Raw genomic sequence first — 104,640 nt, forward strand, 5'->3', positions numbered from 1 at the left:
TCATCTTGCTTGGTACCGCGGATGACGGTAATTGTGCTGCTGTTGGATGAGCTGCCTGATGACTGTTGTACAGCAGTTGATGCGGATGCCTGCTGCGGTATTGGCGGTGAATAAGCAGGTAAAGGCAAATTAGCCGGCGCACCGGCAATTGGCATATTATTGGCGGCAGGTTCGCTGTATTGGAAAACGGTATAGTCGATGTCAGGAACGAAATAATCACGTGGGTTGAGGGGCCGTAATTCTAAGAAAACGGTACCTTCAGATTGGGCGACGGCAAGCTTTAAGGCATCGGCCGGCTGTACAGCTAAGGTAGCGGTAGCAGGTGATTCCTTGGCTTTAGTATCGGCTGCTTTGGCGGGTGTTTTGTCATCATTTCCATTAGTAGAATCGGCTTGTTCAAATGATTTATTGATACCCAGAAGTAAAATATTCTGCAGCAGTATCCTGCCGGTTAATTCATTTTTATTATTTTTTCCGGAAACCAAGATCACATCAACATAATCACCTGGCTTAGCAAATCCGGATATGCCGGTTACATCGGATATTTTTAACGAAATTGCCCGACAATCAGCCGGGATAGTTCCGGTGAATCCCGATGATCTTATATCTGAAAATAATTTGGGTACGGTGATCATGTCTCCAGCCATTATGGGTACTTGTGAAACTTTACCGATGACATCATGTGTATCATTTATGAACTGCACGGGCAGAACATCTTTGGGGACCGTGATGACTTTCACCATGTCATCAGCTATTGTCGTACGGGCGGGGATGTCTTTGACGGCAACGACAACGGAAGTCATATTGTCTGATTTTTGCTTGGCGGTATTACGGGAAGCTGTGGACAGGTAAACATACAATATTACGGTAAACAATATGCTAATGGCCAAAGCTGCAATGATAAGCTGACGTTGTGACAGTTTTTCCATCTTTGATGTAAGACCATCAAATAATTTAAAAAATCGCAATAAAATCATTCCTTAATTGTTTTATGATAGACACTCCAGATTTCTATGTAAATGTAAATACATAATAATTATTTTTGCGTACTAAAAAAGGGCGCAGGGATGCAATAAAAATATATTAAAAAAATACATTATTGCATCCCTACCACCCACCATAATTTATTAAGTTTTAAAATATCGGATAATCGACCATTTAATATAATGACCTGTTTAATTAAATAAAAATAATATCTTATTTATATTTAAAACATTATTTATTTTAAATATAACATATCTTTTAATGATAGGCAATATTTTTACAGAAAAAAAACAATTTTATAAAAAAGCAATTTTTGTTTGATTTTGTGTATTTTATGAATGCCTAACTTTGGTCCTCTTGATAACACTGGTCGGCATTTATTGACCAAATATTGGTCTTGTCAGAAATATTATGGGTAATATTTTTAACGGCAGCCATGGCGGTTAACATTGAATGGTCCATATTGTTATAGCGATGCATACCGTTTCTGCCTATTAAATACAGGTTATTGAATTTGTCGATAAATTCACGGATTATCGGTAATTTATCATAAGTTCCAAAATATGCCGGATAAGCTTTGGGAACTTTGACCACGATGCTGTCTAATATGTCATCGCTATTTACTATGGCAATTTTTTCTAAATCCTTGATGGCAAAAGTGGTGAAATCCGGTTTTGTTTTTGACCATAGTTCATCACCTTCAGTGCAGAAGTATTCCAACCCCAGCCAAACATTGTTATCATCATTCACCAGATAGGGACTCCAATTGTTAAATATTTGCAACCGACCGAGTTTTACTGATTTTTCCTGGATATAAATCCAATTGTCAGGAATAAGACCGTGTCGGGTTTTAAGTTTGGTTTTATTTTTTAGTTTTATTTTTTTGCACAGTAAACCTACTGTTATAAAGTCGCGGTATATAAGACCGGCAGCAACAGCGGTGACTATCGGGGGAACAGCCGGCGGCATTGCTTTGATAAGATCACGGATGGGCATGGATGACAAGAAAAAATCAGCTGAATAAAAAGTAGTTTTATGTTCAATAGTATTTTTTATCCAGACGCCATTAATTTTATTAGAATTCAAGGATAATTTTTTTACTGGGCAGCGCAGTTTTATTATACCGCCGTGCTGGGTAATTTTTGCAGCGACTTCTTCCCACAGCTGGCCGGGACCGTATTTAGGATACATGAATTGTTCGATGAGAGAGGTTTCAATATTTTTTTGTGTCAGGGAATAGTTGTTGACGAAAAGATTCTGCAGGGCATGTTTAATGAGTTTCCAAATGGATAGTCCCTTTACACGCTGTGCCCCCCAGTCCGGGCGTATTTTACAGCAGGGTAGACCCCAGACTTTTTCTGTGTAGTCTTTGAAAAAAGTATTGTATAATTCCCGACCAAAGTGATTGATAAAAAAATCTTCCAGGGTTTTTACCGATTTAATGGGGAACAGCGAAATATATAAATAACTTAAAATGATTTTTATGGTACGTGATAGTCCCAGATTGGCAAAGGTACGCCATTTAATACTCAACGGATAATCAAAGAATTTTTTTAAAAAGAAGATGCGGGATAGGCGAGAGCGCACAAGCATGACATTATCGGTTTGTTCTGGGTCAACAGGAAAGTTTTGATTATCAGGCAATTCGGCAGATTGTCCGGTAAAATTATAACCACGGTTTTTTTTTGTCTGCAGCGGTAGTATGTCTGTCCACCATTTATTAATTATTTCGGATTTGGAAAAAAAGCGGTGTCCGCCGATATCCATGCGGTTGCCTTTGTAATTTATTGTTCGGGAAAGTCCACCGACACTGTCGGAAGATTCGAATATTATGGGAGTGATGTCGGTATTTTTCAATAATTCATAAGCTGCAGTTAATCCGGCCGGACCGGCACCAATAATGATAGCAGTTTTTTTCATCCTAATTGTCTCCATTTTTTTTTCGGAATAATAATAGTTTTCTGCTGCCAAAGTTCCAAAAAAATACTATTATGGCTGTGTAAATTTTAGAAATAAGATAATAATTATTACAGACAGCAGTGAAAAACCAAATGAAAAGTTCATTAAATCCCAGTCCGACTATTCCAATTAAAGTAAAAATAGAAAATTCGGCAGGGCGGTTGTTTAAAATATGATCGGTGAAAATAAAGTGCACACTAAGCATATAGTTTAAAATCAAACCGGCTATAAAAGCAAAAACGGCAGAAATCCAATAGTAAAAATTGAAAAAGGCAGTAAGAATATAAAGCAGGGAAAAATCCAGTAAAAAGGAAATACCACCGGCTAAGATGTAATAAATTAATTCATGGATGACAGAAGATTTTTTTGCCAAACCGGCAGTCGATACCGCCATAAGTTTCACCACCAAATAAAATGTAATGAGTATCAAGGTGTGACTGATTTATAGAGACGGTAGTTTTTGTCAGAATAAATCAGTTTACAGGCAGGGTCATTGTATAGGTCAGTGTACAATGCGTCATCGTGATAAGTTAGAAAATGCGTGAAGTGATAGTGATTGATAAAATCTTTATAATATATATGGGAAGTTTCGAGTTGGAAATATTCGTGCAGGATATCCGTTTGCCAGTTGTTGCGCGGCAGGAAAACATCGGCACGGGTATCCAGATAGCAGCGTATACCTTTGTACTCAGCATAATTGCCAGTGTTATAGTTGGTCCAAAGTCTGATATCATCAGTAGATGCATCCTGCAGCAAACAGTTTACAGCAGGTTCGGTTTCAGAGACAAAATCCGGATTTTGGTAATGATCATTTTCATGGATGATAAATATCGTGAAAACAAGTAATAAGATAAAATAAGCGATTTGTCTGGTAATCAGTTCAAAGGAAAGCTGTCGATGAGACTTTTTTAGGAAACGGAAAAATTCAATGGAAAAAAGTAAGCCGGCAGTAAGCAGTATAATATCGGCTGCCATGGGTAAAGCAAACAGCTTTGACAGCAATATAGTCCATTGTTTATAGAAAATAAAAGACATGGTGAACAGCAGTAAGGTAATCAGTCCGCAGCGCAGTCGATAAGATGCTTTATAAGCAGGAGTAATATAAGGTGTATCAAAAGTTAACAGTTTGTAATTTTTGAAAACATACGCAAGTGGAAAAACACCCAGTAAAAATAACAGAAATACACTGCGATTTGCCGATAAGGCCATGCAGGCGGTTCCGCCTGTCAGCAGAATATAGCGCAGTGGTGGTATTTTTCGTGCATAAACTATTGTGATATATAACAACATTAGGAAGAGAAGTTTACCCAATAAACTGGTGATAACAACGGGATGCATTTCGCTTACCAATAAGTTGATTTCAGAGTAACCGTAGGAACGTGACAGGTAACTCATACTTTCCCAGCCATATGGATTGCAAAAACCGACTGCAAAAGAAACACATAGGCAGATCAGCAGCGGACTGAGCGGGAAGTGCCCGGCAGAATGGGGGAAATGCTGTTTTAATCTGCGTAATTTTCCTAATAAAGCATCGGCAATAAATGGCAGCATCAATACAAAAAGCATTGGCCATAAGGCTGCATGCAGATTAATTAACAGTACAGAGAGAAAAGGCAATATCAATAGGTACTTTTTTTGCTGGGTGAGGCTATATTTTTCTAAGAAAAATATTTCAATTAACAATAGTAAACCAGAAAAAATCTGCGGCCGGGTACGGATGAATAAAGGAATAAATATGACTCCTATAACAGTGGTGATAATAGTGGCAATCTGCCAGTTCCTGCTGCTTACAAGCATACACAGGCGAAACAATATGTAAGTTATGAATATATCGACTATATGTAACAGAATTATTAAACCGTAAGGACCAAATGAAGCATAAACTTTCCAGAAAATAACGGCACTAAGCCATTGCTGCATAACAAAATGAAAATCCTGGTGGATAGTAAACGGCTCCATGTGTGGAATACCGTGTATTAATATATAACGGCCGCTGTTGAGAAGAAACCAGATATCATTATCCAGAGTGTAAGGAATAAATAACAGTCCGATAAATATGGAAGAGCAAAAAAGTAATTTTTTAAATTCTTTTTTTTCAGTCAGACACTTTTTCAGCAAAGAGTTCATTCCTTATATAAAGAATAACGATAAATATTATCATTTGATAGATAAAAAAGCATAAAAGGTAATTAATTGAAGCCTTTTCGGTTAATATTTATGCCTAAATAAAATATAATTTAATAAAATAAATGACATTACTTATTTAAAATATAACATATTTTTTATTTAAGGGCAATATTTTGCCCTTGATAAAATAAAAAAGGCTACCGCATGCAAACATTTTTATTCATAATATGCAATATTCTTATCCACTTATCGTATAGCAGCAGTGGTGTAGATTGCACATTATGAGGTCAATGTTGTTTATGCGGCAGCCTCGTTAATATTGTAATTAAATTTTTATCAATTCATATTGGCGTGTTCCCATGCCAAGTTTGGCACAATGGTCAAGGCAGGACTGCCATTCCGTGTCGGGATGGTTATTATGGAAATGGTCATGTTTTTGTGCCTCATTAGGATCTTTTGTGACATTTTCACCTAATATGGAATTAGTGATGACCGGAGCTTGATTAACAAGATCGGCACAGGCCTGATCGATAGCGACCGGGTCGAAAGAAGCCAGCATGCCAATATTGGGCACGATAGCGGCATCATTTTCGGCATGGCAGTCACAGTTTGGTGATACATCAACAATGAGACTGACATGGAATTGCGGGCGGTCATGTAAAATAGCGCAGGCATATTCAGCCATTTTCAGATTAACCATTTTGCCGGCATTCCAATTGGTGGGAATGATGGCATTGGTCGGACATACACCGATACAACGGCCGCAGCCAACACATTTGTCTTCATCAATATGACATTTTTTATTTTCGATCAACGGAGCAGCATAAGCACATGTTTTTCTGCACATACCACAGCCAATACATTTATCTTCTTCTACCTTAGGTTTGCCATCGCAGTGCATTTCCATTTTACCGGCACGCGAGCCGCCACCCATGCCAATGTTTTTTATGGCACCACCGAAACCAGTCATTTCATGGCCTTTGAAATGGGTAAGTGTGATTATGACATCGGCATCCATCAAGGCATGGCCGATTTTGGCTTCTTTTACATATTCACCGTCAGGTACAGGTACGTGGGTTTCATCAGTACCTTTAAGACCATCGGCAATAATATTCTGGCAGCCGGTTGACAGGGGACTGAACCCATTGATATTTGCGGTATCAAGGTGTTCAAGAGCATCTTTCCTTGTACCAACATAAAGTGTATTGCAGTCGGTAAGAAATGGTTTGCCACCACATTTTTTTACAGCATCGGCAACTACTTTAGCGTAATTGGGGCGAAGAAATGATAAATTACCAAGCTCACCAAAATGAATTTTTATAGCGGCAAATTTATTTTGGAAATCAATGTTCTGGATACCTGCTTTAGTCAGCAGTTTATCCAGTTTTTGTAATAAATTGGGTTTACCCGGATAAACACGCATGTCGGTGAAATAAACTTTTGATTTTTCCATAAAATACTCCTTTTAAACGCCAATAATCATGTTAGTAATATATATTTATTACTTTTTCTCTATGTTTTATATTATAACAATAAAATAATTATGTTTACAAGTGAGATTTCAGATATTGACAATATTAATATTGTCCTTCGCGGCCGTGGTATAGGCACCATGGTTCTTCGGCCATATAATCGCCATCGTGGTAGTAAGCGGCTCTTGCCCGACAACCACCGCAGGATTTTTTATATTCACATTTGCCGCAGCCGCCTTTGAAATTAAATGTTCGGAGTTTATTCAAGACGGGACTGTTTTTCCATATTTCATCAAAAGGGGTTTTTCGTACATCGCCTAATTCCATATTCAAATAAGCACAAGGTTGGACTTTACCACGCGGACTTATTATACAGTAAGAGTTTCCTGCCAGACAGCCACGGCGGAAGCGTGTTTTTACGCCCATTTGGGCAGCAATACGGACAAATTGCGGAGCACAGGTCGGCTTAAGTTCAATGTCCACTTCCTGCTGCTTTTTCATGATACGTGTCAGTACATCTTCATAAGAACGGGCCCTTAATGATTCGACTTCAATTGTTTTGGCGCGTCCCGTCGGTACGAGAAAGAAGAAGTGGTGTGCCACAGCTCCTTCCGCCACAGCAAAATCGGTTATAGCTTCGATTTCATGTTGGTTCCAATCCATGACGGTAGTATGGATTTGAAAGGGCAGACCAACTTTGCGGCAGTTGCGCATGCCGCGGACGGCACCGTCCCAGCCGCCGGGGAATCTGCGGAATTTATCATGTTTTTCTTTATTCATAGAATCGAGTGAGATACCCATTCCCATGGCGCCGGCATTTTTTAATTTTTGAGCTAGTTGTTCAGTTAGAAGTGTTCCGTTAGTACCAAAGACTGAGCGTAAGCCGACATGGGTGGCATGAGCTACAAGCTCGACAATATCGGGGCGCAATAACGGCTCTCCCCCGGAGAATATCATTATTTTAAAACCGGCTTTGGCTATTTGATCGAGCAGTGTTTTGGCTTCGCTGGTGTTTAGTTCTTCATCGGCCTTGCAGCCGGCATCGCGATAACAATGTTCGCAGTACATATTGCAGGCATTGGTGGTATTCCAAGAAATTATCATTTATGTTCTCCTTACAGATACTATGTGATATTAAAGACGGTTTTCCGGCACAGAACAATAATTGTCAATCGGCAGTAATTTCTTTATCTGTAAGATAACAGGATGGGTCATCACCCCAGAAATCATTATTGCGGGCTTCTGCTCTGGTGCGGAAATTACCGTTGCAGACATTGAGAAATTGACAATGACGGCAGCGTCCTTTAAGTAAAGGTTTGCGATTTTTGAGACCGGCCATTATCGGATGGGAAGTGTCCTGCCAGATATCACCAAATTTTCTTTCCCGTACATTACCAAAAGTGTAATATTGGGTAAATTGATCGGGATGTACATAGCCCATTGGGTCAACTTCACCAAAGGCAATGCCGGAGCGGTTGCCGCCATTGTAGAAAGCGTATTTCTTTATCTGGGCAGCAAGCTGTTCGTTGCCCTCCCGCAGTGCTGTCAAGTACATATAAACACTGTCACAGTGGTTGTCTACAGTAAGGATCTCTTTTTTTAGCCCACGGCGTTCAAAGTCACGAGTACGTTTGATTATGATATCCATTGCCTGACGTGATTGCTCCGGCAGCACATCTTCGTCCATCATCTGGGTACCGCGACCGGAGTACACAAGATGATAAAAACAAACCCGGTTGATATTTTCCCGTTCAATGAAGTCAAAAATATTTTCCAGTTCTTGCAGATTATGCTGATTTATGGTAAATCGCAATCCAACACGCTGGCCGACGGCAACACAATTTTCTATTCCCTGCATAGCAGCAGCAAAAGCGCCATCCTTGCCGCGAAATTTATCATTCACATCTTTTAGCCCGTCAAGTGAAATGCCGACATAACCAACGCCGATATCTTTGATACGCCGGGCATATTCACGGGTTATAAGTGTGCCATTGGTAGAAAGTGTCGGTCGGATATCTTTTTTTGCAGCGTAGTCCGCCAGCTGCAAAAAATCAGGACGAATCAGTGGTTCTCCACCAGAAAAAAGTAAGACGGGTACTTTGAAATCAGCTAAGTCATCAATGAATTTTAATGCTTCAGTGGTATTTAATTCATTTTTGTATTTTTCTGCATTGGAATCCATATAACAATGACGGCATTTTAAGTTGCAGGTGCGGGTGCAGTTCCAGACTACTACCGGTCCGGCTCCTTCGTGAACACCATTTTTGGCATCACGGGCATTTTTGGTGTAACGCAGGCTGTCGCCAAAGTAATCAGTGGCAAATAATAATTTTGTAACGCTAATCATAAAGTATAATCTCCTATATATTATCATCATAAATATGAATTGTATTCATATTTATGATAGCAGTAAGAGCCGTAAAAATCAATCCTGAAAAATAAATCATGGTATATAAATACTACTAAGTATTTATATCGGTTAGTTCAAGATATGGAACGGCATTGAGTCTCATATCGGCGTATTTACCATGTAATGATTGATAATAACCACGACAGGCAATCATAGCTGCATTGTCGGTGCAAAGAATTTTGTCGGGGAAATAAAATTTGCAGTCGTGTTCACGGCAGCCTGCTGTGAGTTTTTGTTCCAACAGGCTGTTAGCAGCTACTCCACCGGCTAACACGATGGATTTCATATGTGCGGCGTGCGCTGCTGCAATTGTTTTATATACTAGTACGTCAATGACTGTCTGTTGGAAAGAAGCAGCAACATCGGCTTTATTTATTGATTGCTTTTTTTGTTCGGCATTATGAATATAGTTGATGACTGCTGATTTTAGTCCGCTGAAACTGAATTCATAGTTTTGTTTGTCCATTAATGCATGAGGAAAGTTAATAGCAGAGGGATTACCGGTCTTGGCAAGTTTGTCGATTTGCGGACCGCCCGGATAGGGAAGCCCCAATAGCCGGGCAACTTTGTCAAATGCTTCACCGGCAGCGTCATCACGTGTTTGTCCAATTAAAGAAAAAGAATTAAAATCTTTCATGTTTACGAGTGCTGTGTGTCCACCGGATACTACAAGAGCTATGAAGGGCGGCTGCAGTTCAGGGTGTGACAAAAAATTAGCAAATATATGACCTTCCAGATGATTTACGGCAAGCAGAGGAATGCCAAGAGAAAAGGCCAATGCTTTAGCCGCCGATACACCGACAAGGAGAGCTCCGACCAGCCCCGGGCCATAGGCAACGGCTATTTGATCAATGTCGGATAATTGCACTTGGGCTTTTTTTAAAGCTTCATCGAGTACCGGCATGATATTTATGATATGTTTGCGTGATGCTATTTCTGGTACGACACCGCCAAACTTTTGATGTATTGGAATCTGAGTGGAAATGATATTGGATAAAATTTTGCGGCCATCTTCAAGTATGGCTATAGATGTTTCATCACAGCTTGATTCTATTCCTAAAGTGAGCATAATTCCTCCTAAAACAAATGAAGGATCGCCGCACGTAATCATTTCCATTCATAAATATGCAATATTCGGCTCTTGGAAGGGTGGCTGATTGCAGCTTTATGAGGTCAATGCCGTTCGTGTGACAGACCCAACAAAAAGTATTTCATTAATTATAATATATCTGTGCAATTTTGTATAATTTTTTCAAAACAGATATGATAAACATTACGCATGGCATCCTGAGTACCGGCGCCAATATGCGGTGTGGCAATGACGTTGGGCAGTTCAAGAAGTTGGTTGGCGGCATCAAAAGGTTCTTTTGACCAGACATCAATTCCGGCACCCAGAAAACGACCGTTTTTCATTTCGGTATACAGAGCGGTTTCGTTGATGACCCCACCTCTGCCAACATTCACCAGGACAGCAGTATCTTTCATTAATTTTAATTGGTCGGTGTCTATGAAATTTGTTGTCTGTTTAGTCAGCGGCAGATGGATGCTGACAATGTCAGAAGTTTGCAGCAACTTGTTTAATGGTGCGTATGTGACAGCGTATGTATTTTCAATGTCATCGGTCTGACGGGTACGATTGTAGTAAATGACATTGGCACCAAAGGCATTGGCAAGTTGTGCGGTACGTTTGCCAATGTTGCCAAAACCGATAATGCCATAGGTTTTACCCTTGATATCAAATGAAGTATCACGGTACTGCCACATACCCCATTGTCTTGTTTGGCTCATAGTTTCCAGTGGTATAATATGACGATAAATATCCAGGATAAAAGCAATAGTCAGCTCAGCAACACTTTCAGCATTGCCACCGGGAACATTATCTACTATTATTCCCAGTTTTTTAGCGGCAGCTTTATCAATATTATCGGTACCAACACCTGTTTTTTGCACTGTCTTCAACTTGATCGCTTGTTTCATTAAAGCAGCGTCGACAATATAAGTAGCAGTCAACAGGGCATCTGCACGTTTTATATACTCTTCCTGCTGTATGGTAGATAATTTGCTCCAAAAAAATATTTGTATATTTTTAGGTACTGCGGCACGAATAAGATTTTCTGTATTGGAATCGATTTTATCTAAAAAAATACAGGTAAACACACAAATCCCCCCATTTAATTTTACATTATTATATAATTCTTTATTTATTAGGTAAACACTTTTTTATTTATAAATTGTCATAATTTACCGTAAAAGGATAATTATTAATTATCCTATAATAACCGACATAATATTTACATTATTATTGATAATTTAGAATTTTTGTGATAAATTAATAGTATCTTATCAAGGGAGGGTGTTTTAATGAATGGTGTCTATCTTGTTATTATTACAGCTTGTTTTCTTATGCTGGCATATCGTTTTTATGGAGCATTTATTGCAGCAAAGGTCTTAACTCTTAATGAGTTTAGGACACCGCCGTCAATTCGTCTTGAAGATGGTCATGATTATGTTCCTACTAATAAATGGGTGGTGTTTGGTCATCATTTTGCGGCCATCGCCGGTGCAGGACCATTAGTTGGTCCGGTTATAGCTGCTCAATTTGGTTATCTGCCGGGAGCATTGTGGATTTTGCTCGGGTCAGTTTTTGCCGGAGCTGTTCATGATATGGTAATATTACTGGCTTCAGTGCGGCATAATGGAAAATCTATAGCTGAAATAGCTAAGGCGGAAATCAGTAAATTGGCTGGAACCAGCGCTTTGTGGGCTACGCTGTTTTTGTTGATCATTACCGAGGCTGGAATGGCTGTTGTTGTTGCTAACTCTTTATTTAATAGTCCATGGGGAACATTTACTGTCGGATCTACTATTCCCATTGCTATTTTTATTGGAATTTATATTAAATATTTACGTCCTGGTAAAATAAAAGAAGCGACGATTCTGGGGGTAACTTTGATACTGCTGGCTGTTGGATTAGGCCCATATATACGGGATTCGGCAACATTGGCACCATTTTTTACCTTTAGTGTCGTACAGATAGAAATTGGGATTGCAATTTATGGTTTTTTTGCGTCAGTACTGCCGGTGTGGTTGTTATTGGCACCGCGTGATTATCTTAGCACTTATATGAAAATAGGTACAATAGCTGCACTGGCTATTGGTATCCTTATAGTGGCACCGGCTATTCGGATGCCGGCTACATCACCGTTTCTTTGGGGCGGTGGTCCTGTGATAAAAGGATCGGTTATTCCCTTTGTCTTTATTACGATTGCCTGTGGTGCATTATCGGGTTTCCACAGTATCATAGCCACTGGTACGACGCCAAAAATGCTGACTAATGAACGGCAGATACTGCCGATTGGCTATGGGGCAATGCTTACTGAAGCTTTCATTTCAATGATGGCTTTGATTGCAGCCACCAGTCTGCATCCATCAGATTATTTTGCGATAAATTCCACGCAGCAGGCATTTAATGCCTTGGGGATACATGTACAGGATCTGCCGATGCTGTCGAATATGGTCGGTGAAAATCTCATGCACAGACCAGGCGGGGCAGTATCATTGGCTGTAGGGATGGCTGATGTTTTTTCTAAGATTCCCTTTATGGATCAGTTTATGGGTTTTTGGTATCATTTTTGTATTATGTTTGAAGCTTTATTCATATTAACCTTGATTGATGCCGGCTCGCGTGTCGGCCGTTATCTGCTGCAGGAACTTTTAGGCAGAGTGTATAAACCGTTTGGTAATACCGAATGGTGGCCGGGTATTATTATCTGCAGTGCAACGATAAGTTTATGCTGGGGTTATTTGGTATTGCAGGGTAATATCGGGGAAATATGGCCGTTGTTTGGTGTATCAAATCAGCTTTTAGGTACAATTACTCTGGCTATTGGTACGTCATATATATATCGTACCGGACGGGGCCGTTACGTATGGGTGACGATGATACCATGTTTATTTATGGCAGTGATTACTTATTATGCCGACTATCTTAATATTTTTGATAGTTATATTCCCAGTGGTAAATGGCTGCTTGTAGCAATAAGTGCTATTATGTTTGTGCTTGTGACGTTGGTTATGATTGAATCGGTCCGCAGCTGGCTGCGTTATGCCAAGACTGTACCACAGGACTATAGGACAAGAGAAGAGATAGAGGCTGAAACAAAAGCTGAATTAGAAAAAGAAGGCCGGCCTTTGCCGATAGAATAAAAGCTTATATTAAAAAATGGGTTTTTGGTTAAACTGGCTAATATTTAACTGAAACAAAAAACCGGCTGATCAGCCGGTTTTTTGTTTCAAAAATAAGTAAGATTGCAGATTATGCCTTTCCCTGTGAGGCAACGCTGTTGATTTTTGCCTGAATGGCAGCGGCATCACCAAGATAATATTTATTGGTGACACTCCAATTGTCATCAAATTCGTATACTAAGGGAACACCGGTTGGTATATTTACATTGACGATTTCCTCGGAAGAAAGTCCGTCGAGCATTTTCACCAGGGCACGCAATGAATTGCCGTGGGCAGCAATAATGACGCGTTTACCGGCTTTCATATCTTGCAGTATATGTTCTTGATAATAAGGTACGACGCGGGCAATGGTATCTTTTAAACTTTCACTGAGGGGAAGCTCATTTTTTATAACATTTTTGTAGGCAGGCAGTAAGGCAGGATTGCGTTTGTCGGTTTGGGATAAAAGCGGTGGGCAGACATCAAAGGAACGGCGCCATATTTTTACTTGTTCTTCACCATATTTTACAGCAGTTTCTGATTTGTTGAGACCCTGTAAAGCTCCATAGTGGCGCTCATTGAGTTTCCAGGTTTTTATCACGGGCAGCCATACTCTGTCAAGTTCACTTAAAATGATGTCAAGTGTGTGGATAGCACGCTTAAGATAGGAGGTATAGCATATGTCAAAATCAAAGCCTTTTTCTTTAAGAGCATTTCCGGCCGTGTGCGCTTCATTTCTACCTTTTTCTGTCAGATCGACATCTGTCCAACCGGTAAATAGATTTTTTTGATTCCATTCACTTTCACCATGTCTTATTAATACTAATTTCATTTGATACACCTCTTTTAAAAATATCGTAAGTCGCGAATAACAGGCAGTAAAATATGAAAAAAGCCGACTGTGACCGAGCCGACTTTCTTTATAGCAATCATTGATGAGGAAAGCCAAGCGAGCGGGCATCAACTATCCTTTTTCTAAAATTCATTATAGCATAAGAATAATAATCTGCAATAGGGTGTTATAAATGGATAAAAAATTAAAGGTGAGTGTTTCCAAAAAATCTATTTAGTAGTAATATATATAATATAATATTAATAAAATTTGCAATTCAGAAATTTATCTATAAATCAGTTTTGGCGTTTTATGCTAAAAATATGTAATAACATTATATTGTCAGGAGATGAACGGATTGGTAAAATGTATTGATCTTCCTTATCATAAGGGAGTCGTAACGGCAAAAATACCGCAGGATAATCTGGCAGGTATTCTTGTCTCCAAAGCAGCTGCATTTCATACGGATTTTACAGAAAAACAGATAGTTGAAAATTCACTTAACTGTCCTATTGCATCATCGAAATTGGAGGAACTGGTCAAGGGTAAAAGAAATATTGTTCTAATAAGTTCTGATCATACAAGACCTGTTCCTTCTAAAATAATAACACCTATTATATTGAAACACATACGGGATGCCGAACCGGAAGCCAATATTACTATATTAGTGGCCACCGGATTTCACCGCCCTTCCACCAGGCAGGAATTGATTGATAAATATGGTGAAGAGATTGTTCGTAATGAAAAAATAGTGATACATGCAGCCAGTGATGATTCGGCTATGATTAAAATCGGTACATTGCCTTCCGGCGGACCATGTATTATTAATAAAATTGCTATGGAAGCCGATTTGCTGCTGGCGGAAGGGTTTATTGAATCACATTTTTTTGCAGGTTTTTCTGGCGGACGTAAAGCTGTTTTACCGGGGATTGCTTCTTACAAAACAATAATGGCCAATCATTGTGGTGAATTTATTGATTCTGACAGGGCTCGTACCGGTAACATGCAGCATAATCCGATTCATGAGGATATGATTTATGCTGCTAAAGCTGCTGGTTTAAAATTTATTTTGAATGTGGTTCTTGATGAAGATAAAAAAATTATTGCCTCTTTTGCCGGTGATTCTGAAAAGGCACATTTAAAGGGCTGTGAGTTTGTAAAACAGCTGGCTGAAGTAAAAAAAATTCCTTGTGATATAGCAATTACGAGTAATGGCGGTTATCCGCTTGATCAAAATATTTATCAGGCAGTAAAGGGAATGACCGCAGCGGAAGCAACAAATAAAGAGGGTGGTGTAATAATAATTGCTGCGGGTTGTTGCGACGGCCATGGTGGGGTTGGTTTTTATAATAATATCGCTGATGTTCGAACACCTGAAGAATTTTTGGAAAGGGCGATTAAGACACCACGGCAGGAAACTGTTCCAGAACAATGGACGTCACAGATCCTTGCCAGAATATTGGTGCACCATCATGTGATATTGGTATCGAATTTAGTTGATAAAAAATTTGTCCATGGTCTGCATATGGAGGCTGCTGACAGTATCGAGCAGGCTCTGGAAAGAGCATTTCAGTTAAAGGGAGAAAAGGCAACGGTTACGGTTATTCCTGATGGATTATCGGTCATCGTAAAATAAAAAATAATAATGCACCTTACTAAAAAGTTTATCTTTTTAGTAAGGTGCATTTGTGTAAATAGGTAAATTATAAAATTTACAGTCGGCAGTCAATCATAAGCACGTTCGTATTGCTTAGGTATATAGCCGACAACGCCGTATTTTTGGGCGGCCTGTATTGCAAAATAAGGATGGCGCAGTAATTCCCGTCCAAATGCAGTAAGGTCTGCCCGTTCGGTCTGTAAAAGGGCTTCAGCAATTTCCGGGTTAGTTAAAAGTCCTACAGCAATGACAGGAATATGACATTTACGGCGGATGGCATCAGCTAATGGCGCCTGATATCCGGGATAAGAGTTTACTGGTGTAGGTAACAAACCGCCTGAACTTACGTGTACCATATCTATCAATGACCGTACATCGTTAATTATCTCTACCATCATGGCAGCATCAATTCCGACGGAATCATAGTCAGAGGCTGATACACGTATCCAAACCGGTTTATCGGCAGGCCATACAGTATGTACTTGCTGCAGGACCTGTTCTAAAAAGCGGGTGCGGTTTTTTAGGCTGCCACCATATTCGTCGGTTCGTTTATTAGTTAATGGTGATAAAAATTCATGTAATAGATAACCGTGGGCAGCGTGAATTTCCAAGGCATCGAAACCGGCTGCATCTGCCCGACTGGCCGCCTGTTTAAAGGCATCAATTATTTCATTGATTTCAGGTCTGGTCAGTTCGGCAGGCGTGCGATATTTATCACTAAATGTAAGAGCACTGGGGGCGACAGGATGACCTGAAGCTGATTGACTTTTACGACCGGCATGGTTTATTTGCAGTGCTGTTTTCGAACCATAACGATGGCAGGCATCGACTATTTTTTTTAATCCAGGTATTTGTTCGTCTTCCCACAGACCTAAATCATTGTCCGATATTCTGCCTATCGGTTTAATACCGGTCGCTTCAACTATTATAAGTCCAACACCGCCGACAGCCCTGGAAGCATAATGGGTTAAGTGAAAATCATTGGCTTGGCCGTCATCGGCTGCTGAATACATACACATAGGCGGCATTACTATGCGGTTTCGTAAAGTCATATTTTTTATAGTGAACTTTTCAAATAGTTTCATTAATAATCACCACTTTCATATTGTTAAGATTAAATATATTTCATAACAATCTTTGATTTTGAAAAGCAATATCAACATCATTTATTATATAAGTACTATGAAAAAAATTCAATGTTTGCCAATATTATTTAGAATAATAGGAAACAGACAAATTTTATCTACGCTGCTTTTGGCAGATAATGTCAGTCATCGAGATTTTTCCTGGTGAGAAGTTCTAATTTTTTTTCAATTTCTTCATTTTTAATAAAATTGGTCATTATTCTTTTTTCTGGTAACGGTGAAAAGTTTTTGGTCATGTTTTTAAGTAACCAGACCATGTTATGTCCTAAAAGACGCATTGTTTGGAGTCCTTCAAGATCTTTTCTTACATCATCAGGGGTAAAACCATGTACAGAGTTCCAGTATTGGGAGGTTACCAATGGCATTTGATTGATGGTGAAATATTTGTTTAATCGGTCGAAAGAAGCACTAGCACCGCCACGCCGGCAGCTAAGCACTGCGGCGGATGGTTTGCCGATAAGAAAATCACTGCCGGAACAAAAAATGCGATCCAGAAGAGCACATAATGCACCATTGGGACCGGCATAATATACTGGTGAACCGACAATTATACCATCAGCCGTTTTCATTTTTTCCAAGATGACATTAGCGGTATCATCATCAAATACGCATTTTTTCAGTGAGCTGCAACGCCCACAGGCAATACAGCCATGAACCGCGCGGTTACCAATATGAAATATTTCTGTTTCTACATCTTCTTTATTTAGTTGTGCAGCAACTTCAGTCAAGGCTGTATAGACACAGCCTTCTTTGTGCGGACTCCCATTGAGCATGAAAACTTTCATAATAAAACTCTCCTTTTAATATGGTATTGTATGTTTAAACAGTGTATATTAATATAATATATAGTAATTTTCTTTTTATCAAGAATACACTTTTTTGTAACATACTATCTAAAAAGGAAGTAATAATATTGAGAACAGCAAAAAGTTTTAGTTGTCCGGTTGAAGCTGTAGTAAATTTAATCGGCGGTAAATATAAGACGGTAATCCTTTGGCATCTGATAAATAACACTTTGCGGTTCAATCAGTTGCAAAAACAAATACCGCAGGCTACTCCTAAAATGCTGACACAGCAATTGCGCGAACTTGAGCACGACGGAATAGTGAATCGTAAAGTTTATCCGGTAGTACCGCCCAAGACTGAATACAGTCTTTCCCAGTTTGGCCTTAGTCTTATTCCCGTGTTAGATTCTATGCGTAAATGGGGTGTCGAATATATAAAAAGTGCAGGGAAACAGATATTAAGTGAAAAATAGTCATTATGAAATAAAAAATTGTTTAGTAAAACCCCTGCGGATCAGATGGTAAATCTAACCCCCAGGGGTAAGTTTATAAAATCAGATAGTTAATATTAATCAATAGGAATAAATTCACGGTTTCTGTTGGTAAATTTGACGCGTTGGGTATATCCGAAGGATTTGGCATAGGTGACAGCTTCATCAATATAAGCACCGCAGTCTTCTGGTTTGTGGGCATCAGAGGAAGTAATGACAGGAAGTTTGTATTTAGCAGCGATTTTCATGAATGCGGGGAAAGGAGATATTTCTTTTATCGGATAGCGATAGCGTGTTCCGGTGTTAATATCAACAACCATGTTGGTTTTTTTCATAGCTTCGGCCACACGGATAAGATAGGGTGTTACATCAAAATCAGGTAAAAATTTAAACAGACGGATATTAAAAGGATGTCCTAATATATCATAGATTTTTGCAGTGCATAATTTTTCGACCTCTTGAGTATACCATTCATAAATTTCTTTTAAATCATGGTTTTTCCATTCAGCACGTATTTGTGATGAGTCATAGGCCCAGCCATGGAGAAAATGAACTGACCCGATTATATAATCAAATGGCTGTCGGTCTAAAATTTGTTTTACTGTGGTCTGATCTTGAAAATTACATACTTCAATACCGGTTTTTACCGGGTAACCCTTAGCTTTGAGCATATCCATGAATTTTATATAGTCAGACAAGGGACATTTAAATTTGTTGGTTTGCAGCCATTTTTTCTGAAACTTTCCGATGAAGGAATCATCATGGATAACATCTTTATAATACAGTGTTTTGAAATCAGTGAAACCATGTGTATGTTCAGAAATGCCTATTTCACCGATATGGCGCTTGGCAGCACTGTCAAAAAAGCCCTGTACCCATGAAAGATCATAAGAACCGTATTCAAAATGCATATGATAGTCTATTTTCATAGGAAATGTCTCCTTACTAGTTTTTTTGCAAATATTCGCGGATAACTTTTATTACACCGCCTTGGGAATTGGTCGGGGCGATATGTTTGGCCACTGCCTTAAGTTCGGGAATAGCATTTTCCATAGCGTAGCTTTCACCGACTGATTCAAGCATTTCCAGGTCGTTGTAAAAATCACCGAAAGCCATACATTCTTCTGGTTTTATATGGAGTTTTTTTTGCATTTTTTGGATAGCTATTCCCTTGTTCATACCTTTTGGCATAATGTCAAGCCAGATGTGAGTGGCCATTACTAACTGGACTTTGTCCTGATAAGCAGCCAGCTGGGCATGGGCTGTATCGAGCATATTACGGTTATCACAATCACAGATGGAAATTTTTATGATAGGATCTTTTATAGAATAAAAATCGTTAATTATTTTATAATTGGTATAATATTTACCCATTTCAGCAAAAAAGGCAGCATTTTCGCTGATGACATAACTGCCGCTGCAAGTGCAGACAACAACATAGACGCCCTTGAGTGAAGTAGCTGTTGCAATAAGTTTGGCAGTCAAATTATCAGGAAGGCTGGTATAGGATAAAAGTTCATTACCATGGACAACCATGGTTCCGTTTTCAGCAATAAATAACCAATCATCTTTGTAGCGGGAAAACTGTCTGGTAAGTGCATAATACTGTCGGCCGCTGGCAGGTGAAAATATTATGCCGCGCTTTTTTAATTCAATAATGGTATCATCAAAATTGACCGGTAGTTGTCCGTTGTCATCAAGCAGTGTGCCATCCATATCGGAAATAATCCATTTTATCATATGTTTTGCCCCTTTATTGATATTGATTTTATTATAACATATGAAAAGCAATTTATCAGTACGAAAGGAAGCGTATATATATTTGACAAATGATGTTTACATGATTATATTTATTTTGGTATACTATATGTTAGGATATTTATATTATAGTGTATTTATGTTCTGATCATAGCTATAATAGTCCTGCCATAGAAAGAAGGAATATATATGCCTCAAAACGACTTACACCATGTATGTAGTTTTTGCAAGCGTGACATAAAAATAACCAGTCAATATGATCTGCCGATATTCGATCCACAGACGGGATTTGCTATTTGTAAAAACTGCATAAAAGAGATATATCAATTAATAGCTGAAAATGAAGAGGAAACAGCAAAGATTGTGCGGCGTAAATTTATTAATAATTTAGATTCTGTGCTGGATAAAAACAGACCGCATATTATAAAAAAATATTTGGACGAATACATCATCAATCAGGACCGGGCTAAAAAGATTCTGTCAGTGGCTGTTTATAATCATTATAAACGTATGAAATGTATGGAGGGCCATGATGATGTGGAAATTGAAAAATCGAATGTGATAATGATGGGGCCATCCGGCTGCGGTAAGACGGCAATGTTGTCACATCTTGCCAAATTACTTGATATACCATTTGCAGTGACTGATGCATCAAGTCTTACTGAGGCAGGTTTTGTCGGCGCCGATGTTGAAGTTGCTGTGCGTAATCTTTATTATGCCGCTGACAAAAATGTGGAAAAAACAGAACATGGCATAATTTATCTGGATGAATTTGATAAAATTGCCAGAAAGTCTGGTGAAAATAATTCTATAACAGCTGACCCAGGCCACGAAGGGGTGCAGCAGGCTCTTTTAAAAATGCTGGAAGGCAGTGTAGTGGAATTCACTGCACGGGGACAAAGAAAACATCCGGAAGCACCGACTACCAAGATAGATACGACGAATATATTGTTTATTGTCGGTGGAGCTTTTGTCGGCATAGAGAAAATAGTGGAAAGACGATTGAAAAAAAATACGGCCGCTATTGGATTTGGTGTTGATGTAAAGGATAATAATAAAGATACAAAATATGATGAATTGATACGTCAGGTCAGACCAGAGGACCTTATGAAGTTTGGTATTATTCCCGAAATTATTGGTCGGCTGCCAATAATCTGTACTTTGGAAACATTAGATGAGAATGCGTTACTGCGTATATTGACTGAGCCGAAAAATGCTCCGGTGAAGCAGTATAAAAAATTGATGGCAGTGGATAACATAGAACTGGAATTCACTGATGAGGCGCTTCGGGCAGTGTCCCGGAAAGCAATAGAAAGAAAAACCGGCGCACGCAGTCTGAAAGGAATATTGGAAGATGCCATGCTTGACACGATGTATGAACTGCCAAAATCGAAAAAACCGCGTAAAGTCATTATTACACAGGAATGTATCGAAAAAGATGCTGAGCCTGAGATACAGATATTAGATAATACTGAAACAGATGAGTTAAAAGAGGCGGCAAGTAATTTTGCCGGATGAATAAATGATAAAAAAGCTTTTATTATTGGGAAATACTGACTTATATGAAGCGAGCCAACCAGTGATGGCAAGTGAAGATATTACCGGGATAGTAACTGATTTACATGATACATTATTTGACTGGAGGGAAAAACATCATGCCGGCAGGGCAATAGCAGCACCGCAAATTGGTGTGCGAAAACGTATTATTTATATGTATATTGATGAACCGGTGGTATTTATTAATCCCCGGCTGGAGTTTCCTACCCCTGAAATGATAGAGCTGTGGGACGATTGTATGTCACTGCCCGGGCTTTATGTAAAAGTGAGACGTTATGCGCAGTGTCGTGTATATTTTACCGATATGCAAGGAGAGGCAAAGGTTTTTTATCTGCAGGGAAGTATGTCTGAATTGCTGCAGCATGAATATGATCATTTGGAGGGCGTCCTTGCCACTATGCGGGCAATAGATAACAAGTCTTTTAGTTTGTGCAAAGATAATGTTTAGTGTATATGAAACGGCTGGATGCATGATTTTTCTCCGGAGATGCTGATGCAGTGGTTTAAAGGGCAGATTAATGCGTTTATTAATGGAGCCTTATAAAAAGTCTGCTAGCTAAAAGTATATTTTGGACAAAAACCGGACTATGCGGATTAATCGCATTAGTCCGGTTTTTTCATAAGTTTTGTGACTAACTCACAGATAAAAAATTATATATGTTATATAATTGATTTATCAAATGTAAGGGAGGCTGTCCATAATGAAGACAGTTATTATTGGCGGGGTTGCCGGGGGCGCCACCACGGCAGCACGGCTTAGAAGAAGAGACGAATCAATGGAAATTGTAGTTTTGGAAAAAGGTGGTTATATATCTTATGCTAACTGCGGTTTGCCTTATTATATCGGAAATGTGATAAAAGAACGGGAAAAACTTTTAGTACAGACACCGGAAGGAATGAAAAATAAATTTAATGTAGATGTCCGTATTTTTAATGAAGCGGAAAAGATTTTACCGGATAAAAGATGTGTTTTGGTGAAAGATCTTCAGACTGGTGCAAAATACGAAGAAAGTTATGATAAACTGGTAATTGCCACCGGATCATCACCACTCAGACCACCTATCAAGGGTATCGATGCAAAAAAAATTATGACTTTATGGTCGGTCGATGATACTGACAAAATCAAAAAAACTATTGATGAGCTGCAGCCCAAGCGGGCAGTAGTGATTGGTGGCGGATTTATTGGGTTGGAAATGGCAGAAAATCTTCATAAAAAAGGTATACATGTAACTATAATTGAAGCATTAGATCAGGTAATGGCACCGCTTGATAAAGAAATGGCCCAGCTGCTGCATGAAAATATAATCGATAATGATGTCGAATTGTTTTTAGGCGATAAGGTAACTGAATTTGAAGAAAAGAATGAAGCAGTGCTGATTCATTTAAGCAGTGGTAAAAAAGTCCCGGCTGATGTGGTTATATTATCCATAGGCGTCAGACCGAACAGTTTTTTGGCGCGGGATGCAGGATTGAAACTGAATCAGCGCGGCGGGATAGTTGTGAATAATAAATTGCAGACTTCTGATGAGAATATTTATGCTGTCGGTGATGTTATTGAAGTAGAAAATCCGTTGACTGGTGATAAGACGATGATACCATTGGCAGGACCGGCTAATAAACAAGCCCGTATTTGTGCGGATAATATCGCCGGAGATGATAAAATTTATCAGGGAACCTATGGAACGGCAATAGCACAGGTTTTTGACCTTGATGCTGCTTCTGTGGGGCTTAATGAAAAAACTTTAAAATTTAATGGGAAAAAGAAAAACAGTGATTATTATACTGTAGTAATAAATCAGAAATCGCACGCCGGTTATTATCCTGATGCAGCAGATTTATATATGAAATTGATTTTTACGGCGGAAGGAAAGATTTTGGGTGCACAGATTGTCGGACAGTCTGGTGTGGACAAAAGGATCGACACACTTGCTGCCGTTATGCAGATGAATGGCGATATTTATGATTTGCAGCGGATGGAATTTGCTTATGCCCCACCGTTTTCTGCAGCTAAGGATCCAATCAATATGCTGGGATTTGTGGCAGAAAATATACTTACGGGATTGGTTAGTTTTATCAGTGTCGAAGAATTTGATAACAGTCAGAATGATAATATAACGATTCTTGATATCAGAGAAGACATAGAATTTATGGTTTATCATCTGCCTGATGCATATCATATCCCGTTGGGCCAGCTGCGCAGTCGTTTTACAGAACTGGATAAACACAAAACAATTATTGTATATTGCGCAGTCGGCGTACGTTCGTATAATGCCGCCAGAATATTGATGCAAAATGGTTTTGAACATGTCATGGTATTGGAGGGTGGTACTAATTTTTATAAGGCTGTACACTTTCAAGATAAACAAAAGGATGATTTAAAGCCGACTGCTTCAGAGCAGCCGGCTGCAACAGACAAACCTGCAAATATGAAAATAGTGGATGAATTTAACATTCAGGCACTTGACTGCAATGGATTACAATGCCCGGGTCCGATACTAAAGGTTAATCAGGCTGTGCGGAAGATGAATGACGGTGAAGTAATAAAAGTATCGGCGACAGATATGGGATTTATTCGTGATATCAGAGCATGGTGTGAAAAAACAGGAAATACCTTGGTTAAAACTGATAAAACCGGGCATCAATACATCGCCTATGTCGGAAAAGGTGTCAATAGCGCTGCCATACAGTCGTCTCATGTATCAAAAGACAGCAGTATGGCTGTGGGTAAAACGATGGTAGTTTTCAGCGATGATCTTGACAGAGCTATGGCATCGTTGGTAATTGCCAATGGGGCAGCTGCTATGGGAAGGCCGGTTACGATGTTCTTTACTTTCTGGGGGTTGAATATTCTGCGTAAAAATAACGCACCGGCGGTAAAGAAATCATTTATAGCTAAAATGTTTGGTTCAATGATGCCGCGCGGTACGGAAAATCTCACGATATCCAAAATGAATATGGGAGGCATAGGTACTAAAATGATGAAAAAAATCATGAAGGATAAAAATGTGGCATCTTTAGACGAACTTTTAAAATCAGCGCGGGAAAATGGTGTAAAAATGATTGCCTGCACTATGTCGATGGATGTCATGGGGATAACTAAAGAGGAATTGATCGATGGTATTGATTTTGGCGGTGTAACGTCATATCTTGGAGCGGCAGAAGAAGCCAATGTAAATTTATTCATTTAACGGGTCAATTTTTCCAAACCTTTGAGGCTGGTTATATTCACTTTACCGCGAGACAGTGTAACCAGCCCTTCCGTTGAAAAATATTTAAGCATTCTGGTAACTACTTCGCGGGCGCTGCCAAGAAAACGGGCAATTTGTTCATGTGTCATATTGATCGTAAGTGAATTGGATGTCTTACTTTCGTGCAGCAAAAATAATGCCAGACGCTTGTCAAAACTCAGAAATAATATTTGTTGCAATGCCCATACGGCATCAGAAAAACGATCGACAGCTTCCCGATAAGTGAACGCTTCGAGATAGACATTTTTCTTCATAACGGAAGAAAAGGCAGAGGCATTTGTTCTCACTATTTCACAATCGGTTACTGCATCTATATAAACGTCAAAAGTGATACTTTTAAGTATGCAGGTAGCTGCCAGCAGACATATATTACCGGTTTGCAAGCGGTATAATGTTACTTCCCGTCCGTCCGGGGAATTGATATATATACGTAATGTTCCGGACAATACGATTAGTACACCAAAGCAATCCATCGCGACATTGTGAATTGATTCTTTACGATGGTAATGAATTGCGACAGTATTTTCAATGAGCGTTTCCTGTTGGGCTTCGGTTAACTTATCCCAACAAGCAATATTGTCCTTTAGGGCAGCTTTAATTTTCATGATGATATCTCTTTAAAATAAATTATTATTAATGGGCCGGTTCAAAACGTATATCAGTGTCGTAATTGCGTCCCTGGACCATACGGGGACGGCTGGCGTCAAAGGCTGGATTGATGACGCTTTTGGCCGGGTCATATTCAGTCGTTTTTATATCGGCGATATCAAGGACAGTATGAATCATATCATCAGTCATATAAGGGCGGTTTACTGCCGCATTGATAGCTGACCATTTTTGTGGATACATCTGCTTGAACTGTTCTGATGCCCAAACGATCATCGGGACTTCGAGCATGTAATGGTTGGGATTTTCTTCTACATGCCCGGCAAAATTACTGCCATCATCATAAACTGTTTCACCATGGTCCGGTAGGTATATGACAATGGTATTTGAGTCCCTGAATCTGTCAATGATACCGCTTACGATATAGTCGTTGTAATAAATGGCATTAGCATATTGTGCCAGTACAATTTTTTTATCATCGGCGACATTTCGGATAATATCATTTTGAGTGAATTTGGAAAAAGCATAAGGGAAACGTTTGTAATAAAGACTATGACCACCCATTAGATGAAGTACATAAAAATTTTTGGCAGCGGCATTTTGTCGGGCACTGTCTAAAAGCGGGAATAAGGCTTCATCTAAGGTGCCAAAATCCTCGTGCGACTCTCTCATGCTGGTAAATTCGTGGACGGTACTGCGATTGGCAAATAATAAGGCAACGTTACCCCAGATGCCGGAACTTTCCTGGTTGGACAACCAGTGCGTTTTGTAACCGGCGTCATTCATGACGTCAATTAAATTGTTGTAAGTATACCAAGGTTGATCTGATTCATAATCGCAGAATGTAAATAAAACGCGTAATACCGATACAGTTGTTGAATGGGGACTGATGCAGTCGTTGAACACGGCAATCTCGCCTTTTTGTTTTAAACGGTCAAGGTTGGGAGTATTATCCAGATGATAGCCATAAAGATGCATATGATTACGATTAGTAGCCTCACCCAAGATAAAAACGATATTGGGAATGGTGCTGTTATTTTGTGTAATGTCATCGGTAGCAGCCATTTCTTTATCAAGATCCTTGTAGGATTTCATATTGCGCACAGCCATTTGTGCAGCGGCGTATACACGTATGGCTGGTATATCGAGAGAATCACTTAAAATAAATGATTTATAATTGGAAAGTAAAGTAGTTCCGGCAATGATACCGGCAAGCAGCATTAATGGAGCGGTGTAGCGTATGATACGATTGGAAAGATGATTTTCCTGCCGCAGACTTTTATCGAGAAACAGATTCTTTTTTAAAGTTACAGCAGCGACAAGGAATAAGAGTATAGCTGCAATCCAACTCCATCCAACATACATCTTGAAAAATTCGTCGGCTTCATTGCTGTTTGTTTCCAGGAGAGCAGTAATGATACCTGCGCCCATGACAGCATTGTAGTTATAAATAGAGAACAGTTCCATTAAACATAACAGTGCACTGATATAAAATAATAAATTAAAAAGGATTTTTCTGATGGTTCGTATAGGAATGGCTGTTAGTAAAATTGTGCATAGACAAACAGCAGCGAATAAAAATATGGCATCAATAACCATCACGGTTAGCTGACCGGTAGTCCATAAGGTCCAGGCAATAGACAAATAGTTGAATATGAACAATCCAATAGTGAATCCCAAGTGCCTTTTTATCGTTTGACCGACAAATTCAGTCAGCCGGAAGAATAAATTTTTTTTCTGCACGGTTATAATACCTCAATAGCTACATTATTTATTGAAATTTTTTAATATAAATTATAGTAAAAAATTTCTTTACATATTATACCACAATAAATATTCTATAAAAATGTTATTGTGTATTATTGTGATAGAAAAATGCCGAAAATCTGTCTATGTTGTATTTTGTATTATTTTATGATAATATAATGCGTGAAACATGACAATAGTGATGATGAAGAGGGCACAGATAAATCCGGTGCAGAGATAAAATCCTTTGGCTGAAAGATTTTTCCGTAGAGATCTGCTGCTGTAGCTTCAGAACTTTTTCAGTGAATTAAGTAGCTGTGAACGCAGACGCAGCGTTATGCGATTGGAGCCCTGCCGGGGAGCAGGGAAAATTAGGTGGTACCACGAAAGCATACTCTTTCGTCCTATTAAGGACGGAGGAGTTTTTATTTTTAGGAGGAAAAGATTTGCAAGATACTAATATACCGAAGGTTTATGACCCTCAAAGTTTTGAAAAAAAATGGTATGAGTTTTGGGAACAAAATAAGTTGTTTCATGCCGAGGTGGAAAAAGGTAAGAAACCTTACAGCATAGTTATACCACCGCCGAATGTTACCGGACAGCTGCATATGGGACATGCTATGGATAATACCTTGCAGGATATATTAATAAGATTTCGCCGCATGCAGGGTTATAATACTTTGTGGATGCCGGGATGCGATCATGCCGGTATTGCCACACAGGCCAAGGTCGATGCAGCATTGCGTGAAGAAGGAACATCGCGTTATGAAATAGGCCGTGAAAAATTTATTGAACGAGCTTGGGCATGGAAGGAAAAGTTTGGCAGTCGGATAATGTATCAGCTGCGTTCACTGGGGTCTTCTTGTGATTGGGACAGGGAAAGATTTACAATGGATGAAGGATGCTCGAAGGCTGTCAGGGAAGTTTTTGTCAGCTTATATAAAGAAGGACTTATATATCAGGGAACGCGCATTACTAATTGGTGTCCACAATGTAATACGGCACTTAGTGACATTGAAGTGGAACATGAAAATGAAATGGGGCATTTGTACCATATCCGTTATCAGGTAAAGGATACTGACCAATATGTGGAAATTGCCACTACCCGACCGGAAACGATGTTCGGCGATACCGGTGTGGCTGTTCATCCTGATGATATCCGGTACAAGGCTTTAGTGGGGAAAACATTGATTTTGCCGATAGTTGGCCGACAGATTCCAGTGTTTGCTGATAGTTATGTTGATCCGCAGTTTGGTACGGGCGCTGTGAAAGTGACACCGGCGCATGATCCCAATGATTTTGATATGGGACAGCGGCATGGACTGGAACAAATACTCATTATGGATAATGATGGGACCATGGCTGAAAATACCGGTAAATATGCTGGCATGGATCGTTATGAATGCCGCCGTAAATTGATTGAAGAATTAAGGGAAAAAGGTTTTTTACTTAGTATTGAAGAACATGAACATGCTGTAGGCCATTGTTCACGCTGTGGAACTACAGTTGAGCCGATGGTTTCTAAGCAATGGTTCGTAAAAATGCAGTCTTTGGCTGAACCAGCTATTGAAGCGGTAAAAAGTGGTAAAATAAAATTTGTGCCGGAAAGATTTACAAGAATTTATTGCAACTGGTTGGAAAATATACGTGACTGGTGTATTTCGCGGCAATTATGGTGGGGACATCAAATACCGGCATGGTATTGTGAAGAATGCGGAGCCACGATTGTCTCCCGTGAAGACGCTGTTATTTGTCCGAAATGTGGCAGTCATAATCTAAAAAGAGATGAAGATGTACTTGATACGTGGTTTAGCTCGGCATTATGGCCTTTTGAAACGATGGGCTGGCCGGAGCAGACTGCAGAATTGAGGCAATTTTATCCGACAAGTGTTCTTGTCACAGGTTATGATATTATCTTTTTCTGGGTTGCCCGTATGGTGATGATGGGACTGAAGTTTGGTAAAGATATTCCATTTAAACATGTCTTTATTCATGGATTGGTACGGGATTCGCAGGGAAGGAAGATGAGCAAATCACTTGGCAATGGTATTGATCCTGTTGATGTTATAGAAAAGTATGGAGCCGATACATTAAGATTTATGTTGATAACAGGAAATACTCCGGGTAATGATATGCGGTTTTACTGGGAACGTGTTGAAAGTGCGCGCAACTTTGCTAATAAACTTTGGAATGCATCGCGATTTATGCTAATGAATCTGGAAGGATTTGATGCGGACTTTGTACCGGCTGAGGCAGATTACACGTTGGCTGATAAATGGATTTTGAGTCGTTATGCCCATACGGTTCAAAATGTGACGCAGAATCTGGAAGATTTTGAACTGGGAGAAGCGGCTCGTTCCATTTACGAATTTATTTGGAATGAATTGTGTGATTGGTATATTGAACTAAGTAAGGCCAGGCTTTATGATAAGGAAAACAGTACAGCAAGAAAAGTAGCCCAATATGTGCTGGGATATGTGCTGGAACATACTTTGCGGCTGTTGCATCCATTTATGCCTTTTATCACGGAAGAAATATGGCAGCATATACCGCATGACGGCAAAAGTATAATGCTTAGCCCGTGGCCTGACAATGAGTCGTCTAAATTAGATATAGACTCTGAAAAAGTCATGACTGCAATTATGGATGCAATAAAGGCTATTCGTAATATACGTGCACAAGTAAATGCTGTTCCCGGGAAAAAGAGTGAAGTTATACTGCATTTTAGTGATGCTGGACTTATCGGTGAATTTGAAAAAAATCAAAGTTATTTGACAACTCTTGCAGCTGCTGAACCGGTAACTATTTGGAGAAATTCTGCTGATAAACCAGGAAATGCAATGACTGCCGTTGTAGACGGTGTTGAAATATACCTGCCGATGGCAGGGCTGATCGATGTGCAAAAAGAAACGGCACGGCTTAATAAGGAGATTGAACATCTCAATAAAGAGATTGAACGATTGTCAAAAAAATTGTCTAATAGGGGTTTTTTGGCTAAAGCACCAGCTGAAATTGTAGAAAAGGAGCGGGAAAAACAAAAAGGCTATACGGAAAAAAAGAACGCTGTTGAAGAACGGCTGTCTTATTTAGCGGATTTGTGATAAAAACTATGAATTATCAAGAAGCATTGGAATATCTCAATGAACTTAATAAGTTTGGCACAAAACTGGGGTTGGACAGGATTAAACGATTAGTTGAACTTCTGGATGAACCGCAGCTGAAATATAAAACTGTTCATGTGACTGGTACAAATGGTAAGGGTTCGGTATGTGCTATGGTCAGTGAAATCCTGCATCAATCAGGAATAAGGACAGGATTGTATATTTCACCGCACTTGGTATCGTATACTGAACGTATTCAAATAGACGGTGTAGCTATAGCTGAAGAAGAATTTGCCAGCTGTATCGGGGCTGTTAAGACCTTTGCTGATCAAATGGTTGATGAAGGGATGGAATCACCAACGCAGTTCGAAGTCCTCACCGCAACAGCATTCTTATATTTTGCATTTAAAAATGTGGAATATGCAGTAATAGAGGTGGGCGTAGGAGGTCTTTTAGATTCCACGAATGTCATTGTACCGGAAGTGTCAGTGATAACCAATGTGGCGTTTGAACATGCTGATTTATGCGGTGGAACACTTGAAGGAATCGCTCACCATAAGGCCGGCATAATAAAAGACGGTGTTCCTGTGGTTACTGATGCCAAGGGAACACCACTGGAAATTTTGCAGCAGGAGGCAGTGGAAAAAAATACGGATCTGTTTATTGAGGATACTGATTTTGAGGCAAAATTCGTCAGCTGCGATGGGAAAAGGCAGGTACTTTTATTTTCGTCGGAAATAGTTGGTGTATCGCTGGAATTTTCATTAAGTCTTTTGGGTGATCATCAGATTAGAAATTGCGCATTGGCTTTGATGACGATATATTTACTGTCAAGTGATGAAAAACGAATAAATTTCAAGGCGACAAAAGCTGCGTTGGCGAATGTTAAATGGCCGGGGCGATTTGAACGTTTCGATACCGCGGGAAAAATGATAATTATTGACGGGGCCCATAACCCGGCGGGAATGCTTGTATTGCGGCAAAATCTTGATAAATATTTTCATGATAATCAACGTATATTTTTACTGGGAATGTTAAGGGATAAGGCCATTGATGTAATGAGAAATACATTGCTGCGGCCGGATGACATTGTCATTGCTACTGAACCTGATTCAAAACGTATGGCAGAACCAGCCTCATGGGCGGGTAAATTGAATGTAAAATATGTTGAGATTGAGCCAAATCGAAAAATGGCTTTGGACAGGGCCATGCGTCTTACTTCGGGAGAAAGTTTGCTGTGTATCACCGGATCGCTCTATTTGATCGGAGAAATAAGGGAAATGATTCGCCATATTCGTAATGGTGAAGCGGAGATATCAAACGATAACTGATAAATTTGTTATAAGTTTTATAATGTATTATGGCAAAAGGCACAATTGCAGAATATGCATCTAATGTCCATTAATTATTTATATAATATTGTTTAGGAGCTATATGAATATTTTTACAAGAAAAAAATATGCCCGTGATTGTTCTGCAATGATGTTTTATGCATTGTTGGCGGCGATATTTTTCCTGCCATTCAGCAATGACGCGGCAACGTATGCATTATTGCTGGGATGGTTTTTTTATTTATTAAGGACACGTTTTACCGGTTGGACATGGAAACGGACTAAACTTGATTTCCCTTTGGCAGTTTTCATTGTAATGAGTTTTTTGTCGATTTTCAATTCACCGGAAAAGGTATTTAGTTTTTATAACTGCTACCATCTTGTCGGTAAATATGTGTTGATATATTATTTGGCGATACAAAGTGTTGAAGATGAACAACAGATAAAAAAAATAGTATTTGTCCTGGGCAGCGCGGCATTGATAGTCATATTATATGGTTTTGTACAATATATTGCCGGTATTAATACGACAGCAATGGATTGGACAGACAATAGTGCTTTTCCAGGAATGACAACAAGGGTTTTTTCAACTTGGAAAAATCCTAATCTTTTGGCAGGATATTTGGACATAATATTGTCTTTGGCTTTTGGATTGTTTTTTTACACTAAAAATAGAAAATTTAGAATTATTATTGGAGGGTTATTCCTTCTGGCATTGATCTGCCTGGGAATGACATATGCACGTGGTGCGTTATTCAGTATTGCCATTGTTATAATATTATATGCACTTTGTTATAATAAAAGAATAATATTGCCATTTATTGTTTTGGCCTTTGTCCTGCTTTATGCAGATCCGATTCTTATTGACAGAATGATGTCTGTTTTTACGTCGATGGATACCTCCTCCGAATTACGAATTGCATTATGGGAAAGTACCATAGAAATGATACTGGATCATCCTTTACTGGGGATAGGATGGGGAGCATATTATTTTGTTTATCCATCGTATGATTTTTATATGCAGGGGAATTTTATAAAAATTGTCCATGCTCATAATATGTATTTAAATATTGCTGCAGAAGTTGGTTTAATTGGTTTTGCCGGATTTATCATCTGCTTTATCGGCAGCCTTTGGCGTTCACTGAAAAATTTTAAGTTCATGCCGTCGGTTTTTTTGCAGGGGACGTTGCTTGGTTGTGGTTTGGCTCTTGTAACGGTAATGCTCAATGGTTTTACTGATTATGTATTATTTAATACAAATATGTCAATGTTGTTCTGGTTTATAATGGCATTGAGTACCATTTTACTGAGTAATAAATCTTTGCAGAAGGCAGGGGAAATATTGAAAAGCAAGCACCCTGGGCTCACTTCTATTCCAGAATTATCTGATGAAGAGATTAAAAAAAATAAAGAGTGTAATTTTCCTATTTAAGATGTTATAAATTTGGCAGTGTTTTGATGGACAGGGTATTACGATAACAGTTTATCGATTGGCGAAGGGAGGTGAAAATAATGAAGGATATATCAAAAGCCACTATTGATAGGTTACCGTTGTATTTGCGGACTTTGCGCGTTGCACAAGATGAAGGCCGTGATGTTATTTCATCGGAAGAACTTGGCCGCAGACTGGAAATTACCCCTGAACAAATTCGTAAGGATTTAGCTTCATTTGGTCAGTTTGGTAAAAAAGGTGTCGGTTATTATGTAAATGAATTGAAACACAGTGTTAATAATATATTGGGATTAGATAATCACTGGAATATAGCTATCATTGGCATAGGACATCTGGGATCGGCCTTGGCCAACTATCATAATTTCGTTTCTTTGGGATTTAATTTAGTAGCTCTTTTTGATAGTGATCCGACAGTGGTAGGGCGGACAGTTAATCATGTTAAAATAATGGATATCGATACATTGGAAGAAACTATAAAAGAATTGGATATTCATATTGGCATAATTACCGTACCCGGGCAATTTGCCCAGGAAATAGCCAATCGCCTTGTAAAAGCAAAAATCAAGGGTATTTGGAATTTTGCCCCAATAAAAATGAAAGTGCCCGATGGGATGCATATCGTGAATGAAGATTTATCGATAGGTTTATCCTGCTTATCATATCATATAACAAGAAAACCGCGTTGAAGGTGGTTATGGAATTTTTAGGGTGCTGTCAGCTATTATGTAAAATTTTTCACAAATATACACAATAGAGGCTGTTTTTTGTCCAAATTGCTTGACGCCTTTGACAACAGGTGGTATTCTAACAGTTGTAGAAATGTGGTCGTTTTGTTGTGCAAATAGCTATAAATGAAGTACATCGTTATCATTTAGTTTAATTATAGTTATAAACGGCTATCAGACCATATACAGCGCTGTCAGTAGTTGATTTTCAACAGTGTAATTTGAGTTTTGATTTACGGGGAGGAGAATAATTAATGATTGACATTCTCGATCGAGTACGCAACAAGGATTTGCGGTCTAGGATCGTTAGTGCCGAGGAAGCTGCTGAGTATATTAAGCCAGGTATGAACGTGGCTACTAGTGGATTTACATCAGCAGGCTATACAAAGGCAGTTACTACAGCTTTAGCTAAGCGCATGGAAAAGGACCCTTTCAAGATTAATTTGTGGACTGGTGCTTCAACTGGTTTGGAAGAAGATGGTGTTTTAGCCAAGGTGAATGGCATTGATAAACGTATGCCGTATCAGACTGATAAAGCACTGAGAAATCGTATTAATAGTGGAGATGTAGACTATCTTGACATGCATTTGAGTGAATCTGCTCAATTTGCCCGTTATGGTTATATGGGCGGAGACATTGATGTGGCAATTGTCGAAGCTTGCGCGATAACTAAAGAGGGAAATCTCATTCCCACGACTTCATTAGGCAATACGGCTTCTTACGTACAACAGGCCGATGTTGTAATAGTTGAGCTTAATGTAACTCAGCCTTTGGAACTTGAAGGAATGCATGATGTGTATGTACCGCTTGACCCACCACATCGTTTACCTATTCCCATTGTAAAATGTGATGATCGTATAGGAACAACATATATACCGTGTAATCCCGCTAAAATAAAATATATAGTTCCTTGTGAAACCAAAGACCATACTCGTCCTTTGGGACAGATAGATGAAAATTCACAAGTAATGTCGCGTCATATTCTTGATTTATTTGATAAGGAAATAAAGGCCGGGCGCATGCCTAAAAATTTATTACCGCTGCAATCAGGCGTTGGTAAAGTAGCTAATGCGGTCATACATGGTTTTGTGAAGTCCAATTTGGAAAATTTATCTGTTTATACTGAAGTGGTTCAAGATGGAATGTTTGACCTGATTGATGCCGGAAAATTGCTCATTGCCTCTGGTACTGCATTAGCACCATCACCAGAAGGTTTGGATCGTTTTTATAAAAATATCAAGGAATATAGAAAACATATTATATTCCGTCCTGAAGAAATATCCAATAGTCCTGAAGTTGCTCGTCGCCTTGGCGTTATTGCAATGAATACAGCTATTGAATGTGATATTTACGGTAATGTAAATTCAACTCATATCATGGGCTCAAAAATGATGAATGGGATCGGCGGTTCAGGCGATTTTGCCCGTAATGCTTATCTGACTATTTTCTGTACTGGTTCTACTGCTAAAGATGGTAAGATATCGTCAATAGTTCCATTCTGTTCACATGTGGATCATACTGAACATGATGTTGATATAATAGTGACTGAACAAGGTTTAGCTGACTTACGCGGTCTTTCACCACGCAAACGGGCCAGAGAAATTATTGAAAAATGTGCGCATCCTGATTTCAAACCAATGCTGCTTGATTATTTTGAAAGAGCTGATGCGTCTACTAAGCATGCCCAAACGCCTCATTTGCTGAATGAAGCTTTGTCATGGCACCAAAAATTTCTTGAAACAGGATCAATGAAATAACAGTCTTTAGATAAATATATAAAAACTGATGATTTTAGTTTATAAATCGGATAACAGAAAAGTTTTTATAAATATATATCCGAATAAATAAAAATCCAGGAGGAAAAATAACTATGAGTACTGAAAAAGAAAAGATTCAAGCTGAATTAGACGCCTATAATGCCAGCGTAGAAAAAGCAACTGCAAAATTTCCGGAACGCGCGCATTTACCTGAACAACGCCTTTACACACCACTTGATATAAAAGATACTGATTACGCTGATGATATCAGCTTTCCTGGTGTATATCCTTATACTCGTGGTGTTCAGCCGACGATGTATCGCGGTCGTTTCTGGACTATGCGTATGTATGCCGGATTTTCTACTGCTGAAGAATCAAATAAACGCTATCGCTATTTGATTGAATCAGGTGCTTCGGGACTTTCATGCGCATTTGATTTACCTACACAGATAGGTTATGATTCCGATGATCCTATTTCTGAAGGTGAAGTAGGTAAAGTCGGTGTTGCTATCGACTCTTTGGCTGATATGGAAGTTTTGTTTGATAAAATTGATCTTGGTAAAGTGTCAACATCAATGACAATTAATGCACCAGCATCAGTACTTTTGGCTATGTACATTGCTGTTGGTGAAAAACAAGGTGTAAGTCCTGATCAACTCAAAGGTACAATCCAAAATGATATATTAAAAGAATATTCGGCCCGTGGAACATATATTTTCCCACCACGTCCTTCCATGCGTCTTATTACTAATATTTTTGAATATTGTTCGAAAAATGTACCGAAATGGAATACAATTTCTATTTCCGGTTACCATATTCGTGAAGCAGGTTCAACAGCATCCCAGGAAATTGCTTTTACTATCAGCGATGGCATAGCTTATGTTGAAGCCGCCATAAAAGCAGGTCTTGATGTTGACGCTTTTGCCGGTCGTTTGTCCTTCTTCTGGAATGCCCATAATAATCTTCTTGAAGAAGTTGCTAAATTCCGTGCTTCGCGCCGCATCTGGGCAAAAGTCATGAAAGAACGTTTCCATGCAAAAAAAGAAAAATCAATGAAATTGCGTTTCCATACACAGACAGCAGGATCCATGCTCACTGCACAACAGCCAAACAATAATATTGTCCGTGTTGCTTTGCAGACAGCTGCTGCCGTGATGGGTGGTACACAATCATTGCATACCAATTCCCGTGATGAAGCATTGGCACTGCCAACGGAAGAATCAGTTATGGTTGCTCTTCGCACGCAGCAGATTGTTGCATATGAAAGTGGTTTAGCTGATGTTATTGATCCGTTAGCTGGTTCATATTATGTTGAAGCAATGACTAATAAAATTGAAGCAGAAGCGTGGGATTACATCAAGAAAATTGATGAAATCGGCGGTGCTGTTTCGGCTATCGAACAAGGTTATATTCAAAAAGAAATCCAGGACAGCGCTTACAAATGGCAGATGGATGTTGAATCTGGTGCCAAAACTATCGTCGGAGTCAATAAATTCCAGGTTGAAGAAAAACCTGTTGAAGGTCTCTTAAGAGTAGATGCTTCTGTAGGTGAAAAGCAAAAAGGCAAATTGGCTGCAATGAAAGCAAAACGTGATAATGATGCTGTTAAAAAGGCACTTGCTGATTTGGAAGCTGCTTGTGACGATACGAATGAAAATCTTATGCCTCATATTCTCAATGCAGTTCGAGTTTACGCTACTTTAGGTGAAATCTGCGGCGTAATGCGTAAAGTATTCGGTGAATACGAAGCACATACAAACTTATAATATAGAGATTGTCGGAGGGAATAATGATGGAAAAACATATAAGAGTATTAGTTGCAAAACCTGGACTTGACGGACATGATCGTGGTGCAAAAGTAGTAGCGCGGGCGCTGCGTGATGCCGGTTTTGAAGTTATTTATACAGGACTTCGCCAGACACCTGAACAAATTGCTGAAGCTGCTCTGCAGGAAGACGTCGATGTTGTTGCTATGAGTATTTTGTCAGGCGCACATCCGCATCTTTTCCCAAAAGTAGTTGAACTTGTCCGTGCTAACGGCATGAAAGATACACTGATTATCGGCGGTGGTGTAATTCCGGAAGGTGATATACCGGCTTTGAAAAAGGCTGGCATCGCTGAAGTATTTACCCCTGGCACGCCGACCGGAGATATTGTAGAGTTTATTAAAACACACGTGAAAAAATAATAGTGTGTCGTCTTGCCCTCTTGCCCATTAGGAGAGGGCAAGATGTTTATATCAAAGGTGGTGTTAGGTATAGATACGGTAAAGGAACTTTTAACCGGGTCGCGCTTGGCGTTATCTCGGACAATAACGGCGATAGAAAATGAATATGAAGAAGCTTCGGCAATTATGAGAGAGCTTTATCCTCATACAGGACATGCATTTGTTCTTGGTATTACAGGTCCTCCTGGTGCTGGAAAATCGACCTTGACTGACAAGCTTGCCCGTGAATATAGAAAAATGGGGAAAACAGTTGGCATTATTGCGGTTGATCCGACAAGCCCGTTTTCCGGTGGTGCTATATTGGGTGATCGAATTAGAATGAATGGGCTCACTTTGGATAAGGGGGTTTTCATTCGCAGTATGGGAACTCGTGGCAGCCTGGGCGGTTTATCCCATAAAACCGCTGATGCTGTGAAAGCTCTTGATGCTTTTGGTAAAGATATTATTTTTGTGGAAACAGTTGGAGTAGGACAATCAGAAGTCGATATTGTAAAGGCTGCTGATACTACGATGGTAGTACTCATACCAGGCATGGGAGATGATATCCAGGCGATAAAAGCGGGCATACTGGAAATTGGAGATGTATTTGCCATCAATAAGGCTGATCATGAAGGTGCTGATAAGCTGCAGGCTGAACTTAATATGATGCTTGATCTTGATGGCAGCATGCTTGAATGGCGTCCACCGATTCAAAAAGTAATTGCTAATCAAGGTGAAGGCATCAATGAACTGATAGCGTTAATTGATAAGCATTATACACATATAAAAGAAACAGGATTGTTAGTGCGGCGGCGTCATGAAAGAATCAGGACAGAGCTTTTGGAGCTTCTTAAATCATCCATTGGCAGCTATATAACTAAAAATATAGTAGATAGCGGCAGACTGGATAATTACTTAAGTGATATCGAATTGCGAAAAAACGATCCGTATACCATCGTTCGTGAATTACTGAACGAGTTGTTAAAAAAATGAGTTAAGTTTACTGGAGGTCATTTTAATGTTTAAAGTTGAATGCGTTGATCATATTGGTATAGCTGTGCCAAACTTAGAAACAGCAAAGAAATTTTATACTGATGTGCTTGGTTTGAAATGCACCGGTGAAGAAGAAGTAGCTGAACAAAAAGTAAAAACTGCATTTATTCCAACAGGAGAAGCTGAAATAGAACTTTTGGAATCTACAGCTCCAGATGGCCCAATTGCTAAGTTTATAGAAAAAAATGGTGGCCGTCAGGGTATTCAGCATATTGCGCTTCGTGTAGATAATATTGAAAAGGCTATTGCCGACCTTAAAGCTAAGGGTGTTCGCATGATTGATGAAAAACCCCGCTATGGTGCAGGTGGTTCATCTATCGCTTTTATTCATCCTAAAGCCAGTGGCGTTTTACTTGAACTTTGTCAGCGCAAAGGTTGATTTTATTATAGCAATACACACTATTTTGTGATTAATATAAGTAAGTGCCTGATAATATGGCATAATTGAGTAATTAAAGGAGGTATAATTTTGGCCACAGTTCAAGAAAGAATCGACCTCATGAATGCTAAAAAAGAACATATCATGCAGGGCGGCGGTCCAAAACGTATTGAAAAGCAGCATGCTAAAGGCAAAATGACAGCCCGCGAACGTATAAATCTTTTGTTCGATGAAGGGACTTTTGTCGAATTAGATCAGTTTGTAAAACATCGCTGCACTAATTTCGGGCAGGAAAAGAAAGATCTGCCGGGTGAAGGTGTTGTTACAGGGTATGGTACTATTGATGGGCGCTTAGTATATGCTTTTGCTGAAGATTTTACCGTTGAAGGTGGATCACTTGGTGAAATGCATGCAAAGAAGATTTGGAAAGTACAAGATCTTGCTATAAAAATGGGTGCACCATTTATTGGTATTAATGACTCGGGTGGTGCACGTATACAAGAAGCCGTGGATGCTTTAAGCGGATATGGTGGAATCTTCCTCAGAAATACAATGGCTTCAGGTGTAATCCCACAGATTTCTGTAATCATGGGACCATGTGCTGGTGGTGCTGTATATTCACCAGCTTTGACTGATTTTGTCTTTATGGTAAAAAAGACCAGCCAAATGTTTATAACCGGTCCTGCCGTAATAAAGTCGGTAACTGCTGAAGAAGTAACTGCTGAACAGCTCGGCGGGGCTATGACTCATAATACCACATCTGGTGTAGCTCATTTTGCCGCTGAAAATGAACAGGACTGTATAAACCAGATTCGTTATCTGCTCAGTTTTCTGCCGAGTAATAATATGGATGATGCTCCGACGGTTGATACGGGAGATGATCCATCCCGCATGGATGAATCTTTAGATACAGTTGTTCCGGATAATCCTAATATGCCATATGATATGAAGGATGTAATCCGCTCATTGGTGGATAATGGTGAATTCTATGAATCACAGGCACATTATGCAAAAAATATTATAACCTGTTTTGCTCATTTTGATGGGCGCAGCGTTGGCATAATAGCCAATCAGCCAAATGTTATGGCAGGAGTCTTGATATTAATGCATCAGATAAATCAGCAAGATTTATTCGTTTTTGTGATGCGTTCAATCTTCCTATTGTAAATTTAGTTGACGTACCGGGCTTTTTACCAGGAACTGACCAAGAATACGGCGGAATCATTCGCCATGGTGCAAAAATGCTTTATGCATACAGCGAAGCCACAGTTCCAAAGGTAACCGTCATTACACGTAAAGCATATGGTGGATCTTACCTCGCCATGTGTTCGCGTGACTTAGGTGCAGATCAGGTAATGGCATGGCCAACAGCTGAAATAGCTGTTATGGGACCGGCTGGTGCTGCTAATATCATTTTCCGCAGGGATCCTGACGTCAAGCAAAAAACAGCTGAATATATTGAAGAATTTGCTACACCATATAAGGCAGCTGAACGTGGTTATGTCGATATGGTTATTGAACCATCAGAAACGAGACCGCGCATTATTACTGCGTTAAACATGCTTGCTAGCAAATGTGAAAGCCGTCCGGCTAAAAAACATGGCAATGTACCATTATAATAAAAGGATGTGCGATTGATGGAAAAGAATAGTAAGGTAAGTGAAGAAATCGTTGCGGTAATAACCGCAGCAATTGAAGCAGCTACTGGACAGAAAGTCAGAGCGATAAGTATTAAGCGCAGTGACATCTGGACTATGGCAGGGCGTCGGGCAGCTGTCTGACTGCTTAATATTATAAAAAAGAAATCTACATTTTATGGGGGAATATCTTGTGAAAAAGTTTAATATTACTGTAAATGGCGCTTCTTATGAAGTTGAAGTTGAAGAAGTTAAAAATACAGCAGCATCTGCTCCTAAAGCAGTTGCTGCACCGGCAGCTCCAGCGGCAGCACCTGCTCCTAAAGCAGCAGCTCCGGCTCCGGCAGCAGCTCCGGCAGGTGGAACTACAATAGCAGCTCCAATGCCAGGTAAAATCGTTAAAGTTATGGCTTCAGTAGGTCAGATTGTAAAAGCCGGCGATGTTGTTCTCATTCTCGAAGCTATGAAAATGCAGAATGAAATAACTGCACCGTCTGCAGGTACAGTGAAAGCTGTAAATGTTGAATCAGGACAAAGTGTAAAAGTTGGCGAACCAATGGTAGTACTTGGCTGATTAGGTTAAATTACCAGATATGATAGGAACTTCTGTACCGGGAAAATTTCCTTGGGTACAGAAGTTCCTATTTTTTATAATTAGAAGTTATGATAAATATATAATACATTTTAAGACAATCAGACGTATCTGTGACGAAATTTTATGTAAAAAAATCAGTAAATGATATATAATAATATAAGGGAGGATATTATTATGGAAAATACAAATGAACTTGATTTTACCTGTGGTTTATCTGATGATGAACTTACGGTCAGATTTCGGGAAGCAGTACGTATTGGTAATGAAATAAAGAAAATAAAAGGTCAACCCATTGCAAAATATGACCATGAGAAGAATGTACCTTATATCGAGTACCCTGATGGAAGAAAAGAATATGCTTAAAAAACCTGAAATAATAGTAGTGGCAGGGCCTAATGGCAGTGGTAAGAGCACTGTTATACAAATGGTCAATATAATACAGCCTTATATAAATGCCGATGATATAAAAGCGGCTTTGCAGTGTACTGCACTGCAGGCAGCGCAAAAAGCTGAAAAATTGAGGAATACATTAATAAACCGTCAGATGAGTTTCACCTTTGAAACGGTATTATCAACGTCAAGAAATATAGAACTTTTAAAACGGGCAAGAAAAGCAGGATTTTTTATACGCTGCATATATGTGCTTACTATCGACCCACAAATTAATATCATACGGGTGCGTGTGCGTAAGGCAGCCGGTGGACATGATGTTCCGCAGGATAAAATCATCAGCCGTTACAAAAAGGCATTAGCACAAATACCGCAGTTACTAGAGGTATGCGATATTTGTCATATTTATGATAATTCTGATGAAATTCCGTTTCGTATTTTCAAAAAACGAAAAGATGAATATTTTTATTGGGAAGATTCATTTTGGAATAAAAATAAAATAGAAAAATTAATCAATAATAAATCCTGCTGCAACTGATATCAGCCGCAGCAGGATTTTCAGTTATAACTTTGCGTATTATCCCAGCGCCATTGCCAATTTTCATTATAATAATCGGCTAACTTTTTATTGCCGCGAATTATTAAAACGTTTTCGGCATTGTTTTTTTCGGCAGCCTTAGTAAAATTAAATGATCCTGTGATAATCGTACTGTCATCTATTATCATAACTTTGCTATGAGCTATAGCAAAATCATGATCAATTTTGACAGGGATTTTATTATCGATAAAAAATTTGGCAGCAGAATATTTTTCTGTTTCATTACTTTTATCCAAAATTATTTTTACAATGACGCCACGCTTTTGAGCATTCAACAGAGCTTTTGCGATAGGTGTAGAAGTAAAAAGATAAGCCTGTACCTTAATAGTGCTATGGGCTTCATTTATTGCTTTTATTACGGTATCTGTCGCACCACCATTGGGACTAAAGGCAACTTCGATTGTTCCGGCAGCATTTACGATATTGGGATGGTCTATTTCACCCGGCAGGACTGCTTGTGCAGAGGCTGTTTTGTTTACAAGGGCATTTTCATGCGAAATTGTCTTATTACTGCAGCCAAGTAAAAATCCGGCGAAAAATATTGAGAGAACAACAATAGCAGATACTAATTTTTTCAAATATTACATCTCCTTAAAAATTTGTAATAAAATAACCGGCAAAAAAACTCTGCCGGTTTACATCAAATTCCTAATTTCGTGTTTCGATTATGCTGATACCTTTATAAATAGTGATTTTACTGGTAGGGCATGGTGGTTTCGAACCACCGACCTCTTGAATGTGAATCAAGCGCTCTCCCCCTGAGCTAATACCCCGAATACCCTATAAATATCACAACGTGTATTATTATAGCATAAATTGTTATTTAATTCTATATATGGAGAAATAAAATATTTGGTCATAGATATTTCTTTTCCTAAAATCTAAAAATCAAGGAAGAATAATGATACTAAAACCAGCTATGAAGTCAATAATCAGGTAAAACAGGGCCGTTTATTAATTAACTTTTCTACAATGACCATGTCCAAGTCTAAGAAATTCAATATATTCGACTATTGATCGATATTTTTGAAGGTAAAACATTGCAGCATATCTATTCTACATGGCATGTTGATTGAGAAAAAGGTTTTCGTTTTGATAGTATCAGGAGTGAAAAATATTCGAGTGAGACATAACAAAAAGCCTCCCGAGAAATCAGAAGGCTCATTTAACTGGTGCGATTGGCCAGAGTCGAACTGGCTACCTGCCGCTTAGGAGGCGGCCGCTCTATCCATGTGAGCTACAACCGCAATTAACATGCCTATATATTATAACAACTCTCTTTTATATCTGCAAGCACAAAACCAACTTTTTCCACTGAAGGGTAAATAAATTTAATTTTGCAGTGTCTGGTCAGCAGTCATTTCTGTCAAATAAGGCCAGTATTTTTCAGGCATGAATGAACGGCGCAGCCTGGGATTTTCTCTTTCTTCGATGGCAATACTGCGGTAATATTGGCACCACATTTGACGGAATTTTTGTTCGTCCTTACTGTAGTCAAGATTATGTTTAGGTTCGGTAATCTCAGTTATGAGTAAAGTTTTTTTATTATAATAAGCCGCTATATGGCGGTGAATATCATGAATGGCCCATTCCTCTGCGGGTAAACGATTGGTAAAGTGTCCGGCGATGAGTGGGACAATATTGTAATCTGGTTTGATGATGGCGTAAAGCATTCCGGCGGCAAGTTCATTAAAGCGGAGTAATCCCAGTATACGCTGGCATTCATTACTGGTTTTCAGCGACCATTTTTCGACTTGTTGTATCCAGGGATCACGTCGGCAGACTGACAGTGTTCCTATATGACGGAAGGCTGTACAAATATAATAAAATAAAATCATTTCCCGTTCCGGCTGTTCTGCCATAAAAGCATAGTATAGTGTATGGGCGGCTATTGAACCACATTTTTGGTGAAAGGAATTAATCACCGAACTGGCATGATCTATATTGCTGGTTATTATTTTTTCGTTACCGAATAAAGAAGAACCGGCGCGTTTATTTTCTATTTTTTCCACATGGCTGGTTCCATCATGATATGCTTGATAAACAACGGATAAAAAACCGGGAAAGGAGCCATCGTATTGATAATACATGTTTACACCTGACCTTCGAAGAGACTAAACTGTTTAAATATTATCTGGTTTTTTTGTGAGAGCAGTATTTTTTTTATCAGCAGCGGGTCATCACGACGAAGTCCGTAATATTTCCCTGAGCAGGTAATAAAATGCCGGGCCCGTTTCCAGACGATACCGATATGGCGTAATTCATCATAAGAGAGATTGCCAAAACGACGCAATGTGCGTATGCGCATTGCTGAACGAACTCCTATCCCCGGAACACGCAGCAGCATCTCATAAGGAGCCCGGTTTATTTCAACCGGGAAAATATGCCAGTTTTGTAAAGCCCAATTTGTTTTTGGATCGACAGATAAATCGAAATTAGGTCTGTCAGCAGTTAAAATTTCATCTGCAGAGAAATGATAGTAACGCAGCAGCCAATCAGCCTGGTAAAGACGATTTTCCCGCAGCAGCGGCGGAACTTGCAGTGCCGGCAGGTTTTTACCAGTCATTACCGGTACATAAGCGGAATAATAAACTCGCTTTAATGAAACTTTTTTATATAAAGCTTCACTGAGTTTTAAAATATGGCGGTCATTTTCACCACTGGCGCCGATTATCATTTGTGTAGTTTGGCCGGCGGGAATAAAGCTGGGAACATATTTTACCAAATGTTTTTCTTCTTGGCGTTCGGTCAGTTTATTTTTTATAAATTGCATGGGAGTTATGATTGCTGATCTGGTTTTTTGCGGAGCCAGCAACTTTAATGAACTTTCCGAAGGCAATTCCATGTTTACACTCATGCGGTCAACATATTTACCCAGTTCATAAATTAACATGGAATCAGTTCCGGGAATACCTTTCATGTGTATGTAACCATTAAAATTTTCTTTTAAACGGAGTGTCTTGGCTATTTTTATTAGTAATTCGGTTGTATAATCAGGAGATTTTATTATACCTGAGCTTAAAAACAGTCCTTCAATATAATTGCGGCGGTAAAATTGTACGGTCAGTCCGACAACTTCCTCCGGGGAAAGATGGGTGCGCACTATGTCATTGCTATGGCGGTTGACGCAGTATTCACAATCATAGATGCAGTAATTGGTCATGAGTATTTTAAGTAAAGAAATGCACCGCCCATCAGCTGCCCAGCTGTGACAAATGCCGCTGGGAGCCGCATTACCAAGGCCATTGATTCTGTTTTTTCGTTTTGATCCGCTGGAGGAGCAAGAAACATCATATTTGGCAGCATCAGATAAAATTTTTAATTTTTCCATGATTTCCATGGTAGTTATCTCCATAATACAAAATTAAATTTATAAAATAATTGAATTGCTTAGAGTATAACATTATAATTAAGTAAAGTAAATAATAAAATTAAGTAAACTGAATGAGAAGGAGATGCTAAAATATTATTGAATATAGAAATTAAGGTGGTATCTGTTGTATTGTAGAGACATATATAAAGATTAAGGGAGAATAAGATGGATGTATTAAAAATCGTATTTCATATTGATGAAATGGCAAAATGGCAGATGGTCATTGGCAATGTAAAAAATTTTATAGCCGATGTCGGAATGGACAGGTATGATATTAAAATAGTGGTCAATGGTGATGCTGTGAATTTATTTAACACAGCGGATAATTCTGCTGTCTTGCATGATATGGAATGTTTGACGCATGAAAGCGTTGAAGTTTTTGTCTGCCGCAATGCTTTGCGCGGTAATGAAATAAACGAGTCTGAACTGCCACCGTACATATTTATTGCTTCTGCAGGAGTGACTAAATTAGTAAAGCTGCAATTGGCAGGGTATGCATATATAAAACCATAGCGAAGTTGTTAAATATATTATCGGTCATTTTCAGGCAGCCGTTTATCTGGTTGTATTGATAAAATTTCAGGACAGCTTTTAGATAGAAATATCGCAGTTTACCATTTTCATTCATGAATACACAATATGTACCACTGCCCTTATTTTGTATGGCAGTGGGATATGTGTACCTTTATGGTCAAATACTAATTGTGTGACAGTCTATTGTTTTCCAGATTATAATGGTATATTTTTGGGGTTATAATCGTTAATTATAGCAAGGATACCAGGCTTTGTTTTATAGATAAATAAATATATAATAGACAGGAAATACAATGATGAAGAAGATGGCTGTGGTTATCATAAAAATAGCTGTAGCCATGTTTGTATTTAATTTGTAAAGTTGACTTATTGCAATAGAATTTATAGCAGCAGGTGCAGCACCTATTAAAGTCATTGTGTTAATGAAAAGTGAATCAGTACTTATCAAGGAAAAAACTGTATAAGTCAGTAATGGCAGGATAATGAATTTTATTGGCAGCATCATTAAAGATTCCCGCAGATAAAATTTTAAAGCTGAAAATTTTAATAGAAAACCAATTGGCAGCATACCTATCCATGCACCGATATGGACGAATGAATCGAATATCACAGGAAATATCGTTGGTCTGGGTACATGATTTATAGATAATAGAAAACCCGCCAGTACACCGATGAGAGCCAATTGATTCCAGCTGATGAATATATCGCGCCATTGCGGTTTAAAAGAAGCTTTGAAAGAACGAGCCTGGGATAACTGTTTATAATAACCGGCTAAAGGAATGCAAAACAGCAATGTAAATATATTTTGAAATATAGCAACTGCCTGTACATACGCAAAACCAATCTCACCATATAAAACGAAGCAGCATAAGCCGACGAGAGTGCCGATGTTTGAAAGATATCCGGTTAGTAAAAAAGAGCCTTCAGCGCATGGATTTTTAAGATGCCTGCTTAAAGGATATGAAAGAAGTCCAGGGATAATGCATACCAGAATCCCATAAAGTGGTATACTTAGGAATTTACTGTTGATATCCATCAGCCAAAAACTGCCCAAGGCCAATACTGTGGCAATAAATCTTATATTCAACTTCAGCAGCAGATTACAGGTCGTAATGCCCATCCATTTCTTTTTATGCAGTATATACCCAATAATGAGTGGTAAAATCAAGTCAATAAAAATGTAAATTATGCGTGTGTTTGATTGTTCCATTTGACATACCCTTCGAAATTTTACTTTCCTTCTATTACCATAGATAAAGATAATGTTAATGTCAACAGTTTGCATGTATTTTTTGTTATACGGATAAAATCAAGCGATAAAAACGGGTTTAGATTCGGCCCCTTGTAAACCTGCCGTATATCTGCGATAATATATATTATAAAATAATATGTGTCGGCATTTATCTATTGTTGCGATATAAAATGTAAAAAAATTTAGAAGTTTTAATCAACATATTTGCAAAAATAGATTGGAACCAATAGGACAAGCTGATTATATTTACTGGGAGTTTTATTTTATGAAACGTATTGACCGTATATATGCATATATAAAAGGAATATATAACGACAGCAGAGTAAGAGAAAAGGGTGTCACGGCTGCGGCAATAGCTCAGCAGCTGGATATACTGCGCAGTAATGTCAGCCGTGAGCTCAATGAGCTTTATCGTCAAAAGAAGATATGTAAATCAACCGGGCGACCTGTATTATATTTTTATGATGATGGCAAAGTTAAGAATACCGTCAGACAGAAAAAGACTGATAATTTGTCGGATAATATTCATGATACGCACTCTAATACAGCTTTTTGCAAGTTCGTTGGATCTAGTTTAAAACCGCAAATTGATCAGGCGAAAGCAGCAATAATTTACCCGCCTGATGGTCTTCATACGCTTATTTTGGGTCAAACCGGTGTCGGAAAGACGCTGTTTGCCCATATGATGTTTGATTATGGTTGTGAAGTAGGACGATTTAAAAAAGATGCGCCGTTTATAACATTCAACTGCGCTGATTATTATAATAACCCACAGCTTTTGATATCACATATATTTGGACATATGCGCGGTGCTTTCACCGGAGCTGACACAAATTCAATCGGATTGATCGAATCAGCTGATGAGGGAGTCTTATTCCTTGATGAAGTTCATCGCCTGCCGCCGGAAGGCCAGGAAATGATTTTTTACTTTATGGATACCGGAACTTTTAATCGCTTGGGAGAAACCAAACGGGAACGAAAAGCACGTGTTTTGATTATCTGCGCTACTACCGAAGATCCTGAATCTGTTTTGACAAAAACATTTCAGCGACGTATTCCCAATATTATTCAAATTCCACCATTAACAGAGCGCCCAATCGAGGAAAAGCTGGAGATAACAAAATTATTATTTTTAAAGGAAGCCCATTTTATCAAACGTCCGATAAAAGTCAGCGGTGATGCCATAAAGGCACTTATTGGCAGCATCGGGCCGGGAAATGTAGGTCAATTAGAGTCTAATATACGATTGCTGTGTGCCCAGGGATTGCTGAATATAAAAAATCGTAAATATATAGAAATAGACTATCATATATTGCCCCAGCAGATAAAATCAGGAATCTTGGCAATGAGCACTAAACGGCAGGACATGGCGGCCATTTCTGCTACGATTGGCAATGAATTTTATGTTACGCCAAATAGTAAGGGGAAACTGCCTAAAGAAGTTGAAGATGAAAAATTTAATCTTTACCAAATGGTTGAAAATAAAGTAAAAATTTTGCGAAGTGAAGGCATTGCTGATGATGTTATCCAGCAAGTGATGATTGCCGATGTGAATGCATATTTAAAAGATTTTTATATAAAACAAAAGCAAAATGTTAAATTATCGGTTCATGATAGATTGTTAAAAATTATTGATGCCGATATGGTAGATTTTACTCAACAAGTGGCCGATGTTGTGGCCCGGCGGATTAATCTAGTGTCCAAGGAGAGATTTTTGTATGCTTTTGGATTGCATTTAAGCTCGCTATTTGCCAGAATAAAAGAAAAAAAACAGCTGCGCAGTTCTTCTTTATCCGGTATGGTGGATACAACTACCATTGAGTTTGAACTGGCGCAGGAAATAAAAAAAATTATTGAGCAGCATTATGACCTGGTTATTGCAGATTCTGAAACCGAATATTTTGCCATGCTGCTACAGTCATTAAAGGAAGAAGATATCACTGATAAAATAGTGATAGCGGTCGCTATGCATGGTAATTATACGGCAAGTTCGGTTTGTGATGTTGCCCGCAAACTTTTTAGCGCGACAAAAGTACAGCTGATACCATTTGATATGCCACTGGAATGTAAACCTAATGAAATGCTGGGAAAAATAACCGATAAATTAAGGACGATAAATTGCAGCCAGGGCGTTCTGCTAATGGCTGATATGGGATCATTATGTAATTTTGGGGCGCTTATTGAGGAACAGCTTAATATTCCGGTCATGACAATAAATATGGTTACGACACCATTGGTTTTAGAGGCAATGCGCAAGGTGGATATGGCGGGAATAACTCTGCCGGCAGTATATGATTCATTGAAAAGTTTTGGCGGATATGATGACAGTACGATCTTACCTGATACTAAAAAAGCAGAAAAAAGTGATGCAATTATCACTATCTGTAGTTCCGGTGAAGGTACAGCTGAAAAACTGAAACAGATAATTTTTGATATTTTGATCAATGCGGGGATACTTAATATAAAAATTATTCCGTTGAGCCTTTATGATATGAAGGAAAATATAAAAAAATTATCGGAAAAATATAACATCGTAGCTTCAGTAGGTGTTGTCAATCCCCAGATAGATGCTCCGTTTATACCACTGGAAACCTTGTTGGGCGGCAGAGAAAATGCTTTGTTGTGTCATCTGCCAATGGTAGGAAATCATGTTGCAGCGGGTAAAAAGGATAATAATGTTGTACTGCGACATTTATGCAGGGATGCGCTGCATGACATGCTGTTGTATCTTAATCCTGATAAAGTAATTAATTTATTGTTAGAGTTTACGGAAAGATTAGAAAAACTTTTTGACAGTGATTTTTCCAATGCGCAGAAATTAAAAATAATAGTCCATACCGGCTGTGCCTTGGAACGTCAGGTAATACATAATACCATAAAATATAATAGCAAATTAGCCGGAAAAATTGATGCCGACAAATTGTCTAAAGTCGCCGAAGCTGCCAGTGTGTTTGAAAAAATTTTGCAGTTAAAACTGAATAAAGATGAATTGTGCTATATTGCCGCAATGGTTTGATTATAACGATATGGAGAACATAAAGGACTGTCACACATAGACATTTAATTCATAAATATGCAACTTCCGTTTATCCATTTTTAGAAAGGAAAACGGCCGTATAACAACGGTAGCATCTTTATGAGGTCAATGCTGTTCGTGCGTCAGTCCTTTATATTGGTTATTTAATTACTGCCGCTTGTCATGATGGTTGCAGCCAGTATCCATGCTATAAGGCTTTCTGAGCCTTCATTTTTGTTTAGCCCAGTGGAAGTGATTCCATCAATGCAACCGCCGGAATGGGTGTCAATGGTAGAACGGCCGGCAATATTTTTACCAAGATACCATTGATAGCAACTATGGGCACGCTGCAGATAGATCGGTTCATGAGTTATTTTATAGGCTTTTACACATGCTAATAAAGTTGAACATGCTTCGACGGGCTGCTCATCATATATAGCAGGGGATTGTCCTTTCATTAACCAACCCTTGCATCCGACCGGATGAAAAATATCATCGATAAAAGTTTTTTTCAATAAAAAATCCAGACTTTTTATACCGATTGATTTATACGTATCTTTAGTGGTCACTGAATAAGCATGGAGCATTGCCGCCGGTAAAACAGCATTGCAATAGGTAATCTGTGTGTCAAACCAATGCCAGTCCGGTTCGTCATACTTATCATAAGCCAGAGCAAGTTCGGAAGCTAATTTATTAACAATTGTGAAATTTTCCGGGTCGTGCAGCAAAGAAAGGCCAACGATCGAGTAAGCTTTGGCCCGTATAAATGAAAGTGATTTATAATGGGGCAATGTATTTTGCAATAATTTGGCCGCAGTATTGCGAATATCGGCAGGCAAACAATTAAGTGACGCCGTAAAACCAAGTGACCAAACACATCGGCCAAAACAGTCTTCAGATCCTTTTTCTTCTATAAAACGGCGGCTGTAATCCATAAAATTACGGAACCAGCCGTTGGACTGAGCGTAAATTAAAAAACGCAGATAAATTACAAGCAGCTCAAGATATTTATCATTTCTGGTGGTTTTAAATAACCAGCCGGCCATTATCATTGCACGGGCATTATCATCACTTGTGTAGCCCTCAGAAGGATCAGGAACGGAATTTAGGGCATGCTGAAATATACCAGTATCATCGGTCAGGCGAAATATATAAGTATCATCAGGCAATTCACTTTTAATGATAATATTTGAAGTATGGCAAACCGTCTGAAATATTTTAGCATAATGCTGGGCGACCGACTGCCAGCGTAAATCTTTGCCTAACAATAATGTCTTTTCTTCCATTAATTTTTTTTCATCAGGATGTTCAATTATATAATTTATACAATTGCTTAAAGACATGCTGTCCTCAAATTTTGCCAGAAGGCCGCGGTCTTCTGCAAGCATTTCCTGTGCGTAAGGATAAGGCGTGGAGACGATTACCCGACCGCAGCCGGTGGCGTAAGCTAAAGTGCCACTTACAGCTTGTTCTTGTCCGAGATATGGGGTCATATAAATATCGGAAAGCTTGAGCCAGCGCACTATCTCTTGCTTAGTAAGATATTTGTTGACAAAGGAAACATTGTTTTGCAAATCGTAATCGCGAACTAATTTTTTTAATAAATTACGATAACTTTCCCCATATGATTTACGAATGACCGGATGTGTCTGACCTAAAATTAAATAAAGAATATCAGGATGTTTTTGTGTTGATTGTCTGATGGCATCAATACCATAATCTATTCCTTTGCTTGGACTTAAAAGACCAAATGTGGATATAATTGTGCGCGATTCGAACCCAAACTCTTGCTTTAGGGTCTCACGGCTGGGGAAATTAAAATAAGGAACACCATGATGTATTTTTTCTATTTTTTCAGGAACAGCTCCATATATTTCCTGTAATAATTTACGGGAATTTTCGGCCATAATGATTATTTTTTTACTTTTTTCGCATAAACATGCCAAAATTTTTTGTTGAATTTTTTCAGGTTTTGGTAAAACAGTATGCAGGGTTGTTAATAATGGTTTTTGTAATTTATTCACAAAATCCAGCAGATATTCACCACTGTCACCACCAAAAATACCATACTCGTGTTCAATTACTACGGCATCTATATCAGACAGATTTATTTTGTCAGCAATAACGGTATAGCTTTGTCGGTCCTGCTGAGGAATACTGAATATAACATCGGAGTCATATTTATAATAATCATCTCGTACCGCTATGACTACAGGGGTTATTTGAGGAAGTTTTTTTAGCTCACGGATAAGATCCTGGGTAAAGGTGGCAATACCGCATTTTTGTGGGGGATAGGTACTTAAAAAAGCAATTTTGAAAGTAGAATTATTAATGATAAACACTTCCTTACAATATGCAATAATGTTTAATAATTCAATAAATTAGATTGAATTTTTTGGAAATAATATTGGAAATATTAAAAAAAATATCTGTCGAAAAATCGGTATTACTAACTGGCAAATGGAATTAGTACTTATTCATTGGTGTGGGTATGTCTGATATTATGTCATATTCTATCGAAAAAATTTTATATAAATTTTTTTAATCTGGGTGTTATTATATTTTTTTGAAATGTATCGCTTATGATGCTTTTGTCAGTGATAATGCAGCGATCTATCCGGGCGTGGTTTTTCACAGTAATTTTATTCCATAAAATACTGTTGGCAATAACACTTCTTTCTCCAATTATACTGTTGTTGCCGATTATTACGCGCGGACCGACTACCGCACCAGCTTTGATCTGGACATTTTTTCCAATGTATATTGGTCCACGCAGTATGGCAGACCGGCTTATTTGAGTATTAACATCACTATAGACAGCGCGATGATGAAAATCGGTTTCTGCCAGACAGAATTTCCCTTCGAAGCTGTCGCGATTAGCCCGGACATATTTTTCCGGTGTACCAATATCAAGCCAGTAATTGCAGCCCCTGTATACAGCAATTTTTTTGCCATCCTGTAGAAGCTGTGGGAATATTTCCTTTTCAACAGAAACAGCGTGACCGGTTGGTATGTGTTCCAAAACCTCCGGTTCAAAGATATACACACCGGCATTTATAAAATGGGAGACTATTTCATTAGGATCCGGTTTTTCGCAGAAGGATAATGCATAACCATTCTTGTCATATTCAATGACACCGTAAGCAGAGGGATCTTCTACACGCGTTACGGCAATAGTCACAGCGGCATGCTGACGCTTGTGATAACGCAGCATTTCGCTGAAATTTATATTGCTCAGGATATCAGCATTAAAGACAAAAAAAGTATCATTAAGTAATTTTGCACAGTTTTTTATAGCACCGCCGGTTCCCAGTGGGGAGTTTTCCGATATATAGCGAATATTTAATCCGAAAGCTGAGCCATTGCCAAAATATTGCTCGATACACTCAGGTTTATAGCAAATACTTAAAATAATATCGTGTATACCATGTAATTTTAAAAGATTCATGTTATGTTCAAGTAATGGTTTGCCCATAATCGGAACCATTGGTTTGGGAATTTCATAGGTTAGAGGATAAAGACGAGTACCCTTACCACCAGCTAAAAATAATGCCTGCATGTTCAATTCCTTCTTTCATTTCATGCACAACAAGCGAAATATAAACCGCTATTGATAAGATTGAGATTAATTTACGGCAATTACGAGATATAAACCTGATTATGAATTTTCTGGTGTGGGACAACTTTCGATATAAGATAGAATTTCATCTAATGAAGCTGTAGCAAGGGCGATACAAGTATCAGCGGCACCATAATACATTTTAATTTTATTGTCATTCGGATTTAGCAACCAGCCGCACGGAAATACGATATCCCGGACATCGCCTTCTTTTTCATAATATTCCTGTGGTCCAAATACCCATTCGTCACTGCGATGTAAAACTTTTAATGGGTTTTCGAGATCAAGCAGAGCAAACCCAAGACGATAAATTGCCCCTGAAGCAGTTTCACGTACGCCATGGTACAATATTAACCAGCCGCGGTCCGTTTTTAAAGGTTGGGCACTTATGCCGACTTTGCTGCCATCCCACCAGCTGCCGCCGCGAGCATTGATGAGGACTTTATGATTGCCCCAGTATTTTAAATTTTCTGAGCAGGAAACCCAGATATGGGCACCGTGTTCTATAGGACGATGAATCAGTATCCAGTGTGAATTAAACCGGCAGGGAAATAGTACGGCATCCTTGTCTTCCGGTGGCATAATTGGACCCATGCGTTCAAAATCAACAAAATCATCAGTAAGCGCCAAGCTGACTACCGGTCCGCACGATGAGTATGCAGTATATGTAACAGCATATTTTTTTAATTCATCAATATAGGTGATACGTGGATCTTCAATACCCCAGGCTTCTTCAGGATGTTCATTACTGGAAGAAAGAGTAGGAGTTCTGTCAATTGTCCAATTGCTTATTCCATCATCACTGATTGCTTTAGTAAGATGGGAAAAACCTCGCCGATCTTCTACTCGGGCTAATAATAAAACTTTATTGTCAAAAAAAGTAGCAGCTGGGTTAAGAACTACATTTACCGGGTATGGCCAATCCTTTGCTGTAAGAATTGGGTTATACGGATAACGATGAAAAAGTTCCTTAAAAGTATTATCACCGGCGTTTAAACGTGTTTCAAAATAATTCAATTTATCGTGCTCCCTTATGAAAAAGTGCTGGAATCAGAAGATTTCTGATGCCAGCACTAAGAATATTGGTATTATGTCAACACTTTAGCCCATATATTAATACAATTTATTGCTGTATTAAATTATCAAGAATAGACAGCTGAAGTGTTATTTATTTGATATCGTGCAATTAAGGCAAATAAATGAAATCTCCTGTGTTTGTTAAATATAGTTGCTGCAATAATAGTAAAAAAACACCCATATTACTAAAACAGTAATCGTCCATAACTATAATTTATACCTTTATGACACCAATGTCAACTTTTTAAATAATGCAAAAATTTTGTTATTTGGTGATTTACAGGAAATATCATAAGAAAAGCAGGCTCTAATCTTATTTTTATACAAGTTAGAGCCTGTTTTAATACGTCAATAATAGTATTTGTTTACAATGGATATAATTATATCAGAAATTAAGTAGTTTTTGATTCCCTGATAATTACTTGTTCATTATTATCAATGCTATCAAGCTGGACACTGATTATTTCAGCAGCCGCTGTAGGGACGTTTTTTCCGACGTAATCGGCCCGTATAGGCAGTTCACGATGTCCTCGATCTATTAAGACAGCCAGCTGAATAGCATGTGGCCGACCCAGATCAGTAAGTGCATTTAATGCGGCTCGAATAGTGCGTCCGGTATAAAGAACATCATCAACAAGAATGATGGTTTTTTTTGTGATATCACAAGGCAGCTTTGTTTCTTTGACTAACGGTTGATAAGCAAGTGTTGATAAGTCATCACGGTATAATGTTATATCCAATGTACCTACCGGTACTGTTGCCGGTTCAATATTGGCAATTTCGTCAGATAATCGTTTGGCTAAGGGAACACCTCTGGTGCGTATACCAACGAGAATCAAATTTTGTACGCCCTTATTTTTTTCAATTATCTCATGGGCAATACGAGTTAAAGCACGATGGATGCCCTGTTTATCCATTAAAACTGTTTTATCAATAAGCTGAGTCATTTTTGCCACATCCAATCTCGTTGTGTAATATATTGATTAAATGGTTCATATCGTCCGGAATAGGAGCGGTGAAAAGCATTTCCCGACCGGTGACAGGATGGTGCAGCTGCAGAGTGTAGGAATGCAGTGCTTGTCCCATTATGAGTTTATCAAGCGGTTTTTTACATTTTGAATAAGTCGGATCACCAAGCAGCGGGTGGCCGATATATGCCATATGTACACGAATTTGATGAGTACGACCTGTTAACAGTCGGCATTTTACCAGTGTATACTGGCGAAAATGTTCCAGAGTCTTAAATAAAGTTGTGGCGGGTTTACCTTTATCGATTAATACAGCCATTTTCTTTCTGTCCACCGGGTGGCGGCCGATATTGCCATTTATTTGTCCGGCAGTTTCACTGATATTACCGTTGACTATAGCGAGATAGCAGCGTGTTGCAGTTTTACTGCTGATTTGTTTGGCAAGGCTTAAATGAGCTGCATCCGTTTTTGCAGCAACCATGACTCCGGATGTATCCTTGTCAAGTCGATGCACAATTCCGGGTCTGATAATGCCGTTTATACCCGATAGATCATGGCAGTGATATAAAAGAGCATTGACTAGTGTTCCGCTGTATACACCCGGTGCAGGATGAACAATCATGCCCCGGCATTTATTTATAACGATGATATCAGAATCCTCATATAATATATTGAGTGGAATATTTTCTGGTTTGATGGTAAGTGGCTGCGGAACAGGGATGCTGACGCGGATCAAGTCACTGTACTTTATGCGATGATTGGCTTTGACATTTTTCCCATTGACAGATACATTTCCTGTTGCAATCAATTTTTGGATATTGGAGCGGGACAATTTATCAAGTTGTGCAGCCACAAATAAATCAAGCCGCTGTCCGTCCTGTTCAGAGCGATATTCATATGTTTCCATTACTCAGGCAATCCTTTTGTTAAAATATAATACATTATTATTATAACGCCGCTGACGATTGCTATATCAGCTATATTAAAAATCGGCCAGATATGAAAATCAAAAAAATCTACAACAATACCTAACCGTATGCGGTCAATCAGGTTCCCGACAGCACCGCCAAGCAATAATGCACAGCCCAGTCGGATAGATGACGGTTGTTTTTTGAGATAAGGATAAAAATAAACACTACCCAAAAGTATGAACAGTGTGGCGACAATAAAGAAGAAGCGTTGATGTTCGAGAATGCCGAAAGCAGCGCCGGCATTTTGGATGTAAGTGATGCTGAATATATTTTTAATAACGGGAAATGACATTCCCGGCAGCATTGTTGCCTGCACATAAAATTTAACCAACTGGTCAACAATAATTATAGCTGCGATACATGCTATAAACATAATAATATCTCCAAGTTTTATATATATCGTTTCAGTAATATACCGGTACGGCCCTTTTTAGTTTTTCCCCTTATCGCGGTGACTTCCAGTCTGCCGCGACCACGCATAGAAATAATGTCACCCGCTTTTACAGTGCGTGAAGGACTTGTTACCGGCTGCCAGTTTAATTTCAATTTGTCCGATTCGATATCCGCAGCCATTTTGCTGCGGGAAGCACCGTAACCGGCAGCAGCAATGGAATCAATGCGCAGTGAAGCGACTGTAGCTGAAATTTCCTTGCAGCGTTCTTCTCTGGCCGGGATGGTCATCAGGCTGCCAGAAGAGCAGGATACAGCAGCGGCACCTATTTGTGTAAGATTGTTGATAATAAAGTCACCTATTTGAGCGGTGCAGATTATTTTAGCACTGCCGGCGGTAATGAGCAGGTCACCGATATGGCACCGGTCTACACCCAGACCAAGCAAAGCGCCAAGTACATCACGATGGGAAAGATGATAAAATTTATCATTCCAGGCAGCCTCAATTACTTTAAGGTCAACGTTTATTTTTCCGGGAAAGTCTGAATGAATAAAAATAGCACATTGACGTTCAGCACCATCATAACCACCATTGAATTCAACGCGGATGTCAGGATAATTTGCCGCAATAGTCTCAGCGATTTCCTGTCCGTAAGGATCTAAAAAATCACTTGTGCGGAATTTTTGTGTTTTTTTTACAGCTTCAGCATTATCGAGGAGATGAACAGCATAAATTTCACCCTCGGTACCTTTATAAAAACGGATTATTTTTTCACGATCAGCCATTAGATTTTCCCCATTGATCTGGATTTGACAACAGCTGCTGTTACAGTGTCGATTAAAGCACCGCGAACACCATGTTCTTCCATTACCTGGACACCTTCGATGGTTGTTCCGCCGGGAGATGTTACTTGATCACGCAATTGCGCAGGATGAAGCCCTGTTTCAAGCACCATTTTTGCTGAACCGAGAACGGTCTGGGCAGCGAGTTTTATTGCGGCATCACGTTTTAGTCCGGCTTTTACACCAGCGTCTGATAAGGCATCAATAATAATAAATATAAAAGCAGGACCGCTTCCAGATAAACCGGCAACAGCATCCATCAATTTTTCCTCAACAATTATTGCGGCACCTGCAGCAGCAAATATTTTTTCAGCAGTAACACTGTTGGTTTCATTTACATGCGAGCCAAGTGAAATAGCTGACATGCCGGCTCCCACAGCCATTGGTGTATTGGGCATAACCCGAACAACCGGATTTTGCGGGAATGATTTTTCTAAGACGGACAAAGTTAATCCGGTTACAATTGAAATTATCATTGTGGTCGGATTGACAGTATTTTTTATCTCATCAATTGCTTTTTTTGCCGTTTGCGGTTTTATGGCCAATATAAGAACATCAACGTTTTTAATAAAATTGTCGGAACCAACATAAGCATTTATATTATATTTATTTTTTAAGTATTCACAGCGGGAGGCTTTGTGATCGGAAACAAAGACATTTTTTTCCGGCAGTAAATTTTGGGAGGTAATGCCGCATACTATGGCCTCAGCCATGGCGCCGCCACCGATAAATCCTATTTTCATTAAAATCACTCCAGTATTATTAATATAAAATTATTCCCAGGGAAGTTTATCATCCTGAGATGGTTGCGAACGACGGGATGGCGGATCGGAAAAAGTCACATTTACATTGTTAGGGGCACATAAAAATATATGTTGACCTACTTTTTTTATATCGCCGGCTAAAGCATATGTGGCACCGCTAATAAAATCGATGATCCTTTTAGTAGTATCATCATTGGTATTTTCAAAATTCAGAACTACCGGTTTGCGTGCCTTAATATGGTCGGCAATTTGCTGGGCGTCATCGAAGGAAACCGGTTCGATAATAATAACTTTCATTTGTCGATTTGTTCCGGCTGAACCACTGTTGGCAGAATAGGCTGCTGACTGAAAATCCACAATATTATCCTGATTATTCATGTCATTGTATTCGGACGGATCACCGTCAAAATCTCTGTCTTGCATACTATCGGAATTCTTGTTTTTATCGTCGTTAAGGCCTATTTTGCTGCCAAACTTATCGAACAAACTCATAATAATCCTCCTTAATATTGGCGTGGGCCAAATATTGCGGTGCCTACACGCACAATGTTGGCTCCTTCTTCTACAGCAATTTTATAATCATGTGTCATTCCCATAGAAAGATAACGGATATCGGCATTATGGAAATGCAGATGTTTTACTTTTTCAAATAATGTGTACATCTTTTTAAACATTGGCCGGACTTGCTCCAAATTATCCAAATTTGGAGCAATAAACATAAGACCCTGCAGTTTTAATGATGACAGATTATCTACATCCTGAAGCAATGCATTTAAATCTTCGATATATATTCCAGTCTTGCTTAATTCTTTTACTAAATTGACTTGGATCAGTATATTTTGTATCTTATTCAGTTTAGCGGCTTCTTTATCTATGGTTTCAGCAAGTTTAATACTGTCGACCGATTCAATGAAATCAAACATTTTTACAGCATGCTTTACCTTATTAGTTTGTAAATGTCCGATTAAATGCCAGGCAACCTGACGGTCAAGCTGTCCGTATTTTTCCCAAGCTTCCTGAACACGATTTTCACCGATTGTATCAGCTCCGGCATCAATAGCTTCACGCATTTCAGCAACGGTATGATTTTTGGTTACCGCAATTAACTTGATTTTTTTAGACATTGTCGCCTGACGTTTTTTAGCAGCTTCAATAATGCATTGTTCCACTGATAATAGATTTTCTTTAATCATCAATATATACTCCTTTAAAGACAGAATAATTCGCCTGTACGATAAGATTACGGCCAATGATCATCGTCTTTAATGTTAACTATAATAAATTCCCCTTAAACAAAAGGTTTTCCTGCAATAATTATACCCTTTTAACAATAAAATTTAAATGTTATTTAAACAAATTACAGCAGCATGACGGCCAGTTTTTTCCTTATCGGCTCTATATGAATAAAAAAGTGAAGAATTACAGCTGGTGCATGGACTTTCAGCAGCAATGTTGCAAGATAAAAGGCCATGTATTGTGAGCAGTGCCTTATTGGCTTCATAAAGTGAAAGATGATAACGGTCATTTTGTTTAACTAGTATGTGGTCAAGGGTAAAATGAGCGGAATCATTAAATAAAGCAGCAAACTTGTCAGCAACTTCATTACCTATTTCGTAACAACACTGTCCGATGCAAGGACCAATACCGGCAATACAGTCTTGTGGATTGGTTTTATAAGCCCTGTGCATTGTGTGCAATGTACTGGCGGCGATATCGCCAACAGTCCCGCGCCAGCCAGCGTGAGAAAGACCAACTGCTTTATGTACCGGATCATATATCAAAAGTGGTGCACAATCGGCAAAAAAAAGCATTAATGGAGTATTGGGAACATCGGTTACTAATCCGTCGGTACCGGCAATAGTGTCATTAAGACTAAGTGTACCTTTGCCGCGATCAACCTTGGTCACAATATGAACATGAGTACCATGTATTTGTTCGCAACACACAGTATTTTGCAGGGAAAGATTCAGCTGTGAACAAAAAATATGCCTGTTTTCAATTACCTTATCAGGGACATCAGCAACATGCAGACCCAGATTTAATGATTTGTAATAAGAGTCGCTGACCCCGCCAATGCGGGTAGAGATGCCATGAATAAAATTTTTTCGATATTTGTTAAGTAAATCAATTGTATATACAGATGGAAAACTATTATTGTACATTTGCAGCTCCTTTCAGCAAACACCGCAGCGCCGGCAATTTTCAAAACATTTCAAGGTAGGTTTTTCTTGTTTTGCCATTTCTAATTCATGAATAAAATAGGATTTTTTTACTCCCATATCCAAAGTGTCCCATGGAAGAATTTCATCAGTGCAGCGCTGCCGATAAAGATAAAAATCTTCATCGATAAGGTGCTGTTTCATTACTTTAGGCAATAATTTCAAACTGCCGGATCTATATGTCTCAAGCAGAATTTGTGAAATGCGCCGGTCCCCACGGGCCAGAATGCCTTGCAGGCATGATTCTCTCGAAGATTCTGTCAGTACTTCAATACGTCGATCTTTTTTCAAAGTATTTTTGATATGTTTTAATATGATAGAGGTTGATTTGATATCAGCCATTGGCAGCCATTGGAAAGGAGTGAATGGCTTCGGCACAAAAGGATTTATACTCAAAGTCAATTTACCATGGGCATTGTGATCGTCCATATAAGCTCGCAGTTTATATGCCATAGTAATTATTGCTTCTGTGTCTTCAAAGGTTTCTTCCGGCAGTCCCACCATTATATACAAACGGAAATTTTTAATACCGGCTTTTATTCCCATATCCATTGCGCTATATAAGTGTTTATCTTCAATGCCTTTGTTGATAATGCGGCGAATCTTATCACTACCGGCTTCAGGAGCTAAAGTCAAGGTTTTTTGACCACTGGCTGCAAGAGAGTCAACTAACAGCTGCGTGACTGAATCGGCACGAAAAGAAGCTACAGACATAGGATGGTGGGTTTCATTGATAAATTGACAAATAGTATCTATTTGGGGATGATCTGAAACCGCCGCACCCATCAGGCCAATTTTTTTTTGTGACGGGACGGCTAAAATCATTTTTTTAATAGAAGCTACGCTTCTGTTGCGAGGTTTTCTGAAACAATAACCTGCCATACAAAAGCGGCAGTGGCGGCCGCAGCCACGTGCTGTTTCGATAAGATAAAAATTGAACTCAGTGTTATTACTGCTGATTACAGTATGTGCCGGATATGCATCAATATTTTTTATCCACTGCCGCGAAACTTTGCATGGAACATTATTTTGTGGTTCGATAGCCGATAATAAACCGGATTCACTGTAAAAGTGGTGATAAAAACATGGAACATATACGCCGGGAATATGGGCAAGTTTCAACAAAATATCATGACGTGAAATATTTTTACTGCGGCAGTCAAGATAGGCATCAAGAAGATTATTTATTGTTTCTTCTCCCTCACCAATGATAAAGGCATCGATAAATAATGACAATGGTTCGGGATTGAAAGTGGAACAGGGACCGCCGGCAATAACCAGTGGATCATGATCTTCCCGTTCACTGGATAAAAGTGAGACTTTTCCCAACTCCAGCATAGACAAAACATTGAAATAATCAAGTTCAAATGATATGGCAAAGCCGATAATGGCAAATTCATATAAAGCAGTCTGTGATTCAAGACTTAAAAGAGGGGTATTAGTCTGATCATACTGTTTTTGCAGATGTTTATCGGGCACGAAAAAACGTTCAGCGGCAGTATCAGGGCGGGAATTGATTTGATTGTAAATTATATGCATACCCAAATTGGACATACCAACATTGTATTGATTGGGATAACATAATGCAAAACGTGTGCGGATACCGGTGGGAAAGATGCTGTATCCGGTTTCATCATGCAATACACTTTGCAGGTAACTTTTAATTTTCCATGACAAAATTTATGCCTCCAGCGATAAAATATATAAAAATAAAAAAGACCATTGCCAGAACTTTAAGTATCAATAGCATAATATCTATTATGCCGATTAACAACAGTTTTGGCAACAGTCTTTTTATTATTTATTTCCCTTGGCAGCACGCAATTCTTTTAATTCTTGGGCAAAGTTATCAATATCAGTAAATTTGCGATAGACTGATGCAAAACGTATATATGCGACTTCATCAAAGCCTTTGAGACGCGCCATTACTAATTCACCAATTTTTTTGCTGGGAATTTCTGTTGACATCATATTGCGCAATTCTTTTTCAATATTGTCAGCAAAACGAATGATTGTTTCAGTTGGAATGTCCCTTTTATAGCAGGAACTGATAATTCCGTTGCGCAGCTTGTTGCGGTCGAATACAGCCCGGCGCCCGTCATTTTTTATTACGAACAGTGGAATGGTTTCTACTGTCTCATATGTAGTAAAACGCTTGCCGCATGCAGAACATTCTCGGCGGCGGCGTATTGATTTTCCGTCATCGACAGAGCGTGAATCAATTACGCGGCTGTCAATAGTTCCGCAAAATGGACACTTCATGGATACACCTGCTTTATTTTTTGATATCTTCCACTTTATTATCGGCAAATTTTTTAGTTACGACAGCACCGACAGCACCAAGGTTATCAATAGATTTGCCGTTGAAGGTAACTTTTGCTGCACCGGCATTGCCTAAAGTCATAGTAATATCTTTTTGTCCGTCCCAGTTAAAGGAACTACCCTTATCGACTGTCTTGCTGAAGACAGTTTTTCCATCTATAGTCACGTCTACCCAGCATTTATCATTAAAGACGGCATTTATATGCACACCACTTGTTTTTTCAACAGGAGATGCAGTCGGTGGAGCAGCTGTGGTCTGTGAAGATGGATTGGCAGGTACCGGATTAGGTGATGTTGGCGTAGAAAATGAGGAGAAAATAAAATAAGCTGCACAGGCAATTATTATTATTATGATGATTCCGCCAAAGACGATGTTGGAAAAGTTTCTTTTTTTCCGACGATATTTTATACGCTGATCAAGAGAGACAGCAGGTTTTTGCGGAACTGTCTCAGTGGTGATTGCCTGAGGTGTTCTATCAGGAGCAACGTTAGGTACACCAGCTGCCGGTTGTTCGGCAGGCTGCCTTTCAGCATAATACTTGTTTAACATTTCATCTTGATCAAGCCCTAAATACTTAGCATATGTTCTGATAAATCCCTTGAGGTATACTTCACCTCGAATTGTTTTGTAGTTACCCTTTTCTATGGCATCTAAATATAAAGTTCGTATATTTGTTTCACTTTCGACGTCCTTCAAAGTGAGCTGCTTTTTTTCTCGTTCTTGTCGAAAAATATCGCCAATCATGCCATTTTCTCCCTTCATAAAAGCACATTGTATTAATTATAGCGTATATCAGATTTTTTGACAAACTATAGAATTACAACTAGGTAAGGTATAAATGTTCCTTGCGAATGTATTGCTCAACAGTTTCGGGCAATATATACTTTATAGAATAGCCCTTTCGCAGACGATTGCGTATGTCGGTGGAAGATATTTCCAGTTCAGGTGTGGCGAGCTTGTGAATACGCTTTTCGCCCAATTCACCAAAATGTTTTTTTATGGCATCAACATCAGGTATACAGCCCTGTCGCGTAGCTGCAATAAACTGGCACATATCCAGTAATTCTTCAATACGATCCCATGTGGGCAGTTCCTGGACAGCGTCAGCACCGGTAATAAAATAAAATTCGGTGTCCTGTGGATATGTTTTGATCAATTCCCCAACAGTATCAATAGTATAGGATGGGCCCGAACGACGCATTTCAATATCAGAAACTTCGAAATAAGGATTGGAACATGTTGCAAGTAAAGTCATATTAAAACGATGAATAGCAGAAGTGATAGTAAGACCTGCCTTGTGGGGTGGATTGGCTGCCGGTATAAAAATAACCTGTTCCATTTTATATTCATCACGTACTGCCTCGGCAGTCATTAAGTGACCGTAGTGTATGGGATCAAAAGTACCGCCCATAATACCAATTTTTCTCATTGAAATGCTCCTGCTAAAGATTTTAGTAAAAAATATATTACCAGCATGATAATAAGCATAAATAAGATTGCCCTCAAGTAATCGAGACAATCATATTGTCCCTTTGGTGTATGAAGATATTGCTGTATAGTGTGCAGATAGCTGCATAGTTTATTCATCAGCGGATCTGCCCGTTCCCATCAATCAAATATTTCATAGTAGTTAAAGCGTTGAGACCCATAGGACCTCTGGCGTGCAATTTTTGCGTGCTGATGCCTATTTCAGCGCCAAAACCAAATTCAAAGCCATCAGTAAAACGGGTGGAAGCATTTACATAAACGGCAGCGGCATCAACGGCTTTTTGGAATAAACGGGCATTATTATAATTGTTGGTGATTATGACTTCCGAGTGGCCAGTATTATATTTATTAATGTGTTCTATAGCGGCATTGACATTATCGACGACTTTTATTGATAATATCAAATCGTGATATTCAGTGGACCAATCTTCTTGTGAGGCGGCAGTCATATCAGGATAAATAGCCTGCGTACGGGGACAACCTCTCAGTTCAACTTTATATTCGGCAAGTTTATCGGCGATAATGGGGATGAATTTGTCAGCAATATTTTTATGAACCAATAGTGTTTCTATAGTATTGCAGACAGCCGGCCGGGAAGTTTTAGCATTTATTATGATGTTTTGAGCCATATTGAAGTCGGCATCCTCATCAACAAAAGCATGGCAGATACCGGCGCCGGTTTCAATTACCGGAACGGTACTGTTTTTAACAACATAATTTATCAGACCGTTACCGCCACGGGGAATTATTACATCAATATGTTCGCGCAAATGAAGCATTTGGTTTACGATACTTCGGTCAGTTGAATCAATGAACTGAATGGCACCTTCCGGAATACCGGCTTGGTAGGCAGCCAATGCTAACATAGAACTTATTATCCTATTGGAATTTATTGCTTCGGAGCCACCGCGCAATATAATGGCATTGCCGGATTTTATGCATAGTCCGATAACATCGGCAGTAACATTGGGTCTGGCTTCATAAATTACTCCGACAACTCCGAGAGGTACACGCACTGCTCTTATGTCCAATCCGTTAGGACGGCGCATTTCCATTATGCCGCCGCCGATAGGATCGGGCAATGCCGCTATTTGACGCAGACCATCGGCAATTTGGTGAAGTCGTTCTTCATTGAGCATGAGACGATCAAGTAAAGCTGGACTGAGATTTTCATTACGTCCAGCTGATAAATCTAATTGATTTTCCGTTAAAATAAGTTTTTGTCGATGTTCGAGGCAATCGGCCATAGCTGACAAGGCATTATTTTTTTCCCGTGTTGACAAAGCTGCTAATTTGTGCGACGCATCATCGGCAGCTGCAGCCTGTTTGTTTAAAGCTGCCATCATTTCCATAAAGAAAACCCCCTTCTATAAAATAAATACTCTAAGTCATTAAAACCATATTATCACGATGGATAATTTCATCATACATTTTTCCTGTAATCAAGGAGGAAAATTCACGCGTGTTATGGCCCTTAATTTTAGCTAATACAGCAGAATCATAATTTATTATACCACGGGCGATTTCCCGTGAGTCCGGTGTCAATACCCGTACAGTGTTTCCTGCTGCAAACTCACCATCAAAATCTGTTATACCGGCTGCCAGAATACTTGAACCGTTGTTGACCAGGGCAAGTTCACAACCATGATCGACAGTAATACTGCCGGCAATATTTTTACCAAATGCCAGCCAGCTTTTCCGGCGTTTTAGATGCATTTCACGGGCTGGGAAAATCGTTCCAACATTCCTTCCGGCAATTATATCAGTTAAGATATTTTCACGACTGCCATTGGCAATGACCATAGTGACACCGGAACTGGTAGCAATTTTTGCTGCCTGTATTTTAGTGTACATTCCGCCTGTGCCGAATTTTGTACCGGCGCCACCGGCGGCCCGTTCAATTTTCGGAGTTATATTAGTTATTTTTTCAATGAATTTGGCATCCGGATATAGCTGAGGATTCTTATCATAAAGACCATCAATATCGGTCAGCAATATTAGTGCATCAGCATCGACTATACTGGCAACAATTGCTGATAAAGTATCATTGTCGCCAATTTTTAGCTGGTCAACAGCTACAACGTCATTTTCATTGATTATGGGGATGACCTGCATTTGCAATAAAGCTAGAAGTGCATTGCGGGAATTTATATATTGAGAATAGCGCACAGAATTTTCTTTTGTTAAAAGTACCTGAGCAACGGTTTGACCATATTCATTGAATAATTTTTCATAAATATGCATTAAAATGCCCTGACCGATTGCAGCCAATGCCTGTTTTTCCGGGACGTTGTCAGGTTTATGTTTTTTATTCATACGTGCCAAACCGGCACCGACGGCACCGGACGTGACCAATAGTATTTCTTTGCCTCTATTGTTCAAATCTGCCAATTGCCGTACAAGACATTCAATGCGTTGAATATTGAGTTTGCCTGTGGGATAATTCAGGGTGCTGGTCCCAATTTTAACGATGATGCGGCCGGCATTTTTAAGCCCGATTCTATCCGTCATAATACTTACCTTCATTCATTAGTGACTGTCAGTCTTTTTAAACAGGCGGACAGCTTGATTCAATAAATCATTCCGTAATAATGCTGATGTAATAGTTTATTTATTTAGGCAGTTCTACTTTGGGCTTTTTGAAATTCCTGCGGAATAAAAGTGCATTGCGGCCAATTATCTGCACCAGATCACAATTAGTTCGTTCAGCCAGTAGTTTTATAGAATCATCAGGTTCCTGCGGACAATTCTGCAAAACGCGTATTTTTATTATTTCACGTTTAGTTATGGCATCGTCGGTGCTTTTTACTACTGCAGGTGTAATACCTTCTTTGCCTACTTGTACGACCGGTTCAAGTTTTGTTCCCATAGCGCGCAAAAATCTTTTTTGTTTTCCTGTTAATGTGTTGCGAATCAAAATATATCCTCCAAATAGGTTATTCCTTAAATTCAAATTCCATGGCACCGATGTGGACCGTATCGCCCTCTTTTATACCTTTTTGTTTAAGTTTGTTATCAATTTGCTTCATTCTCCAGATATATTGAAAACGGCGTAGTGCCTCATCATTAGCAAAATTAGTCATAGCGACAAGCTTCTCTATTGCTTTGCCGGAAACAACAAAATCACCGGTCATATCACGGGAAATTTTTACTTCATCGGCTGTATCTTTGGTGACATCGTACAATTTGACTGAGTCTTCTGTTTCCGGTACAGCGGTATAATTAAGCAGCATCGTATAAACATGCTTGATAAGATCAGACAAACCCTGCTTAGTAGCAGCTGAAATAGGGAACAATGCCATTTTTTCCTGTTTCGCAAGAGCTATAAGGCGCGGCAGATTTTCCTGCGCCTGAGGCAGGTCGATTTTGTTAGCTGCGATAACCTGGGGCATTTTTGTTAATTTATCAGCGTACAAGCCAAGTTCTTTATTTATTTTATGAAAATCATCCACAGGATCACGGCCTTCAATACCAGAAGCATCAATTATATGAATTAATATTTTGGTACGTTCAATATGGCGCAGAAAATCGTGCCCAAGGCCGACACCTTCGGCAGCGCCGTCAATCAGACCGGGAATGTCAGCCATAACAAAACTTTGCTCAGGACCAACATTTACGACGCCAAGAATAGGTGATAACGTGGTAAAATGATATTCGGCAATTTCAGGGCGGGCTGCTGACACTGCAGCAATCAGACTGGATTTACCGACGCTGGGGTAACCAATAAGTCCCACGTCTGCTAAAACCTTCAATTCTAAAAGTAAATTTTTGCTTTCGCCGGGTTCACCGAGCTCGGCAAAAGTAGGTGCACGATTGGCACTGTTGGAAAAACGGGCATTACCGCGTCCACCACGTCCACCAGAGCAGATGAGAGCAGTTTCATTTTCAGCTGTCAGATCAGCAAGAACAACACCAGTATCCTCATCTTTAATAATAGTTCCTGCTGGTACTTTTATCAATAAATCGGGAGCATTTTTACCAAACTGATTTTTTATATCACCATTGCCGCCATTTTTACCGACAAACTTGCGATTATAGCGAAAATCGAGTAAAGTATTTATATTGCGGTCAACGATAAATACAATGTTGGCACCTTTACCACCGTCACCACCGCTGGGGCCGCCTTTAGGAACAAATTTTTCGCGGCGGAAGGCAGATTTACCGTTGCCGCCGTCACCGGCTTTTACCGTGACTTTAGTTCTATCTATGAATTTCATTTTAAATCTCCTGGTTGTAATGGTTTATAATGAGTTGACCAAATGAATAATTGTAAAAAAGGTCTATCTATCAAACAATATCAGAAAATACTATATTTGTAAAGACAGCAGAAAAAACATAGATACTTTTTGAATTATTTTCTGATAAATAGTTTACCATACTTTGACTAATATGATAAAATATTTTACTAGCCTGTGTGGGACTGAGAAAAATAAAAGATTTAACTAAAAGGAGAAATACATTGTTTACAACAGTCAATATATTAGGAGTGACGGTGGCATCGCTGACGATGCAGGAAGCTGTGCAGACAGCAGGGCACTTTATTGAAGGAAACAGTAAAGCAATGATAGCCACAGCTAATGCAGAAATGATCATGCGGGCAGCACATGATGAAAAACTGAAAGAAATACTCAATAAAGCTGATTTAGTAGTGCCGGATGGGGCAGGTACGGTATGGGCTTCTAATTATTTGGGCGTGTCTATGCCAGAACGTGTTGCAGGGTTTGATTTAGTGCAGAATTTATTAAAGATGGCCCCAGAAAAAAACTGGCGGATTTTTTTCTTCGGTTCGGCACCGGGAGTCGCCGAAAAAGCTAAGGCTAAGGCAGAACAGGATTATCCGGGAATAAATATTGTCGGGACCAGAAATGGTTTCTTTACTGATGCCGATACCGCTGCGATAATCAATCGGATAAATGACACTGCTCCGCATATATTATTGGCGGCATTGGGGGTTCCAAAACAAGAAAAATGGCTGTATGCAAATTTGGGGAAATTAAACTGCCCGCTTTCCATTGGAGTGGGAGGAACTCTTGATGTGATGGCTGGAGTGATGAAACGGGCGCCATTATGGATGCAAAAGGCAAAGTTAGAATGGTTGTTTCGCGGAATAATGCAGCCGCAGCGGGCTGGCCGCTTATTGGCACTGCCTAAATTTGTCGGAGCCGTTCATTTATGGAAAAAGCACCATAATCAGTAGACAAAAAAACCTTATTATACTATAATTAGTGTGTTATAGAGGAATAGTAGCTATACATGAATAATTATTTAGTTTTTAGGAAAGCACTGGTTAATAAGTCTGTGAATTGGTCAGTCAAATGCTTTCTCAAATATATAAAGAGGTAATAAAAATGAATATTGTCAAGGAAGGATATAAATTCATCGGCGCTGCCACGGTTTTGGCAGCAGCTGCATATGTGTTTGTAAGTCCTTATGCAGCAATAGTTCCAGGTGTTTTGGCTGCTTTTTTTACATTCTTCTTTAGAAATCCGAAAAGAATAATACCTGACGATGACACCGCTATCGTTTCACCGGCGGACGGCAAGGTCATGAGTGTATCGGATGTAGAAGATGACGATTTTGTTAAAGGCCGCTGCAAGAAAGTAGTAATATTCTTATCGGTTTTTAACGTGCATGTGAACCGCAGTCCTATGAGAGGCGAAATCAAACTACAACAATATACCTGCGGTCGTTTTCGTCCGGCATATAAAAATAGTGTCGGATTTGAAAATGAACGTCATATGATTGGTATAGATAACGGCAAAATGCGGATAACTGTCACGCAGATTGCCGGCATTTTAGCCCGGCGCATTGTATCATGGGTTACATTGAACGATACATTGACAAGGGGTGAATTATACGGCCTGATAAAATTTGGTTCCTGTACAGAGGTCGTAGTACCGAACAATGTCGATATCACTGTAAAAAAGGGTGATAAAGTCGTTGGCGGAGAAACAATAATTGGGAGGATAAAAAAATAATGAGTAAAGCATGGATACCGAATATCTGTACATCGTTAAATTTGGTATTTGGTATACTGGCCATATTTATGATGATTATGGGGGGCGTCAAATTTGGACCTTTGATCGATGGCCCTATATGTATTCTGCTGGCGCTGGCAGCAGACGGACTTGACGGACGTTTAGCCCGTTATCTGGGAACGGCAAATGAACTTGGAAAGGAAATGGATTCACTGTGTGATGTAGTTTCATTTGGCACAGCACCTGGCGTTATGTCGGTACTGTTTACATTGTCGGTTGTTAGTATGGCGGCAATGAAAGCAGGAATACCACCGGCAAATCTGCAATACTTTTTGTATTTCAGTATAGCTGCCGGTGTTATTTATGCTGTCTGTGGTATGTGGCGTCTGGCAAGGTTCAATATTAATGCTGCTGTCGTTCATGGTTATTTTATGGGTCTGCCTATTCCGGCAGGTGGCTGCATAATAGCAACAGCAACTATGTTGATTGCCAATTTGCCGTTTATACCGCCAATGGCGGTTGGTTATGCTGCACCGGTAGTTGTCATTATTCTTGGTTTGTTGATGGTCAGCCGTATACATTACCCTGATTTTAAGGGAACCGGTGAACGAATAAATGTTATAGCACTTATTATATCTTTACTGTTTGCACTGGGTGTTATCTACTTGTGCCGCTCTGCGTTTCCGTTTGCAGTGTTGTTTGCTATCTTTTCCACATATGCCGTATTGGGTATTTTAAATACTATCTTCAATAAAATCGCATGAGGCGGCTTTATTTATTAGCGGCAAAATATATTTTAAGATATACGGCCAAAGGGGAAACTGCTGATGACATACGTTCTTGATGGCATTATGCTGCCAATTCAAGTGATTATCTTCTTGTTCACTATATACTATTTTTTTATCGGCTTTTTTGGATTGTGGCGGCGCAAAGAGGTTAAAATTCTTACACCACAAAAAACATTTGCGATAATTGTGGCGGCACATAATGAAAAAGCTGTTATCGGTCAGCTGATTGATAATTTAAGAGAACTGGATTATCCTAAAAATTTATATGACATTTTTGTTATTGCGGATAACTGTACCGATAATACGGCACAAATAGCAAGAGATCATGGCGGAACTGTACATGAACGTGTTGATAAGGAAAAACACGGCAAGGGTTTTGCTTTGGAATGGATGTTTGATCGTTTATTCAAAATGAAGCGAGAATACGATGCAGTTACTATTTTTGATGCGGATAATCTGGTACATAAACGATTCCTTTTAGAAATGAATAATCGGTTATGTAAAGGCGACAGAGTTATACAAGGTTATCTTGACTCTAAAAATCCTTATGATACATGGGTATCAGGAACATTTTCAATTGCATTCTGGGTCATTGACCATATTTGGCATCTGGCTAAGACTAATATAGGATTATCTTCTGTATTAGGCGGTACGGGAATGTGCATTTCGACTGATGTACTGCACAAATATGGCTGGGGGGCTACCTGTCTTACGGAAGATATGGAATTTACGATGAAAGCTCTGGTGGAAGGAATAAAAACTACATGGGCACATGATGCCATTGTTTATGATGAAAAACCGCTTACCTTTATGCAGTCATGGCGTCAGCGCAAGCGTTGGGCACAAGGTCAGTTTGATGTGGCACATCGTTTTATCCCCAAAATGATTAAAGCGGGAATAAAAAAGCATGATATACGCATATTGGACGGCTGTCTGCATTTATTGCAGCCTCATTTTCTGCTTATTTCCACGTTCTTTGTCATAATGAGCTATATTCAGATGGGAATCGGTCACCCAATATTCACGAATATGTATCAGTTTTTGCCGTCGGCTCTATTAACGGTGATTACCCTTGGACAATATATATTGCCAATCATTATATTACTTAAAATACATGTGAAACCAAAAGCATGGCTGTACCTTATTTTGTATCCGGTGTTCATATACAGTTGGATACCAATTGTATTTTTAGGATTTTTACATCGCAACGAACATGAATGGAGTCATACACAGCATACACGTGCTGTGTCTTATGATGATATTATGCATTGAGTATAGGAAAAAGCTATTGCGGCATTTTGCTGCAATAGTTTTTTTAAAACAAAAAATATGGTTATTATGTTGGTGGAGAATATGGAAAATAATAAAGAAAAATTGAGTATAGACATAGCAAAATTGTATTATAAATCTAATTATAGCCAGCAACAGATAGCAACTGAATTGAATATTTCCCGACCAACAGTTTCACGGCTTTTGCAATATGCCAGAGATAAAAAATTCGTTCAAATAAATATTATTGATCCGGTGGAAGACAGTGGTAATTTAGAGCGGCTGATAGCGGATAAATATGATTTGGAGGATGTTAAGATAGCTTATGCGCCTATTAATACTCGTGATGAAATCAAAAAAACGATTGGCGCAAAAGGTGCGGATTATCTGTATGATATAACTAAAGATGGAGATATAATAGGCGTAAGCTGGGGACTGACAATTTATAATGTTGCCCTTAATTTGCGGCCTAAGACGTTAAAAGGAATACAGATAGTACAGCTGAAGGGTGGTGTCAGCCATTCACAAAGTAATACCTATGCATATGAGGTAGTAGGATTGTTTTCGGAAGCGTTTGCCACGGTAGGACAGTACCTTCCATTGCCGCTTATGTTTGACAATGTGAAAGTAAAGGAATTAGTAGAAAGTGACTGCCATATAAAAAGAATTTTGGAATTGGGACGACAGGCAAATATAGCAGTATTTACAGTTGGTACAGTGATGGATGATGCATTATTATTTCGCCTTGGATATATAGGGGAGAAAGATAAAAAAATGTTAAAACAAAAAGCTGTAGGTGATATATGTTCTCGTTTTTTTGATGCAGACGGGAGCTTATGTGATGAGTCACTTGATAAACGAACTGTGGGAATAAAACTAGAAGAATTGAAAAATAAGGAAAAGAGGATACTTGTCGCTGGCAGTCAGCGTAAGATACCGGCCATTAAGGCAGCATTAATAGGGAAATTCGCAAATGTTTTGATAACTGATCAGTATACGGCACACGAATTGATTTGATTAGATTTTATATAATCCTGTATTGAAATTAGATGGATACTATTTTGCATAATTTCAATACAGGATTTATTTTTATTTTGGTATAATCATTTGTTCTTATTTAAATAATAATATGATTATATAATTATTCCCTTATTTACAATGGTTTGTTAATTAAATATATTAAATAATTTAAATATGAAATTAATTGCAAAATACTATTTACATAAGTTCACAAAAGTGTTAGTATTAAAGCGTAATTTAAATAGATAATATTTTGGAGGTAAATATGGATTACTCGAAAATTATTGACCACACTTTGTTAAAAACAGATGCGACCAAAAAAGATTTGGATAAACTGCTGAAAGAAGCAAAAGAATACAAGTTCGCATCAGTATGTGTCAGCCCGATTTGGGTAAGTTATTGCTCTGCACAGTTAAAAGGCAGCGGTGTGAATGTATGCACAGTGATCGGTTTTCCCCAAGGTGCCACGCCTACTGCCGTTAAGGTTTTTGAAACAAATCAGGCGATAAGCGATGGGGCAGCGGAAGTAGACATGGTAATTTCAGTGGGCAAGTTAAAAGATGCTGACAATGAATATGTAAAGAATGATATAAAAGCGGTAGTGGATGCAGCACGGGGAAAAGCATTAACAAAGGTTATCATTGAAGCATGCCTGTTGACCGACGAAGAAAAAGTACGTGCTTGTAAACTGGCCGTGGCAGCCGGAGCTGATTTTGTGAAAACATCTACAGGCTTTTCCACGGGCGGGGCAACAAAGCAAGATGTGGCACTTATGAAAAAAACAGTCGGCAACAATGCCAGGATAAAAGCGGCCGGTGGAATCCGCAATAGAAAAGAAGCCGATGAAATGATAGCTGCCGGAGCACAACGGTTGGGAACCAGCCACGGTGTGGATATTGTAAAAGGATAAAATCGACTGGGTATATTGGGCAACTTAAAGCATTGTTCCGGTATACCCGCAATTACAGGGGGAAATTTGATGGGCATTAATGATACAAAATTATTGCAATGCGATGATGGATATTTAAATAAAACACCGATTTTTCAATTTATTTTATTATCGTGCCTGTTCCCATTATGGGGAGCGGCTGCTAGTCTGAATGACATACTGATAACGCAATTTAAAAGTGTGTTTGTTTTAAGTGATTTTGCTAGTGCATTGGTACAAAGTGCTTTTTATGGCGGATATTTTTTAATATCCATTCCGGCATCAATGGTTATAAAAAAGACTACTTATAAAACAGCAATTTTATGCGGACTGATATTTTATATTGTCGGATGTAGTTTATTTTTTCCAGCGTCTACTATGGCCACTTATACAATGTTTTTGTTTGCTGTTTTTTCTATTGCAATAGGATTGGGATTTTTGGAAACAGCATCAAATACTTACAGCACTATGCTGGGACCACGTCGATATGCAACATTACGGCTTAATATAAGCCAGACTTTTTATCCTATAGGTGCAGCTGCGGGGATACTATTAGGAAAATATCTGATATTTCAAAACGGAGCTAGTTTAACGACACAAATGGCTGGACTGAGTGCGGATCAGCTTCATTTGTTTAAGCTGCAAATGTTGCAGCACACATTGGAACCGTACCGAATAATGATATTTATTTTATTGGCGGTATTTGTCTTATTCCTTTTTACTAAATATCCTAAATGTAAAACTGTCGAAAAAAATGATAGCATTAATAATAATGTGGGAATTATTGAAACTTTAAAATATCTTGTAAAAAATAGTAAATTCAAAAAAGGCATTGCCGCACAATTTTTGTATGTCGGAATGCAGGTCGCAGTCTGGTCATTTACGATAAGGCTGGCGTTGGTACTTGATAAAAGTATAAACGAACGAATGGCTGCTGACTTTATGGTAATCAGTTATGCATGTTTTTTTGCAGGGAAATTTATAGCTAATTTCTTAATAGCAAAATTTTCTGCAAATAAAGTTTTATTGGCCTATTCAGTAATCGGATGTTTATTGATTTTGTATGTTTCCTTTATACCAAGTTTCACTGCTGTGTATGCAGCTGTTGCCATAAGCATCCTGATGGGACCCTGCTGGGCTACTATTTATGCAGAAACATTAGATTCTGTTGAAAAAAAATATACTGAAACAGCTGGTGCTATTTTGGTGATGTCGATAATAGGTGCAGCCTGTGTTCCTGCTGTACAGGGGCTGGTATCTGATATAACGGGGTCAATGCAGTTTTCTTTTATCGTCAATTTTTTCTGTTTTGCCTATGTCGGTTATTATTTTTATAAAAAGATGCATAATGAAGCGTGATTAAAAAAGGAGTGTTTGAAAATGAGAAATAAGATATTCTTAAAACGCAGCTTTTTTACCTCAAAAACTACGGAAATTTTTAAAAATGAGGAATTTACGGTAGAAATATTTATTTATTCGTCTGGTGTAGAAGCTATAAAAATAAATAACAGCCGCGGATATGTGATAGTTTTACCCTATATGGGACAGATTATATGGGACGTGAATTTTGATGGGATAGACCTGCGAATGAAGAATATGTTTTCTCAGCCTAAACCGGCCGGATGCATAATAGACACTTATGGTTGTTTTGCTTTTCACTCTGGATTGCTGTCTAACGGTTGTCCGTCACCAGAAGATACTCACATCATGCATGGAGAAATGTCCTGTGCAGTAATAGATGAAGCATGGCTGGAAATAGACGAAACAGGTATCACTGTAACAGGAAAATATGAATACTGTCAGGGATTTGGTTATCACTATATTGCCAATCCATCTGTTGAACTGAATAGAAACAGTACGAAGATAAAAATTGGTATGAAGGTAAAAAATCTTACAAGCATAATGATGCCGCTTCAATATATGTGTCATATGAATTATGCATATGTTGATAATGCCGTAATTACATCTAATATACCCGAGAAAGCTTTTAAACTGCGTGAATCAATCCCCGCTCATGTTAAGCCCACTCCTAAATGGATTAAATATAATGAAGATATAAAACAGATGCAAAAAACAGGAAAAACACTGACTAAACTTGAACAGTCCGATATGTATGATCCTGAAATAGTATTTATGGCAGACGATGTCAAAAAATATGCGGCAAGGGCTGTTTTTGAAATGGATTCTCCTAAGGGATACGGATTCGCTACAGAATTTTCAACAAGTGATTTTCCTTGTGCGACAAGATGGATCATGTATAATGGGGATTTGCAGGTGGCGGCTTTTGTACTGCCGGCTACCTGCAGGCCGGAAGGATTTTTAGCCGCGAAGAAAGCGGGTACATTGGTAATGCTTGAACCTAACGAAGAAAAGACTTTTTCAGTGCTCACCGGGAAAAAATAGGAGGCAGTATTTTGAAAATAGCAGTAATTGGTTCCAATATGGTCGACCTGATATCTTATATTGACAGAATGCCGGCAGATGGAGAAACCCTGGAAGCACCGGAATTTTCTCTGGGATGTGGGGGGAAAGGTGCCAACCAAGCTGTGGCAGCAGCAAAATATGGCAGTAATGTTATGATGCTGACAAAGGTTGGTAATGATATATTTGCTGATAATACAATTAATAACTTAAAGAAATATAATATAGATACTACGTATGCTGAGCGAGTTAATAATGTTTCGAGCGGAGTTGCACCGATATTTGTCGATGCGTCGGGACAAAACAGAATTTTAATAATTAAGGGAGCCAATAAATGTTTATTACCGGCTGATATTGATAAGGCTGCAGAAAGTTTAAAAAAATGCAGCATTTTGATATTGCAATTGGAAATCAATTTAGAAACGGTATACCATGCAATCGAATTTGGCAGTAAAAATAATATTCCGGTTCTGCTAAATCCTGCTCCGGGAAATGCCGGGCTGGATATAAAAAAAATTTGTAAATGTGATTTTTTTGTTCCTAATGAAACAGAGCTTTCCATTATTACAGGAATGCCCACAAATACAGAAGAAAATATAAAAAAGGCGGCACTGACATTAATAGAAAAAGGTATAAAAAATGTCATTGTTACGATGGGTGCCAGAGGTTCCATGTGGGTTACAGAGGGAAAAATACAATGCCTGAAAGCGTTTAAAGTAGATGCAGTAGATACTTCCGGTGCTGGTGATGCTTTTATCGGATGCTTTGCCAGTTGCTATGTAAAAAATCATGACGTACTAAAATCAATGCGGGAAGCCAGTGCTTTTTCTGCACTGAGTGTAATGAAAAAGGGAACACAGATATCATATCCGGAAAAAGAAGCTGTGCAGGACTTATTGACTGAATAATAGTAATTGTGGATTTTTAATAAAGGGGACTGTCGCACGAACGGCATTGACCTCATAAAAATGCAGCCTACCACCGCTATGCGGTTCTCGTTCTTCTAAAGAAGGATAAGGAGAATGGAAGATTGTATATTTATGAGCGAAAATGCTCACATGCGGCAGTCTTTTTGCTGTACCGGTATAATCAATAAATATTGCGTATTTTAGTAAAATATTTTAATTATATGTTATAATTTTAAATAGCGAGGTTGTGAGGAGGTAAAAAATGTTTGAATTATCAATTAGAGATAGTTTTGGCGCAGCCCATCGCATTGTGGGTTATCCGGGGAAATGTGATAATCTGCACGGTCATAACTGGATAGTAGAAGTCGTTGTATATGGGAATAAGTTGGATAAACTCGGAATGCTGGTTGACTTTAAAAAACTAAAAAAAGCATTAAGAGAGGTAATAGACTGCCTTGACCACCATTATTTAAATGAACTGGAACCTTTTGCTGCGGTGAATCCATCAGCGGAAAATATATCGGCTTATATATATCATAGTTTAGCGATAAATGAAATGATTAAGGATAAGTGCCGGGTAAAATTTGTCAAGGTATGGGAAACAGAAAAATCAGCAGCAACCTATTACGGGGAAATGGCAAAATGAAGATACCTATAAGTGAAGTATTTTCTTCGGTGCAGGGTGAGGGTAAGTATATCGGCTGCCGTCAGTTATTCATCAGATTTGTCGGCTGCAATTTAGATTGCGGCTACTGTGATACAGAAGATATGCTGGCTGTTAATAAATGCAATTTGGAAGATGCTGATTGTCTGGCTAATCCTGTTGAACTCAGGACGATTTTGCCGTATATTAAAAAAAGACTGCAAAAAAAACATCATTCGATCAGTCTGACAGGTGGAGAGCCATTGTTATATCCGGACTTTATCAACGCATTGGCGGAACAAACCGCAGTACCTTTATTTTTAGAAACAAATGGTACTTTATCTGAACAATTGACGAAAGTAATTGACAATATTGATATTGTCAGTATGGATTTTAAACTCCCGGATGCTGTTGGTGTTGATTTGTGGGCACAGCATGAAAAATTTTTGTACATAGCCAGACAAAAGGATGTCTATGTCAAAATTGTGGTGGCAAAGGAAACGGCAGATAATGATTTTGCTGCGGCAATAGATTTATTGGGCAGAGTTGACAAAAAAATTTTGCTTATACTGCAGCCGGTAACGCCTTGCGATGGATATACGGCACCGTCACCGAAAAAACTGTTGATATGGCAGGAAAAGGCTTTGGAAAAATTATGTGATGTGCGGATAATCGGACAGACTCATAAATTGATAGGATTGAGGTGATATTGTGAAAAAAATTTTATTAGTGAATGATGATGGTATAAATGCACCGGGGATCCTTACCATGGCCAAGGTATTAAGTGATGATTATGATGTGCGTGTTGTAGCACCGGCTGCCCAGCAAAGTGGAATGTCGCAGGCTATATCGGCGCATAGGAAGATAAAGGTAAAGAAAGCTGATATTGGCCTGCCGGTCGAAGCTTTCAGGGTATTTGGCACACCGACAGACTGTACTAAGCTGGCGATTGAAGTCCTTTATGAGCATGACCTGCCGGATATTGTATTATCCGGCATAAATGACGGCGGAAACCTGGGTACTGACATATTGTATTCAGGAACGGTCGGCGCGGCTATGGAGGGGCATTTACATGGGATATTGTCAATAGCTGTGTCACGTGTAGTCGGTTCGCAGTTAAGCTTTGCTGAGGCCGCAGCAATATTCAAGAAAAAATTACCTGAATTTAAACAGGAAAGACCATATATGTATAATGTTAATTTTCCTAAAAAAATACAAGATCCTTTTAATGTTTTTTATTATACTAAACAAGGTTACCGCAAATACCATAATGAATATGGCAGGGAAATAGATGCAGATGGTGATATCTGCTATTTTATGAATGGCACACCAAATGATGAGGGCAATCTGGCCGGCAGTGATGTATGGGCTGTGCAAAATGGGTTCGTTTCTATAACTCCGCTGAAGGTAGGACGAACAAATAAAAAATTGTTGGACAAGCTGTCAGCCGATAATTAAATTGGCCTGTAATCGTCAGAAACTGTTAAAATTTGTTTTATTTTGAAACACTCATATACTTTTACAGATTGATAGCAATGCAGTATAAATTAATGATTTATTATATACAGGGGGCATTTTTAATGGAATCAATGATTCGCGATATTAAACTGGCACCATCAGGACATGACAAAATTGAATGGGTAAAGAATTTTATGCCGGTACTGAACCATATCGATGCAGAATATTCAAAAACCAAGCCGTTCGCCGGTAAAAAAATGGTCATAACAATGCACTTGGAAGCAAAGACGGCTTATCTGGGAATTGTATTGATGCATGCCGGGGCTGAACTTACAGTGACCGGCAGCAATCCACTGTCAACGCAGGATGATGTGGCAGCAGCCTTAGCAGAAGAAGGCGCTACGGTATTAGCTTGGCACGATTGCACCGAGACTGAATATGATATGTTTATTAATAAGGCGCTCGATACACAGCCGGATATGATTATTGACGATGGTGGCGATTTAGTTGCTCATCTGCACGGTGACCGTAAGGAACTGGCTAAAAAAATCATCGGCGGCAGTGAAGAAACCACTACAGGCGTGATCCGTCTGCATGCTCTGGCTGATGCCGGCAAGCTCAATTTTCCAATGGTCGCGGCTAATGATGCCTATTGCAAATACTTATTTGACAATCGTTATGGAACAGGCCAATCGACATGGGATGGCATTATGCGTACGACTAATCTGGTAATAGCCGGTAAAAATGTGGTAATAGCTGGTTATGGCTGGTGTGGCAAAGGGGCAGCAATGCGAGCTAAGGGACTTGGCGCTAAAGTTATAATTACCGAGGTAGATCCGATAAAAGCAATTGAAGCTGTATTTGACGGTTTCCGGGTGATGCCGATGCAGGAAGCTGCAAAAATCGGCGATATATTCCTTACTTTGACCGGCTGCAAAGACGTAATACGTAAAGAGCATTTTGCCGTCATGAAAAATGGGGCGGTGCTGGCCAATTCTGGTCATTTCGATGTGGAAATAAATAAAATTGATTTAATGCAAGGGGCAGTTTCAAAGCGGCCTGTACGTAAAAATATCGAAGAATATAAACAAAAAGATGGCAGGAAATTGTATCTTTTGGCAGAAGGACGTTTAGTAAACTTAGCGGCCGGAGACGGACATCCTGCTGAAATAATGGATTTATCCTTTGGCGTACAGTTTTTCTCGGCACTGTATATTTTGAAAAACCATCAGAATATGGAAAATAAAGTATATCTGATGCCTAATGAAATCAATATAAAACTTGCCAATATAAAGCTTGCTTCACTTAATACGGATATTGATAAACTCACTCAGGAACAACACGATTATCTGCATAAAGCCTGAGACCGGATATTATCATAAGGGGGTTGTAAGGCAGTAATGAATACATTAATAAAGAATATTTTGACAGTTTTACCTGATGGTACGATAAAAAAAATAGCTATAGCGATAAAGAATGACGTCATTTCATCTGTGGGGGATGTGCCACCTAATTTCGTTGCCGACAGCATAATAGAAGGACAGGGCAAGCTGGCCATTCCCGGTTTTGTCAATGCACATACCCATGTATCGATGACTTTGCTTAGAAGTTATGCTGATGACATGAAGCTGATGGATTGGCTGAATAACAAAATCTGGCCGGTGGAAGCCAAAATGAATAAAGATGACATTTATTGGGGTGCCATGCTGGGCATAGCGGAGATGATTAAAACAGGAACGACTACATTTGCTGATATGTACGGTGACATGGAAAAAGTAGCTGAAGCAGTCGAAACTACCGGTATAAGGGCAGTATTATCACGCGGCATGATTGGTACGGCACCTAATGGCATGACAGCTCTGCAGGATAATTGCACTTTGTTTGAAAATTATAACGGTGCGGCTGATGGCAGGATAAGCGTGATGTTCGGACCACATGCGCCATATACCTGTCCGCCGGATTTTCTTGAAAAAGTCATTGATAAGGCGCAGCGGTATAAAGCGGAAATTCATATCCACCTGGCGGAAACTATTGGTGAGGTCAATGACTGTATAAAGCAATACAAAAAGACACCGATGGCTTTGATGGAATCGGTCGGCCTTTTGGATTGTGGTGTTCTGGCAGCACACTGTGTTCATGTAAATGACGAAGATATAGCCATAATGAAAAAGCATCATGTGCGTGTTGCCCATAATCCCGGCAGTAATCTTAAACTGGCCAGCGGCATAGCACCGGTCGATAAATTATTAAAAGCCGGTGTTTGTGTCGGATTGGGAACGGATGGCGCATCCAGCAATAACAATCTTGATATGCTGGAAGAGATAAATCTGGCAGCACTTATTCACAAAGCGGCTGTTCTTGATCCGCTTGTCGTCCCGGCATTTACTGCGCTGCAGATGGGAACAAGCTATGGCGCTGCGGCAGTGGGTCTTAACAACACCGGTAAACTGCAGACAGGAATGAAGGCTGATATAACACTTATCTCTATGCAGGGAACACAATGGACACCTTGTTATGATGCAGTATCACTACTAGTATATTCGGCTAATGCCGGGATGGTCGATACCGTTTTGGTAAATGGGAAATTACTTTTGGACAAAGGACGGCTTATTACCATTGATGAAGAAAAAGTGTTATATGAAGTGAATAAAAGTGCACAGAGACTGACCGGCAAGACCTTATTGGCATGAATAGTATAAAAAGCTGACAGTAAAAGGAGAATAACTTGGCTGCAAAGAAAAATTTTTATGCTGTTAAAAATGGCCGTAGAAATGGTATATATAAAACATGGCATCAATGTAAAGAACAGATAGACCATTTTACCGGAGCTCTTTATAAAGGGTTTGTCACGCTGCAGGAAGCTGAGGATTACTTAGGTGATGTGTCTGACGGGCAATCGAATAATAATGCAGACTGTTATTGTATCTATGTTGATGGATCCTATGCAGCAGGCAGATATAGCTGGGCGATAGCGGTATTTTATAATGCCGAACTCATACATAGTGACAGCGGTGTCGGACGATCGGCGGAAAATGCCCAGATGAATAATGTGGCCGGTGAGATAGAGGCTGCCATGCAGGCAGTAAGCTGGGCTGAAAAAAACAATATTGGGAAAATAGTTATTTACCATGATTACATCGGGATATCGGAGTGGGCTGAAGGCCGATGGAAAGCCAACATGCCTGGAACACAGCAATATGCAGCTTTTATGTCCAGCCGCCGTAAATGGGTCAGTTTTAAAAAGGTTACCGGACATACTGGAGTAAAAGGTAATGAACTTGTGGATAGATTAGCTAAAAAAGCATTGGGAATATAAAAATAAAAAAGGCTGTCACGCATAGACATTTTCATCCATAAATATGCAATGTACCACTATTGTGTATGCCTTAAAACGGCATACACAATAGTGCACACGTATTTGTATGAAGTCAATGTCATCTGAGTGGCAGCCTTTTTGTGGTATAGTGTGAATGTAGAAAACTTATAGTGCATTTGCATTGTTTGAAACTGAAGCGGCAGATTGCGAAGCAGTACCGATCTGATAGCGATCCACCCAATTGGGCTGATTGTCCGTATATTGCTTCAGCATACGAAATTCCATATCTTCCTTACTGTCCGGTATTATTGACATATAATTCCCGGATAAAGAAGCATTATTGGATTTCCAGCCGTCAGCCGGAGTCCATTCGGAATAAGAAGTAATTTTATAGCTGTAAGAAGATAGATTAAAAACTTTTTTATAAAATTTTATATCAATAATTGAACCACCGCTGTCATTGCGGTTTTCCTGCCATATCCAAACAAAAACATCGTTGCCGGTTTTTCGTATAGTCGTGGTATCAGCCGTTGCCGATGTGGCAGCTGTTGCATCAACCTTGCGCCAAAGTGTAATCCAGCGGTCAGCGGCTTTAGTTCTGGCGGTTTCACCTTGATTGAAAACCTGATCGACGATAGCATCATAAAAATTCTCATCGAATGATTGGGAATTGATTTCTTTCAAACGAGGTTTATCATACCAATGTGATGCTAAAACGGTACCGTTTTTGTTATAGAATATTTCTTCCAAATATTCAAGAGTACGTCCCTGAGGGTTTATTCGTATAAGAGCCAGACTGTAGTTTAGATCACTACTGTTGGGGATTTCCTTGCTAAGCCCCATGGACGGAACCGTTTCAGCGGCACCGGCACCTGTATAAGCAGTTTTGATCCATGCCTCAATACAGGTCGGTACGCCGTTTTGTCTTGCGACGACACGGACTCTTTCCGGAGCATAAAATTTCCCATATCGGTCATCTGATGTTATCCAGGACCAATTAGTTTCGGCATCAGCCGCTTGAGCATACACCGGGCCGATGCTGGTAATAAATAAAGCCAATAAAGAAAAGATTGCAAACATAATATATTTTTTCATATAGGGTACCTCATTCATATCTTAAATCATTATAGAAAAAAAGAAAAAACGACAACAAGAATAATAATCAGGAACACCATTATACTAAGACAGCCGGTTTTACCCAAAGATTTTTTCCCGCTGGTATTTGTATATTGTAATTCCCGCAGTGGTTTTTTTGTTGTGGGAGTGGGCTGGTAAACAGGCAGATCGGCAGCGGCTTTTTTGTCCAAATCAGGTATTTTTACAATTTTATTCTTTAATTCCAGAGCCTTTGAAGGAACAAAAATATCATTTTTCGATATTATAAACACAGATGGTTTTTGATCGGAGACGGCTTGGGAGACAGAATGTATTTCATCGGATATCGCGATTTTGTCAGTATTTCTATTGCCCGATGACACAGCAGTGGGATTTCCCGGAGAAGATTCATTGATAACTTTTGCCGTAAGCGGCAGGAACTTTTCATCAAAGTGATTTTTGAGAAAAGCAGTCGCTGATTTGTAAGCAATTGTCCTCACTCCGCCGGCTTTATAACCGGCGGGCAGTCCTTCCACAGTGCCAAATGTGCAAAGATGCTCACCCTTGTAATTGTTTATTGAACGCATCAGACGTTTGTCAGCAATTGCAGCCGCGGCATATTTATAGAATATATCTTTGTAAGGATGTGAATCCAGATTGGATTTTTTATCGCCGGACAAAAATTTGTATACGGTGAAAACAAAAAAAGCCGCTTTGTTTTCGGATAAAAGATTTTTGAATATCGTGTTATATAAAGCACGATTGCCAATATACTGTGAAAAATATATATCCCATCTTTCAGCAAAAGCAGTCAGGCCGGCAGGCGGAGCAATATCGTCTTTGCCCTGAATGAGGCATGCCACATCATCACTGCTGGCCCCGTCAGGGATAGTAAGACCGGCAGCCGATGCCTGTTCAAGCAGAATCGCACTTGGGGGATCAAAAGGAATTTCTTCACAGATGAACGGCGGTAAAAGTTTTTTGATTATTGCTTTTTGTTTGGCGATAACGTCAGAACGCGCTATAATATCGAGAGTCCGTATACGTTTTGTCATATAGTGTTTGCCTTTTACTTTATATCTATGCCAGGCCATGAATAATAACTTCCTTTTCCACAAGTTTAACTTTTTACTATCAGAGTTCTAAAAATTAATATTAACTCTATTTTATCATAAAGCGAGTTCTTTCGATATATTTTAGCTGATTAATTAAAAAAATATCTGTCAGGAGTTTATTCTTTACAAATTCATTATCTTGATTAGTATAGAATGATATGTTAATATGTCACATATTAATTCCAGTAGGAAAGGCCGCGTACATATGCTGAAGAAATTTTTGGGACTGAGTGTTGATAATGCTTGGAACAGCATTTTTATTTTTTGGGTCAACGGATTAAAATGCTACTTATTCTTTTGGGTGATTTTGTCAATTTTTCGGATAGTATTTATTGCTGATATGCACAGTTACATGTCGCTGCAGATAAATGCTGACGATATCAAAAAAGCTCTGGTCCTGGGAATGCAGATGAGCATGCAGACAGTGGGGGTATTGACGATTTTTGATTTATTGTTTTTGGGAATCGGCAATATATTTTCACATCACCGGGGCAGACAGTTTTTAAACATTATCATGCTGCTGCAGCTCATGGCGGTTTCAATACTTTTTGTTGCCAGATTTCCCTTTTATCGTACTTATCACAGTGGATTCAATCAAATGCTGTTCACCGGTATGCACGAAGACTGGGTGGCATTGTTTTGGACTATGGTGGATCAGTTTGATTTGCCGGTTCGCTTATTAGGAGCAGTGGTTCTTACTATAGTGCTGTTTTATTTATGGCGAAAATTTTTGGATTGGAATGTTACGGCATATTTGCCGGTTAAATGGCTGCCGCTGCGCTGGAAAGGCCGGATAGTATTTTTGCTGCTGGTGTATTTTATTGCACGTTTGTCATTATTCAGCGGCAGTTGGAGTTGGCAGACACAGATAGACTGGGAAAATTCGGCAATTACAAAAGATGATTTTTTAAATGAGGCAATACTTGACGATGGGCAGGCGATATACAGGGCCTATCGGTTAAAACAGCGCAGTGCTGCCAGCAATGGGCTTAGTTATACAGCTGATGATATAAGAGATTTTGCCAGATATTTGAGTGGGAAAAATATACAAAGCGACAATCTTAATGATTATTTGTCTAAACAAGCGCAGGGACCTGTAATAACCAAACCCAGACATATTTTCCTGTTGATTTCAGAAAGCTATGCCAATTGGCCTTTGCTGCCGGAGTATGACAATCTGCATATAGCCGATGGAATGAAATCGGTTATCGGTGAAAATGATACAGCTTATTGTAAGGCCTTTCTGCCCAATGGTTCAAGCACTGTCAATGCTCTTATGGGGGTCGTGACAGGATTTGCCGATGCCAATCTTTATTTGACAACAATGGTAGATAAGATGCAGCAACCGTACTCTACAGCTATTGCGCCGCAATTAAAAAAACTTGGCTATACAACAAAATTTTATTATGCCGGACCATCTTCCTGGGAAAATATCGGCCGGTTTACCAAAGCTCAGGGATTCGACAACTTTTATAGCCGCAGTGATATTACAGAAACTTCCAAGGGAAGCGTATGGGGGGCAGATGACAAAGATCTTTACAATTTGGTTCTTGATGATACGGATGGGCGCAGTTCTTTTAATGTTATACTGAATGTATCTAATCATTCTCCATTCGAGGTTGATTTAAAAGCCAATGGTTTTGATTCGGCAGGGGTCAAAAATGCACTGGAACCGCAATATCAAAACGATGATGAACTGTTGAAAGAATTGGGGCATTTTTGGTATGCCGATAAGATGATGAGTGATTTCATTGCGGTAATGCGGCAGAAATATCCCGATAGTTTGTTTTTGATTGTCGGTGACCATGCCGACCGTTATAATATAGAAAAAACACCTACGATGTATAAACGTTATGTGATACCATTTATAATGACTGGTGATGGTGTCAATAAAAAGCTGTTTTCTCAGGATGATGTCGGCAGCCAGATCGATATATTCCCAACTTTAATGGAACTTATAGCGCCAAAAGGATTCACCTATTATTCTGTGGGCAGAAGCCTGACACTCGGTAATAAAATAGCTGCCAATTATGCCTTTGCAATAACAGATGGTCATATCGGCCGCACTGATGAATCCGAGTATATGCCGGAAAAATTTCTCCCTGATAAACCATCTCCTGATGCGGCAGCAGTAATGAAATATACTGATGCCATAAGGGGAATTTCGTGGTGGGCGGCAAAATACGGCAGCCATATTGCAGTAAATCAGGTACAGACTGCGGCTGTATCACCATAAAGGTCACTTTAAATTTTTGCCGAAGCAATGTATAATAATATATTAATAGCAGTTAAATATACTATGATGAAGGAGAATTCATATTGAGTAACTTGGAAGTTGGAATTATTGGTCTGCCAAATGTTGGAAAAAGTACATTATTTAATGCGATAACAAAGGCAGGTGCCGAAGCGGCCAATTATCCTTTTTGCACTATAGAACCCAACGTGGGGGTCGTTGATGTCCCTGACAAAAGATTGCAGGTGCTGCATGGAATGTATAATTCAAAAAAAACAACACCGGCATCAATTCGTTTTGTCGATATTGCCGGACTGGTTAAAGGAGCGGCACAAGGAGAAGGATTGGGCAATAAGTTTTTGTCGCATATACGTCAGGTGGATGCTGTGGCGCATGTGGTGCGTTGCTTTAACGACGGGAATATAACTCATGTAGAGGGGTCTATCGATCCATTGCGCGACATAGATATAGTCAATACGGAATTGTGTCTGGCTGATATGGAAACGGTAGAAAAACGTCTTGAAAAAGCCAGCCGGGCCGCAAAAAGCGGTGCAAAGGAAGCCAAGACGGAAGAAATAATGCTCAAAAAAGTGTATGAACTTCTTTCTGACGGACAGCCGGCTCGTCGGGCCAAACTTTCTGATGATGAAATAATAATGATTGGTGAACTTAATCTGCTGACACGCAAACCAACGCTGTTTATTGCTAATGTGGCAGAAGATGAAGCGGGTACGGCTGGTCAGAAAAATCCTTATGTACAAAAGGTCAAAGAATATGCCGCACAGGAAAAGGCAGAAGTAGTCGTGATTTCGGCTAAAGTGGAAGCGGAAATTGCTGAACTTGATGATATCGAAGCCGGTGAGTTTCTTAAAGAAATGGGTTTGTCGGAATCGGGACTTAATCGTTTAATAAAAGCCGCTTTTAAATTACTGGGACTTTTGACATTTTTGACGGCAGGACCTGATGAATGTCGGGCCTGGACAATAACCAAGGGGACGAAAGCACCACAGGCCGCCGGTAAGATTCACACTGATATTGAACGTGGTTTTATTCGTGCCGAAATAGTTAATTATAATGATTTAGTTGCTGCAGGGAGTACCAATGCAGCTAAGGAAAAAGGTCAGGTTCGCCTTGAAGGTAAGGATTATGTCATGCAGGATGGCGATGTGACTTATTTTAGATTTAATGTGTAAATCCAATTTGATTTTTATGAAAAGGAGACGGAGTATATGAAGAAAATCCAGATGATGTTATTGATGATGCTGTTCGTACTGCCCTTTGCGGTCAGTCCATCAATAGCCGGTGCGGAGGCTGCACCACGGACGATAAGTGTCGAGGGAGAATCAAGTTTTTATGTGACACCGGACCAGGCATCAGTTGAAATTGGCATAGAAACGACCGGAACAACGGCCGCTGATGCTTCACGCAAAAATGCTGCGGTTATGACTGATATCCAAAATGCCTTATATGGCATAGGATTCACACAAAAAGATATTAAAACAGCTTCATATGATTTCTATCCGGTGTATGATAAGGATAACTCACAGCGGATAACAGGATATAAGGCTGAAAATACTGTCGTTGTCACAACAAATGATATCAATAATGTCGGCAGTATAATCGATACAGCCGTAAAAAATGGTGCCAGTAATGTCAACTCGGTGAAATTCAGTCTGAAAGATGTACAAAAATATAAAGATTCGGCATTAAAGGCGGCCGTGATTGATGCCAAACAAAAATCCAAGGCAATAGCCGGAGAACTTGGCAAGAGCATTGTCAATGTAGTAAGTGCCAGCGAAAGTAATATCTATGTGGAAAATCGGGCTGCGGGAGTTTCTTTTAAAGCAATGAATGCCGATATGGCGGCACCTACACCTATAAGTGCCAAGGACTTGCAGGTTTCAGCCAGAGTAAGTGTGACTTTTGAAATAAATTAAATATATTATAATAAACAGCCCCCATACGGAAGGCTGTTTTTTATAATATATTTTAATAAATCTGTAATTGATGATATTTTTCTAAAGCATCAATCGATGTTCTGATTTTTGCAATATCTATGGGGTATGGTGCATAAGGAATATATTTATCCTGGCCAATCAATGTGGTGAATTTTTCTTTATAATCGGTATCTACAGTAATATCCGACAGACACAGCGGCAATCCGACTTGTTTATTAAAGTCATATACCTTATTGCGCTCAGTGATCTGTTCGTCCATAGTCAATAAAAATAACACACCATAGGCGACTATTTCACCATGCATATGTTTTTCACATCCGGGCAGCTGGGTGCGGGCAATGTAAACGGCATGAGCCATGCTGCTGTTGTAACGATTATCAACTAACACTGATACCAGACCGGTATTGATGATGATTGTAAGAACAACTTGTTCAAAATCAGCTGATATGGTGTGAGACATAGCTGCTTTTAGGGCAGACAGACCGTATTTTAGTAATAATTGCGAGCAATTACGGCTGATCTGGATTCCCAGTTCATTTTCATGATGGAGCTGATCATTGCGTGAATTGAAACCAGCTTCATACTGCTTAGATAAAGCATCACCAATACCTGCCCGCAGGTACATCAAAGGCGCTTCGGTAATTATTTTGGTGTTGATAAAAGCATGTATGGCCGGCTGACGGCCGAAGTAAAACTCACCGAAAGTACCGTCATCATTATAAAGTATACATAAAGATGTCACGGCAGCGCAATTGGAAGCAATTGTGGGAAAGGTGAACACAGGTTTGTGCAATTTGTCGGCAGCGGCCTTGGCTGTATCGACGGCTCGGCCACCGCCGACGGCAAATATCATATCAGCATCATACACTGATGGATCACGGATTAGTTTATCAATGTTTTTATGAGTGGCATTACCGCCAAACCAAATAAAGCCGATTATTTTCAATTGAGAATCGGTCAGCGCATCTGAAAGATCATTTTTTGCCTTTTGCAAAGCGGTTTTTCCGCCGATCACTACAGCTGTTCTGCCATAGGCGAGGCATATGGAGTCAATCTTTGCATAGGCATCGATACCGGCAGTGTAACTGGGAAGAAAAGTTGTGGAACTCATATAGATTCACTCCTTTATTATATGTAAGTCATCTTGGGGAAAAGTATTGCATAATTCACATATGGCTTTATTAGAAACCGGATGAATCTTGTAAGGAGCAATTTGGTTCAACGGTATCATCACAAAATCCCGGTTTAGCATATCCCTGTGCGGAATCGTAAGATTTTCATCATCCATTATGATATTGTCATACAAGAGTATATCAAGATCCAAAGTACGCGGCCCCCAGTGTATCGTTCGTTTCCGTCCGGCGGCCTGCTCGATTTTATGCAATGTATCCAGTAATTCATATGGTGATAATAAAGTCTGCAAACCCAGTACTCCATTGAGAAAATCAGCCTGTTGAACGTTACCGTAAGGCGTTGATTCACATAGATCTGAAATGGTTTCCAGCCGTATCTGGGGAAAAAGTTTTAGTGCTTTTACGGCATGATCGATATATGCTGCCCGATCACCGATATTTGAGCCAAAAGAAATAAACACTTCATGCCAAGAACGGCTGATGGTCACTGCTACTTCTTTTAACGGCAAGCCAATTGGTGCACCAGGCTTTCTGATAGACAGAATAATTTTCTTTATTGAAGGAAATTTTAGTAATATTTGTTCGGCTAGTTGCTCAGCGGCGGTTTCGATCAGTTTTACGGTATGCGCCTTAGTATAGTCATTGATAAAATGACAAACATCGGCATAATTGACAGTGGCAGATAAATCATCTTTTATACCTGCCCGGCGGGTAGAAAGAACAAGCTGTGCCGTTATAAAAAAATTCTGGCCCAGCTTATTTTCCTCCGGTAAAACACCGTGAAAGGCATAAACCGATAAATCATTTATTGTTATTATATCCATATAGGTTCCTTTCTGCTGTCGAATAAAAAAATGAAGTCAGGAATGCGGCAGACAGTAATTAATTGCCGCATAAAAAAACTAATAGATCAATGTACTGCGCCGCTTTTCTTTCGGCCAGTTACATTGATCAGAAACCATGCAGCAAAAACAGTTGCGGCTCATTTTATCGGCACGATAGATGAGACCGGACAAATTTTGCTCGGCTTTAACGGCAGGATCACGATGACTTTTTATTGCATTGCTGATAATACTTGTTTCTTTGACGGAAAATTTGCAATCCATGAGAATGATTCGTGCTATGGGTACACTGGCGGCAGAGTGATCAACCTCAGTTTCGTATTGTACGCAGCGGCCGATATCGTGTAAAAGTGCTGCGGCATAAATCATTTCTTCATCAATGTGGTAATGCTCTTTATTGTTGATTATCGCAGCAATGCGTGCTACGGCAAGAAAGTGGGCAATGTCATGGTGACAAAAATGCCGGTTTTTTTCCCATAGAAGAATTTGTTTATAATGTTTATGAAATAATGGGTGCTGTAAAATGAGATTATACCTAGGAATGTAAATTTGTTTCATATTGACCGATATCCTTATTGCCTGATATTATAGAACAATATTGTATTCTGTGCGGCAAGGCAGATTCCCTGCAATATAATAGACTTTTATAAGGCACATTTGTATATAAAAAGACTTCAATAAGCTTATTACATCAGCTAATGATTGACTTTAATTGTAAGTATAATATAATGAATAATGCAGTCTTGATTATTATTTTAGTATAAAAAGCAAATAATGTAGTCAGATTGCTGTATATACAACTGATTTTAGGAAACAACATGTGATAAACTTACTATGAGAACAGTATGAATTTGAAAGGATGGTCATTGGCGGATATGCATAATGAACAGGATACTACAAAAATACATCAGATGGAAACTATGTTTTTACACTGCGAATATGAGAAAGCTTTTGCTTTGGCAGACGGACTGAAAGAAGCAGGTTGTTCCAAGGCATTTTATATATTGGGGAAAATTTACAACGGTCATTTTGATAAAAAATATAATGATAAAATAAAGCAGAAAAAATACTATCGTCGTGGACATGAATTAGGTGACAAGCTATGCTCTCTTTGGTATTGCATATTAGAAAATCCCGGTTATGGACAGCCGCGTTTGATCAAAGAAGTAAAACAGTTGGCAGATAATAATGATGTTTTTGCCCAGTATGAGTTAAGCTTTCTATATTACTCTGGAATGATGGTGGTAGTAGATGCGAAAGAAGCTGTTCATTGGTGTGAAATGGCAGCACGGCAGGGCTATGCACTGGCTCAGCATGACATGGCCGGTTTCTACACGAATGGCTGGGGAGTGCCTAAAAATGCCGGACTATCGGTTGAATGGGATAAAAAAGCTGCTCAAAATGGTCACGTAGAAGCACAATGCCGTATTGGTGATTTGTATTTTGAAGGCAGCAGTGACAATAATATTCCACAAGATTACGCTGAAGCAGTTAAATGGTATGAACGGGCAGCTGCAAAAAATAACGCACTGTCACAATGCAACTTGGGATTTATGTATGATAATGGTTATGGTGTACCGGAAGATAAAGGTAAGGCATTTTTTTATTATGAACAGTCAGCACTGCAGGGACATGCCCCTGCACAATGCAATCTGGGAATAATGTATGATACGGGCTGCTCTGTTGCAGAAGATACACAGGAAGCTGTTAAATGGTATGCATTGTCAGCTAAACAGAATTTTGCCCCGGCTGAGTTTTATTTAGGCAAAATGTATGATACCGGCCGGGGCATCAAGCAGGATTATAAACTGGCTGCCAAATGGTATGAACGCGCTGCCAAACAAAATTATACCGTTGCCCAGTGTATGCTGGCATCTTTATATGATGAAGGACTAGGTGTAGAAAAAAATTTTACTGAAGCTGCAACGTGGTATACGGCCGCAGCAAAACAAGGCTATGCTCCGGCACAATTCGAGCTTGCCGCCATGTATAAAAGTGGTGACGGTGTGGAAAAAAATCTGGAAAAAGCCTATGAATGGTTTGTGCAGGCTGCTGAACGAAATGATCCTTATTCAGCATATCAACTGGGAATTATGCAGCAAAATGGGGAAGGCGTTCCGCAAAGTTACACTGAAGCCGTTAAATGGTATAAAAAAGCTTCGGAAAAGGGATTAGGCGTTGCCGATTACCAGATAGCGTGCATGTATCTTTATGGTGAAGGAATAAAAAAGGACTATAAGCAAGCTTTGCAGTATTTTGTAGCAGCTGCGAAAAAAGGTGATCCTAAAGGGCAGTGCAGCCTCGGAGTGATGTATGAAAACGGTTACGGCGTGCCAAAAGCAGACTATGCTACTGCCCAAAAATGGTACCAAAAAGCTGCTGAAGCTGGTGAGATAACCGCTCAATACAATCTTGGTGCATTATATGCATCGGGTAAAATCGGTGAAGACAAGAAAATGGCAGAAAAATGGATGAAAGAAGCTGCTGGCAACGGGGATACGGCAGCACAAAAATGGCTTAAAGATAATATTTGACAGGTAATGACAATAGATGCGGATGGGGTGGAGCCAATGCGGGTATTGCATATTGAAACTGATAAAGTCCTTTCTCCGGTAATAAGAAAGATAGTTGAAAAAAATGGATTTTCCTATATAAAAGTCCATCTTGAAAACATAACGGATAAAGCAATAGACTATATTCTGCAGCGTGATGAATACAGTGCTGTCATCTTAGACCAATGTGTTTTAGGATTGGTAGAAAAACTGATAAATATAATGAATACAAGAGGCATGATTCATCCATCAATCATCACTATTTCTTCACAGCAGGATTTCAATTTGAAAAAACGTTATTTTGAACTTGGCGTCATGGCACATTTCGATAGAGAAAATTTTGCCGAACATCGTCTGGAACAATATTTGCAGACAATAAAAAATGAATTAGAAACAGTTGAATTCTTCAAGGAATTCCATGTGGCAGTCATTGATGACAGTGAACTTTCACTTGATACCATCAGAAAATTTTTTGTAAATGCAGGTACCCATAACGTTGATTATTATCAAGAATCGGCTGAATTTTTAAACAGCAAGAGAAGATATGACCTGTTTTTGATCGATTTAGTAATGCCAGTGTATGATGGCGAGGCATTAACCAGTTATATCCGCAAAACAGATAGCGAAGCCATTATAATATTGATGACGGCTTATAATAATGGTCAGATAATACCACATTGCCTGAGCCTCGGAGCCAATGATTTTATGACTAAACCATTGGAGTATAATTCCTTTATGCTTAGAATACAGTCATGTATCAGCCGTTATAAGATGCAAAAAGAAATTATTTACAAAAACAATGAATTATTTGAGATGGCAATAAGAGACAACCTGACGGGAATTTATAACAGAACATATTTCAGTCAGATTTATGAAGGAAAATTAGCGGCAGCAAAAACCGGTAATAAGGAATTTTGGCTGATCATGGTTGATATTGATGATTTTAAGAATATTAATGATGAATATGGACACATGGAAGGAGATAAAGTATTAAGAAATTTTGTCGCAGCATTATCAAGCAGTCTGCCCAGGAAAGATATGCTTTATCGTTGGGGCGGTGAGGAATTCATTGCTCTGTTGCAGCCGTCTGATAATGAAGAAACAGCACGGAAAATCGCTGAAAAAATGCGCTTGGCAGTGAAGAAAAATAATTTTCACCACAAATGGAATATAACCGGCAGTTTTGGAATGGCCAAATGGCATCCCGCGGATACGGGTGAAAAATTGTTCCGCCGTTTGGATAATTCCCTCTATTTGGCAAAATTGACAGGCAAGGATAAAATTGTCTGTGAAGAACATTTAAATATTATAGAAAATGGACGGTTTATCAGGATAACATGGGGTTCATTTTTCATCAGTGGCAATGCTGTTATTGATAAAGACCATCAAGCTATGATAAATGCTGCCAACAATATAATAGACAGTTATGAACACTCTGATGTCCAATCGATTATCAATGAAGAAGTAAATAATGCTTATAAACATATAACGCTGCATTTCAACAGAGAAAAGGATATAATTAAACGTCTAAATTATGAACATTATAAGGAACACACGGAAGAGCATCGTAAACTTATGGCTGAACTGTTGCAATTATACGATTCATATCTGAAGGGAAGAAGCAATGCCATCGATGTGGTAAAATTCTTGGTCCAGGATGTTATTGTTGGACATATTGTGCAAAAGGACTTTGATTTTTATCCGTTATTTGGCTCATAAAGCTCTAAAGCAATAAAATATATCATTTTTTTTAAAAAACCAATCATTGACAAAATTATAATATAGTATTACTGTAAATAAGAGGTTTATTTATTGATATTCGTGGTTTAATAAAGATAACCCCTCAGTCGGCTGTGCCGACAGCTCCCATGGCAGCGAGCCTTTGATTAGTGATTTTTATAATATATTAGGAAAACACTTATCACATGCCGATACCTTAAAGGGAGTCATTTAGTCAGTGACTCCTTATAACAGATTAGAAAAATACTTACCATATTCCGATGCTTTTAAGAAAACTTCTGGCAGGTATCCCTATTTTGAAATATATCTTACCCTTTGTCCGCACTTAGAAGGGCGGGGAAGCGCGCGCAGCGTGGTGGTGGGTTGCATAATTAAAAATTTAATAAAATCGGAACAGGTGCCCCTCGGGGCTTAATAGGGAAGTTTGGTGTAAGACCAACACGGTCCCGCCACTGTAACGGCGAGCAAACCCGCAAACAACGTCACTGGAGCAATGCTTTGGGAAGGCGCGGATGAGCAATGACCCGGAGTCAGGAGAACTGCCTGTTGTACAATCACCACTTGACCTGCGAGGCATGGGAAGGGGATTACATAATTGGCCTATTTGTGCAATATACTCCCGTGAGGGAGTTTTTTTATTGCCTTTTAGGTTTTTTCATTGAATACATACTTTTTGTTTTATGTTTTATCAGCAGTCATTATAATGAACCAGCCAACCCTCTGTCCGTCCTTAAAAAAGCGGGCAGTCAAGTATAAAATAGCGGCAGACTGCATAATAAAATCCTAATGGAATAATAAAATACCATGGAAGGAATCAATATGAAAAAATATCATATAGTAAGTATGATTTGCATATTTGTCATACTTATTTTCAGCATCGGCACAGCAGCTGCCGACAGCAACATCAATTCGCAGGAAACCATTTTACAGCACCAGCAGCAAAGGCTCGCCGAGCAAAATGCCCAAGAGCAAAATCAGCGCAGAACTCAGGAAAAATTTATCTCGAACGGTAAAAGTGCACAACACTTGGAAAAGATAAAACTGCCTAAAGAAAACGTTAGCTTTCTGATAAAAACTTTTACAGTAAATGGTCCATATGCACAAACCAAATTCAAATGGATTAAAAAATACCTCGAACAATATGCAAACGAAAAAATAGGGGCAGCTGGAATAGATCTGCTCCTCAATAGCATAAATGAAGAAATAATTGCCCGCGGTTATGTCACGACAAAAGCATATGTCACGGCACAAGACCTCACATCGGGTGTGCTGACGATAAATATTCAAGCTGGAACCATTGATAATATCTATTTTACCGACAAAACATGGGGAACATGGAAAAATGCTTTTCCGATGCGTCATGGAGATCTTCTCAATGTTCACGATCTTGACCAGGGATTGGAACAAATGCAGCGCGTTTCCTCGCAAAACGTAGCCGTTAACATTCTGCCGGCCCAAAAACCTGGACAAAGTGATATTGAGATTACCGTAAAGAGAACCAAACCGTGGAAAGCAGTGTTTTCTGCTGATGACTCAGGCCTCAGCAGTACCGGAAAACTGCAGCTGTCCACAGGATTGGAAATGGATAATTTGTTTTCTGTCAATGATATACTCAACATTTCCTTTAATGAAGATGGTGAGAAAAATGGTCAAAATAAGGGGACGAGAGCAAACAGCATCTATTATGCTGTACCACTGGGCAGGCAGACATTGTCCTTCAGTGCTTATACCTATGATTATCATCAAAAAGTGAGAACTGCCATCAATCCTTTTATGTCTTCAGGTGCAATTACCGCCTATGATCTGGGCATCACCCGTCTCTTGGACAGGGACCAGAGGCAAAAAACAAATCTGGAGCTGCATCTTTTGCGCAATAGACGACACAGCTATATAAACAATACGGAAATCGGTGTCCAGCGGCAAAACACCACAGCAGTACAAATCGGTGTAACCCATAAAAAATATATAGGTAAGAGTGTCCTGGATGCAGCATTGTTTTATCAAAGAGGTGTCGGCTGGCTGGGAGCGCAGCGGGGAGCCAGTGATAATATTTCCGGTGGACCGACTACAAAATACAATATGTATCTGTTCAACCTGAACTGGAATGCACCGCTGAAAATTGGCCGCACGATGTGGCAGTACAATCTTGAAGCCAAGGCGCAATATACAAAGAATCTGCTTTACGGATCAGACTTTTTCGGCATCGGCGGAAGATATAGTGTGCGTGGTTTCGATGGAGAACAGACGTTATCAGCAGAAAACGGGCTGGTGCTCAGGAATGAATTGCGGCTGCCGATATATAAAGATCAACAGCTATATGCGGCACTCGATTACGGCAAAGTTTCAGGACCATCGGCGATTTATCTGCTGGGCAGGGAACTAGTGGGAACGGCACTGGGGATAAGAGGCACAGTAAAAAACGTTCAATATGACGTATTTATCGGCTGGCCGCTTAGTAAACCAAAAGGATTTGACACACCGGCCAGGACAGGTGGCTTTTCAGTTTCAGTACATTTTTAAAGGAGTAAAAAATGAAAAAAACAAGGATGAAAATAAGAAAAAGCATAGCTGCCCTGCTTCTGGTGGCAATGACACTGCAAAGTCCCCTGGCCGCGGCAGCTGCTATAACCGATGCTTCGGCGGATACTGCACATCAACCGATGGTAAATCCCGGTACGGTCCCGGTCATCGACATTGCTACGGCAAATGACAAAGGAATATCACATAATCTGTACAGTGATTTCAGTGTGGATAAAAATGGCATTATTTTGAACAATTCCCTGCAGTCGGTCAATACGGTACTTGCCGGACAGATAGCAGGCAACGCCAGGCTTAAAGCTCCGGCGACTATAATTATCAACGAAGTGACTGGAACAAACCGCACCAACCTGAACGGACTCATTGAAGTGGCAGGGACGCGGGCCGATGTCATTATCGCCAATCCCAACGGCATCAGCGGCAGCGGCTTTGGTTTTATCAATACCGGCAGGGCAGTGCTTACGACGGGACGCCCACAGCTGGATAAGGATGGCAGTCTGTCGGGCATTCAGGTCACAGGCGGTGACATTGCTGTCGACGGTGACGGACTAAAAAGTGAAAATGCACCGGACAAACTTGATATCCTGACCGGTGCGGCCAAAATAAATGCGCAGCTGTGGGCAAAAAACGATCTGAACGTCGTTACCGGCAGCAATCTTATAGACTATAACACATTGCAGACAAGAACACTGCCTGGTGCAGCGGCTTCCGGTGTATCGCTGGATATCAGTGCCGTCGGCGGAATGTATGCCGGACGTATAATGCTGCAGGGGACAAGTAAAGGTCTTGGCGTCAATGTAGACGGCCAGCTGTACTCAAAAGGTGACTTGTCCATATCAAGCAGCGGCATGCTGTCTGTGCAGGGCGATGTGGCAGCTGTCGGCAAAGTAAGTGCCACTGCCGCGGATGATGTGACCAACGCCGGACAGATAAGCGCCGGAGGCGATGTCACTGTCACATCCGGCGGCATGACAAAAAACACCGGCTATATTGCTGCCGGACAGGCACAAGACGATGATGACGGACAGACCGACAACCCGGCGGCACTTCCGGCCGACATATCAGTAAAGGCCGGGACCAATATCAACTCGGACGGTATCCTTAAAGCATCCCGGAATATAACCCTGGCGGGAAAAAAGATAAAATATAACAGACAAAACACTGATGCGGCACAAATAACAGCAAATGAAACTGATCCGGATCCCGTGCAGCCACCGGAAAAACCGGTACCGCAAGCTCCGGTGCAGACCGAAGCACCAGAAAAGAAGATTGTCAACGACATCACCCCTGGAGCACCGGGAACAGCAGATATTCCTGATTATGCCAATGCCCCCACGACAAAAAAACAAGATAAGCAGGATGGTTTACCGCTGACGGCTGACCAGGACGCTCCGGAACAGTATAAACCTATAACAGACAAGGCTGCTGATGGAATAGACCTTATACAGATAGCGACAGCCGACGGCAGTGGAGTATCAAGAAACCTTTATACCGATTTCAATGTCGGATCGCGCGGCTTGATTTTCAATAACGCGACTGGCTATACTAGTACCCGGCTGGGTGGATATATCGACCGCAACTTTCGACTCGGAACTGTCGCGGCCCGGACAATACTAAATGAAGTGACCGGTACTCGGCCGACCCGGTTAAACGGTTATATGGAAATAGCCGGACAAAAAGCCGATCTGGTTATTGCCAATCCTAACGGTATTGCCATAAATGGCGGCGGTTACATCAACACAGCCAGCGCTGTACTGGCGGCAGCACCTGCGCAAAACCGTGCCGGACACGTAGACTTCGCAGCGCCTTCGGCCGATATTCTTATTCAAGGTGAAGGCCTTGATGCCGATACTACGAATAAACTTATCATACAGACAAAAGACTTTACCAATGATGCCTCAGAACTATGGTCAAACAGTCTGGAACTGACTGCCGGTGGAGTTTTATACAATAGCGGCAAACTGGCCGCCGATAAAGACATGCAGCTGCATGCCGACAACCTGGCCAACGAAAAATCAGCCGTCATAACCGGTGGTGGCACCTTGTCAATAACTGCTGCCGGAAGTATAAAAAACAACTCGGCTGTCATTCATGGCGGTGTCGACAGCACAATGACCGCACAAACTATTGACAATACCGATAAAGCGGCTATATACAGCGATGGAAATCTCCTTTTGACTGCCGGAAAAAGTCTGGTAAATGATGATTCGGTAGTAAAGGTCGGTAAAGATGCAGACCTTCAGGCCGCCTCACTGACCGGCACCGGTACCGAGATAACAGCTGGCGGCAGGTTGACAGCATCAGCCGGAGTCATCAACAACACCAATACCAATCTGGCAGCAAAAGAATCCGTGTCCCTCAAGGCTCTTGGCAGTATCAAAAATCAAAATACAGCCATATACGCTGATAAGGACCTGACAATAAAAGCTGCGGCACTGCTGAATAAAACATCGTTGCTGGCCGCCGGCGGACAGACAGGACTTAGTACCGGCATACTGGAAAATACCGATAGCTCGGTGATCTACGGCAGCAGCGACATGAACATAGCTGCATCCGATCATCTTTTAAACAGTTCGTCAGATATCGAAAGCGGACAAAACCTGTATATAACAGCCGGCAGACTTACCAATGAAAAAACAGCATTCGATACTGACTGGACGATCACCCATCAGGATATCTCTTACGGCATTGCCCATTGGAATGGCAACTATTACAGCGCCTCACGCCGCTTTGACCGGGAAATAAAAACCGGCACAATAGAAAAAGAAACACCGACTGCCCATATAACGGCGGATAAAAATATGGCTGTCACAGTAAATAAACTTGTCAACCATTACAGCGAAATAACGGCAGGCACCGATCTTGCCATCAATGCTGCTGATTCTCTGGAAAACCTGGGTTATCAGGGCACCATTATCGCAACTGACACGGGAAATGACTACCAGAACTGGAAATACAAAAAGAAAGGCCGCTGGTGGAAGCACAGCCACTGGGTTTATGGAACTACTGTCGTTCCTTACTATGACCAGAATATAACCGATGAAACCACCCAGCGTGCCGGAATACTAAGTGGCGGTGCCAAGGTAAATATAACTGCGCCGCAAATAAAAAATATAACCTATGACGCCGGTAAAAATGAGATAACGCAAAGACCGGCCGCTGCCACTGCCAGTGCTGACCGTACCCTTATTGATGCACGCCTGATCCAGTATGCCGGAACCGACAGTCACAGATTCAGTATCAATAAAGATCCCTCAGCCAAATACCTCATTGAAACCAATTCCCGGTTTGCCGACTATCACAGCTTTTTATCGAGCGACTACCTATTGCAAAGAATCAAAAACGACCCCGAAAAGGTAATGAAAAGACTCGGCGATGGCTACTATGAACAAAAACTTGTTACAGATCAGATAACCGGACTTACCGGACGCAGATATCTGGACAACTACAGCTCGGCTCTCGACCAATATAAGGCTCTCATGGATAACGGTGCCGCCTTCGCCCAAAAATATGACCTTACCACCGGGGTAGCTCTCAGCAAGGAACAAATGGCAGAACTGACCTGTGACATCGTCTGGCTGGTAAAAGAAAACATCAACGGACAAGATGTGCTGGTGCCGAAGGTATATCTTTCCTCACTGAAAAATGGTGACCTCAGACAAAGTGGTGCCCTCATAACCGGGACAGATGTGACACTGATAAGTCCCAAAGACCTTCAAAATATCGGCACGATCAAAGCTGATAAAGATCTCACCATAAAAAGCGGCAGCCTTGAAAACAAAAATGCCGCGGTCGTCGGTGGCGATATAGCTATCAAAGCCGATGGTGATGTCGAAAACAGCGGTGCCGTAATAAATGGACAGAACGTGTCCATAGCAGCACAAAACATAATAAATAACACCCGTACAGTAACTACCCAGTACAGACAGCTCAACCAGACTGTGCTCGGCAGTACTGCCTCGATAAACGCTGCCAAAGACCTGAACCTTTCCGCTGCGGCATCCATAGAGGATAAAGGCGGCACGCTTGCAGCCGGACAAGGGCTGGTACTCACTGCCCAAAAGGATATCAACATAGAAAATATATCCCAAAAGCAGCATGTAGCAGTGGCTTACGGCTCATCAAGTGCCGAACTCAGCAGCGTCGAAAACTTTGGCAGCAGTATAACTGCCGGCGGAGATATCAGCATAACAGGCACCAAAGTGACACTAAAAGCATCCTCGCTCGATGCCGGCGGCAAAGCTGCTGTGACTGCCAAAAAGGATATTGATATAACCGATGCCAAAGATGACAATGAATCCGACATAGCCGTAGGCAGCAGGGGGGGAAGCTACTTTGCCCGCCAAAAGCATGACGATGAAACCGTTGTCGGTGCAGCTGTCAGTGCGGCAGGTGACATTGCAATAAAGTCGGGCGGCAGTGTGGATATCAAAGGCTCGGCTATTACCAGCGATAAAGGTGCTGTGAGCCTTGCCGCACAGGGAAATATCAATCTGGTAAATGATACCGGGCACCATGAAAGCATTTATGAACTGCACAAAAAAGATAAAGGCTTTCTAGCATCGAAAACGACAGATATATATGATTACAAATCATCGGATGATGTAGTAAAAAGCAGTATTGAAGGTAAGGATATAGCCGGTCTGGCCGACAAAGACATCAATATAACAGGTTCCAATGCTGTTGCCGATAATGATGTCAGCTTAAAGGCAGGCGGAGATATCAATATTATCTCTGCTGAAGAACAAAGCGGCAGTACCTACTACCGATCCGTAAAAAAATCCGGTCTGCTCTCAGGCGGCGGGCTGGGCTTTACCATCGGTAAAGAAAGTGCCAAGGACAAACTGCAAAACACTGACACCGAGCAGATAGCAGCCACTGTGGGCAGCATCGGCGGCAGTGTTGATATAGCGGCTGGCAGTAAGGCAGCCGTAAAAGGCAGTGACATCATGGCCGGTAAAGACATCAATATAACAGCCGGACAGGTGGATATACAAAACACCGATAACGTATATAAAAGTAAAGAAGACCACGAATACAAAAAAAGCGGACTGACCGTATCTATTGGCGGACAGGCAGTAAAAACTGCAGACGATATCACCGCACCGGTGCAGCGCATCGGACAGGTAGAAGATGACCGCCTAAAAGCCCTGTATGCTAAAAAGGCCTATGACCAGATCAAAGATGCCAAAGATACAATAAAGGACATAAACAAAAAAGGCATAAAGTCAGCCATCAGCATTGACGTAAGCCTTGGTACAGCCAAGAGCGAAAGCCACAGCACCAGTACGGACATAGAAGCCAAGGGCAGTAGTATCAGCGCGGCCAAAGACGTCAGCATAACGGCCAATAAGACTGATATCAATATAAAAGGCAGCACCGTAGCAGGAAACAACATTACCTTGGATGCGAAACAGGATATCAATCTGACAGCAGCCCAAAACAGCAATAAGACAGACAGCACAGCAAGCTCTGCTTCGGGCAGTATAGGAGCCTCTATCGGACTTGACGGTGGCGTCAGCTACAATGCCCAGCTGGAAAAAAACAGCTCGGCAACACGGGAAAATACCACTGCCTACACCAATACCGAAGTGACGGCAGGAGATACCCTGAAAACGAACTCGGGTGAGGATACCACCATC

87 protein-coding genes, 2 tRNA genes, 1 pseudogene and 1 riboswitch (1 of these 91 cut by a window edge) are annotated in these 104,640 nt (G+C 39.7%); of the genes and pseudogenes, 44 read left to right on the forward strand and 46 right to left on the reverse strand.

What is annotated here, in order from left to right:
- The 9 genes from cpaB to I6751_RS07560 all read right to left on the reverse strand — a co-directional run.
- Window positions 1-968 carry the 5' portion of a Flp pilus assembly protein CpaB gene (gene cpaB, locus I6751_RS07520; protein WP_196591113.1) on the reverse strand. It extends 16 nt beyond the left edge of the window, so 968 of the gene's 984 nt are visible here — the first part of the coding sequence; the start codon lies at window positions 966-968; the stop codon falls past the left edge of the window.
- Between the two features lie 358 nt (window positions 969-1,326).
- Window positions 1,327-2,904, reverse strand: a complete 1,578-nt coding sequence (locus I6751_RS07525) for an NAD(P)/FAD-dependent oxidoreductase (RefSeq protein ID WP_196591176.1) — start codon at window positions 2,902-2,904, stop codon at window positions 1,327-1,329.
- A 1-nt stretch (window position 2,905) separates the two neighbouring features.
- Window positions 2,906-3,337 (reverse strand): GtrA family protein, encoded by a 432-nt coding sequence (locus I6751_RS07530; protein ID WP_196591114.1) that lies wholly within the window; start codon window positions 3,335-3,337, stop codon window positions 2,906-2,908.
- Between the two features lie 32 nt (window positions 3,338-3,369).
- Entirely contained in the window at window positions 3,370-5,061 is a 1,692-nt protein-coding gene (locus tag I6751_RS07535) for a hypothetical protein (RefSeq protein WP_196591115.1), read from the reverse strand.
- 334 nt (window positions 5,062-5,395) lie between these two features.
- Complete coding sequence (locus I6751_RS07540) at window positions 5,396-6,523, reverse strand: DUF362 domain-containing protein (protein ID WP_196591116.1); 1,128 nt, start codon at window positions 6,521-6,523, stop codon at window positions 5,396-5,398.
- 124 nt (window positions 6,524-6,647) lie between these two features.
- Complete coding sequence (nirJ2, locus tag I6751_RS07545) at window positions 6,648-7,646, reverse strand: putative heme d1 biosynthesis radical SAM protein NirJ2 (RefSeq protein ID WP_196591117.1); 999 nt, start codon at window positions 7,644-7,646, stop codon at window positions 6,648-6,650.
- Between the two features lie 64 nt (window positions 7,647-7,710).
- Complete coding sequence (nirJ1, locus tag I6751_RS07550; protein ID WP_196591118.1) at window positions 7,711-8,889, reverse strand: putative heme d1 biosynthesis radical SAM protein NirJ1; 1,179 nt, start codon at window positions 8,887-8,889, stop codon at window positions 7,711-7,713.
- A 115-nt stretch (window positions 8,890-9,004) separates the two neighbouring features.
- Entirely contained in the window at window positions 9,005-10,021 is a 1,017-nt protein-coding gene (tsaD, locus tag I6751_RS07555) for a tRNA (adenosine(37)-N6)-threonylcarbamoyltransferase complex transferase subunit TsaD (protein WP_196591177.1), read from the reverse strand.
- 149 nt (window positions 10,022-10,170) lie between these two features.
- On the reverse strand, window positions 10,171-11,109 hold the full coding sequence (locus tag I6751_RS07560; protein ID WP_196591119.1) for a phosphoglycerate dehydrogenase: 939 nt from the start codon (window positions 11,107-11,109) through the stop codon (window positions 10,171-10,173).
- A 204-nt stretch (window positions 11,110-11,313) separates the two neighbouring features.
- Between I6751_RS07560 and I6751_RS07565 the strand changes: the two genes are divergently transcribed.
- On the forward strand, window positions 11,314-13,158 hold the full coding sequence (locus tag I6751_RS07565) for a carbon starvation CstA family protein (protein ID WP_196591120.1): 1,845 nt from the start codon (window positions 11,314-11,316) through the stop codon (window positions 13,156-13,158).
- Window positions 13,159-13,267: 109 nt separating this feature from the next.
- Here I6751_RS07565 and gpmA read toward each other — a convergent pair whose 3' ends face one another.
- Window positions 13,268-14,008, reverse strand: a complete 741-nt coding sequence (gene gpmA / locus I6751_RS07570; protein WP_182188142.1) for a 2,3-diphosphoglycerate-dependent phosphoglycerate mutase — start codon at window positions 14,006-14,008, stop codon at window positions 13,268-13,270.
- Between the two features lie 358 nt (window positions 14,009-14,366).
- On the opposite strand from gpmA, the gene larA reads away from it, so the two are divergent.
- Window positions 14,367-15,644 (forward strand): nickel-dependent lactate racemase, encoded by a 1,278-nt coding sequence (gene larA / locus I6751_RS07575; protein ID WP_231037888.1) that lies wholly within the window; start codon window positions 14,367-14,369, stop codon window positions 15,642-15,644.
- Window positions 15,645-15,733: 89 nt separating this feature from the next.
- Here the strand turns inward: larA and namA are convergent, their stop codons facing one another.
- Together namA and I6751_RS07585 are read right to left on the reverse strand one after the other, a co-directional pair.
- On the reverse strand, window positions 15,734-16,750 hold the full coding sequence (gene namA, locus I6751_RS07580) for an NADPH dehydrogenase NamA (protein WP_182188144.1): 1,017 nt from the start codon (window positions 16,748-16,750) through the stop codon (window positions 15,734-15,736).
- 182 nt (window positions 16,751-16,932) lie between these two features.
- Window positions 16,933-17,595, reverse strand: a complete 663-nt coding sequence (locus I6751_RS07585) for a flavodoxin family protein (RefSeq protein WP_196591122.1) — start codon at window positions 17,593-17,595, stop codon at window positions 16,933-16,935.
- A gap of 128 nt (window positions 17,596-17,723) precedes the next feature.
- On the opposite strand from I6751_RS07585, the gene I6751_RS07590 reads away from it, so the two are divergent.
- A complete protein-coding gene (locus I6751_RS07590) occupies window positions 17,724-18,068 on the forward strand; it encodes a winged helix-turn-helix transcriptional regulator (RefSeq protein ID WP_182188146.1) in 345 nt (114 codons plus the stop codon).
- Window positions 18,069-18,163: 95 nt separating this feature from the next.
- Here I6751_RS07590 and I6751_RS07595 read toward each other — a convergent pair whose 3' ends face one another.
- Together I6751_RS07595 and I6751_RS07600 are read right to left on the reverse strand one after the other, a co-directional pair.
- On the reverse strand, window positions 18,164-19,015 hold the full coding sequence (locus I6751_RS07595) for a PHP domain-containing protein (RefSeq protein WP_196591123.1): 852 nt from the start codon (window positions 19,013-19,015) through the stop codon (window positions 18,164-18,166).
- 16 nt (window positions 19,016-19,031) lie between these two features.
- Complete coding sequence (locus I6751_RS07600) at window positions 19,032-19,826, reverse strand: HAD family hydrolase (protein ID WP_182188148.1); 795 nt, start codon at window positions 19,824-19,826, stop codon at window positions 19,032-19,034.
- 207 nt (window positions 19,827-20,033) lie between these two features.
- On the opposite strand from I6751_RS07600, the gene clpX reads away from it, so the two are divergent.
- The 3 genes from clpX (at window position 20,034) to I6751_RS07615 (ending at window position 24,589) form a co-directional block, all read left to right on the forward strand.
- Window positions 20,034-21,362, forward strand: a complete 1,329-nt coding sequence (clpX, locus tag I6751_RS07605; RefSeq protein ID WP_196591124.1) for an ATP-dependent Clp protease ATP-binding subunit ClpX — start codon at window positions 20,034-20,036, stop codon at window positions 21,360-21,362.
- Window positions 21,363-21,366: 4 nt separating this feature from the next.
- A complete protein-coding gene (locus I6751_RS07610; RefSeq protein ID WP_196591125.1) occupies window positions 21,367-21,849 on the forward strand; it encodes a peptide deformylase in 483 nt (160 codons plus the stop codon).
- Between the two features lie 253 nt (window positions 21,850-22,102).
- Window positions 22,103-24,589 (forward strand): FAD-dependent oxidoreductase, encoded by a 2,487-nt coding sequence (locus I6751_RS07615; RefSeq protein ID WP_196591126.1) that lies wholly within the window; start codon window positions 22,103-22,105, stop codon window positions 24,587-24,589.
- Here the strand turns inward: I6751_RS07615 and I6751_RS07620 are convergent.
- The gene (locus I6751_RS07620; RefSeq protein WP_196591127.1) at window positions 24,586-25,254 is read right to left on the reverse strand and encodes a Crp/Fnr family transcriptional regulator; all 669 of its coding nucleotides are present in this window, start codon (window positions 25,252-25,254) and stop codon (window positions 24,586-24,588) included. The genes I6751_RS07615 and I6751_RS07620 overlap by 4 nt on opposite strands.
- A 28-nt stretch (window positions 25,255-25,282) precedes the next feature.
- A complete protein-coding gene (locus tag I6751_RS07625) occupies window positions 25,283-26,998 on the reverse strand; it encodes a phosphoethanolamine transferase (protein WP_196591128.1) in 1,716 nt (571 codons plus the stop codon).
- A gap of 449 nt (window positions 26,999-27,447) precedes the next feature.
- Here I6751_RS07625 and I6751_RS07630 point away from each other — a divergent pair, with 449 nt between their 5' ends.
- The 14 genes and pseudogenes from I6751_RS07630 to I6751_RS07695 all read left to right on the forward strand — a co-directional run bounded on the left by I6751_RS07630 (window position 27,448) and on the right by I6751_RS07695 (window position 42,166).
- Complete coding sequence (locus tag I6751_RS07630) at window positions 27,448-30,102, forward strand: valine--tRNA ligase (RefSeq protein ID WP_196591129.1); 2,655 nt, start codon at window positions 27,448-27,450, stop codon at window positions 30,100-30,102.
- An 8-nt stretch (window positions 30,103-30,110) separates the two neighbouring features.
- Window positions 30,111-31,433, forward strand: a complete 1,323-nt coding sequence (locus tag I6751_RS07635; protein WP_196591130.1) for a bifunctional folylpolyglutamate synthase/dihydrofolate synthase — start codon at window positions 30,111-30,113, stop codon at window positions 31,431-31,433.
- A gap of 103 nt (window positions 31,434-31,536) precedes the next feature.
- Entirely contained in the window at window positions 31,537-32,865 is a 1,329-nt protein-coding gene (locus tag I6751_RS07640) for an O-antigen ligase family protein (RefSeq protein WP_196591131.1), read from the forward strand.
- A gap of 80 nt (window positions 32,866-32,945) precedes the next feature.
- Window positions 32,946-33,572 (forward strand): redox-sensing transcriptional repressor Rex, encoded by a 627-nt coding sequence (locus tag I6751_RS07645; protein ID WP_182188156.1) that lies wholly within the window; start codon window positions 32,946-32,948, stop codon window positions 33,570-33,572.
- Between the two features lie 293 nt (window positions 33,573-33,865).
- Window positions 33,866-35,368 carry an acetyl-CoA hydrolase/transferase family protein gene (locus tag I6751_RS07650; protein ID WP_196591132.1) on the forward strand — a complete coding sequence of 501 codons (1,503 nt, stop codon included), beginning with the start codon at window positions 33,866-33,868 and terminating at the stop codon, window positions 35,366-35,368.
- Between the two features lie 113 nt (window positions 35,369-35,481).
- The gene (locus I6751_RS07655; RefSeq protein ID WP_182188158.1) at window positions 35,482-37,134 is read left to right on the forward strand and encodes an acyl-CoA mutase large subunit family protein; all 1,653 of its coding nucleotides are present in this window, start codon (window positions 35,482-35,484) and stop codon (window positions 37,132-37,134) included.
- A gap of 26 nt (window positions 37,135-37,160) precedes the next feature.
- Complete coding sequence (locus I6751_RS07660; protein WP_182188633.1) at window positions 37,161-37,556, forward strand: cobalamin B12-binding domain-containing protein; 396 nt, start codon at window positions 37,161-37,163, stop codon at window positions 37,554-37,556.
- A 69-nt stretch (window positions 37,557-37,625) separates the two neighbouring features.
- The gene (gene meaB / locus I6751_RS07665; protein WP_196591179.1) at window positions 37,626-38,567 is read left to right on the forward strand and encodes a methylmalonyl Co-A mutase-associated GTPase MeaB; all 942 of its coding nucleotides are present in this window, start codon (window positions 37,626-37,628) and stop codon (window positions 38,565-38,567) included.
- 25 nt (window positions 38,568-38,592) lie between these two features.
- Window positions 38,593-39,006 carry a methylmalonyl-CoA epimerase gene (gene mce, locus I6751_RS07670; protein WP_182188159.1) on the forward strand — a complete coding sequence of 138 codons (414 nt, stop codon included), beginning with the start codon at window positions 38,593-38,595 and terminating at the stop codon, window positions 39,004-39,006.
- 90 nt (window positions 39,007-39,096) lie between these two features.
- A pseudogene (gene mmdA / locus I6751_RS07675) lies at window positions 39,097-40,625 on the forward strand (methylmalonyl-CoA decarboxylase subunit alpha).
- An 18-nt stretch (window positions 40,626-40,643) separates the two neighbouring features.
- The gene (locus tag I6751_RS07680) at window positions 40,644-40,787 is read left to right on the forward strand and encodes a hypothetical protein (protein WP_182188161.1); all 144 of its coding nucleotides are present in this window, start codon (window positions 40,644-40,646) and stop codon (window positions 40,785-40,787) included.
- A gap of 49 nt (window positions 40,788-40,836) precedes the next feature.
- On the forward strand, window positions 40,837-41,217 hold the full coding sequence (locus tag I6751_RS07685; protein WP_196591134.1) for a biotin/lipoyl-containing protein: 381 nt from the start codon (window positions 40,837-40,839) through the stop codon (window positions 41,215-41,217).
- A 195-nt stretch (window positions 41,218-41,412) separates the two neighbouring features.
- Window positions 41,413-41,601: a hypothetical protein gene (locus I6751_RS07690; protein WP_182188163.1), complete on the forward strand. Its 189-nt coding sequence runs from the start codon at window positions 41,413-41,415 to the stop codon at window positions 41,599-41,601.
- The gene (locus I6751_RS07695) at window positions 41,594-42,166 is read left to right on the forward strand and encodes a zeta toxin family protein (protein WP_196591180.1); all 573 of its coding nucleotides are present in this window, start codon (window positions 41,594-41,596) and stop codon (window positions 42,164-42,166) included. Before I6751_RS07690 ends, I6751_RS07695 begins: the two co-directional genes overlap by 8 nt.
- A gap of 20 nt (window positions 42,167-42,186) precedes the next feature.
- Here the strand turns inward: I6751_RS07695 and I6751_RS07700 are convergent, their stop codons facing one another.
- The 5 genes from I6751_RS07700 to I6751_RS07720 all read right to left on the reverse strand — a co-directional run bounded on the left by I6751_RS07700 (window position 42,187) and on the right by I6751_RS07720 (window position 45,566).
- On the reverse strand, window positions 42,187-42,804 hold the full coding sequence (locus I6751_RS07700) for a phospholipase D family nuclease (protein WP_196591135.1): 618 nt from the start codon (window positions 42,802-42,804) through the stop codon (window positions 42,187-42,189).
- Window positions 42,805-42,924: 120 nt separating this feature from the next.
- Window positions 42,925-42,999 (reverse strand) — tRNA-Val (locus I6751_RS07705).
- A gap of 397 nt (window positions 43,000-43,396) precedes the next feature.
- A tRNA-Arg gene (locus I6751_RS07710) sits at window positions 43,397-43,473 on the reverse strand.
- 84 nt (window positions 43,474-43,557) lie between these two features.
- Window positions 43,558-44,316, reverse strand: a complete 759-nt coding sequence (locus I6751_RS07715) for a TIGR03915 family putative DNA repair protein (protein WP_196591136.1) — start codon at window positions 44,314-44,316, stop codon at window positions 43,558-43,560.
- Window positions 44,317-44,318: 2 nt separating this feature from the next.
- A complete protein-coding gene (locus I6751_RS07720) occupies window positions 44,319-45,566 on the reverse strand; it encodes a putative DNA modification/repair radical SAM protein (RefSeq protein ID WP_196591137.1) in 1,248 nt (415 codons plus the stop codon).
- Between the two features lie 198 nt (window positions 45,567-45,764).
- Between I6751_RS07720 and I6751_RS07725 the strand changes: the two genes are divergently transcribed.
- Window positions 45,765-46,112 (forward strand): DsrE family protein, encoded by a 348-nt coding sequence (locus I6751_RS07725; RefSeq protein ID WP_196591138.1) that lies wholly within the window; start codon window positions 45,765-45,767, stop codon window positions 46,110-46,112.
- Between the two features lie 277 nt (window positions 46,113-46,389).
- Here I6751_RS07725 and I6751_RS07730 read toward each other — a convergent pair whose 3' ends face one another.
- A complete protein-coding gene (locus tag I6751_RS07730) occupies window positions 46,390-47,343 on the reverse strand; it encodes an AEC family transporter (protein WP_196591139.1) in 954 nt (317 codons plus the stop codon).
- Window positions 47,344-47,650: 307 nt separating this feature from the next.
- Here I6751_RS07730 and I6751_RS07735 point away from each other — a divergent pair, with 307 nt between their 5' ends.
- Window positions 47,651-50,401 carry a sigma-54-dependent transcriptional regulator gene (locus I6751_RS07735; protein ID WP_196591140.1) on the forward strand — a complete coding sequence of 917 codons (2,751 nt, stop codon included), beginning with the start codon at window positions 47,651-47,653 and terminating at the stop codon, window positions 50,399-50,401.
- Window positions 50,402-50,565: 164 nt separating this feature from the next.
- Here the strand turns inward: I6751_RS07735 and I6751_RS07740 are convergent, their stop codons facing one another.
- The 19 genes from I6751_RS07740 to obgE all read right to left on the reverse strand — a co-directional run bounded on the left by I6751_RS07740 (window position 50,566) and on the right by obgE (window position 69,280).
- A complete protein-coding gene (locus I6751_RS07740; protein ID WP_330998623.1) occupies window positions 50,566-52,743 on the reverse strand; it encodes a glycosyltransferase family 4 protein in 2,178 nt (725 codons plus the stop codon).
- Between the two features lie 185 nt (window positions 52,744-52,928).
- On the reverse strand, window positions 52,929-53,960 hold the full coding sequence (locus I6751_RS07745) for a sugar phosphate nucleotidyltransferase (RefSeq protein ID WP_182188181.1): 1,032 nt from the start codon (window positions 53,958-53,960) through the stop codon (window positions 52,929-52,931).
- A 99-nt stretch (window positions 53,961-54,059) separates the two neighbouring features.
- Complete coding sequence (locus I6751_RS07750; RefSeq protein ID WP_182188182.1) at window positions 54,060-55,037, reverse strand: glycoside hydrolase family 130 protein; 978 nt, start codon at window positions 55,035-55,037, stop codon at window positions 54,060-54,062.
- Between the two features lie 452 nt (window positions 55,038-55,489).
- Window positions 55,490-56,044, reverse strand: a complete 555-nt coding sequence (pyrR, locus tag I6751_RS07755; RefSeq protein WP_182188635.1) for a bifunctional pyr operon transcriptional regulator/uracil phosphoribosyltransferase PyrR — start codon at window positions 56,042-56,044, stop codon at window positions 55,490-55,492.
- Complete coding sequence (locus I6751_RS07760) at window positions 56,028-56,972, reverse strand: RluA family pseudouridine synthase (protein ID WP_196591141.1); 945 nt, start codon at window positions 56,970-56,972, stop codon at window positions 56,028-56,030. The genes pyrR and I6751_RS07760 overlap by 17 nt, the downstream gene beginning before the upstream one ends.
- Window positions 56,972-57,409, reverse strand: a complete 438-nt coding sequence (gene lspA / locus I6751_RS07765; protein WP_196591142.1) for a signal peptidase II — start codon at window positions 57,407-57,409, stop codon at window positions 56,972-56,974. The genes I6751_RS07760 and lspA overlap by 1 nt, the downstream gene beginning before the upstream one ends.
- A 17-nt stretch (window positions 57,410-57,426) precedes the next feature.
- The gene (locus I6751_RS07770; RefSeq protein ID WP_196591143.1) at window positions 57,427-58,212 is read right to left on the reverse strand and encodes a YlmH family RNA-binding protein; all 786 of its coding nucleotides are present in this window, start codon (window positions 58,210-58,212) and stop codon (window positions 57,427-57,429) included.
- Window positions 58,212-59,012, reverse strand: coding sequence for a pyrroline-5-carboxylate reductase (gene proC, locus I6751_RS07775; RefSeq protein WP_196591144.1), 801 nt, complete (start codon window positions 59,010-59,012; stop codon window positions 58,212-58,214). Before proC ends, I6751_RS07770 begins: the two co-directional genes overlap by 1 nt.
- A gap of 30 nt (window positions 59,013-59,042) precedes the next feature.
- Window positions 59,043-59,525, reverse strand: coding sequence for a cell division protein SepF (locus I6751_RS07780; RefSeq protein ID WP_196591145.1), 483 nt, complete (start codon window positions 59,523-59,525; stop codon window positions 59,043-59,045).
- Window positions 59,526-59,536: 11 nt separating this feature from the next.
- The gene (locus tag I6751_RS07785; RefSeq protein WP_196591146.1) at window positions 59,537-60,226 is read right to left on the reverse strand and encodes a YggS family pyridoxal phosphate-dependent enzyme; all 690 of its coding nucleotides are present in this window, start codon (window positions 60,224-60,226) and stop codon (window positions 59,537-59,539) included.
- Window positions 60,227-60,370: 144 nt separating this feature from the next.
- Window positions 60,371-61,195: a peptidoglycan editing factor PgeF gene (pgeF, locus tag I6751_RS07790; RefSeq protein ID WP_196591147.1), complete on the reverse strand. Its 825-nt coding sequence runs from the start codon at window positions 61,193-61,195 to the stop codon at window positions 60,371-60,373.
- A gap of 12 nt (window positions 61,196-61,207) precedes the next feature.
- A complete protein-coding gene (locus I6751_RS07795) occupies window positions 61,208-62,929 on the reverse strand; it encodes a TIGR03960 family B12-binding radical SAM protein (protein ID WP_196591148.1) in 1,722 nt (573 codons plus the stop codon).
- A 120-nt stretch (window positions 62,930-63,049) separates the two neighbouring features.
- A complete protein-coding gene (nrdR, locus tag I6751_RS07800) occupies window positions 63,050-63,514 on the reverse strand; it encodes a transcriptional regulator NrdR (protein WP_182188191.1) in 465 nt (154 codons plus the stop codon).
- Window positions 63,515-63,527: 13 nt separating this feature from the next.
- Window positions 63,528-64,319: a helix-turn-helix domain-containing protein gene (locus tag I6751_RS07805; RefSeq protein ID WP_196591149.1), complete on the reverse strand. Its 792-nt coding sequence runs from the start codon at window positions 64,317-64,319 to the stop codon at window positions 63,528-63,530.
- A 79-nt stretch (window positions 64,320-64,398) separates the two neighbouring features.
- Entirely contained in the window at window positions 64,399-65,004 is a 606-nt protein-coding gene (gene nadD, locus I6751_RS07810) for a nicotinate-nucleotide adenylyltransferase (protein WP_196591150.1), read from the reverse strand.
- A gap of 157 nt (window positions 65,005-65,161) precedes the next feature.
- Window positions 65,162-66,415, reverse strand: a complete 1,254-nt coding sequence (locus I6751_RS07815; protein WP_196591151.1) for a glutamate-5-semialdehyde dehydrogenase — start codon at window positions 66,413-66,415, stop codon at window positions 65,162-65,164.
- A 31-nt stretch (window positions 66,416-66,446) separates the two neighbouring features.
- Window positions 66,447-67,574, reverse strand: a complete 1,128-nt coding sequence (proB, locus tag I6751_RS07820; protein ID WP_196591183.1) for a glutamate 5-kinase — start codon at window positions 67,572-67,574, stop codon at window positions 66,447-66,449.
- A 100-nt stretch (window positions 67,575-67,674) separates the two neighbouring features.
- Window positions 67,675-67,980 carry a ribosome assembly RNA-binding protein YhbY gene (yhbY, locus tag I6751_RS07825; RefSeq protein WP_182188196.1) on the reverse strand — a complete coding sequence of 102 codons (306 nt, stop codon included), beginning with the start codon at window positions 67,978-67,980 and terminating at the stop codon, window positions 67,675-67,677.
- Window positions 67,981-67,999: 19 nt separating this feature from the next.
- Window positions 68,000-69,280, reverse strand: coding sequence for a GTPase ObgE (obgE, locus tag I6751_RS07830; protein WP_196591152.1), 1,281 nt, complete (start codon window positions 69,278-69,280; stop codon window positions 68,000-68,002).
- A 242-nt stretch (window positions 69,281-69,522) separates the two neighbouring features.
- Between obgE and I6751_RS07835 the strand changes: the two genes are divergently transcribed.
- From I6751_RS07835 to I6751_RS07905, 15 genes are all read left to right on the forward strand, one after another.
- A complete protein-coding gene (locus I6751_RS07835; protein WP_229711465.1) occupies window positions 69,523-70,260 on the forward strand; it encodes a WecB/TagA/CpsF family glycosyltransferase in 738 nt (245 codons plus the stop codon).
- Between the two features lie 151 nt (window positions 70,261-70,411).
- Complete coding sequence (locus tag I6751_RS07840; protein WP_196591153.1) at window positions 70,412-71,041, forward strand: phosphatidylserine decarboxylase family protein; 630 nt, start codon at window positions 70,412-70,414, stop codon at window positions 71,039-71,041.
- Window positions 71,038-71,805 carry a CDP-alcohol phosphatidyltransferase family protein gene (locus I6751_RS07845; RefSeq protein WP_182188637.1) on the forward strand — a complete coding sequence of 256 codons (768 nt, stop codon included), beginning with the start codon at window positions 71,038-71,040 and terminating at the stop codon, window positions 71,803-71,805. Before I6751_RS07840 ends, I6751_RS07845 begins: the two co-directional genes overlap by 4 nt.
- 63 nt (window positions 71,806-71,868) lie before the next feature.
- The gene (locus I6751_RS07850) at window positions 71,869-73,101 is read left to right on the forward strand and encodes a glycosyltransferase family 2 protein (RefSeq protein ID WP_196591154.1); all 1,233 of its coding nucleotides are present in this window, start codon (window positions 71,869-71,871) and stop codon (window positions 73,099-73,101) included.
- An 81-nt stretch (window positions 73,102-73,182) separates the two neighbouring features.
- Window positions 73,183-74,115, forward strand: coding sequence for a sugar-binding transcriptional regulator (locus tag I6751_RS07855; protein WP_196591184.1), 933 nt, complete (start codon window positions 73,183-73,185; stop codon window positions 74,113-74,115).
- 268 nt (window positions 74,116-74,383) lie between these two features.
- On the forward strand, window positions 74,384-75,028 hold the full coding sequence (gene deoC, locus I6751_RS07860) for a deoxyribose-phosphate aldolase (RefSeq protein WP_196591155.1): 645 nt from the start codon (window positions 74,384-74,386) through the stop codon (window positions 75,026-75,028).
- A 69-nt stretch (window positions 75,029-75,097) separates the two neighbouring features.
- Window positions 75,098-76,405, forward strand: a complete 1,308-nt coding sequence (fucP, locus tag I6751_RS07865) for an L-fucose:H+ symporter permease (protein WP_182188202.1) — start codon at window positions 75,098-75,100, stop codon at window positions 76,403-76,405.
- Window positions 76,406-76,426: 21 nt separating this feature from the next.
- Window positions 76,427-77,449, forward strand: coding sequence for an aldose 1-epimerase family protein (locus tag I6751_RS07870; protein WP_196591156.1), 1,023 nt, complete (start codon window positions 76,427-76,429; stop codon window positions 77,447-77,449).
- An 11-nt stretch (window positions 77,450-77,460) separates the two neighbouring features.
- Window positions 77,461-78,375, forward strand: a complete 915-nt coding sequence (rbsK, locus tag I6751_RS07875) for a ribokinase (RefSeq protein ID WP_196591157.1) — start codon at window positions 77,461-77,463, stop codon at window positions 78,373-78,375.
- A 262-nt stretch (window positions 78,376-78,637) separates the two neighbouring features.
- Window positions 78,638-79,021, forward strand: coding sequence for a 6-carboxytetrahydropterin synthase QueD (gene queD, locus I6751_RS07880; protein ID WP_182188205.1), 384 nt, complete (start codon window positions 78,638-78,640; stop codon window positions 79,019-79,021).
- A complete protein-coding gene (locus I6751_RS07885) occupies window positions 79,018-79,725 on the forward strand; it encodes a 7-carboxy-7-deazaguanine synthase QueE (protein ID WP_196591158.1) in 708 nt (235 codons plus the stop codon). The genes queD and I6751_RS07885 overlap by 4 nt, the downstream gene beginning before the upstream one ends.
- Window positions 79,726-79,729: 4 nt before the next feature.
- On the forward strand, window positions 79,730-80,476 hold the full coding sequence (gene surE, locus I6751_RS07890) for a 5'/3'-nucleotidase SurE (RefSeq protein WP_182188207.1): 747 nt from the start codon (window positions 79,730-79,732) through the stop codon (window positions 80,474-80,476).
- A gap of 122 nt (window positions 80,477-80,598) precedes the next feature.
- On the forward strand, window positions 80,599-81,840 hold the full coding sequence (locus I6751_RS07895) for an adenosylhomocysteinase (RefSeq protein WP_182188208.1): 1,242 nt from the start codon (window positions 80,599-80,601) through the stop codon (window positions 81,838-81,840).
- A gap of 36 nt (window positions 81,841-81,876) precedes the next feature.
- On the forward strand, window positions 81,877-83,166 hold the full coding sequence (locus I6751_RS07900; protein WP_196591159.1) for an amidohydrolase: 1,290 nt from the start codon (window positions 81,877-81,879) through the stop codon (window positions 83,164-83,166).
- Between the two features lie 35 nt (window positions 83,167-83,201).
- Window positions 83,202-83,792, forward strand: a complete 591-nt coding sequence (locus I6751_RS07905) for a ribonuclease H1 domain-containing protein (protein WP_196591160.1) — start codon at window positions 83,202-83,204, stop codon at window positions 83,790-83,792.
- A 165-nt stretch (window positions 83,793-83,957) separates the two neighbouring features.
- Here I6751_RS07905 and I6751_RS07910 read toward each other — a convergent pair whose 3' ends face one another.
- On the reverse strand, window positions 83,958-84,887 hold the full coding sequence (locus tag I6751_RS07910) for a hypothetical protein (protein WP_196591161.1): 930 nt from the start codon (window positions 84,885-84,887) through the stop codon (window positions 83,958-83,960).
- Window positions 84,888-84,916: 29 nt separating this feature from the next.
- The gene (locus I6751_RS07915; RefSeq protein ID WP_196599065.1) at window positions 84,917-85,942 is read right to left on the reverse strand and encodes a hypothetical protein; all 1,026 of its coding nucleotides are present in this window, start codon (window positions 85,940-85,942) and stop codon (window positions 84,917-84,919) included.
- A 265-nt stretch (window positions 85,943-86,207) separates the two neighbouring features.
- Between I6751_RS07915 and I6751_RS07920 the strand changes: the two genes are divergently transcribed.
- The 3 genes from I6751_RS07920 (at window position 86,208) to I6751_RS07930 (ending at window position 90,172) form a co-directional block, all read left to right on the forward strand.
- Entirely contained in the window at window positions 86,208-88,238 is a 2,031-nt protein-coding gene (locus I6751_RS07920; RefSeq protein WP_196591163.1) for an LTA synthase family protein, read from the forward strand.
- Window positions 88,239-88,321: 83 nt separating this feature from the next.
- The gene (gene ychF, locus I6751_RS07925) at window positions 88,322-89,428 is read left to right on the forward strand and encodes a redox-regulated ATPase YchF (protein WP_196591164.1); all 1,107 of its coding nucleotides are present in this window, start codon (window positions 88,322-88,324) and stop codon (window positions 89,426-89,428) included.
- 36 nt (window positions 89,429-89,464) lie between these two features.
- Window positions 89,465-90,172 (forward strand): SIMPL domain-containing protein, encoded by a 708-nt coding sequence (locus I6751_RS07930; protein ID WP_196591165.1) that lies wholly within the window; start codon window positions 89,465-89,467, stop codon window positions 90,170-90,172.
- A 52-nt stretch (window positions 90,173-90,224) separates the two neighbouring features.
- Here I6751_RS07930 and I6751_RS07935 read toward each other — a convergent pair whose 3' ends face one another.
- From I6751_RS07935 to I6751_RS07945, 3 genes are all read right to left on the reverse strand, one after another.
- Entirely contained in the window at window positions 90,225-91,304 is a 1,080-nt protein-coding gene (locus I6751_RS07935) for an iron-containing alcohol dehydrogenase family protein (RefSeq protein WP_196591166.1), read from the reverse strand.
- Between the two features lie 6 nt (window positions 91,305-91,310).
- Window positions 91,311-92,150 carry a 2-amino-4-hydroxy-6-hydroxymethyldihydropteridine diphosphokinase gene (folK, locus tag I6751_RS07940; protein ID WP_196591167.1) on the reverse strand — a complete coding sequence of 280 codons (840 nt, stop codon included), beginning with the start codon at window positions 92,148-92,150 and terminating at the stop codon, window positions 91,311-91,313.
- A 78-nt stretch (window positions 92,151-92,228) separates the two neighbouring features.
- The gene (locus tag I6751_RS07945) at window positions 92,229-92,726 is read right to left on the reverse strand and encodes an HD domain-containing protein (protein WP_196591168.1); all 498 of its coding nucleotides are present in this window, start codon (window positions 92,724-92,726) and stop codon (window positions 92,229-92,231) included.
- 287 nt (window positions 92,727-93,013) lie between these two features.
- On the opposite strand from I6751_RS07945, the gene I6751_RS07950 reads away from it, so the two are divergent.
- From I6751_RS07950 to I6751_RS07965, 4 genes are all read left to right on the forward strand, one after another.
- On the forward strand, window positions 93,014-94,702 hold the full coding sequence (locus I6751_RS07950) for a tetratricopeptide repeat protein (protein ID WP_196591169.1): 1,689 nt from the start codon (window positions 93,014-93,016) through the stop codon (window positions 94,700-94,702).
- 36 nt (window positions 94,703-94,738) lie between these two features.
- Window positions 94,739-96,439: a diguanylate cyclase gene (locus I6751_RS07955; protein WP_196599066.1), complete on the forward strand. Its 1,701-nt coding sequence runs from the start codon at window positions 94,739-94,741 to the stop codon at window positions 96,437-96,439.
- Between the two features lie 399 nt (window positions 96,440-96,838).
- Window positions 96,839-97,021, forward strand: a riboswitch (cobalamin riboswitch).
- A gap of 258 nt (window positions 97,022-97,279) precedes the next feature.
- A complete protein-coding gene (locus tag I6751_RS07960) occupies window positions 97,280-98,980 on the forward strand; it encodes a ShlB/FhaC/HecB family hemolysin secretion/activation protein (protein ID WP_196599067.1) in 1,701 nt (566 codons plus the stop codon).
- Between the two features lie 11 nt (window positions 98,981-98,991).
- The coding region (locus I6751_RS07965) for a two-partner secretion domain-containing protein (protein WP_196599068.1) at window positions 98,992-104,640 on the forward strand (5,649 nt) is incomplete at its 3' end.

It is taken from the genome of Pectinatus frisingensis (genome assembly GCF_015732285.1).
GTDB classification, from domain to species: Bacteria; Bacillota; Negativicutes; order Selenomonadales; family Selenomonadaceae; genus Pectinatus; species Pectinatus frisingensis.

What these genes read in the sequence shown, in the direction of transcription:
- I6751_RS07525 (WP_196591176.1), bottom strand. Translation starts at nt 2,904, where the DNA reads ATGAAAAAAACTGCTATCATTATTGGTGCCGGTCCGGCCGGATTAACT.
- I6751_RS07530 (WP_196591114.1), bottom strand. Translation starts at nt 3,337, where the DNA reads ATGGCGGTATCGACTGCCGGTTTGGCAAAAAAATCTTCTGTCATCCAT.
- I6751_RS07540 (WP_196591116.1), bottom strand. Translation starts at nt 6,523, where the DNA reads ATGGAAAAATCAAAAGTTTATTTCACCGACATGCGTGTTTATCCGGGT.
- nirJ2 (WP_196591117.1), bottom strand. Translation starts at nt 7,646, where the DNA reads ATGATAATTTCTTGGAATACCACCAATGCCTGCAATATGTACTGCGAA.
- nirJ1 (WP_196591118.1), bottom strand. Translation starts at nt 8,889, where the DNA reads ATGATTAGCGTTACAAAATTATTATTTGCCACTGATTACTTTGGCGAC.
- tsaD (WP_196591177.1), bottom strand. Translation starts at nt 10,021, where the DNA reads ATGCTCACTTTAGGAATAGAATCAAGCTGTGATGAAACATCTATAGCC.
- I6751_RS07565 (WP_196591120.1), top strand. Translation starts at nt 11,314, where the DNA reads ATGAATGGTGTCTATCTTGTTATTATTACAGCTTGTTTTCTTATGCTG.
- gpmA (WP_182188142.1), bottom strand. Translation starts at nt 14,008, where the DNA reads ATGAAATTAGTATTAATAAGACATGGTGAAAGTGAATGGAATCAAAAA.
- namA (WP_182188144.1), bottom strand. Translation starts at nt 16,750, where the DNA reads ATGAAACTATTTGAAAAGTTCACTATAAAAAATATGACTTTACGAAAC.
- I6751_RS07585 (WP_196591122.1), bottom strand. Translation starts at nt 17,595, where the DNA reads ATGAAAGTTTTCATGCTCAATGGGAGTCCGCACAAAGAAGGCTGTGTC.
- I6751_RS07595 (WP_196591123.1), bottom strand. Translation starts at nt 19,015, where the DNA reads ATGAAAATAGACTATCATATGCATTTTGAATACGGTTCTTATGATCTT.
- I6751_RS07600 (WP_182188148.1), bottom strand. Translation starts at nt 19,826, where the DNA reads ATGATAAAATGGATTATTTCCGATATGGATGGCACACTGCTTGATGAC.
- clpX (WP_196591124.1), top strand. Translation starts at nt 20,034, where the DNA reads ATGCCTCAAAACGACTTACACCATGTATGTAGTTTTTGCAAGCGTGAC.
- I6751_RS07610 (WP_196591125.1), top strand. Translation starts at nt 21,367, where the DNA reads ATGATAAAAAAGCTTTTATTATTGGGAAATACTGACTTATATGAAGCG.
- I6751_RS07615 (WP_196591126.1), top strand. Translation starts at nt 22,103, where the DNA reads ATGAAGACAGTTATTATTGGCGGGGTTGCCGGGGGCGCCACCACGGCA.
- I6751_RS07620 (WP_196591127.1), bottom strand. Translation starts at nt 25,254, where the DNA reads ATGAAAATTAAAGCTGCCCTAAAGGACAATATTGCTTGTTGGGATAAG.
- I6751_RS07635 (WP_196591130.1), top strand. Translation starts at nt 30,111, where the DNA reads ATGAATTATCAAGAAGCATTGGAATATCTCAATGAACTTAATAAGTTT.
- I6751_RS07640 (WP_196591131.1), top strand. Translation starts at nt 31,537, where the DNA reads ATGAATATTTTTACAAGAAAAAAATATGCCCGTGATTGTTCTGCAATG.
- I6751_RS07645 (WP_182188156.1), top strand. Translation starts at nt 32,946, where the DNA reads ATGAAGGATATATCAAAAGCCACTATTGATAGGTTACCGTTGTATTTG.
- I6751_RS07650 (WP_196591132.1), top strand. Translation starts at nt 33,866, where the DNA reads ATGATTGACATTCTCGATCGAGTACGCAACAAGGATTTGCGGTCTAGG.
- I6751_RS07655 (WP_182188158.1), top strand. Translation starts at nt 35,482, where the DNA reads ATGAGTACTGAAAAAGAAAAGATTCAAGCTGAATTAGACGCCTATAAT.
- I6751_RS07660 (WP_182188633.1), top strand. Translation starts at nt 37,161, where the DNA reads ATGGAAAAACATATAAGAGTATTAGTTGCAAAACCTGGACTTGACGGA.
- mce (WP_182188159.1), top strand. Translation starts at nt 38,593, where the DNA reads ATGTTTAAAGTTGAATGCGTTGATCATATTGGTATAGCTGTGCCAAAC.
- I6751_RS07680 (WP_182188161.1), top strand. Translation starts at nt 40,644, where the DNA reads ATGGAAAAGAATAGTAAGGTAAGTGAAGAAATCGTTGCGGTAATAACC.
- I6751_RS07690 (WP_182188163.1), top strand. Translation starts at nt 41,413, where the DNA reads ATGGAAAATACAAATGAACTTGATTTTACCTGTGGTTTATCTGATGAT.
- I6751_RS07695 (WP_196591180.1), top strand. Translation starts at nt 41,594, where the DNA reads ATGCTTAAAAAACCTGAAATAATAGTAGTGGCAGGGCCTAATGGCAGT.
- I6751_RS07715 (WP_196591136.1), bottom strand. Translation starts at nt 44,316, where the DNA reads ATGTATTATCAATACGATGGCTCCTTTCCCGGTTTTTTATCCGTTGTT.
- I6751_RS07720 (WP_196591137.1), bottom strand. Translation starts at nt 45,566, where the DNA reads ATGGAAATCATGGAAAAATTAAAAATTTTATCTGATGCTGCCAAATAT.
- I6751_RS07725 (WP_196591138.1), top strand. Translation starts at nt 45,765, where the DNA reads ATGGATGTATTAAAAATCGTATTTCATATTGATGAAATGGCAAAATGG.
- I6751_RS07730 (WP_196591139.1), bottom strand. Translation starts at nt 47,343, where the DNA reads ATGGAACAATCAAACACACGCATAATTTACATTTTTATTGACTTGATT.
- I6751_RS07735 (WP_196591140.1), top strand. Translation starts at nt 47,651, where the DNA reads ATGAAACGTATTGACCGTATATATGCATATATAAAAGGAATATATAAC.
- I6751_RS07745 (WP_182188181.1), bottom strand. Translation starts at nt 53,960, where the DNA reads ATGCAGGCATTATTTTTAGCTGGTGGTAAGGGTACTCGTCTTTATCCT.
- pyrR (WP_182188635.1), bottom strand. Translation starts at nt 56,044, where the DNA reads ATGACTCAGCTTATTGATAAAACAGTTTTAATGGATAAACAGGGCATC.
- I6751_RS07760 (WP_196591141.1), bottom strand. Translation starts at nt 56,972, where the DNA reads ATGGAAACATATGAATATCGCTCTGAACAGGACGGACAGCGGCTTGAT.
- lspA (WP_196591142.1), bottom strand. Translation starts at nt 57,409, where the DNA reads ATGTTTATAGCATGTATCGCAGCTATAATTATTGTTGACCAGTTGGTT.
- I6751_RS07770 (WP_196591143.1), bottom strand. Translation starts at nt 58,212, where the DNA reads ATGGCTGATCGTGAAAAAATAATCCGTTTTTATAAAGGTACCGAGGGT.
- proC (WP_196591144.1), bottom strand. Translation starts at nt 59,012, where the DNA reads ATGAAAATAGGATTTATCGGTGGCGGCGCCATGGCTGAGGCCATAGTA.
- I6751_RS07780 (WP_196591145.1), bottom strand. Translation starts at nt 59,525, where the DNA reads ATGAGTTTGTTCGATAAGTTTGGCAGCAAAATAGGCCTTAACGACGAT.
- I6751_RS07785 (WP_196591146.1), bottom strand. Translation starts at nt 60,226, where the DNA reads ATGATTAAAGAAAATCTATTATCAGTGGAACAATGCATTATTGAAGCT.
- pgeF (WP_196591147.1), bottom strand. Translation starts at nt 61,195, where the DNA reads ATGTACAATAATAGTTTTCCATCTGTATATACAATTGATTTACTTAAC.
- nrdR (WP_182188191.1), bottom strand. Translation starts at nt 63,514, where the DNA reads ATGAAGTGTCCATTTTGCGGAACTATTGACAGCCGCGTAATTGATTCA.
- I6751_RS07805 (WP_196591149.1), bottom strand. Translation starts at nt 64,319, where the DNA reads ATGATTGGCGATATTTTTCGACAAGAACGAGAAAAAAAGCAGCTCACT.
- nadD (WP_196591150.1), bottom strand. Translation starts at nt 65,004, where the DNA reads ATGAGAAAAATTGGTATTATGGGCGGTACTTTTGATCCCATACACTAC.
- I6751_RS07815 (WP_196591151.1), bottom strand. Translation starts at nt 66,415, where the DNA reads ATGGAAATGATGGCAGCTTTAAACAAACAGGCTGCAGCTGCCGATGAT.
- proB (WP_196591183.1), bottom strand. Translation starts at nt 67,574, where the DNA reads ATGACGGATAGAATCGGGCTTAAAAATGCCGGCCGCATCATCGTTAAA.
- obgE (WP_196591152.1), bottom strand. Translation starts at nt 69,280, where the DNA reads ATGAAATTCATAGATAGAACTAAAGTCACGGTAAAAGCCGGTGACGGC.
- I6751_RS07840 (WP_196591153.1), top strand. Translation starts at nt 70,412, where the DNA reads ATGAATATTGTCAAGGAAGGATATAAATTCATCGGCGCTGCCACGGTT.
- I6751_RS07850 (WP_196591154.1), top strand. Translation starts at nt 71,869, where the DNA reads ATGACATACGTTCTTGATGGCATTATGCTGCCAATTCAAGTGATTATC.
- I6751_RS07855 (WP_196591184.1), top strand. Translation starts at nt 73,183, where the DNA reads ATGGAAAATAATAAAGAAAAATTGAGTATAGACATAGCAAAATTGTAT.
- deoC (WP_196591155.1), top strand. Translation starts at nt 74,384, where the DNA reads ATGGATTACTCGAAAATTATTGACCACACTTTGTTAAAAACAGATGCG.
- fucP (WP_182188202.1), top strand. Translation starts at nt 75,098, where the DNA reads ATGGGCATTAATGATACAAAATTATTGCAATGCGATGATGGATATTTA.
- I6751_RS07870 (WP_196591156.1), top strand. Translation starts at nt 76,427, where the DNA reads ATGAGAAATAAGATATTCTTAAAACGCAGCTTTTTTACCTCAAAAACT.
- queD (WP_182188205.1), top strand. Translation starts at nt 78,638, where the DNA reads ATGTTTGAATTATCAATTAGAGATAGTTTTGGCGCAGCCCATCGCATT.
- I6751_RS07885 (WP_196591158.1), top strand. Translation starts at nt 79,018, where the DNA reads ATGAAGATACCTATAAGTGAAGTATTTTCTTCGGTGCAGGGTGAGGGT.
- I6751_RS07895 (WP_182188208.1), top strand. Translation starts at nt 80,599, where the DNA reads ATGGAATCAATGATTCGCGATATTAAACTGGCACCATCAGGACATGAC.
- I6751_RS07900 (WP_196591159.1), top strand. Translation starts at nt 81,877, where the DNA reads ATGAATACATTAATAAAGAATATTTTGACAGTTTTACCTGATGGTACG.
- I6751_RS07910 (WP_196591161.1), bottom strand. Translation starts at nt 84,887, where the DNA reads ATGAAAAAATATATTATGTTTGCAATCTTTTCTTTATTGGCTTTATTT.
- I6751_RS07915 (WP_196599065.1), bottom strand. Translation starts at nt 85,942, where the DNA reads ATGACAAAACGTATACGGACTCTCGATATTATAGCGCGTTCTGACGTT.
- I6751_RS07920 (WP_196591163.1), top strand. Translation starts at nt 86,208, where the DNA reads ATGCTGAAGAAATTTTTGGGACTGAGTGTTGATAATGCTTGGAACAGC.
- I6751_RS07930 (WP_196591165.1), top strand. Translation starts at nt 89,465, where the DNA reads ATGAAGAAAATCCAGATGATGTTATTGATGATGCTGTTCGTACTGCCC.
- I6751_RS07935 (WP_196591166.1), bottom strand. Translation starts at nt 91,304, where the DNA reads ATGAGTTCCACAACTTTTCTTCCCAGTTACACTGCCGGTATCGATGCC.
- folK (WP_196591167.1), bottom strand. Translation starts at nt 92,150, where the DNA reads ATGGATATAATAACAATAAATGATTTATCGGTTTATGCCTTTCACGGT.
- I6751_RS07945 (WP_196591168.1), bottom strand. Translation starts at nt 92,726, where the DNA reads ATGAAACAAATTTACATTCCTAGGTATAATCTCATTTTACAGCACCCA.
- I6751_RS07950 (WP_196591169.1), top strand. Translation starts at nt 93,014, where the DNA reads ATGAATTTGAAAGGATGGTCATTGGCGGATATGCATAATGAACAGGAT.
- I6751_RS07955 (WP_196599066.1), top strand. Translation starts at nt 94,739, where the DNA reads ATGCGGGTATTGCATATTGAAACTGATAAAGTCCTTTCTCCGGTAATA.
- I6751_RS07960 (WP_196599067.1), top strand. Translation starts at nt 97,280, where the DNA reads ATGAAAAAATATCATATAGTAAGTATGATTTGCATATTTGTCATACTT.